The sequence below is a fragment of the Pseudonocardia sp. MH-G8 genome (assembly GCF_002262885.1).
Taxonomy (GTDB): Bacteria; Actinomycetota; Actinomycetes; order Mycobacteriales; family Pseudonocardiaceae; genus Pseudonocardia.
Genome location: NZ_NKYF01000004.1, coordinates 283,599 through 398,941, shown reverse-complemented (window position 1 = coordinate 398,941; position 115,343 = coordinate 283,599). Strand labels below are relative to the sequence as shown.

The window sequence follows — 115,343 nt, the reverse complement described above, 5'->3', positions numbered from 1 at the left end:
GGTTCGTCACGATGGACCCGGCGCGACCGCGGGCGCACCGGGTCGGCGTGCTCGGCGGACGCATCGTGGGGTTCGACGAGGAGCTGGAAGGGCTGGGCGCCGCCCGGACCGTCGACCTCGGGGGCGCCTGCGCCGTCCCCGGTTTCAACGACGCCCACCACCACCTGAGCATGCGGGGCCGCCGGCTGCGGGCGCTGGACCTGCGCTCGCACCTGGTGACCACGCTCGACGCGCTCTACGCCGCGGTCGCGCGGGCCGCCGACGCCCTGCCCCGGGACGCGTGGGTCCATGCGGGCGGCTACGACCAGAACAAGATCGGTGCGCATCCGCTCGCCGAGCGGCTCGACGAGGTGACCGGTGGGCGCCCGATCTGGATCGAGCACGTCTCGGGGCACATGGGCGTGGCCAACACCGAGGCGTTCGCGCGGGCGGGCTTCCCGGGCCGCGACGGCGTGCCCGACGTCGAGGGCGGGCACGTGGTGCGCGGCCCCGACGGGCGCCCGGCCGGGTTGCTGCAGGAGCGGGCGATGCCGCTGGTGCGGGGCGCGTTCGAACCCCTGCCGGTGGCCGAGATCGAGGCCAACATCGCCGAGGCATCCCGGGTGGCGCTGTCCGAGGGCCTGACCAGCGCGACCGAGCCCGGGATCGGCACCATCGACGGGCTCGGCAACAGCCCGCTCGACCTGCACGCGTTCCAGCGAGCCCGCGAGTCGGGCGCGCTCGGCGTGCGGATGACGCTGATGCCCTACGTCACCGCGCTGCACGCCGTCGCCGGCGAGGACGGGCTACGCGCGTTGGACCTGGGCCTGCGCAGCGGGTTCGGCGACGAGTGGCTCCGGATCGGACCGGTCAAGATCCTCACCGACGGCTCGCTCATCGGCCGCTCGGCCGCGATGACGTGCTGCTACGCCGGTGAGGACGACAACACCGGGTTCATGCTGTTCGACCCGCAGGAGTTGGCGCCACTGCTGGTGGGCGCGCACCGGGCGGGCTGGCAGGTGGCCGCGCACGCCATCGGCGACGCCGCGGTAGACCACGTGCTCGACGTGTACGAGCAGGCCCAGCGCGAGTACCCGCGGTCCGACACCCGCCACCGCATCGAGCACTTCGCCGTGGCCGACGACCGGCAGGTCGCCCGGGCGGCGGCGCTCGGCGTCGTCGCGGTGCCGCAGGGCCGGTTCATCACCGAGCTCGGCGACGGCATGCGCACCGCACTCGGCCCCGGGCGCAGCGAGCACTGCTACCGGATGCGCAGCCTCCTCGACGCCGGCATGGTCCTGCCCGGCAGCAGCGACGCGCCCGTCGTCGACGGGGCCCCGCTGCTCGGCATCCACGACATGGTCAACCGGCGCACCCGCTCGGGCCAGGACCTCGCGCCGGGGGAGCGCATCACCGCGGAGCATGCGCTGCGCGCCTACACCCACGGCTCGGCGTACGCGGTGCGCGAGGAGCACCGCAAGGGCACGCTCGCCGTCGGGGCGCTCGCCGACTTCACCGTGCTGTCCGACGACCTGCTCGCCGTCGACCCCGCGGGGATCGCCGGGATCGACGTGCTCGCGACCGTCGTGGGTGGCGAACTCGCCTACGAGCGCTCCGCGGGGTAGCCCGCGGATCTCCCGCCCACGCCGCGAGGCAGGTCGGACGACCCGCGAGTCGCGCTCGGCCGTCCGCGAGTCGGGGGCGGCCACACGCGAGTCGCGCCGTAGTTGTCCGCGAGTCGGGGGGTGGGTGCGCGGGAGTCGTGCCGTCGTTGTCCGCGAGTCGGGGTCCTGGTGTGGATGTGTCGCGGTGTCGAGCGTCGGGACGGGGAGCTCGCGAACGCTACGAGCGCTCCGCCGACCGGCTGTCGGGCCGGCGGGCCGCATCGACGGCGTGGCGGACGGCGTCGAGGTGGTCGGTGAGTTCGGGAAGGCGCAGCGGCACCAGCTCGGGTGCGGTGTCGGCGACCCAGCGACGGTGCGCTGCGTCCATCGTCGCGAGCGCGCGCTCGCCCGCAGCGGTCAGCATCAGCAGCTTCGCGCGCCGGTGCCGCGGGTTGTCGGTGTAGGTGGCCAGGCCGTCGGCCACGAGGAGGTCGGCCACCCGCTGCACGCCCTGGCGGGCGAGGCCGAGCCGCTCGCCGATGTCGGCGACCGTGCGCGGGCCTCCCGCGATCTGCTGCAGGCAGGTGCTGCGGGCGCGGCTCTGGTTCGCGCTGGCCGCGACGGCGTCGCCCACGTCGTGCAACGAGCGGTGCAGCGCCCCCACCGCCCGCATGAGGGCGAGGAACTCCTCCGCCCGGGCGTCCACGGCCTCCATCGTCGCATCCTCCCACCGCATCGCTTTGACAACACGTTGTCAATTGCCTAGCGTCTGGGTATGGCGCTGACGGCGGACGACATCGTGGCGATCCAGCAGCTCGTCGCTCTGCACGGGCACCTCGTGGACGCCCGCGAGCTGCACCGCCTCGACGAGCTGTTCGCGCCGGACGCCGTCTATGACGTCACGGCGATGGGACAGGGCACGATCCGCGGTGTTCCGGAGTTCCGCGCGGTGGCGGAGGCGTTCGCCGACGACGAGCGCAACCCCGTCGGGCATCACGTGACCAACGTCGTGGTCACCGAGGGCGTCGACGGCACCGCGCACGTCCGGTCGAAGGGCATCGGCGTCCTCCGCGACGGCCGGGCGGGCAGCGTCGTCTACGTCGACCGCGTCGCGCGCACCGACGGCGGCTGGCGGATCGCGGCCCGACAGGTGCTTCCGAGCACCGGGCACCGACCGACCGAGCCCACGGCTCACCCGCATCCAGACCGCGAGTCGCGGAGCGCAGGCCGATGATCGCCGGTTTGGCGCATTCCCGGCGACCTGTCGCCGCTTCTGCACCCATGCGATGATCTCGGTCGGAACCCGCGTTCATGATCGCCCGGTTGGTGCACGAACGGCGACATGTCGCCGGAGATGCACCGGGGCGATGATCTCCTGAAGGGCGGCCGCAGACACCGACACCCGCGGCGACCGGTGCTGACGACCGCCGCGCTGCTCGCGTCGCGGGACTCACGCCGCGATTCGCGGGGCTCATGTCGCGACTCGCGCGGGTCCGAGCGCGACTCGGACGCACGCAGGCCCCGACTCGCGGGAGTGCCGCGAGTCGGGGCCTGGAGGTGTGCGTGTTGCGGTGTCAGGCGTCAGGGTCGTCGGCGTCGTCGCGGGCCAGGAAGCTCGCGACGCGATCGACGGCGTCCTCGAAGGCGGGGTTGAGGTCGACGAACACGCGCAGCCGCTCGGCCAGCCACTCCACGCTGAGCTGCTCGTCACCGCGCCGTTCTGCGAGCTCTTCGATACCTCGGTCCGTGGCGTACACAGCTACTCTCCCAGGGCCTCGTCGATCAGGGCCGTCTGCTCCACCTCGTGCACCTTCCCCGAACCGGGGGCGGGGGCCGCCATCCGACGCCGCGAGACGCGCCGGAATCCGACGAGCCGCGGCAGCTTCGCCGGCAGCTCCAGGCCCATGAACGGCCACGCGCCCTGGTTGGCCGGCTCCTCCTGGACCCAGCGGATGTCCTCCGCGTTCGGGTAGCGCTCCAGCACGGCGGCGAGCTGGCGGTCCGGAACCGGGTACAGCTGCTCCACGCGGACGATCGCGGTGTTCTCGACGCCCCGCTTCTCCCGCGCGGCCGCGAGCTCGTAGTAGAGCTTGCCGTAGCAGAGCAGGACCTTGCGCACGTCGGACGCCGGACCGTCGTTGTCCCGGTACTGCGGGTCGTCGATGATCGGGCGGAAGCGGCCGCCGGTGAAATCGGCGAGCGGGCTGACGGCCTGCTTGGCCCGCAGCATCCACTTGGGCGTGAACACCACCAGCGGCCGGCGCACACCGTCCATCGCGTGCCGGCGCAGCAGGTGGAAGTAGTTGGCCGGCTCGGTGGGGATGGCCACGGTCATCGAGCCCTCGGCGCACAGCTGGAGGAAGCGCTCGATGCGGCCCGACGAGTGGTCCGGGCCCTGGCCCTCCAGGCCGTGCGGGAGCATCAGCGCGACGTCGGACATCTGGCCCCACTTGGCCTCACCGGACGAGATGAACTCGTCGATGATCGACTGAGCGCCGTTGACGAAGTCGCCGAACTGCGCTTCCCACGCCACGAACGCCTCGGGGTTGGCCACGGAGTAGCCGTACTCGAAGCCGACCGCGGCGAACTCCGAGAGCGCGGAGTCGTAGGGCAGGAACCGCTCCTGGTCCTGCGACAGGTTGCGCAGCGGGTAGTACTCCTCGCCGGTGCGCCGGTCGATCACCACGGAGTGGCGCTGCACGAACGTGCCGCGGCGGGTGTCCTGCCCGGACAATCGCACGAGCTTGCCGTCCATCACGAGCGAGCCGAGGGCGAGCAGCTCGCCGAACGCCCAGTCGATGTTGCCTTCGCGCGACATCTTCTCGCGCTTCTGCAGCACCGGGTTGACCCGCTGGTGCACGTTGAAGCCCTCGGGCAGCTCGACGTGCGCGTCGCCGATGCGGTGCACGACCTCCAGCGACACCGAGGTGTCGAGGTCGGTGGGCACCGACTGCTCCTTCTCCACCGACGGGCTCGGGGCCGGCGCGGTCTTCTCCAGCTCGCGGACCTCGTTGAAGACGTGCTCGAGCTGGTTGGAGAAGTCCTTGAGCGCGTGCTCGGCCTCCTCCATGGTGATGTCGCCACGGCCGATCAGCGACTCGGTGTAGATCTTCCGGACGCTGCGCTTGGCGTCGATGATGTCGTACATCGCCGGCTGCGTCATCGAGGGGTCGTCGCCCTCGTTGTGGCCGCGCCGCCGGTAGCAGATCATGTCGATCACGACGTCGTTGTTCCACCGCCGCCGGTACTCGACGGCCAGTTTGGCCACCCAGACGCAGGCCTCCGGGTCGTCGCCGTTCACGTGGAAGACCGGCGCGTCGATCATCTTCGCGACGTCGGTGGAGTACTGCGAGCTGCGCGAGTGCTCCGGCGCGGTGGTGAAGCCGACCTGGTTGTTGACGACGACGTGCACCGTGCCTCCGGTGCGGTAGCCGCGCAGCTTGGCGAGGTTCAGCGTCTCCGCGACGACGCCCTGGCCGGCGAACGCCGCGTCGCCGTGCATCATCAGCGGCAGGACGCTGAAGCCGCCTTCGCCCTTGTCGAGGAGGTCCTGCTTGGCGCGCACGATGCCCTCGAGCACCGGGTCGACGGCCTCCAGGTGCGACGGGTTGGACGCCAGCGACACGACCGTCTCGCCGTCGCCGAACATCCGGAAGTACTTGCCCTCGGCGCCCAGGTGGTACTTCACGTCACCGGAGCCGTGGGCCTGGCCCGGGTCGAGGTTGCCCTCGAACTCGCGGAAGATCTGGCTGATCGGCTTGCCGACGATGTTGGCGAGCACGTTGAGCCGGCCGCGGTGCGGCATGCCGATGACGACCTCGTCGAGCTCCTGCTCGGCGGCCTTGTCCAGCACGGCGTCCAGCAGCGGGATGACGGTCTCGCCGCCCTCGAGGGAGAACCGCTTCTGCCCGACGTACTTGGTCTGCAGGAACGTCTCGAACGCCTCGGCCGCGTTGAGCTTGGAGAGCACGTACTTCTGCTCGGCGGCGTTCGGCTTCTGGTGCGGCACCTCGATGCGCTCCTGCAGCCAGTCGCGCTGCTCGGGGTCGGCGATGTGCATGTACTCGGTGCCGATCGTGCGGCAGTAGGCGTCGCGCAGCACACCGAGCACGTCGCGCAGCTTCATGTGCTGCTTCCCGGCGAACCCACCGACCGCGAACTCGCGGTCGAGGTCCCACAGCGTCAGCCCGTGGGAGAGGATGTCCAGGTCGGGGTGGCGGCGCTGGCGGTAGTTGAGCGGGTCGGTGTCGGCCATGAGGTGCCCGCGCGTGCGGTGCGCGTCGATCACCTCGATCACGCGGGCGGTCTTGTCGACCGCGCCCTCGGGGATGTCCTTGACCCATCGCACGGGCTCGTAGGGCACCCGGAGCGAGCGGAAGATCTGGTCGTAGAACTGGTCCTCGCCCAGCAGCAGCGCGTGCACGCGGCGCAGGAAGTCGCCGGACTCGGCGCCCTGGATGATCCGGTGGTCGTAGGTCGAGGTCAGCGTGATGATCTTGCTGACGCCGAACTCGGACAGCCGCTCCTCGCTCGCGCCCTGGAACTCGGCCGGGTACTCCATCGCGCCGACGCCGATGATCGCGCCCTGGCCCTGCATCAGCCGCGGCACCGAGTGGTTGGTGCCCAGCGTGCCGGGGTTGGTGAGGCTGATGGTGGTGCCCGCGAAGTCCTCGGCCGCCAGGCTGCCCCCGCGAGCCTTGTGCACGATCGCCTCGTAGGCCGACCAGAACTGCGCGAAGTTCATCGTCTCGCAGCCCTTGATCGAGACGACGACGAGCGAGCGCTGCCCGTTCTTGCCCGGCAGGTCGATCGCGAGCCCGAGGTTGACGTGCTCGGGCTGCACCACGGTGGGCTTGCCGTCGTTCTCGGCGAAGTGGCGGTTCATGCCCGGGAAGTCGGCGAGGGCCTTGACGAGCGCGTAGCCGATCAGGTGCGTGAAGGAGATCTTCCCGCCGCGGGTGCGCTTGAGCTGGTTGTTGATGACGACGCGGTTGTCGGCGAGCAGCTTCGCCGGGACCGCGCGCACGCTCGTGGCCGTGGGCACGGTGAGCGAGGCGTTCATGTTCTTGACGACCGCGTTCGCGGCGCCCCGCAGCGGGGTGGAGGTGCCCGCGCCGTCGTCGCCGGACAGGCCCGCGGGCCGGGCGGCCTGCGAGGTGCTGCCGGCGGCCGGCTTGGACGGCGTGCCCCCGGTGGTCGTGGAGGTTGCCGCGCGGGCGGGAGCGCGACCGTTCGCGCCGGCCGCGGGCGGTGGGGTGAGCGCACTGCGGTCGGCGACCCGCGTGCGCTCGGTGGGCTCGGCTGCCTCGGCCGTGGGACGGGGGGCCGGCGCGGTGGGCGCCTGGGACGGAGCGGACGCGGCCACGGGGCGCTGCGCGGCCTGCTGCACGGACTGTGCCGCGTCACCGCGGGCGGCGGGACGTTCGGTCACGGAGTCGGTGGGGCGGTAGTCGGCGAAGAACTCGTGCCATGCCGGGTCGACGGTGCTCGGGTCGTCGAGGAATCGCTGGTACATCTCCTCGACGAGCCACTCGTTGGGGCCGAACTCGTCTGCCGGACTGGACGTACTGCTGCTGGACACGCTGAAGACCGCCTTGATCGGATCGCATCGTCATCGCCGAGGACTTCCTGCCAGGTTAGTCCTCACGATCCGGGGCCGGGTACCGCGCACGGGAGGCGCGCAGCTGCACCGGTTCAGGGGTCGGTTCAGGTGGCCGGGAGCTCACCGGCCGCGTCGACGACCGCCGTGCGCACCGCCGTGGTGCTGATCACGGTGCCTGCCGGCAGCCCGAAGCGGGAGTCGCTGCGCAGCGTGTCGCGCTCGCCGGCGAACTGGCCGTCCGACGGGTCGAGCAGCAGTTCGGTGCGCGTGCGCCCGGCGTCGTGGACGAGGGCCACGCACGCGTGCCCGTCGACGTTCACGGCCTCGTCGGCGAGGCGGACGCCCGGCAGCGCGGAGAGGGCGCGGAAGAACGCGGCCCGCAGCTCTGCGGGCACCAGAGCCGTGCGCAGGGCGGTGACGGCGGCGGCGAACGGCCCGAACCAGCTGCCCGGGTTGTCCTCGCGCAGGCGGCCGAGCAGCACCTCGGGGTCGCGCGGGAGCCGCTGCAGGAACTCGGGGGTGGGTGACTGCCAGCTGCCCCGCCGCGGTGGGCGGGGGCGAGCGCAGAACGCGTCGTCGAGGTCCATGCCCAGGTCGGCGTCGGGACCGGCGTCGAAGTCGCCGTACGGGGCCCGGAAGCGGCCGACGGGCGCGATGTCGCGCAGGTCGAACCCGTCGGCGCGGGCCTCCTCCGCCGAGCCGGCGAGCCAGCGTTGCGCGCCCGTCAGCTCGCGCTCGAGCACCCACTCGCGTTCCGGAAGGGCGGGCACCCACTGCCGCAGGCGGTGCTCGGTGAGGTGCTGGTGCGGGCCGAAGGTGCCAAGCCACCAGGCATGCGTCTCGACGTAGCGGTACTGGTGCGACGCCATCGGTCGGTCGGACACGGCGATGGCGGGGTCGGACACGCGCGCTCCTGCGGTCGGGGGTCGTCGGCATTGAGTGTGGCGCAGTCACTCAGCGTGATCGACTCGCCCCGGTGCTTCACGCGAACGCCACGCCCGCGTCGTGGCGGCATGGGCCGTGGTGGCGAGCACCACGGCCCACGTGATCGTCGGCTCGGTGCAGCAGCGGCCGGATCCGGCCGTGCGCGCACCGAAGCGCTGATCACCCGCGGTTGTGCGGCACACGCCGCGCTCTCCCGCGGTGCTAGGCGATCCACTCCTTGACCTGCGCGAGCAGCTTGGGGGCGTCCGAAGTGACCGGGTTGACGTGCAGGTGGGTCACCCCTACTTCCTGCAGCGCGGCGATCCGTTCCCGGACGTGCCCGGCCGGACCGATCAGCGTGACCCGGTCGATGAAGTCGTCGGGCAGGGCGGCGGCCGCCTCGTCCTTGCGTCCGTCGAGGTAGAGGTCCTGCACGCGCTTCGCGGCGTCCTCGTAGCCCTGGCGGGCGAAGACCGTGTTGTAGAAGTTGCGCCCGCGCGCGCCCATGCCACCGATGTAGAGCGCGTACATCCCGCGGGCGAGGTTGCGGGCCGGCTCGAACATCTCCTCCTCGAGCGCGAGGATCCCGCCGCCGGTGATCTGGAGCGGGCCGAGTTCGGGCGCGCGCTTGGCGAAGCCCGCGTCGAGGGCGGGCCCGAACACCTCGCGCATCTTCTCCGGGAGCAGCGCGTGCGGCAGCCACCCGTTGGCGAGCTCGGCCGTCATCTCCAGGTTCTTGTCGCCGAGGGCGGCGACCCAGATCGGGATGTCGGCCCGCTTCGGGTGGTTGATCAGCTTGAGCGGCTTGCCGAGGCCGGTGCCCTGGTCGGCGGGCAGCGGGATCGTGTAGAGCCCCTCGTGCGTCACCCGCTCGCGCCGCCACACCTTGCGGCAGATCTCGATGACCTCGCGGGTGCGGCCCACCGGCTTGTCGTAGGGCACGCCGTGGAAGCCCTCGATCACCTGCGGGCCGGACGCGCCGAGGCCGAGGATCGCGCGGCCACCGGACAGCGCGTCCAGCCCTGCGGCGCTCATCGCCGTGAGCGTGGGCGTGCGGCTGTAGATGGGCAGGATCCCGGAGCCGATCTGGACGCGCTCGGTGCGCGCGGCGAGGTAGCCCATCAGCGACACCGCGTCGTAGCTGTACGCCTCCGCGACCCAGACGACGTCGAGCCCCGCCTGCTCCATGGCGACCACGCTCTCCGCGTTGCGCACCGGGTCGTCGCCGTACTGGAGCTGGGTCGAGAGCAGCATGCCCGCAAGCCAACACAGGGGTTACCGGCGAGTCAAGTAAGCTATTCACAAGAAACCTTGCTAAAGAGTGCTTGCGAAAGATAGCTTGTTACCGTGACCGAGCACCGGCCCGAGCGCATCACCGATCCGAAGGCGCTGCGCGCGCTGTCGCACCCCACGCGGTGGAAGCTGATCGAGCTGCTGGGGTTGGAGCGCACCGCCACGGCCACGCGCTGCGCCGACTTCACCGGCGAGAGCGTCGCGAGCTGCTCCTACCACCTGAACATGCTGGCCAAGTACGGGTTCGTCGAGCAGGCGGGGGGCGGGACCGGTCGGGAGAAGCCGTGGAAGCTCGTGAAGTACGACCAGAGCTGGGAGACCGAGGGTCTGGAGCCGGAGGGGCAGCTCGCGGCCGAGGCGCTCACCGACGTCTTCCTCGACTACGAGAACAGCCGGATGAAGGACGCCGCCCGGCGGCAGGAGCGGGAGCCGCAGGAGTGGCGCCGCAACAGCCGCAAGAGGGCGTCCCTCACCTACCTGACCGTCGACGAGCTGGAGCAGGTGTCCCAGGAGCTCAGGGCGATCCTGGACCGCTACGGCAACCGGCTCGAGGACCCGGCCCGCCGGCCCGCCGGCTCCCGCGCGGTCCGGATGTTCTTCGCCACGTACTTCCCGCCGGGTTCCGGGGAGTGAGCATGGATCCGTACCTGTCCTGGTCCGCTCGCGACATCCACGGTCGCCGGCGGGCCGACGCCGAACACCACCGCCTCGTGCGCGCCTGCCGTCGCGGCCGGCGGCCGTCCCGCCTGGTGCGCCTCTACGCGCGCTTGTGGTGGGCCTCCCGGCCACGAGCCGCCACCTGGGCGCCAGGCCTGTTCGACGTGCCGGCGCGCAGCTGAGCCCACGCTCCACCGGCGCCGGACCGGTGATCACGCACGGTCCGCGCGAGATCGCTGGTCGGGTCCGTCAGCCGGCCGGTCGCAGGTGCTCGTCGAGGAACCGGAGCGTGCGTTCCCAGGCCGTGCGCGCGGCGGGCTCGTCATAGAGCGACGGGGCGTCCCAGTTGGAGAACGCGTGCCCGGCGTCGTAGCGGTGCAGGGTGACGTCGGGGAGGCCGGCGACCGCGCGCTCGACGTCGTCGATCTGCTCGGTGGGGATCCACGGGTCCCGTGCGCCGTAGTGGAACAGGACGGGGCACTCGATCCGATCGACCGACCCGAGCATGCCGTGGACCGCCGAGCCGTAGTAGGACACCACGGCGTCCGGACCCCGCCCGTCCACGCGTGCGCTGGTGGCGAGCATGTAGGCGAGCGCTCCGCCGAGGCAGAAGCCGATGCCGCCGACCGTGCCGTTGCACTCGGGCATCGCCCGCGCGTGCGCCATGGTGGCGGTGAGGTCGGCGGGCACGAGGCCGAAGTCGAGCTGCTGGATGCGGGCCATGCCGTCGGCGAGGCCGGACTCGTCCTTGCGCTCGAAGCGCGGCTCGATCCGCCAGAACACGTCCGGCGCGAGCGCCAGGTACCCGGCGTCCGCGAGCTGCTCGGCCAGCCCGCGGATGTTGTCGTTGACGCCGAACGCCTCCTGGAGGACCAGCACCGCCGGGGCCGGGGAGGTCTCGGGCAGGGCGCAGAACGCGTCGAAGTCGCCGTCAGGAGTCGTGATCGTCTCGTAGTGGGTGCGGGCCATTGGGCGCACCTTAGGCTGCGCCCGTGAGGTTCCGCGTCGTCCCGGCCGCCTACGTCCTCCTTTTCCGCGGCGCCGGGTCCGGTGTGGACGAGGACCGGGTGGAGGTGCTGTTGCAGCTGCGCCAGGGCACCGGGTACCGGGACGGGCACTGGGCCGCCGCGGCCGCGGGGCACGTCGAGGCCGACGAGTCGGTGCACGCGGCCGCGTGCCGAGAGGCGGCGGAGGAGATCGGGGTGCGGATCGATCCGGCCGACCTCGACCCGCTCACCACGATGCACCGCACCCACGCCAACCACGACCCGATCGACGAGCGGGTCGACTTCTTCTTCGGCTGCCGCCGCTGGACGGGCGAGCCGCGGTTGCTGGAGGCGGCGAAGGCGGCCGGGCTGGAGTGGTTCCCGCTCGCGGCGCTCCCGGAGCCGGTGGTGCCCCACGAGCGGTACGTGCTCGACGCGCTGCGGGCCGGCACCCTGCCGACGATCACGACGTACGGTTTCGCGCCCGGCTGACCCGTGCGAGGCACCGTGGGAACGCGGGGGGAACGGCGGGTGACGTCCGCACGAACGGCGTGGCTCGGACCGGTGGCGCCCAGGGACCCGGCGGGGTGGTGGTGCACCCGCCTGGCTACGGTGACGATCCCCACCCCCGTGCACCACGAGTCGCGACGACCGCTCCCCGGAGTCCCCCATGAGCTCTCCCCTGCAGGTCCCTCGGATGCGCGCCGCCGCGCGACGGGTCAAGGCGGGTGGCGAACGCTTCCTCGGCGGCGTGCTGCCCGGAGCGTCTGCCCGCAGGCTGCAGATCCGTGCCTTCGCCGACGATTGGGCCGCCGCCAACCTGGACGCCCGCCAGACCACCGGTCCGCTGTGGATCGTCCTCGGGGACTCCGCTGCCCAGGGCATCGGTGCCACCCGCCGCGACGCCGGCTACGTGGGCGTGGTGCACGAGCTGCTGCGCCACCGCGACGCATGGCGGGTGATCAACCTCTCCCGGGCGGGCGCCGGCGCCGCCGACGTCCTGGCCCACCAGCTGCCCGAGCTCGTCGCGCTGGCCGGTGAGCAGCCCGCAGCGCTGGTCAGCTGCATCGTCGGTGCCGAGGACATCGCCCGCCGCGTGCCCGGCGCGGACGTCACGCTGCGGCAGGTGCTCTCCGCGCTGCCGTCCGGTGCGGTCGTCGGCACGTTCGCGCGCGGCGCCCGAGGTGGCCCCGCCGCCGCGCTCGACGCCGTCACCCGCGAGGAAGCGGCGAAGCACCGGCTGCGGGTGGCGGAGCTGCCCCCGCGGTTCGGCCCCGGCGGTCGTGGCCGCGGTGGTGCGCTGCTCGGCGACGTCGAGCACGCCGCCTGGGCTCGCGCCGTCATCGCCGCCATCGACGGTCCGCCCGCCGAGGTCGCGCCGTCCACCGATCCCGAGCTCCCGGTGGTGCCGGCTGCCGCAGCGAAGGCCGCCCCGTCGAAGGCCGCGCCGTCGAAGCCGGCGTCGTCGACGGCGACCGCGGCTTCGTCCGAGTCGGCCCCGTCCGAGTCGGCCCCGTCGAAGCCGGCGTCGAAGCCGGCCTCGACCGAGCCGGCCGAGGACTGATCCAGGGACCGAGTGGACGACCGGAGCGGCCGCGTCACCGTTCGCGAGCTGAGCAAGCGGTTCGGTGCCATCGACGCGGTCGATGCGCTGACCTTCACCGTGGAACCGGGAGCGGTCACCGGCTTCCTCGGGCCGAACGGGTCCGGGAAGACCACGACGCTCCGCATGGTCCTGGGGCTCGTCACACCCACGGCGGGTGAGGCGCGGATCAACGGGCTGCGCTTCGCCGAGCTCGGGGCGCCGGCCCGCGTGGTGGGCGCCGTGCTGGAGGCCCAGGGCTTCCACCCGGCCCGCACCGCGCACGCCCACCTCCTCGCCTGCGCGGCGGCGATCGGCGTGCCGGACGCCGCCGCCGAGCACGCGCTGGGCACCGTCGGCCTGGGGGACGCCGGCGGTCGACCGGTGGGCGAGTACTCGCTGGGCATGCGCCAGCGGCTCGCGCTGGCCGTCGCGCTGCTCGGGGACCCGCAGGTGCTGCTCCTCGACGAGCCGGGCAACGGCCTCGACCCCGAGGGCATCGCGTGGTTGCGCGAGTTCCTGCGGGCGTTCGCCGCGCAGGGACGCAGCGTGCTGGTGTCGAGCCACCTGCTCGGCGAGGTGGAGCAGACCGCCGACCACCTCGTCGTGATCAGCCGTGGCCGCTGCGTCTACCAGGGCTCGCTCGCGCAGCTGCAGCAGTCGCGCCGCGCTCGCGTGCTGGTGCACTGCGCCGATCCCGCGCAGCTCGCGAACGCGCTCGCCCGCACCGGGGTGCTGGAGATCGACACGCTCGCCGACGGCCGGCTGGGGATCGCCGGCGCCGACCCCGTGCACGTCGGCGACGTCGCGCTGGGGGCAGGAGTCGCGATCTACGGGATGGTGCACGAGAAGATCGAGCTGGAGCAGTTGTTCTTCCAGCTCACCGCCGAGCCGTGGGGAACGCGGTGACGGCGGCCGCGATCCGGGCGGAGCTCCGCAAGGTCGTGTCGACGAGGCTGTGGTGGGGCCTGCTGATCCCGGTCGTCGCGCTGTCGAGCGTGATCAACCTCTTCGGCGGGGTGTTCACCGCGGCGTTCCCCGAGGCGGGTGCGCTGCCCCTGCTGCTCGGCTCGCTCGCCTACGCCCTCGGGCTGACGACGGTGTTCGCCGCGGTGCAGGGCGTCGTCGCAGCTGCGGGGGAGCACCGTCACCGCACCATCACCACGACCTACCTCACGACGCGCGGCCGCACGCAGGTGCTGCTGGCCAAGATGGTGGTCAGCGCCGGGGTCGGTGCGGGTTACGCCGCGATCGCCGTGCTCGTGGGCGTCCTCGCCGGCTTCGTGGCCGATCCGAGCGCGTCGTTCCCCGGTGCCGGGCCGGTGCTCGCCACCGCGGCGATCGGCCTCGTCGTGGCCGCGCTGTGGGGCGCGCTGGGCGCGGCGCTGGGCACGGCCGTGATCAACCAGGTCGGGGCGCTCGTCGCCGTGTTGCTGTACCTGATGGTCGGTGAGCTGCTCCTCGGCGCGCTGCTCGGCTCCTCCGACTCCGCCACCGTGCGCGCCATCGCGTCCTACCTCCCGGGCAACGCGGGGGAGGTGGCGATCTACACGATCCCCGCGCACGAGATCGCCGGGCCGGTGACGGCGCCGCAGGTCGTGGAGATCCTGGCCGCCGTCAGCGCGCCACCGTCGTGGGCGGTGGCGCTGCTGGTGCTCGCGGCCTGGACGGGCGCGGTGGGCGCGGTGGGCGCGCTCGTCGGCGGCCACCGCGACATCACCTGAGGGGGCAGCCCCCAGCCCGCGAGTCGGGGTGTGGGCGTAGGTGAGTCGCGGCGCCCGCGGGAGCGTCGGTGGGGCGGCATACTTTGGACACGTGCCCGATGCTCCCTCTCCCGGCTGGATCCGCCGGCTCGCCCGTTCCTGCCTGAAGCACCGCGCGGTCGTCGCGGGCGCCCTCGTCGCGTCGGTGTTCGGGGTGAGCCTCGAGGCCGTGGGGCCGCTGCTCACGCGGGTTGCGGTGGACGACGCCGTCGCCGGGTCCACCGCGGTGCTGGGCGCGATCGTGGTGGCGGTGCTGGCGCTGGCGCTCGTGCGCTTCGGCGCCGCGTTCCTGCGCCGCTACCTCGCCGGGCGGCTCGCGCTCGACGTGCAGCACGACCTGCGGCGTCAGGTCTTCGCCGCCGTGCAGCGCCTCGACGGGGAGCGCCAGGACGCGCTGCGCACCGGCCAGGTCGTGTCGCGGGCGATCACCGACCTGCAGCTGGTGCAGCAGCTGCTGTCGATGGCGCCGCTGGCGTTGGGCGCCGTGGTGCTGGTGGTCGTCTCGATCGCGGCAATGCTGTGGCTGTCGCCGCTGCTCACGGTCGTGGCGCTGGTGCTGCTGCCCGCGGTGTGGTGGATCGCGCTGCGCACCAGGGCGCGCCTGTTCCCGGCCACCTGGTCGGCCCAGCAGCGGGCGGCCGACATCGCCCAGCAGGTGGAGGAGACGGTCACCGGGGTCCGGGTGGTCAAGGGCTTCGGTCAGGAGCAGCGGGAGACCGCCACCCTCGAGCGGGGCGCCGCGCGGCTGTTCGGCGAGCGCATGCGCGCCGCGCGGCTCACCTCCCGGTTGAACCCCACGCTGCTCGCACTGCCCGCGCTCGGGCAGGTCGGTGTGATCGCGGTGGGCGGGTGGCTCGCCATCGGTGGCTCGATCAGCCTCGGCACGTTCCTGGCCTTCTCCACCTACGTCGCCCAGCTCGTCGCGCCCGCTCGCTTGCTCGGCTCGCTGGTCGTCAGCGCCCAGCTCGCACGCGCCGGTGTCGAGCGCGTGCACGACCTGGTCGACTCCCAGCCCGACGTCGTCGACCCGAAGTCCCCCGCCGCCCTGCCCGAGGGCCCGCTGTCGGTGGAGCTGCACGACGTCACGTTCGGCTACTCGCGCCGCGAACCCGTGCTCGACGGCGTCACGCTGCGCGTCGCGGCGGGGGAGACGCTCGCCGTGGTCGGCACCGCCGGGTCCGGCAAGTCCACCATCGCTCTGCTGCTGCCGCGCTTCTACGACCCGCAGCAGGGCGAGCTGCGCCTCGGCGGTGTGCCGCTGCCGCAGCTGCGCCTCGCCGAGCTGCGCCGCGAGCTCGGCGTGGTGTTCGAGGAGGCGTTCCTGTTCTCCGACTCCATCCGCGCCAACATCGCCTACGGCCGCCCCGACGCGAGCGACGAGGAGGTGCGTGCCGCAGCGCGGGCGGCCCAGGTGGACGGCTTCGTCGAGGCGCTGCCCCACGGCTACGACACCCTCGTCGGCGAGCGCGGCCTCACGCTGTCCGGCGGGCAGCGCCAGCGGGTGGCGCTGGCCAGGGCGGTGCTCACCGACCCCCGCGTCCTCGTCCTCGACGACGCCACCTCGGCCGTCGACACGGCCACCGAAGCCGCCATCCACGACACGCTGCGCACGCTCACCGCGGGCCGCACCACGCTGCTCGTGGCCCACCGGCGCTCCACACTCGCCCTGGCCGACCGGGTGGCCGTGCTCGACGGGGGCCGCGTGGTCGACGTCGGTACCGAGGCGGAGCTGGCGCAGCGCTGCGCGCTGTTCCGGGAGCTGCTCGCGGTGCCCGAGCCCGGTGGCTCGGTCACGAGGCTGGACGACCCCGATCGTCGCGGCGCCCACCGCCACGTCCACCGCGACGGCGCGGCGCACGCGCCCGTCACCGCGGAGCTGTGGCCCGAGCCGGAGCCCGACGACGGCGTCCCGCAGACCGTCCGCACCGTCGACCCGGGCCCGGCACGTCCTGGCGGGCGTGGCGGCGCCGGTGCACGCGGGGGCATGGGCGGTGGGATGGGGGCCGCCGGGAGCATGGCGCCCACGCCCGAGCTCCTCTCCGCGGTCGAGGCGCTCCCACCGGCCACGGAGGAGCCGCGGATCCGCGGGGAGGACCCGACGGCGCCGGACCCCGGCTTCCGGCTCGCCCGGCTGCTGCGGCCGGTGCGCGCACTGCTCCTGGTGGGTGTCTCCCTGGTGGCGCTCGACGCACTGGGCACCCTCGCCCTGCCCGCCGTCACGCGGATGGCCGTGGACGGCGGCATCACGGCACGCGCGCCCGAGGTGCTGGTCACGGCCACGCTGCTGGGCATCGGGCTGGTGGTCGCCGGGTGGCTCGTGGTGGCCACGCAGACCGTCGTCACCGCGCGCGCCGGGGAGAGCCTGCTCTACCTGCTGCGGGTGCGCAGCTACGCCCACCTGCAGCGGCTGGGGCTGGACTACTACGAGCGCGAGCTGTCCGGCCGGATCATGACCCGGATGACCACGGACGTCGACGCACTGTCGGCGTTCCTGCAGACCGGCCTCGCGCAGGCCGTCGTCAGCGTCCTCACGATCGTCGGAGTCGCGGTCGCGCTGCTGGTCACCGACCTCGAGCTGGCGCTGGTGGCCCTCGCGGTGCTGCCGGTGCTCGTGGTGGCCACCGTGATCTTCCGACGGGTGTCGTCGGCCGCGTACGCGGAGGCCCGCGAGCGGGTGAGCATCGTCAACGCCGACCTGCAGGAGAACGTCGCGGGGGTGCGCGTCGCCCAGGCCTACGTCCGCGAGGAGCGCAGCGCCGACGTGTTCGGCGAGCGCAGTGCCGCCTACCGGCGCTCCCGGCTGCGCGCGCAGCGCTACATCGCCACCTACTTCCCGTTCGTCGCGCTGCTGTCGGACGTGTCCACGGCCGCCGTCCTCGGAGTCGGCGCGGCCCGGGTGGCTTCCGCGGAGATCACCCCTGGCGTGCTCACCGCCTTCCTGCTCTACCTCGCGCTGTTCTTCGCGCCGGTGCAGCAGCTGTCGCAGGTGTTCGACAGCTACCAGCAGGCCCGCGTCGGGCTGTCCCGGATCTCCGACCTGCTGCGCACCCCCACCTCGGTGCCCCCGGAGCCGGCCGGCGACCCGGTGATCACGCCCGCGCGGTTGCGCGGCGAGGTGGAGCTGTGCGACGTCGGCTTCGCCTACGCCGGGGCGGAGGAGCCCGCGCTGGCCGACGTCTCGCTCCGGGTGGCGCCCGGCGAGACGATCGCCCTCGTCGGCGCCACCGGCGCGGGCAAGTCCACGCTGGTCAAACTGCTCGCCCGGTTCTACGACGCCGGCACGGGCGCGGTGCTCGTGGACGGGGTGGACGTGCGGCGCTACCCGCTGGCCGGCTACCGGCAGCGGCTGGGGATCGTGCCGCAGGAGCCGCACCTGTTCACCGGCGACGTGGCCGCCAACATCGCGTACGCGCGTCCGGGGGCGTCGCAGGCGGAGATCGAGGCCGCGGCGCGGGCCGTCGGGGCGTTCGAGCTGGTGCGCGGGCTGCCCGGCGGGTTCCGGCATCCGGTCGGCGAGCGCGGGCAGGGGCTGTCGGCCGGGCAGCGCCAGCTGATCGCGCTCGCCCGCGCCGAGCTCGCCGACCCCGACGTCCTGCTCTACGACGAGGCCACGGCCGCGCTCGACCCGGCCACGGAGGCGGCCGTGCTCGAGGCCGGCGACCGGGTCACCGCCCGCCGTACCGCGTTCGTGGTGGCCCACCGGCTGGGCACGGCCGCCCGCGCCGACCGGATCGTGGTGCTGGACGGCGGCCGCGTCGTCGAGGTGGGCCCGCACGCCGAACTGCTCGCCGCCGGCGGCCACTACGCCCGGCTCTGGCAGGCCGGGGAGCTGGAGCCGGCGGCGTAGACGTGTTCCGCCCGCAACCTCGCACAGATCATGCGCTCGCTGAGCTGCCGGTTCGGGGGTTCACCCACCGCCGGTCGGGTCGGGCCTCGGCATCGGTCCGGCTCCGTCTGGGTCCGTCCCGCGCGCCGCCTCGGCTCGTCTGACGGCCTCCGCCTCCGCCTCCGCCTGGGCCGCGTCACGCGCAGCACGCGCCGCTTCCGCGGTGGCCTCCGCCTCCGCCCTCGCCCGCTCCTCGCGTCGGAGGGCCTCCGCCCTGTGGCGTTCTGCCTCGGCCTCTACGGGATCCGGCGACGGCTCGAGTGGCGCCGAGGTGCTCGCCGGGGCCGGGGCCACGACCGGTTGCCGGGCAGGCGTCACCTCCGGCGTCCGATTGCCGATCACTGCGACTCCCCCGACGACCAGCGCGGCCGCGGCGACCGCTGCGGTGACGGACAGCCGCTGGCGCCGCCGGTGGACCAGCCTGCGGCGGCGATCCTCGATGCCGACGAGCAGCGCCTCGGCGGAGATGTCGCGGTCGAACGTCGGGTCGTCGAGCGCGGCCCGCAGCCGGTCGCTCGGGTCGGTGCGGAACGGCTGGCTCATGGCCTGCTCCCTTCGATGATCGGAACGTCGGCACGACGCAGCACGGCCAGCGCGCGGTGGGCGTGGGACCGCACCGTGACCTCGCGGCACCTGATCAGCCGGGCGATCTCCGTGTCGGGCAGGTCCTGGTGGTAGCGCAGCACGACGACCGCGCGTTGCACGGGAGAGAGCACGGCGAGCGCGGTGTGCAGCTCGTCGCGCAGCAGCACGATGTCCTCGACACCCGGCGCCGCGGTCTCCCGGCCCGCCGCCGGGTCGGCGGTCGCGCGCTCCCGGGACGAGCGCCTGCGCCGCCAGGAGAGGAAGTCGTTGAGCACGGCCTTGAACACATAGGCACGCACGTCGTTGCTGCCGGCCACGCGCGACCACCTCATGCCGACGCGGGCGAGGACGTCCTGGACGATGTCCTCGGCGCGGTGGTGGTCCAGGGTGAGGCGACGGGCGAAGGCCACCAGTTCGGGCCCGTGATCCCGCACGAAGGCCTCGAACGATGGCGGCGGGGTGCGGCCTGCGGGCGTCCTCATCGGACCTGCCCGGGCGGAGGAAGCGCTCTCCGCGGGGTGCGTGTCATCCGTCGAACCCGTCCCTTCGTGCCGTCCGAGATGCATTGACTCCCCTGGGACGAGGTATGAGCGGTCCCACGTTGCGGCAGTGATCGGGATCACTGTCCACGCCGGCCGTGGACCACGCCGGGCCGGTGCCGCCGCCACGCCGCTCACGCACCGACTTCTGCGCCCACGCCGACTGCGACCGGTGGCGTGAGCACCACGATCGGCGGGCGCGGGTCTGACGCGGCGCTGCGTGGGCACCTGCCGCGCTGAGCCGATCACGAAGCGTTGCGGACTGCCGCAAGCTTGCCTCATCGGGCGAATCCTGCCCGTTTTCGGGCAGGAAGTTTGGGTTCTGCCGCCGCGCAGGGCACCATCTCTCCTCGTGCCCGCCGGACCCTACGACGACCTCGTCGCCCACCTGGCGCGCAGTAGCCCGCTCAGCGCGGCGGAGGCGGCGCGTGTGGTGGCCGAGGTCGTGGGCTACTTCTCCGAGGAGCTGCCGGAGTTCGTCCGTCGCCGGCACGCGGAGCTGAAACGTCGCGGGCTCACGAACGAGCAGATATTCGCGGCGCTGGACGCCGAGCTGGCGACGCGACGGGTGGCCCCGCCTCCGCTGTCGGCACGCCAGCTGCGGCGCATCGTCTACGGCTGATCACCATGAAGGGACTTCCATGTGCGGCATCGTCGGATACGTCGGACCCCAGGACGCCGCTCCCATCCTGCTGGAGGGGCTGGGGCGGCTGGAGTACCGCGGGTACGACAGCGCGGGCCTCGCGCTCGCCGGCAAGGGCGGGCTCAAGGTGCGGAAGGTGAGTGGCCGGGTCGCCGACCTCGCCGCCGACCTGCCCGCGCGCTTCAAGGGCGCGCCGGGCATCGGTCACACGCGGTGGGCCACGCACGGTGAGCCGACCACGGAGAACGCGCACCCGCACACCGACACCGCGGGCCGGATCGCGGTGGTGCACAACGGGATCATCGAGAACGCCGACGAGCTGCGCGCCAAGCTGACCGCCGACGGCGTGGAGTTCGCCTCCCAGACCGACACCGAGGCCGTCGCGCACCTGGTGGCCGCGGCCTTCGCCGCCGGGGCGGTCGACCTGGAGCAGGCGGTGCGCCAGGCGCTGCGCCAGGTCGTCGGGGCCTACGGCCTCGCGGTGGTGGACGCCGAGCACCCGGACCGGGTCGTTGTGGCCCGCAACGGGAGCCCGGTGCTGCTGGGCGTCGGGGAGAAGGAGATGTTCGTCGCCTCCGACGTGGCCGCGCTGATCGGCTACACCCGCCAGGTCGTCTACCTCGACGACGGCGAGCTCGCCACCGTCACCGCGGCCGGCTACCGCACATTCACCCTCGACGACCGCGCGGTCGCGAAGAGCCCGTCCTGGATCGACTGGGACGTGGTCGGCGCGGAGATCGGTGATCACGCGCACTACCTGGTGAAGGAGATCGAGGAGCAGCCGCGGACGATCGAGCGGGCGCTCAAGGGCCGCATCGACGAGCGCTTCACCACCGCGCACCTGGGCGGGCTCAACATGAGCGTCCGCGAGGCGCGGGAGTTCCGGCGCGTGAAGATCCTGGGCTGCGGCACGGCGTGCTACGCGGGCGAGCTCGGCGCGCAGCTGATCGAGGATCTCGCCCGCGTGCCGGCGAGCGCCGAGGCGGCATCGGAGTTCCGCTACCGCAACCCGGTGGTGGAGCCGGACACGCTGTACGTGGCCGTGAGCCAGTCCGGCGAGACGATCGACACCCTCGCCGCGGTGCAGGAGCTGCAGCGCAAGGGCGGGCGCGTGATCGGAATCGTCAACGTCGTGGGCTCGACGATCGCGCGCCAGGTGGACGGCGGCATCTACCTGCACGCCGGGCCGGAGATGTCGGTGGCCGCCACCAAGTCGTTCACCTCCACGGTGGCGGCGTTCGCGCTGCTCGCGCTGCACCTGGGCCGCATCCGGGACCTCTCCCCCGAGCAGGGGCGGCGCATCATCGCCGGCCTCAACGCGCTGCCCGGGCAGATCACCGAGATCCTCGGGCAGTCCGAGGCGATCGCCGAGGTCGCGAAGGAGATCGTGGACAGCCGCGGCATGATGTTCGTCGGCCGCCGCCGCGGGTGGCCGGTGGCGCGCGAGGGCGCGCAGAAGCTCAAGGAGATCTCCTACATCCACGCCGAGGCCTACCCCTGCGCCGAGCTCAAGCACGGCCCGCTCGCGCTGATCAGCCCGGAGATGCCGACGGTGGCCGTCGTCCCCGACGACGACCTGCTGGAGAAGAACACCTCCACGCTCTCGGAGATCAAGGCACGCAAGGGCCCGGTGATCGCGATCGCGCACCGGGAGCTGCCCACCGACCTCGCCGACCGCACGCTCGTGATCCCCCGCAACGAGCCGGAGCTCGACCCGATCCTGCTGTCGATCCCGCTGCAGATCCTGGCCTACCACGCCGCCGTCGCCCTGGAGCGCGACGTGGACAAGCCGCGCAACCTGGCCAAGAGCGTGACGGTGGAGTAAATGGCCGCCGCGTTTGGACGGCCGACTCCGCCGATCCACGGCCTATCACCGACCTGTGTCCACGCCACGATCTCAGTGACCGCGCCTGCGGCACCGCCTGCCGGTCTCATTCGTCGCGGGCGGGGAGGCCGTGCGGTCGCAGGTTGAGTACCTGCGGGCTGGACGCGTGCGCGAGGCAGCCATCGGCATCGCGCGTCGGGCAGCAGCGATCGGCGAAGCTCGCGTCAGCGCGACAACGGTGTCGCCCTGGCCTCATCCTTGACGATCAAGGCCAGTCCGCCTGCTTGCAAGTCGTGCGGCAGGTACCGTTCACTATTGCAAACCGTTTCTTGAGATGAGATTCCCCGGGCCTTCAGCATCGAGCAGGGCATCATCCTCCCGTGGCGAAACTTGGGCGATCGGGCCAGCGCTGGGCGGCGATCGAAGAACGTGCGGGACGACCGCCTCGGTCTAGTGCTCGAGGCCTGGGCGGTGCGGTGCGGATGCGGCGTCGCCGCCTTCTGTGCCTGCGCTACCTCGTCATCTTGCTTGCTTGCACGTTCCCCTTTTCCGTTGGGTATGGGCAGGCGGCCGCTGTCCCGGAAGTCCGGTCAATGAGGCTTTCCGCGTAACGTCGTGTGACGGTGCGTGATCATCTTTTGGTCATGTGGTGCGGCCGTGTTCGTGATGGAGCAGGACCAGGGCCGCAGCTGCGATGTCGCCGAGGCGCCACGGGCAGTCGCGGTAACGACGAAGCGCCTTCAAGGTGGTCTTGAGCAGGGAGTTGGCGCGTTCGCCCAGGCAGCGTAGGCCGCCGAGGAGGGCGTTGTAGGCCTGCTGGTCGACGGTCAGTTTCCCATCTTTGGGCTTCTTGAACGGGATCGTGAAGGTCTCCGGCTCGCCCTCGTAGCCCAAGTCGGCCAGGGTCGGCGCGCCGTCGCCGATCCAGTCGGCGATCCGGGCCAGCAGGTCGGGGTCGGCGCGGGCCGCGCCCATGTCATGCTCGCGGCCGGGTCGCAGGTCGGAGGTCCACAGTGGCCAGCCGTCCGGAGCGGAGACGACCTGGATGTTCCCGCCGTGATGGTGGTGCTTGCCGCTCCACCACAAGTCCACCCCGCAGGTAGGGCCCGGGGTGGAGATCCGGTCGGTGCGGATCAGCGTGCCGTCCACGATCGCATACGTGTGGCCGGCCGCTTGGCCGCCAGCAGCGCGCCGTGCAGCGAGGGGCGCAGCGCGGCCAGGACCGCGATGCCCTCGTCGCGATACTCGTAGGCGGTGGACTCGCAGATGCCGTTGTCCCCGGCCAGGTCCGACATCCGGGTGTCGTCGAGGAACCAGCGCAGCACCAGCACGGCTTGCTTGTAGGTCCCCAACGCGCGGGTGCCCATGCGGGTGCCACTGCGCACACGCTCGGCGTGCAGCAGCGCGGACAGGAACAGAACGCTGTCCTCGGACACATCCAGGACAGCGGTGTATGTGACACTCATCGACGCGCGGGACCTCCGTGAAGTTGATCTGTGAGAAGACCACTTCGTAGCAGGGGTCCCGCGCTCTTACCTGTAGCCACTCCCGGCGCGCCAAGATCACACAGCGTCACGCTTCGTTACTCGGAACGGCCCAATGACTTCGAACCATTACGAGGTTGGGAGGGAGTCCGCGTGCTGAACCGCGAGCACTGGTGGCTTCTCTGACGAGATCGCCTTTCGGACGGAGGAGGCTGGGTTGCGGCTGATCAGCGGGCCCGATGGTGTGGAGACGTGCGTCAGCCCCTCGTCCAGGGACGGAGTTTGTCGGGGTTGCGGACTGACCATATGTGTGTGATCCGCCCGCCTGCGATGTCGAACGCGAACACGGTCACGGTGACGCCATCTTGTTGGGCCACCAGGCCGGGTTGACCGTTGACCGTACGTTCCAGGATCGTCGCGTTGCGGGGCGCCTGGCTGGCGAGGTCGACGTAGTAGCGGGCGATCTGCTCGCCGCCTTCGATCGGGCGGGGCGCGGCGGTGGCGAGGCCGCCGCCGTCGGCGATCGCGGTGGCGTCGGGGTCAAGGAGGCCGATAAGGGTGTGGATGTCCTTGGCTTCCCATGCCTGTTTGAATTCTCTGACGATGCTGGCCTGGTGTGCTGTCGGGGTCGCCGGAGCTGGCGATTTGCGGATGCGGCCGCGGGCCGAGTAGGCCAGTTGGCGGCAGGCCGCCGGCGTGCGGCCGACGATCTCGGCTACTTCGGCGAAGGAGTAGCGGAAGACGTCGTGCAGGATGAACGCGACGCGTTCGGCCGGGGTCATCGATTCGAGTACGACGAGGAAGGCCATGTTGATCGACTCGTCGAGGGTGACTCGGTCGGCCGGGTCGGCCGTGGTGCCGCCCCGCCTAGTGATCCACTCTGCAATGTCGGGCAGCGGCTCGGGGATCCATTCGCCCACGTAGCGCTCCCGCCGGGCCCGTGCCGAGCCGAGCAGGTTGAGGCAGATGCGGCTGGCGACCGCCATCAGCCAGGCGCCAGGTGACTCGATGGCTTCCTGCTGCTGGCGGGACATGGCGTACCAGCGGGCGTAGGTCTCTTGGACGGCATCCTCAGCCTCGGCCAGCGAGCCCAGGAGCCGGTAGGCGAGATTGATCAGCTGACGCCGCTCGCTCATGATCGCGCTCAGGACCGGATCGGGCGGGCCGTGTCCTGGCCCGGATGGGGTAGTCATGGTGCCGGCGGCTCCCTTGGTCGCATCTGCCCTCATCAGTTCGACAAGACAGCGCACCGAACTGTGAGGTCGGCGCGCCGCCTGACATTCCGGAGGGCTGCGTTGTCGTAGCTGTTGAGACGAACACACCTTTGAGCGAGCGGGAAGTTCAGCGGCGTGATGACCGGCTCCTCCGTCCGGCGGACATGCCTGACCAGCAGCCTCCGGCTCCGAAACCAAAACCGCTCACAACCCTAGCAAAGAGAACTCTCATGAACATCGCACTGTGGATCGTTGCGGGACTGCTGGCCATAGTCTTCCTCGCCAGCGGCGCCAAGAAGCTGACCCAGCCCAAGGAGAAGCTGGCCGCCGCTGGCTATGGATGGGCCGAACAGTTCAGCCCCGGCGCCGTCAAGACCATCGGCACCCTCGAGATCTTGGCTGCGGCGGGCTTGATCCTGCCCGCCGCGCTCGACATCGCGCCAGTTCTCGTGCCGTTGGCTGCCGCCGGGCTGGCATTACTGATGGTCGGAGCGATCATCACGCACATCAGCCGTCACGAGGCACAGCCAATCGTGCTGAACATTGCCCTGCTCGCCCCGGCCGTCCTCGTGGCATGGGGCCGCTTCGGCCCCCACGCCTTCACCGGCTGACCCAGCGCGACGCCTGGCTGCACCCGGCTAGCACGCTGACCACTATGGACGCGGCCACCGTGCTGACCCGCCTGCTGTGCTCTGGTGATGACGAGATTGCCGCGCCCAGCCGCAACCGTGGCCGCAGTTGCTCCGCAAGGCTCGCTAGCCCCGCAGGGGATCACCCGCCGAGCCGACAACGCAACACAAAGATGAAAGGTAGGACACCGATGAGTGATTTTGAGGCCATCGCCGATCGCGTCGAGATCGAGGCGCTGCGCGCCGAGTTCACCGACTCGGTGATGATGCGCGACTACGACCGCTTCGCGTCGCTGTTCACACCGGACGGCATGCTGCGGATGCCGAACGTCCCCGTCGAGCTGGCCGGCCGAGAGGAGATCCGCGCCTGGGGGAGGCGGGTACCGGATTTCGTGGACTTCTTGGTGCAGAATACGCACCCGGGCACGATCACTCTTGACGGCGACACAGCATCTGGCCGCGCGTATATGTCAGAGATCGGGCACGCCCACGACGGCCGATCGGCGCTGAACTACGCCATCTACCACGACCGCTACCAACGCACCGGCGACGGCTGGAAGTTCACCGAACGGGTCTACGAGATCAGGTACGAGGACACGACTCCACTGGCGGGCTCGGCGCCCGGCGCGGCGGGGGCGGCCGCCAACTCGGCGGCCGGGGACACTTCTGCGGCGGAAGGATGACGATGAACATAGCTTCCCTGCTCTCCGCGGGTATCGGGCTCTCGTGGTCGGACTCGGCATCAGCGGAATCGCCGCAGCGATCCGGTTGCGATTCATCTGCTGGACGCCGATCGCCAACGAGAAATCCACAACGCGGCGCTCCTGGTGATAGAGTAACGCTCTACTGGCTCATCAACAGCTCTGATCCGAAGTCTGATGCCAGGCTGTACCTCAACTGCCGTGTCCCGGAACCTGGTAGCTCTTGAGTTGGAGGCACCTGCGTGAGCGTCGTACCTGTCGATCAGACCCTGTCCATTCTCGGCGGACGGCACGAGCTGCGCGTGCAGACCGTGACATTCGATGACACCTGCTTCGAGGTGGCCTACACCATCGCCCCGCCGCTGCCCAGGGCCCCGGAGGAGATGGTGCTCCCCAGGATCGACGCCACCGACGATCGCGGCCGTACCTACGAGGACTCCGGCGGGGCGTACGGCGAGAGCGCTGACGACACCTGCACGGAGGGGACGATCAGCGGCCGTCCCGGCTTCCCCTCCGACGCCCGCGAGGTGACGCTGCGCTTCGTCTTCCTCCAGAAGGGCGTGGAGTCGGCGCACGACGTCGTTCTGGCCCTTCCCTGAGCCCCGGGCGGTCACACACCGACTCCGGTGCTCGCGCACCGACTGCAGTCGGTGTGCGAGCGGAGATGTCGGTGTATGAGGCCTCGGGCAGGCTCGCCTCAGCCGTCCAGCAGCCGCGCGTGCCGCGCCGAGATCGCGCCGCGGCGGGGGTCGGTCGGCGGCAGCAGGGCCAGCAACCGGTCGTGCACCTCGAGGTCGCCGCGCCCGAGCGGGTGGGCGGCGAACTCGGCGAGCAGGGCGGGGTCGTCGCTCTCCAGCACCACACCGCGCAGCCCGACCTCCATCTCGTCGCGCAACTCCCGGATCGCGGGGGCGTCCGAGCGCGGCAGCAGCGGGCCGGCACACGCGCGCAGCGCGTCGGCGGGCCTGCGGTCGCGGATCGCGCGGGCGAGGGCCTGGAAGTCGGTGTCGACGGTGGCGGCGAGCCGGTACGGGCGGGTGCGCAGCACGTCGGCGCCGATCAGGGAGCGCAGGCGCAGCACCTCGCCGCGGACCGTGGTGGGGTTGCCCTCGTCGCCGTAGAGCAGCAGCGCGAGCTGCTCGGCGGTGAGGCCGTCGGGGTGCAGGGCGAGCGCGGTGAGCAGCTCGGCGGGGCGCAGGGTGAGCGGGATCGACCGGCCGTCGAGCAGCGCGGCGGGCGCGCCCTCGCCGGTGAAGCGCAACGAGAGCGCGGAGCGCGGCGCCGCGTGCGTGCCCGCCTGGGGTGCGCGCAGGAGGTAGCCCTCGGCGAGCTGTTCCACGACCATCTCGCGACCGTCGTCGAGCACCACCCGGTCGGTGCCCGGGCGCAGCGCCACCCGCTCGGGCCACTCGCCGTAGGGCTCACCCGCGACGATCCGGCCGGTGGCGGTGAGCAGAGCGCCGGTGCGGCCGCGCAGGCTGGCGAGGTGGGGCATGTTGCGCACCCGCAGCCGCTCGTCCTCGATGGCGAGGCGCACCCGCAGCTGGTTCTCCGCCAGCTGCGCCGTGGCCACCACCAGCTGCTTCATCGCGGGGTGCACCGTGTGCAGGGGGCCGCTGATGTCGACGGCGCCGAGGATCGCGCCGGTGTCGGGGTCGTGCACGGGGGCCGCGGCGCATGTCCACGCGTGGTAGGTGCGGACGAGGTGCTCGGCCGAGTGGATCGTCACGGGCGCGTCGACGGCGAGGGTGGTGCCCATGGCGTTGGTGCCGATGGCGTCCTCGGTCCACCGCGTGCCCGGTTGCAGGCCCACCTCGTCGGCGGAGGACAGCAGCCGGGCGGCGCCCTCGCGCCAGAGGATGGTGCCGTCCGCGTCGGTGACGAGCATGACGTGCATCGCCTCGTCGGCGATGCTCACCAAGGTGCTGCGCAGCAGCGGCATCACCGCGTTCAACGGGTGGGCGGTGCGCAGCTCGGGCAGGTCCGCGTCCTGGAGGACGACCGGTGGTGTGCGCTGGTCGGGATCGATGTGGGCGGCCAGGCTGCGCCGCCACGACTCGGACACGAGTGAACGCGGCGCCGCGGGAGCGCGATCGCCGGCGAGCACGGCGTCGAACACCTGGTGGAGCAGGTGTGCGTGCGCCGCGGGATCGTGCGCACCTTGAGTCGTCATCAGCACTCCGAGCGTCATCGCCCCAGGACAGCGCCATCATCACCCAGCGGTCGGACAGCGGCAAGGCGGACGGATGTTGCGTGTGCAACGTGCAGGCAACGTGGGGATTCCTAGCCTCGCCGGACGACGCCGACCAGCGCCGCCAGGGGAGGTTGCCCGATGACCGCTGACGCACTGCTCGATCGCCACACCGTCCTCGACACCGCGGGTGCCGTTCCCACCACCGGCCGCCGCACCGCGCGCCTCCTCGTCGTGGACGACGAGGCGATCGTCCGTTTCGGGCTGCGCCAACTGTTCGCCGCCGACCCGCACCTCGCCGTCGTCGGGGAGGCCGCCACGCCGCGCGACGCGCTCGTGATCGCCGACCGCTGCCCGCCCGACCTCGTCATCCTCGACGTCGACCTCGGCCGGGGGGACGCCGCGGGCGTCGAGTTGGCCCGGATGCTGCTCGAGCGCCACCGCGGGGTGCGCATCCTCGTGCTCACCGGCTGCCGCGACCGCGACGTCATGCTCCGGACCGTCCGCCTCGGTGTGCACGGGTACGTCCGCAAGGGCGCCGACACGGCCGACATCGCCCGCGCCGTGCACACGCTCCTGCGCGGCGAGAGCGTCTTCGACACCGGGGGCGCCGTCGTCATGGACGCGCTGCGCGACGAGGACCGCCCGCCGGTCCGCGGGCTGGGTGGCGCGATGCTCACCGAGCGGGAGAACCAGGTGCTGCGCCTGCTCGCGGTGGGCATGTCCAACCGGGAGATCGGCAGGCGGTTGGTGATCAGCGAGGCCACGGTCAAGTTCCACGTGCGGAACCTGCGTGACAAGCTCGACGTCCGGCGCCGCACCGAGATCGTCTACACGGCCACGCGGCAGGGCATCGTCTGACGTCGTCCCCTCGGGGAGGACCCTGAGACGAAATCCGGGTCGATCGGCACCTTCGACGGATGTGCCGCCCACCTCGCGCTTCCTAGCCTGGATGCATGATCGATGGACTGCGGCTGCTGCTCGACGGCGCGCTGGCGTCGCACTGGCTGCTGCTCGTGATCGTCGGGCTCGCCGCCGTCGACGCGCTGCTGCCCGTGGTCCCGAGCGAGGCGCTGATCATCGCGGCCGGCGTGGGGGCGGCCGCGGGGAGCCAGGACCTGCTCGCGGTGGTCGTCGCGGCGTCGGTCGGGGCGTTCGTCGGCGAAGTGGCGTCGTACGTCCTCGGTCGCGGGTTCGGGTCCGTGGTGCGCGGGCGGCTCCAGCCCGGGACGCCGCGGGCCGAGTTGTTCGCCCGCATGCAGCAGACCCTCACCACGAGCGGCGGCCTCATCCTGCTGACCGCGCGCTACATCCCGGCCGGGCGGACCGTCGCGGCGCTCGCGGCCGGGGCGATCCGGTTCCCGACCTCGCGGTACCTGGCCTACAGCGCGCTCGGCGCCACGATGTCCGCCGCCTACGTCGCGCTCCTGGGCTTCCTGGGCGGAGCGGCGTTCGCCGGCGACCCGCTCGTGGCCCTGCTCGTGAGCCTGAGCGTGGGCACCACGATCGGCGGGGTCGTGGGCCTGGTGCGCAAGCGCCGCGCCTCGCGCGTCGATCCCGCGCCGGTGCGCGCCCGCCCGCAGCTGCGGACGGTCGTGCCCGCGGTGCCGGCGAGCGAGGGCTGGGAGGTGCTGAGCGTCGGACGTCGGGCGGACGCGCTCGTTCCGGCCGGCGCCGTGGGCACCCGGCTCGGGGCCGTATCGTGACGCGGTGCCGAGCAAGCGCCTGACCCGCGAGGAGAGCCGCGCTCGCACCCGCGACCTGCTGCTGGACGCCGCCGCGGCCCTGTTCGCCGAACGCGGCGTCAACGGCACCTCGGTGGAGCAGATCGCCGAGCGCGCCGGCTTCACCCGCGGTGCCTTCTACGGCAACTTCGCTGACAAGCACGAGCTCGTGCGCGAGCTGCTGCACCGGCGCACGGAGCAGGAGCTCGTCGAGGTGCGGGCTCTGGGCGGTGACGCGGAGGGCTACGCGCGGCTGCGGGAGTGGAACCGCGAGCGGGCCGAGCACCTCGAGGAGTGGCTGGCGCTGCGCCTGGAGCTGTTGTTGCACGCGCTGCGCCATCCCGAGGCACGTCCGGCGCTCGCGCAGCGGGAGGGCCTGGCGCGCGACGCCCACGCGCAGGCGCTCACCGCCCGGTTCCGGGAGCGGGGGGTGGCACCGCCGGCCGATCCCCAGCAGCTCGCGCTGATCGTGCACGCGCTGGAGGACGGGCTGCTCCTGCAGCGGATGCTCGCGCCCGAGCGGTTGCCGGCCGATGTCGTCGTCGACGCCGTGGAGTTGCTGGACCGGCTGTGGAGCCGCTGATATACAGAGGCGTATCCGGATACAGGTCTGTATCTTGCGGGTCATGGACGAGATCTGGGGTTGGAGCGCGGCCGCGATCGGTCGGGCCGTCGGCGCGGGCGAGGTGTCCGCGCGCGAGGTGATCGAGGGGTGCCTCGCGCGTATCGATGAGGTCGACCCGGCGATCAACGCCGTCACCATCCGGTTCGGCGAGGCGCTCGCGGAGGCGGACCGGGTCGACGACCGGGTGCGGGCGGGCGAGCCCGTGGGCCCGCTCGCCGGCGTGCCGTTCACCGTCAAGGAGAACATCGACGTCGCGGGGTACGCGACCACGCACGGCGTACCGCACTTCCGCGACGCCGTGGCCGGGCGGGACGCGCCCCCGGTGCGCCGGCTGCGGGAGGCCGGGGCCGTCCCGCTCGGGCACAGCAACATGCCGGACCTGGCGCTCGCCGGGAACACCACGATCAGCCGGCTGTTCGGCGAGACCCGGAACCCGTGGGGCGCGATCCGCAGCCCGGGAGGCACGAGCGGTGGGGACGGTGCGGCCGTCGCGTCGGGGATGGCCGCGATCGGGTTGGGCAACGACTCGGGCGGCTCGGTGCGGCTGCCCGCGATGTTCTGCGGGGTCGCGGCGCTCAAGCCGAGCTACGGTGCCGTCGCGCAGGACCACCGCGTCGCGGGTGCGGACCCGTCGCTCGCCTCCCAGCTGTTCCCGGTCGACGGCCCGATCGCGCGCACCGTGGAGGACCTGGGCATCGCGTTCGGCGTCCTCGCCGGCACCGACCCGGCCGACCCGCGTGCGGTCGCGCGGGCGCCGCGTCCGCCACTGCCCCGGCGGGTCGCGCTGTGCATCGACCCCGCCGGGATCGGGGTCGACCCGCGGATCCGGACGGAGCTCGAGAAGGCGGCGGCGGTGCTGGCCGACGCGGGTTACGAGGTCGAGGAGGCGCAGCCGCCGCGGCTCGCGGACGCCCTGACCGCGTACGGGACTCTGATCACCACCGAGTTCGGCCTGCGCTGGCCGTCGATCCGACGGCTGCTCACCGAGGAGTCGGCGCAACACATGGAGCTGTCGATGGCCCAGCGTCCGCCCGCGGACATCGAGGCCTACCTGGCCGCGACGGCCACCCGGTTCGGCGTCATGCGCGAGTGGGACGCCTTCGCCCAGCGCTACCCGCTCGTCCTCGGGCCGGTCTACACCGAGCGGCCGTTCGACGTCGACCCGTTCGACCACAGCCAGGGACTGCGGGCGATGCTCGGGATGCGCCTGTGCACGGCCACCACGTGCGTCGGCGTGCCCGCCGTGGCCGTGCCCACCGGGGTGGTCGAGGGGCAGCCCCTGGGCGTGCAGCTGATCGGGCCCCGCTACCGCGAGGACGTCTGCCTCGCCGCGGCCCGCGAGGTCGAGGCCCGCCTCCCGATCCCCACCCCACCCCCCATCTCGCGAGTCGGGGCCTGACCACGGGCGAGTCGGGCGCACCTCCGCGCGAGTCGGGGTGCGGGGGTGTCCGTGTCGCGATCTGGGTCGGGCAACTCCGACGCTCGTACACACGGGGATCGCGACACGCGCACTCCCAGGGCCCGACTCGCGGGTGTGGGGGCGCGATTCGCGGGTGGGTCAGCCGAAGAAGACTTCGGCTTCGGCGTAGAGGCGGGGGTCGACGACCTTGAGTTCCTTCGTCGCCTCCGAGAGGGGGACCAGTTCGATGTCGGTGCCCCGCAGCGCCGTCATGTGGCCCCACGAGCCCGCGTGCACGGCGTCGATCGCGTGCAGGCCGAAGCGGGTGGCCAGCCAGCGGTCGCGGGCGGTCGGGGTGCCGCCGCGCTGGACGTGCCCGAGCACCGTGGTGCGGGCCTCCTTGCCGGTGCGCTCCTCGATCTGGTGGGCGAGCCAGTCGCCGATGCCGCCCAGCCGGACGTGGCCGAACGCGTCCTTGTCGCCGCTCTGCAGCACCTCGTCGCGATCATTGGGCATCGCGCCCTCGGACACCACGATGATCGGTGCGTATTCGAGGCGGAAGCGCGACTCGACCCAGCCGCAGACCTGGTCGATGTCGAAACGGATCTCGGGGATGAGGATGGCGTTCGCGCCGCCCGCCATTCCGGAGTGCAGCGCGATCCAGCCGGCGTGCCGGCCCATCACCTCGACGATCAGGGCGCGGTGGTGCGACTCCGCCGTGGTGTGCAGGCGGTCGATGGCCTCGGTGGCGATGTTCACCGCGGTGTCGAAGCCGAACGTGTAGTCGGTGCCCGACAGGTCGTTGTCGATCGTCTTCGGCACGCCGACGACGTTGACGCCCATCTCGTGCAGCTTGGTCGCGACGCCGAGGGTGTCCTCGCCGCCGATCGCGATCAGCGCGTCGACGCCGAGGTTCTGCAGGTTGTGCTGGATCCGCTCGACGCCGTCCGGCACCGCGAACGGGTTGGTGCGCGAGGAACCGAGGATCGTGCCGCCGCGGGGGAGCAGGCCGCGCACGGCGGGGATGTCCAGCGGCTTGGTGAGCGCCTCGAGGGGCCCCCGCCAGCCGTCGCGGAAGCCGAGGAAGGAGTAGCCGTACTCCGGCACGCCCTTGCGGACGATGGCCCGGATGACCGCGTTCAGTCCGGGGCAGTCCCCGCCTCCCGTGAGCACGCCGACGCGCATGACTCGTGCCTCTCCATCGATGCAGAAGTGGGCGTGGTCACGCTAGCGGTAGTGCGCCGTCACTGTGAGGGCGCCACCCGTTCACCCTCCGCCAACTGGTCGAACGGCGTGACGAGGCCGTCGCGGACGGTCCGGGCGAAGGCTCGCCGCCCGCGCAGCAGCAGCCCGGCGGAGAGCAGGACGTAGAGGGCCGAGAGCACGATGACGATGACGCGGTCGACCTCCGTCGGCAGCAGGATGCTCGCGAGGAACTGGATGGTGAACAGGACGAACAGCGCCACCGCACCCCAGGCCGTCAGCGTCAGGGTGATCAGCAGGCTCACCGCGAACAGCGACTGCGCCGCGGTGAGGAGCAGTTCGAAGCGCTGCTGCGCGTCCAGCGGGAGGCCGTGTGCGGAACGCGAGGCGAGCGCGAACACGATCGGGATGGTGCCGACGAGCAGCGTCCACTGGTTGACCTTGCTCGACAGCAGCGTGCCGAGCGAGTCGCTCGCCTTGAGCCGTGCCGCGTACAGGCAGGCGACGATCAGCTCCGGTGCCTCGCTCGCGATCGGTGCCACCCACTGGACCAGCAGGAACTCATCGACCCCGAGCTCGGCGCCGGTCTTCACGAGGTTGTCGGCGAAGTGCTCCGCACTGGCGAGGATGACGAGCGCGGCCACGGCGAACAACGACAGGTAGGCGCCACGGCGGCGACCGCGTTCGAGCCCTCCGATCCAGGCCGAGGTGCCGATGAGGTCCGGCTCGCCGGCGGGCGCCCGCGCGAGGCGCACCGCGTAGGCAACGAAGATCGACACGAGCACGGCGGCGTCGAGCAGCGTGAGCGAGGTCCGCAGCGGCAGGTGCAGGGAGTACAGCGTGGCGATGCCGAGGTAGACGATCTCCGCCGACATCGCGCGCGGCATCGTGACGCGGCCGGGCGACGTCTCGGGCGACTCGCCCGCCCGGCGTGCGCGCAGCACGGCGAGCGCGGCCACGAGCACGACGATCGGCCAGCCGATGCCCACGAGCACCCGGTTCGCGCCGGTCATGTTCGCCAGTGCCAGCGCGCACGGGTTCGCGCCGTCCGGGGTGGGGACGCATTCGCCGTTCGCCCCGTGGACGAGGCCCGCCTGGAGGCTGAAGACGAAGTCGACGGCGTACTCGGGCAGCACGGCGAGCAGGGCGAGGACGGCGAGCGCGAGCCCGGCGCTGACGTCGACCTGGGCCGCCTCGGCCGCCCACGACAGGACGAACGCGGCCGCGATGATGGAGATGCCGTAGACCAGGGCCCCGAGCGGGGCCGGCAGCTCCGGGTGGGGGAGTCCGAGGTAGGACGCGGCGCCCAGGTAGGTGCCCGGTAGCGCGACGAGCACGGCGAGCAGGAGCGGGAGCGGCATGCGGGACCGGGCGGCGGGCACGTGCCCGGGTACCCGGCCCCCGCCGTCCCCACCCGCGGGTGGGTCAGACGTCCACGACGTGGTCGACGAGGCCGTACTCGCGGGCCTGGGCGGCGGTGAACCAGCGGTCCCGGTCCGAGTCGGCGGTGATCGTCTCGAAGGTCTGGCCGCTGTGCCCGGCGGTGATCTCGGCGATCTCGCGCTTCATCTCCGCGTACACGCCGGCGCGGATCGCGATGTCGGTGGCGTTGCCGCCGATCCCCGCCGAGGGCTGGTGCATCAGGATGCGCGTGTGGGGCAGCGCGTGCCGCTTGCCGCGGGCCCCGGCAGAGAGCAGGAACTGCCCCATCGAGGCGGCGAAGCCGACGGCCCAGGTGGCGACGTCCGGCCGGATCAGCCGCATCGTGTCGTAGATCGCCATGCCCGCGGTGACCGAGCCGCCGGGCGAGTTGATGTAGAGCGTGATGTCCCGCTCGGAGTCCTGCGCGGCGAGGAGCAGCAGCTGCGCGCTGATCCGGTTGGCGATCTCGTCGTCTACCTCGCGGCCGAGGAAGACGATGCGTTCCTCGAGCAGCCGGTCCAGAACCGGGTCGGAACCGCTGGGGACGGTGGTCGCGGACGCGTGCAGCACCGTGGCGCGTGCCGGGGGCGGAGACGGCTGCGCGGGCGGCGGCGTCGGCCCGCGGGGCGGCTCGAGCGGGTACGGCGGTTGCGGGTGGCGAGTGGCGCTCGTGATCAACATGGAGGTCCTTCCGTCGGCGGGAACCCGACGGTAGGACGGCCGCGCGCCCGTTCGGGCCGGTGTTCGCTCTGGGCGGCGCTGTTCGCCAGGGGCGATCGGGTGACGCAGGCCTCGTCCGGACACGGACAGGTTCACCTGCGTTCCACCTCGGCGCCATCCCGCACTCGTCGGCGCTGCCTAGGGTCAGCGCGTTTCCCGAACGCCCCACCAGGAGGATGACCGTGGCCGTGCCACGCCCGCAGACCGGTCGCCGGTCCACTCTCTCGCTGCCGCTGCTGACGCCGCGGCACGGCGGCCGGCAGGGCCTCACCTGCCGCTACCGCTGCGGTAACGCGTGTGCCCACGACGAGCCCAACACCTCCGAGAACGAGTACTTCGGCGACGTGCTCGCCCGCGCGGTGAGCCGCCGCGGCGTGCTGCGAGCCGGTGCCGTCCTGACGCTCGCGGCCGGCGCCACCACCGCCACCGCGGCTTGCTCGCCTGCGGCGGGTCCGGAGGCGGGCGGTGAGCCCGGCCTGCCGCAGGGCCTCGACTACGAGCCGGTGCCGCCGAACACCACCGACGCGATCACGCTGCCGCCCGGCTACGAGAGCAACGTCGTGATCCGCTGGGGCGACCCGGTGGTGCCCGGCGCGCCGGAGTTCGACTTCGAGAACCAGACGGCCGAGGCGCAGGCCGCCCAGTTCGGCTACAACAACGACTTCTGCGGGCTGCTGCCGCTGCGCGGTTCCGGCGAGCGGTACCTGATGTTCTCCAACCACGAGTACACGGTCGAGCCGCTGATGTTCCGCGGGTACGACCCGGCCGATCCCACCGAGGAGCAGTTCCGGATCGGCCTGGCCGCGCACGGCCTGACCGTGGTCGTCGTGGAGCGCGACCGGGAGACCGGCCGCATGACGCCGGTGCTCGACGGGCAGTACAACCGCCGCTACACGGGCACGTCGGAGTTCGTGCTCGACGGCCCGGCGGCCGGATCGGACCTGGTGAAGACCAGCGCGGACGCGTCCGGAACCCGGGTGCTGGGCACGTTCAACAACTGCGCGGGCGGCGTCACGCCGTGGGGCACGTTCCTGTCCGGCGAGGAGAACTTCAACCAGTACTTCGCCAACGCGGGTTCGGTCGCCGACCCCGTCGCGGCGGCGCGCGTCCAGCGCTACGGGGTCGAGGAGGCCGGGACCGAGCGGCAGTGGGAGCGCTTCGACTCCCGCTTCGACCTGGCGCAGGAGCCCAACGAGGTCAACCGCTTCGGCTGGGTCGTCGAGGTCGACCCGCTCGACCCGGCGCTGCCTCCGGTGAAGCACACCGCGCTCGGCCGGCTCAAGCACGAGGGCGCCACGATCCGGCTCGCCGAGGACGGGCGTGCGGTGGCCTACATGGGTGACGACGAGCGGTTCGACTACGTCTACAAGTTCGTCTCGGACGAGGCCGTGATGGAGGGGGAGAGCCGCGCCGCCCGCGAGCACAACCGCACGCTGCTGACGCGCGGCACGCTCTACGTCGCCCGGTTCACCGGGAACAGCCCAGCAGGCGAGATCACCGGCAACGGCGCGGTCCCGGCGGACGGCGCGTTCGACGGCGGTGGCGAGTGGATCCCGCTGGCGGCGGGCGACCGCTCGTTCGTCGACGGGATGTCGGCGGCCGAGGTGTACGTCTTCACGCGCGAGGCCGCGGACAAGGCCGGCGCCACGAAGATGGACCGTCCCGAGGACGTGCAGGCCAACCCGCGCACGGGCACCGTCTACATGGCGCTGACCAACAACACCGACCGCGGCAAGGCCGACGCCACGCGCACCACCGGCCCCGACGAGCCGAATCCGCGGGTGGACAACAAGCACGGGCACGTCATCGAGCTGGTCGAGGAGGGCAACGACCCGACCTCCACGAGCTTCGGCTGGTCGGTCCTGCTGCTCTGCGGCGACCCGAACGACCCCACCACCTACTTCGGCGGGTTCGACAAGAGCCAGGTCAGCCCGATCACCTCGCCGGACAACCTCGCGTTCGACCCCTACGGCAACCTGTGGATCTCCACGGACTCGGGGCTCGAGCTGAACATCAACGACGGCCTGTACGGGGTGTCGTTGGAGGGCGAGACCCGTGGACGCACCACGCTGTTCGCGAGCGTGCCCGCGGGGGCCGAGTGCTGCGGGCCGGTGGTCACGGAGGGGTTTGTGCTGATCTCGCCCCAGCACCCGGGCGACCTGGACGGGGCGAGCCCGGAGACGCCGATGAGCACCTGGCCCGACGGACCCGGCACGCAGCCGCGGCCGTCGGTGGTGAACATCTGGCGAGCGGGCTCCGGCGGCCGGCCGGGCCGCATCGGCGCGTAGCCGGCGGCGTCAGCCGCAGCGTTCGGGGTGCGGGGTCGACTCCGGCGCGTCGCCGTCGAAGGAGACGTGCACGTGGTCGAAGTGGTTCTCGGTGTCGTCGCCGCGGTCGGACATGCGCTCCCAGCCGTCGCCGTCGTTGTACCGCTGCTCCCAGATGACGTAGTCGACGCCGAGCTCCTCCTGGTTGGACAGCGCGCACTCGGCGATCCGGTCGCCCCGCTCCCCGCGCACCATCAGGTCGATGGCGAGGCCACGGGGGTGGTCGGAGTCGCGGCTGCGCTGGGCCACGCCGATGAGCTCGGGCTCGTCGTGGAGGCAGCTCAGGAAGCGGGCGCCTGCCCGGACCCACGGTTTGACGCGGCCCAGGTCGTCGAGGTCGGCGTCGTCGCAGAACGCGGCGGCGCGCAGCTCGGCGAGGCCGGTGGCCTTCACCAGGTCCGCGATGTCCACCTCGAGCGGTTCGGGCTCGTACGTGGCGGCGACCGGGACGATGCTGGTCAGCATCCGGACGTCGCCTCCGGGTACGGCGGCCACGGGGCGGACGAGCATGCTGTCGGCCGCCGCCTCGGATGCGGGCGCGGTGGAGGCGGCGAGGGTCGGGAGGGCGGCGGCGAGCACGCCACCGGCCGCTGCGGCGGCGGCCACGCTGTTGCGCACGACGAACTCGCCGCCGACGCGGTGTCGCGCCGCGCGGGGGGCCTGCGCACCGGGGAGCGCGGCCGCGTCCAGGACGGGCCGCGGGTGTGCGCTTCGGCCGCTGGGGGAGCGGTGCCGAGACACGACCTGCCTTCCGGATCGCGCGACCCGTCCGGGCGACCGGCTGGGGAACCGGCGGATCGGGGGATCCGTGCCCGCGGGGAGCCGGGTCGCGCGTTCGATCCGTTACGGAGAATAGCGGATTGACTACGCAGAGGTGGTATGGGTCACTCCGCGTGTCGCGTCGCCGAGCCTCAGCAGCCCTGCACGGAGCCTCCGCCACTCCCGCGCTCGAACGAGACGTGCACGTGGTCGAAGTGGTTGGCCGTGGCGCCGCCGCGGTCCTCCATGTCCTTCCACCCGTTGCCGTGGTTGATCTGCTGTTCCCAGATCACGTACTTGACGCCCAAGGCGTCCATGTTCGCCAGCGTGCAGGATGCGAGCGCGTCGCCGGTGGCGCGGTCCACCATGAAGTCGACAGCCAGCCCGCTGGGGTGGTCCGAGGTGCCGGCCCGACCGGCGACACCGTGCATGTCCGGCTCGCCGAAGCGGCAGCCGAGCTGCTCGGCGGCGTTCTGGACGTTCGACTTCACGCGTCCGAGGTCGGAGAGGTCCAGGTCGCAGTTCGCGGCGGCGGCTTCGGCGGCGGCACGTTCCTGCGCGGCCCGTTCCTCCGCTGCGGCCTTCTCGGCGGCGGCCCGGGCGACCTCCTGCTCGGCGAGCTGCACGGCCTTCACCAGCTCGCTCGCGTCGGCGATCTCGGGGTCCGGGTCGACCGGCTCGACGGTGGACGCGAGCAGTACCGAGTCGACCGCGTCGGGCTCCGCGGGTTCTTCGGGATCGGCCTGCGCGACCGGCACGACGTTCGGCGCCGGATCGGCTTGCGGTTCGGTTGGTGCGCCGCCCACCAGCGAGAACGCGCTGCCGGTGACGGCGACTGCGGCGGCGCCCCGCCGTAGCGGGGTCGGTACGGACCGTCGCGCGCGGGCACCGGCCCTGCGGTGGCCAGGGGCCACCGCGAGCGGGTGCTGATGCGCGTCTCGGCCCCGGGGGGAGCGATGCCGAGCCACGACCTGCCTTCCGGATCGACGGCGGCGGTAAGGGCATCCGGTTCGGGGGAGCCGGCGGGTGGGGAGTCCCGTGTCCTTTTCGTGACCGTGCCGTCATGGATCCGAGAGCGAACGTAAGCAACCTTCCCCAGTGCTGCACGTCCGGAGCCCGCCGGATGGGGCGAGGGTGCACCCGCGCGCGACGAGCGGCGAGACGATGCCCCGTACGGGGGAGTCGCACGAGGCGACATTCGGCGGTGTCCGGTTCGCCCGATGCGTCCGACGGTGGTCTCGGCGTCGGCGAGGGCGCGTCCGGAGCTCCCGGTCGCGATCGGGCGGCCTGTTCGTGCGCTACCGGATCCGCACCGTGTATCCGGGTTCCCTGGACGAATGAGCAGAAGTCCGCGATGCGCGGGCATGGATCATCCGGAGTCCGTGCTGGATCCTGGACGTCGTGCACCGGGCACGAGCTCGAGGGGTCCCGGCAGGGCCACACCACTCCTCCCCGACCGCCAGGAGATGCCATGATCGACACGCTGCTGCCCGCCGCCACGCTGCTCGGCCTCGTCGGGTGCGGGCTGATGGCAGGGCTGTTCCTCGCGTTCTCGACGGCGGTCATGCCGGGGTTGCGCAGGCTCGCCCCCGATGCCGGTGCCGCAGCGATGCAGCAGGTCAACCGCGCGATCCTCAACCCGCTGTTCGGCGTCGTCTTCGGCGGAACGGCGCTGGTCTGCCTGGTGCTGGCCCTCGGCGCGCCCTTCAGCGGGCGGGCCGGCAGCGCCTGGATCGTCGGCGGGGCGCTGCTCTACCTGGCCGGCAGCATCGTGGTGACGATGGCGGCGAACGTGCCGATGAACAATCGGTTGGACGCGGCAGATCCGGCCGCCGCCGCCGAACTGTGGCCCGGCTACCTCGCCCGGTGGACCGCCTGGAACCACATCCGCGCCGTGGCGTGCACCGCCGCGACCGCAGCGCTCGCGGTCGGCCTGTGGGCCTGAGGGTGCAGCTGTCTCGCGGCCCGTGGTGCGTCGATACTGGTCGGGTGGCAGGCCGGCGGGGCAGTGGGCGGGAGCCGGTCCTGGCGCAGGTCGGCACGGGAGCCGCGGAGCTGGCGCCCGACCCGGACCGTCGCCGCGGCTGGACGCTGCTGCTCGACGGCACGCCGCAGTCCCACGTCGACCTCGACGACCCGACGCACCTGGAGTTCGACTACGTCCGCAGGCTCGGGCACGTCGTCGACCTCGCCGCGCCCCCGCGCCGTCCGTTGCGCGTGCTGCACCTGGGCGGCGGGGCGCTGACGCTCGCGCGCTACGTCGCGACCACGCGTCCACGGTCGGTGCAGCAGGTCGTGGAGGTCGACGCCGGTCTGGTCGAGCTGGTGCGGCGCGAGCTGCCGACCGAGCGGGCCTGGCGGCTGCGGGTCCGCGCCGGCGACGCCCGCGAGGTCGTCACCCGACTCCCCGCCGCCGCGTTCGACCTCGTGGTGATGGACGTGTTCGCGGCCGCCCGCACGCCGCCACACCTCGCGTCCGTGGAGTTCCTGCAGGCCGTCGCCCGGGTCATGGCCCCCGAGGCGACCTACGTGGCCAACCTGACCGACGGCGCGCCGCTCGCGTTCGCCCGGGGCCAGGTGGCCACCGTGCTGGAGGTGTTCGCCCACGCCTGCGTCGCCGCCGACCCCGCTGTGCTGCGCGGCCGCCGCTTCGGCAACCTGATGCTCGCAGGCGCCGCGCAGCCGCTGCCGGTCGACGGGCTCACGTCCCGGGTGGCCGGGGGCCGGTTCCCCGGGCGGGTGCTGCACGGCCGGGAGCTCGACCGCTTCCGCGCCGACGTCCGCCCGGTGACCGACGACGCCGCGGTCGCGTCGCCACCACCCCCGCGGGGGACCTTCGGCGCCTGACGGCGGCTCAGGCGGGCTCGGGCTCGCGGCGGCCACCGCCGACGAGCAGGGTGAGCGGAAGGGCGACCGTGGCGATGATGGCGGCGCACAGGAACGCCGCGTGCGCGCCCGCCATGTCGGTGCCGGCCGCGCCGGACGCCGAGCCGAGCGCCATCACGGTGATGAAGAGCGCCGTGCCGGCTGCGCCGGCGACCTGCTGGAGCGTGGCCATGATCGCGCTCCCGTGCGAGTCCAGGTCGCCCGGGAGCCTGCCCAGCGCGTCGGTGATGAGCGGGGTGAGCATCAGTGACAGCCCGACGACCAGCACGACGTGCATCGCCACGACCATTCCCAGTGGGGACGTCGCGGTCAGCGTGGTGAACGCCCACAGCGCGACGGCGAGCACCACCGCGCCGGGGATCACCAGCTTCCGCGCGCCGACCCGGTCGTAGAGGCGCCCGACGACCGGCCCGAGCAGCCCCATCACGAGCCCGCCGGGGAGCACCGCCAGCCCGGTGACGAACGCGTCGACACCCATCACGTCCTGCAGGAAGAGCGGGAGCAGGATCAGCACCCCGAACAGCGACATCATGCTGAGCACGACCAGCACGATCGAGACGACGAACGGCCGGTGGCGCAGGGGGCGCAGGTCCAGCAGGGCGTTGCCCGCGTCCTGCAGCCGCAGCTGGCGGGCGACGAACACCGCGAGCGCCACCGCGCCGATGGCGGTGGGCAGCCACGGTGGCATCTGCGCCCCGCCGCGGGCTGCCTCGCCCACACTGCTCAAGCCGTAGATCAGGCCGCCGAAGCCGAGTGCCGAGAGCAGCACCGAGACGACGTCGAGGGGGACGGGCCGCACGTCGGCGGTCACGTGCAGCCAGCGCAGCCCGGCCGCGAGCGCGATCAGCGCGAGCGGCAGCACGATCCAGAACATCCACCGCCAGCCGAGCGCGGTGAGGATCACCCCGGACAGGGTGGGGCCGATCGCAGGTGCGACGGCGATGACGACCGTGATCGTTCCCATCATCGTGCCGCGCCGCTCCGCCGGCACGAGCCGCAGCACCGACGTCATGAGCAGCGGCACCATCACGGCCGTGCCCGCCGCCTGCACCACGCGACCCGTCAGGAGCACCGGGAAGCCGGGGGCCAGCGCGCAGATGAGCGTGCCCAGGCTGAACAGCGTCATCGACGCGAGGTAGATCTGCCGCGGCGGGAAGCGCTGCAGCAGGAACCCGGTGATCGGGATGACCACGGCCATCGTGAGGAGGAACCCGCTGGTCAGCCACTGCGCGGTGGCGACCGAGATGTGGAGGTCGGCGATCAGGGCAGGCAGCGCCACACTCATGATCGTCTCGTTCAGGATCATCCCGAACGCCGATCCGACGAGCAGCGCGATCACGACGGACGCCCGCGCGTCCGCAGGCGCGCCCGCCTTCACCGCTGGCCCGTGGGCACCGTCGGTGCGGCCGGTGGCCGGGCTGCTCATCACTGCTCCTGACGTCGAGAGGGGAACCTCCTCGACGCTACCGATCAGGGGGAGCGGGCGGCCACGGAGTTCGCGCGGAGCGAGGCGGCTCACAGAGGTCTCGCGCCCGCGCCCGCTTGAGGGGGCACTCGCACACACCTCGACGATCCCGCACACACGACGGGATATGTGTGCGACGCAGGCGAGGTGTGTGCGCCCGCCGGATCGGGCCGCCGGATCAGCCGGTGACCTCGATCGCGTCGATGCCGAGGACCGGGACGGTGAGCGTGCCGCCCATCGTGGTCTCGTACGAGTAGGAGCCACGGACGGTGACATGGGCCCGGAACATGTCCCCGTTCACGACATTCGCGAGCTGCGCGGCGGTACCTCGCAGGATCGTGTTCGTGTCGTACTCGTAGGTCCGGGAGTGCCGCACGGCGTCGACGCCGGCGCGAAACGCGTCCAGACCGGTGGCTGTGTCGAACTGCGTCACGTGTCCGTGTACGACGATCCGTTCACCGATGTGGCCGTCCGGGGACTTCGCGATGAGCTGCCAGTCTCGGGCCGCGATCTCCCGGTGGGGTACGGGTGGTGGCGGTTCCGCGAGCAGGCGGATCGGATCGTCGGTGTCCTGAAGGTGACCGGCCAGAGGGTTCTGCGAGATCACCGGTGCGGACACGGGAGCACCGTTCTGCTCGACAATCACATTGGAGAAGCCGGCTGCGCCGAGCGTGGCGACGGCGTCCTCGCCGGTCATGCCCTGCACGTCCGGCACGGCGAGCTGCGGTGTTGCCGGGTTCGCGGCCGGCGTGCGGGCCGGCGTCGTGGCCGCCCGGCTCCCCGTGGCGCTGGTCGTCGTGGGTCCACTCCCGAGGCCGATCCCGACGAGCGCAGCGAACAGGACCACCACCGCACCCGCGGCCACGACCCATGGCCAGCGTCGGCGCCGATTCCTCGGGGGCAGGGGCATCTCGCGGCCCGTCGAGAGCGGCCGCGAATGGGGTTGGGGTCCCTGGCGGACGGGGTGACCTTGGGGGCCGGGAAACCACTGGTCGGGCGGATGCACGGCTGGGAGCGGGTACGACGGGCCCTGCGGACCGAGTTCGCCGGGCCGCCGGCCGTGCGGGGTCGTCATGGGAGGTGGCCTTCCGGTGCCGCGGGTGACCGTGCGTGTGGAGGTCGTTCCACCGCGGTTCCGGGTTACAATCCACCCGCATCGCACCGGCACTTGCCGGCGTCTGGGCCCTCAGCCCGACGCCGGCCGCGGGGTCGGTACCGGTCGTGCCCCCACCCACAGCCGCCGCACGTCCCGTCCGAACGACCAGCACAGGAGCGCCAGCGCGACGGCCACGAGCGCGACCGCGAGCGCGGGGGGCAGCACCTGCGCGCTCACGACCACGAGCACCACGCCCTGCAACGCGGCCACCGTCTTGCCCGCGTAGCTCGGGGGCAGCGGACCGCGTAGCCACGGCCAGGCCCAGCCGGCGGCGACGAACGCGTAGCGCATCGCGCCGATCGCCAGTGCCCACGGCCCGACGACCCCCGCGACGTGCACGCTCAGCACGAGGATGAGGAAGGCGTCGACCTCCATGTCGAAGCGGGCGCCGAGCGCGGAGACGGTGCCGGTGCGCCGCGCGACCCGACCGTCGACGGCGTCGAGGAGCAGCGCCACCGCCGCGAGCCCGACCAGCGCGGGTACCGCCGCCGACCCGCGGTCCAGCCCGTCGACGACCACGGCCGTCACGCCGCCGACGAGCAGGGCCCTGGTCAGGGTGACCACGTCGGCGGGCCCGAGCCGGGGCCGGCCCGCGCGGTACATCGCCGCGGACAGCAGCCCGAGCAGCGCCGCGGCGTACCCGGCCCCGACGAGGACGCCGAGCAGCCCCACCTCGAACGCGCCCGCGAGGCCGGCGAGCAGCAGCAGCTGCGCGCTCGCGGCCGCAGCCCGCTCCGGGCACCCCTTCTCTAGGGTGCTGGTGCCGGTGTCCCTGCCGGTGTGCACTGCGCGGTCCACCTCCTCGACACGTCCGTGCGGGCCCGGGAGTTCACCTCGGAGGAACCAGATGCCCCACACCGCTCGTGCGTTCTGGCTCCGCGCCCCCGGCGAGGGCGAGATCCGGGAGGTCGCGCTGCCCCTGCCGGCTCCGGACGAGGTGGTCGTGCGCATGCTCTTCTCCGGGGTCAGTCGGGGCACCGAGACCCTCGTCTTCCGGGGCGGCGTGCCGCGCAGCCAGTACGCGGCGATGCGCGCGCCGTTCCAGGAGGGCGAGTTCCCGGCGCCGGTGAAGTACGGGTACCTCGCGGTCGGGGTCGTCGAACACGGGCCCGCCGCGCTGCGTGGGCGCACCGTGTTCTGCCTGCACCCGCACCAGACCCGCTTCGTCGTGCCGGCGGCGGCGGTGACGCCGGTCCCCGACGACGTCCCCGCCGGGCGTGCGGTGCTCGCCGGCACCGTCGAGACCGCCGTGAACGCGGTGTGGGACGCGGCGCCCCTGGTCGGCGACCGGATCGCGGTCGTGGGCGGGGGCATGGTGGGGTGCAGCGTGGCCGCGGTGCTGGCCGGGCTGCCCGGTGCGCGGGTCGAACTGGTGGACGTCGATCCCGCTCGCGCAGGCGTGGCCGCGGCGCTCGGAGTGGGGTTCGCGAGCCCCGACACCGCCGCGGGCGACTGCGACCTGGTGGTGCACGCCAGCGCCACGGAGGCCGGGCTGGCCCGGTCGTTGGAGCTGCTGGGCGCCGAGGGCGAGGTCGTCGAGCTCTCCTGGTACGGCGACCGGCGCGTGAGCCTGCCGCTCGGGGAGGCCTTCCACCCCCGTCGCCTGACGGTGCGCAGCAGCCAGGTCGGCACGGTCTCGCCGCGCCGGGCGAGCCGCGGCTATGCGGGGCGGATGGCGCTGGCCCTGCGGCTGCTCGCCGACTCCCGCTTCGATGCGCTGGTGGGCGGCGAGCACGGGTTCGACGAGCTGCCCGCCCTGCTGCCCCGGCTGGCGGCGGGCGAGCCGCCGGCCCTCTGCGTACGGGTGCGCTACGACGGCAGCTGATGCGCACCCGGATCGCGACACACGTGCACCCAGACCCCGACTCGCGGGACGGGGGGTGCACCTCTGCGCGAGTCGGGGTCAGGTGCGCGCGTGTCGGGGCGTGGGGACCGCGGGTCGGTGAACCATCCGGGCGCGGGACGCGTGTGCGGGAGGACGGAGCCCGCATGCGCAAGGGAGCGATCTTGTTCAGCATCACCGTTCGCGATCACGTCATGGTCGCTCACAGCTTCCGCGGCGAGGTCTTCGGGCCGGCCCAGCGCCTGCACGGGGCCACCTTCGTGGTGGACGCGACGTTCCGCCGTCCCGAGCTGGACGCCGACGGCATCGTGGTCGACATCGGGCTGGCCACGCAGCAGCTCGGCGCGGTGCTGGGCGAGCTGAACTACCGCAACCTCGACGACGAACCGGCCTTCGCCGGCGTCAACACGTCCACCGAGTTCCTCGCCCGCCACATCGCGGACCGGCTGGCCGAGCAGGTGCACGCGGGCGCGCTCGGCGAGGGGGCGCGCGGGATCGCCGCGATCGCGGTCACCCTCCACGAGTCGCACGTCGCCTGGGCGAGTTACGAGCGCTCCCTGTGACCACCCGGACGACCCGGACGACCACCCCGACGGTGCACGTCGTCGTGCCCGGGGACATCGACGACCCGGCGCGCCCCAGCGGGGGGAACGCCTACGACCGCCGCCTCTGCGACGGGCTGATCGCCGCGGGCCTGCCGGTGCACGAGATCGCCGTGGCGGGTACGTGGCCGGAGCCCGGTGACGCCGCCCGCGCCGAGCTGGACCGGCGGCTGGCCGCGGTGCCCGCGGGCGCCGCGGTGGTGCTGGACGGACTGGTGGCCTGCGCGGTGCCGGAGGTCCTCGTACCGCACGCCGGGCGGTTGCGCCTCGCCCTGGTCGTGCACCTGCCACTCGGCGACGAGGCGGGCCTCGCCCCCGTGACGGCGGCCGACCGCAGCGCCCGCGAGCGCGCCGCCCTGGACGCCGCGACCGTGGTCGTCGCCACGAGCCGGTGGACCGCGCTGCGGCTCGCGCAGGTCCACGGCGTGCCGGACGCGCGTGTGCACGTCATCGCGCCCGGGGTGCAGCCGGCCGCCCTCGCCCCGGCGAGCGACGGCGGCGCGCGGCTGCTCTGCGTCGGCTCGCTCACCCCGACGAAGGGGCAGGACCTCCTGGTGGAGGCGCTGGCACGGCTCGGCGACCGGTCATGGACGTGCCGTCTCGTCGGGCCGCTCACCCGCGATGCCACGCACGTCGCGGCCGTGCGGGCGCTGGTGCGCCGGCACGGGTTGGAGGGCCGGGTGGCGGTCACCGGGCCGTGCACGGGCCCAGTCCTCGACGCGGCGTACGCGGCCTCCGATCTGCTCGTGCTCCCCTCGCGCGCGGAGACCTACGGCATGGTCGTCACCGAGGCGCTCGCGCGGGGCATCCCGGTGCTGGCGTGCGCGGTCGGTGGGGTGCCGGAGACCCTCGGCCGCGCCCCGGACGGCACCGTGCCGGGCGTGCTGGTGCCCACGGCGGACGTCGCGTCGCTCGCCGCCGCCCTGCGCCGCTGGCTCGACGAGCCGGAGCTGCGCCACGCGGCGCGGGCGGCCGCCCGCGCCCGCCGCCCGCAGCTGACGGGCTGGGACACGACGGCCCATGAGTGGATACGGGTGCTGGAGCACTCGTATCCACTCATGGCCCGGGGCGGCGGGGCATGAGCAGGCCGAACTCCCCGGTGGGCGCGGACTGGTTGGCGTTGCGCGAGCCCGCGGACGCCACCGCCCGCGCGGCCGAGCTCGCCGAGCGGCTGCGCGAACACCTGCCCGCGGGGCCGCTCGTCGTGCGCGACCTGGGCTGCGGCACCGGATCGATGGGGCGCTGGCTCGCCGGCCGGCTGCCCGGGCCGCAGCACTGGATGCTGCACGACCGCGACCCCGGCCTGCTCGAACGCGCTCTTGCGGACCTGCCGGCCCACGTCACGGCGCAACCCTGCCTCGGGGACCTCACCGATCTCGACGCCGCGCAGCTCGCCGGCACCGCGCTGGTGACCGCCTCGGCCCTGCTGGACCTGTTGAGCGTCGACGAGGTGGAGCACCTCGCCGCGGCCTGCACGGCGGGGGGATGTCCGGCCCTGCTGACCCTGTCGGTCACCGGCAGCGTGCTGCTCACGCCGGCCGATCCGCTCGACGTCGCGGTGGGGGCCGCCTTCGACGCCCACCAGCGGCGCACCGTCGAGGGGCGGCGGCTCCTCGGTCCGGACGCCGCGCCCGCGGCCGCCGCGGCGTTCCGCCGGCACGGTGCGCGGGTCGTACGGGCGCCCAGCCCGTGGCGGCTCGGACCGGCCGAGGGCGAGCTGGTGGAGGAGTGGCTCAGCGGGCGGGTCGAGGCGGCGTGCGCGCAGAGTCCGGCGCTGGCGGCCGAGGCCGGCCCGTACCTGCGGCGCAGGTTCGACGCCGCAGCGCGCGGAGAGCTGCGCGTGGTCGTCGGTCACGCAGACCTGCTGGCCCTGCCGGGGAGCCGGGAATGACGCCGCGCGCAGCGGTGCGGCCGCTGGCCGGCCTGGTGATCGTCGCCGCGCTGGTGTGGTGGGCGGGGCCTGCCGCCGTGGCCGCCGGGCTCGCGGCGCTCGAGGCCGGCCCGGTGCTCGCCGCGCTCGGGATCGGGATCGTCACGACGGTCTGCAGCGCCTGGCGGTGGTGCCTGGTCGCGCGCGGCCTCGGCCTGCGGCTCCCGCTCCCGACGGCGGTTGCCGACTGCTACCAGGCCACCTTCCTGAACGCGGTGCTGCCCGCCGGCGTCCTCGGGGACGTGCACCGGGCCGTCGGCCACGGAAGGCGTGCGGGCGACGTCGGGCGCGGCGTGCGGGCGGTGGCGCTCGAGCGACTGGTGGGCCTGCTGGTGCTGGTGGTCGTGGCGGCCGGGGTGCTGGCCGCCGAACCCACGTTGCTGGGCGTGGTCGGTGCCGCCGTGCCCGGGGCGAGCTGGGTCGGGGCCGCGGTGCTGGTGACGGCCCTGGCGCTGGGCTGGGTCCTGCGCGCCCGGTTGCGTCCGCTGGTGGGCGACCTCCGCGCACTGCGTCGCACCTGGCCCGGTGTCCTCGGCCTGTCCGTGGTGGCGCTCGGCGGCTACCTCGCCACGTTCGTCGTGGCGGCGCGGGCGGCCGGTGCGTCCGCCCCGGCGGTGGAGCTGCTCCCGCTGCTGGTCCTGGCGCTGCTGGTGATGGCCCTGCCGCTGAACGTGGGCGGCTGGGGTCCGCGGGAGGCCGTCGCGGCCGTCGGCTTCGGCGCAGTCGGGTTCGGCGCTGCGCAGGGCGTGGCGGCGGCTGTCGGCTACGGCGTGCTCGGGTTGGTCGCGTGCTCACCCGGCGCTGCGGTACTGCTCCTGCGCCTGGCCTCCCGGCGCTTCACAGGTAGCCGGCGAACGCGCGCACCAGGCTCGCGAGCACGGCGCGCCCCTTCTCCGGCGACGCCAGCGACGGTCGGCCCACCACACCCGACTCCGTGTACGCCTGCAACCCGCGGCTCAGCATGTGCCTGCGGTCGTCGGCCAGCTCGTCGGCTCGTGCGAATCCCGGCCTGACCAGGTGAGGATGAGCGTGCAACAGGATCGAGGTCTCCAGCTCGCCCGCGTGCATGTCCGAGAGGCCGGATGTGACCAGCCCGGCCTCGGCGCGGGCGTCGTCCCAGTCGGGCTCGCCGGGGAACAGCGCCATTCGCAGCGGCCCGAGGCTCGCCTCCTGCACGACGTTGCCGAGCACGTAGTTGCCGCCGTGCCCGTTGACGAGCACCAGCGAGGTGGCACCTGCCCGGTGCACCGATGCGGCGACGTCGCGCACGACCGCGGCGAGCGTGGTGGCCGAGATGCTGACCGTGCCGGGCCAGGCCGCGTGCTCGTGCGAGCAGGAGATGGTCACAGGAGGCAGCCTGCGGACGACGTACGCAGCGGCGAGCTCGACCGCGAGCGTGCACGCGACGAGGGTGTCGGTCGTGAGCGGCAGGTGCGGACCGTGCTGCTCGACGCTGCCGATCGGCAGCAGCGCGACGGTGGCGCCACGCTCGCGCTCGTCGAGCGTGGTGTCGGCCGGGAGGAGGTCCATCACCGGGACCTTCCCACGGTTCGGCGCCGGGGACGAGAGGGGAACGGGATGCAGGACATGTACGACGGCGGGCTGGACGACGTCGCCGAGTCGGAGCTGGTGACGCGGTACGGGCCGTTCCGGGCGGTGGCGTTCCGGGACCCGGTGGACGGGCACGAGCACCTCGCCCTCGTCCGCGGCGACCCGCGGGGGCGCGAGGAGGTGCTGGTCCGCGTGCACTCCGAGTGCCTGACCGGCGACCTGTTCGGGGCGTTGCGCTGCGAGTGCGGGGCCCAGCTGCGGTCGGCGCTCGACGCGATCGTGGAGGAGGGCTGCGGCGTGCTCGTGTACCTGCGCGGGCACGAGGGGCGCGGGATCGGGCTCGTCGCCAAGATCCGCACCCACGTGCTGCAGGACGAGCAGGGGCTCGACACCGTCGACTCGGCCACGGCACTGGGCCTGCCCGTGGACGTGCGCGACTTCGGCCCGGCTGCGCGCGTCCTGCGCCACCTCGGCGTCGCGTCGGTCCGGCTGCTGTCCAACAGCGCGGACAAGGTGCGCGGGCTGACCGGGCACGGGGTCGCCGTGACCGGACGCGTCCCGCTGCTGGAACCGGTCGACGAGCACAACGTCCGGTACCTGACGGCCAAGCGCGACCGGCTCGGCCACGACCTGCCGCACCTGGACTCCGTGCGCGGCCTGCGGTAGCGCGGCCTCATCCCGCCGCCTCCGAGCGTGCGGCGGTGGCCCGCTCGGCGAGGACGACCGGGATCGTGACCGCCGCCAGGCCGGCGCCGATCCAGGCGAGGGTGGTGACGGGCGCACCGGCGTGCAGCGGTACGGCGGCCATCAGGGGGACGAGGCCGATGCCGAGCTGGAAGGCGGACACCGTGGTCGCCCCGGCGAGCGTGGGCGCGTCGGCGGCGATGCGGAACACCCGGCCGTAGACGGCGGGGTTGAGCACGAACCCGGCCACGCCGAGGAGCAGGACGAGCGGGACGACGGCGAGGGCGTGCTCGGCGAGGACCGCGATCAGCACCGAGCAGACGGCGATGCCGGCCGAGCCCCCGACCATGGCGAGGTGGGGACGCCTGTCGGCGATGCGGCCGCCCACCGCCAGACCGAGGTACGCACCGACGCCGAACAGCACGAGGACGAACGCGATCCACACCTGCGGGATCCGCGTGACGCGGGTCAGGAGCTCGGCCAGGTAGTTGAACGTGATCATGTAGGCCGCCGTGCTCAACAGCGTGGCGGCGTACACGAGCCACAGGTTCGACCGCCGCATGGCCGCGAGCTCGCGCCCGATGCTCGGAGCGCGCCCACCGGTCGTCGGGGGCAGCGCGACCGACACGGCGGCGGCAGCGACCACGGTGAGGGCGACCACGAGCCAGAAACCGCCTTCCCACCCGGCGCGGTAGCCGGTCAGCGTCCCTGCGGGGCCGCCGAGGACCATGGCCAGGCCGAGGCCGCTGACGACCACGCCGGATGCGCGCGCGGCCCGGTCGGCGGGGACCAGGCTCACGGCGGTGACGGCTGCCACGGCGAAGAACCCCGCGTAGGCCAGCCCCGCGGCGAAACGGGTGACCAGGAGGGCGGGGTAGCTGCCGATGACCACGCCGGTGGCGATGCAGGCCGCGAAGAGCAGCTGGGTCACCACGAGCGCCGTGCGACGCGGCCACCCGAGGCTGATCACCGCGAACGGCGGCCCGCCGATGACGACCCCGACGGCGAACGCGCTGATCAGCCCACCTGCGGTGGCCAGGTCGACCTGGATGTCGGTGGCGACCGCGGGAAGGACGCCGGCGAGGAGGAACTCGGCGCTGCCCATGGCGAAGAGGCTGAAGGCCAGCAGGTACACCCCGAGCGGCAGCCGGCCACGCGCGCCGGAGGGCGCCGCGGCGGTGTCGACGTTCATCGCGCCGCACCCCGCTCCACAGCGGCATCGAGGTCCTGGTCCAGGAGCCAGGACGTCAACCCGATGGCGGCAGCAGACGCCTCACCGGCCGCGGTGACGACCTGCGCACGGGGGTTCACGACGTTGCCGGCCGCCCGGACGCCGGGCACGTCGGTCGCCCCGGCGGCGTCGACCGCCACCCATCCCGTGGCGGGGTCGGGCTCGCAACCGAGCGACCGCAGGACCGCGTCGTTCGGACGCGGCAGCGGAGCGACGAACACCGCATCGCAGGGCTGCACGCGGCCGTCGGCGAACTCGACGGCGGTCACGACGCCGTCTCCGCCGACGAGGCGGGAGACGGCGCCGTCGGCGATGCGGACGCCGAACGCGAGCAGCCGGCGGCGGTCGGCCTGCGAGACGTCCATGCCGTCGGGGCACAGCGTCACGCGCTCGCTGTAGCGGCGCAGCAACGCCGACTGGTGCAGCGTCATCGGTGGTACGGCGCCGCCGATGACGACGAGCTCCCGGTCGCGGACCTCGTACCCGTGGCAGTGCGGGCAGTGGTGCACCGCCGACCCCCACAGCTCGCGGGCCCCGGGGATGCCGGGCAGCTCGTCGGTCAGCCCCGTGGCGACGAGCACCGCGCGCGTGCGCACCACCGTCCCGGCGTACAGGGTGAGCGCGAACCCGTCACCGCCGCTGCCCCGGCGCGCGTCGACGACACGCGCCCGGACCAGCTCGCCGCCGTAGCGGGCGACCTCCTCCCGGCCGGTCGCGAGGAACTCCGCGGGGTCCACCCCGTCGCGGGAGACGAACCCGTGCATGTGCGCGGCCGCCGCGTTCCGGGGGCTGCCGCCGTCGACGACCAGCACGTCGGCCCGGGCACGAGCCAGAACGATCCCCGCGGTCAGGCCGGCCGCACCGGCTCCGATGATCACGACATCTCGATGGTTCTCCATCACTGCCACCTCCGCCGCAGAACATCGCGCCCTCGTCCCGGCAGCGGCAACTTCCGTTGCCGAAAGCGGAACGGTCTGCTGGAGTGGGCCGATGCCGTCCCATCCCGCGATCGACGCGACCCTCAGCCGGATCGGGCACCGCATGCGCCGGATCCGGGAGCAGAAGGACCTCTCGCTCGCCGAGCTCAGCCGCACGACCGGGATCTCCAAGAGCACCCTGTCGCGGCTCGAGTCGGGGCAGCGCAAGCCGAGCCTGGAGCTGCTGCTGCCGGTCGCCGCCGCCCTTGCGGTGCCGCTCGACGAGATCGTCGCCGCCCCGCGCATCCTCGACCCGAGGATGCCGCAGGAACCGAGGCGGACGGAGGGGCGCGTCATCGTCGCGCTGTCGCGGACGCAGGGCGAGCCCAAGGCGTACAAGCTGACGATCCCCGCGAGCGAGTCCGAACCGTTCACGCGCACCCACACCGGGTACGAGTGGCTCTACGTGCTCAGCGGACGGCTACGGCTCATCCTGGGTGACTACGACCTGGTCCTCGCGCCGGGAGAGGTCGCCGAGTTCGACACCCAGCACCCGCACTGGTTCGGCTCGACCGGGCGTGGCAGCGTCGAGGTGCTCAGCCTCTTCGGTGGGCAGGGCGAACGGGCGCACATCAGGGCGAGACCGGCAGCGGCCCCCAACCCGCCACGACGGTCCGCGGGTGAACGGGACACCAGGGTTCCCCAGGCCTGATCGAACAGCGCTGGTGTTCCGATCACCCGCGAACAGCGGATCGATCACGCGGCGCCCAGCACGATCTACCGCTGCTGGGCCGCGAAGTCACCGGCCCGCCACGGCATCTCCTGCAGCACCCAGGTGTTCCCGTCCGGGTCGGCGAACGGCACGTACTTCATGCCCTGGTCGTGCTCGTCGATCTCGCCGACCGGCACACCGCGGCGGGCCAGCTCGGCTCGAGCCTCGACGGCGTCGCCGACCACGAGGTGCAGGCCCTTCACCGAACCCGGGGCCATGTCGGCGAGCGCGGGCAGGCCGGTGGAGAGCAGGATCGAGCAGGCCGAGCCGGGCGGGGAGAGCTGCACGATCCGGACGCCCTCGGCGGGCTGCACGTCCACGTCGACACCGAAGCCCGCGCTCTCGTAGAAGGCCTTGGCGCGGTCGACGTCGGTGACCGGGACGGGGACGAGTTCGAGCAGCATCTTCACAGGGGTCCTCCAGCTTCGGGTCGATCGGGTCGGCAGCGAGCCTCCCGCAGACCCCGGGCCCGCGGGTACCCGCGACACACGGTCCGCCCGTCCTCAGCCGCGCAGCCAGCGCTCGAGGTGTGCGAACGCGGAGGCCTGCATCGCGCGGCTGAACTCGTGCGGACCGTCGGAGAACTCCCCGACGTAGGCCTCCGGCGCGCCCGCCTGCCGGTAGCGGGTGCTCAGGCGTTCGTGGGCCGCGATCATCCCGGGCAGGGCGAACAGGTGGTCGTGGCGCTTGTACTGCACCAGCAGCGGTGCCGGCGCCCGCGCGGCCGCGACATCGGGCCAGTCGCCCCGGGCGGCCAGTCCCGGTGGGAAGAACATCCACGTGTGCCGGGCGACGTGCGCGTCGAGCAGACCCGGGTAGGTCGACATCATCCCGACGACCCCCGCCGCCGCCACGTCGTCGCAGGTGGCGTGCAGCAGCGCCGCGCGGCACCCCCCGCCGGACAGCCCGATGCAGCCGATCGGCCCGCTGGCGACGTCGGTGCGCGAGCGCAGGTAGCGCACGGCGAGGCGGTCCTCACGGGCGACGACACCGGCGAGCGAGGTGCCCAGGACGGTGCAGTACTTCGCGACGGCGTGCTCGTGCGTCCGTGCGGCGTTGTTGTACGCCTCCGGCTCGTCCGCGGAGCCCACCAGCTCCGGCGGGAACTTGCGGCTGCCCCACCGGAAGACGTCGTGGGCGAGGACGGCGAACCCGCGGCGGGCGAGCTCGCCTGCGAAGGCGGTGCCCCCGTAGGACCGCTCGCGCAGCTCCCGGGCGGCGGCCGGAGCGGGGTCGGGGCCGTCGGCCACCTTCTCCTTGCCGTAGTAGGTGAACCCGTCGTGGCTGTGCAGCGCGACCACCCCGGGCAGCGGCGTGGTCTCCCCGGCCGGGCGCAGCAGCCAGGCGCGGGTGCGCGGCCCGAAGCCGACCGACCAGGACACCTCCTCGCCGTCCACCCCGTCCCGCGTCCAGCGCCTGCCCCGCTCGGGGGCGAGCGGCTCGCCGTCGGTGGTGGAGCCGATGAGGGCGCGCACCTCCGCGCCGGTCGGGCCGGGCGCGTCGGGTGGGGGGAACAGCTTCCCCTGCGCCACGGCGTGCGGGGCCCAGTCGCTGAAGGGCCCCAGGTCCCGGAGGGGCTGGTCCATGCGGGCGATACCTCCCGATCTCGGTGCGCGAACCACCATCGTCTCCGACCCGCGCGCAGGCGATCGGGGAGCGGTCATGAACCGGTGGGGAGGTACTTCTCCATCCACTGGTGGTGGACCTGCCGCACGAGCGCGCGGTTGACGTGGTGCACAGGTGCCCCGCGCTCCCCGCGCCGGACGACGACGAGCCCGGCGTCGGCCAGTACGGCGAGATGCTTGCTGATCGCCTGGCGGGAGATGTCGAAGTCGGTGCAGAGCTCGTGCAGCCGCTGGCCGTCGCGTGCGTGGAGCCGGTCGAGCAGCACCCGCCTGGGGGGGTCCGAGAGCGCGAAGAAGATCCCGTCGACAGCGTGTGTCGCACGCTCGTCAGTGCCGTTGCGCTGCATCGTCGCACCCCTTCGACCCGTTCCTCCGCCGCATCGCAGCATGACGGCGGGATCGGGTTCGGGCCACGATTCCTGACACTCTCTTAAGACGGTCGGAAGGGGGCCGGGTGTGGTCGCTCTACCGCTCGTGCGGCGCGTCGGGGCCGGATATCGTCGGCCTGCGTCCGGGCTGAGCGGCGTGACGCGGGTCGAGCGTGAGCGTGATCCGCTGGGTGGAGGTGGAAGCCAGCTTCGTGTCGGCACCGAGCTCGAGCACCCAGAACCTGACCTTGGCGCCGGGGGTGGCCGCCTTCTCGACACCCACGGTGAGCTCGAGCTCTACCGGGCCGAGCTCGAACTGGAGATCCTCGCCCTCGCCCGCGCGCACCGCCTCGGCGAGTTCGGCGCGCAGCTGTGCGATGACCTCCGCGAGCGCCAGTGCCATCCGTTGCTCCTCGTGGTCAGCGGAGTCGGGACGCGCAGCCGGCTACCGCGTAGCCGCGGCCGGGCCGCACGACCGGATATCTGGATGGCGAACTGCCTTTCACAGCCGAGAACCCATCCGCGTGCGTGGTCGGTGCGTTCGGCCGCAAGAGCGGCTGACTCCGGACAGCACGGCGGAGATCTCCGGCCACCGGAGCGAGCGCCGTCCGGGGTGCGACCAGCCACTTGACGTTCACTGTGCAACTCACGACGTTTCTCCTCTCGGTCGTCGGTTCGGTTCCCTGATATCGATCACTCTATCGATGTCGAGCGCCGATATCTCGCACCCCTGCCTTAATTCTTTCCCAGGATCGCCTTGTCCGGGCGGGCGATGCGGTGCACGAGCACGGCGAAGCCGCCCGGGTCCAGGCGGGCGACGGCGAGGACGGCCTCGAGCCACCCGTCGCCGCCGAGCAGCGCCGCCACCCGCCGGGCGAGCCAGCTCCCGTGCGGGTCGGCCGGGTCGTCGACGCGCCCGCCGGCCGCGGTGAGGACGGTGGTCGCGGCGTCCACGAGGCGGGCGGTGGCGGCGGCCCGCTCGCCGGCGTCGTCGACGTCGTCGAGCAGCGCCTCGGCCCGGCTCAGCAGGATCCATGCGCGCTCCGGGGCCACCCCGGACGCCGCGATCGCGGAGAGCGCCCGCACCCGGCCCTGGGGCCCGGCGATCGCGGCCGCGGTCTCCTCGGCGCGGCCGGTGCAGCCGGCCGCGGCGAGGGCCTCGGCCACCCGGGTCAGGGCGCGGTCCCGGCGGGGCCGGTCCTCGATCGCCGCGAGCGCGGTCGCGGCCACCTGTCCGTGGTGGGCCGCGCCGTCGGCGTCCCCCGCGGCCTCGCAGGCGAGGGAGAGCCGGGTGTGTGCGCGCGCCCGTTGGCCCGGGTCCGCGACATCCTCCGCGGCGTCTCGCGCCCGCGCCGCGAGCTGGTCGGCCGGGTCGTCCGCGCCCACCCCGCGTGCCGCCTCCGCCAGCCGCAGCAGGGCCACGACCTGCGAGTAGGCGTCGCCGAAATGCTGCTCGACGGCGTCGGCGGTGCCCCGGACGGCCTCCACCGTCACCGCAGGGCCGCCGCTGACCGCGTGCGACTCGCTGATCGCCACCAGCACCCAGGCGCGGCGCTCCGGATCATCGAGGGAACGCGCGAGGTCCAGCGCACCGGCCACGTCGCCGGCCCTGGCGAGGGCCTCGGCCACCCGGCTCAGTGCCGAGCCGCGCGTGGTCGCGTCGGCGATCCCCTCGGCCACCGACCGCGCCGTCGGCAGGTCCTCCGTGGCGATCAGGCCGTCGACGACCCGGGCCGCCAGCACCGCGAGGCGGCGCGGGTCGCCCGTGGCGCGCGCGATGCGCTCGACCTCGGACGCGACCGCCGCAGCACGCTCCGCGTCGCCGTGGTCGGCGAACGCGGCGGCGAGGTCGGTGAGTGCGTGCATCCGGCGACCGGCATCCGGCACGCGTCGAATGAGGGACTCCGCACGCTCCGGCGCGCCGCGGCGCACGGCCTCCACAGCCATCTCGGTGAGCGCGCCTGCCCGGCGCTCGGGGTCGCCGAGCCGGTCCAGCACCGCCTCCGCGCGGTCGACGTCCCCGGTCGCGGCGTGCGCGACGGCGAGCCGCGCGAGCGCCCACTCCCGGCGGTCGTCATCGGCGATGCCGGCGACGAGGCCGCCGGCCTCGGCGAGCAGGCCGTCCGCGGCGGGGCCGTCGCCGCGGTCCGCCATCGTGACGGCGAGGCCGAGCAGCTCGCCCACGGCCGCACCTCGATGGCTCGCGGCGCGGGCGGTCTCCTGCAACTCCGCGAGCAGCCGTCCGTCGACACCGGGCACCGGGCCGGCCCGCACGAGCGCGGCAAGCACCGGAAGTCGCGCTCCGGGGGGCCGGATGGTGTCGGCGATCTCCTTCGCCGTCGCGGCGACGCCTGCCGTCGCGAGGGCGACGGCCAGCTCGATCCGCGCCCGGGTCCGCTGCCGCGCCGAGGTGACGCCCGCGACGAGCGATCGGGCGAGGTCGGACGCACCCACCGCGACGGCGGCGACGGCGACGGCGGTCCGCGCACTCGGCCCGGCGGCGGTGGCGGCGATCTCGGCGACGATCGCCGCAGCCCGCTCCCGGTCCCGTTCGGCGGACGTGGCGGCGACCCGGGCCAGCGCCGCGTCACGGCGCTGCGGGGTGCGCGCTCGCGCCCACCGCTCGGCGCGGTCGGGGTCGTGCTCCGCGGCGGCCCCCGCCGCGGCGGCGAGCAGGGCGTCGCGCCGGTCGGGATCGGTCACCGATGCCGCGAGCACCTCGGCGTCGTCCAGGCGCCCGGCGCGCGCCGCGGCGAGCGCGGCGGCGGCGAACGCGCCGGTGCGCCGGCCACGCTGGGGGATCCCGCGCGCCAACGCCTCGGCGCGCGGCAGGCGGCCCAGTGCCGCCCAGACCGCGGGCAGGCGCACGGGTGTCTGCCGGTTGCGTCCGGTGAGCTCCTCGCGCCGCACGGCCAGCCGCACGGCCGCCGTCAGGTCGGGACGGCGCTCGTCGGCCGGCCGGGCCAGCGCGATCTCGTCGAGCGCGAGGGCGTCGCCACCGGTGGCTTCGAGCATCCGGTCGTGGCGCCGCTCGTCGGTGGCGAGGGCGGTGAGCCGTTCCCGGTCGCCGGCCATCGCGAGCACGCGTTGGTAGTCGCGCAGCAGGTACACCGGGGTGTCGGCGGGCCACCCGCGGGAGCGGTAGGAGCCGGCCCACCCGTGCAGCCGGTCGCGCAGCTGCGCCAGCCGGGCGGCCCCGAACTCGCGCTCGGCGATCTCCTGCAGGGTGCGGTGGGCGAGCACGTAGCCGCGAGCCGGGACGCCTCCGGTCAGCTGCCGTGCCCGGGTGGCGGTGCTGCGACCGAACGCGCCCGCGAGCAGGTCCTGCACCGCGAACGGCGAGGTTCCGGTGAGCGCCGCGAGGTCGTCGCGACCGAGGCCGCCGCCGGATGCGGTGATCAGGCCCAGCAGCTCCTCGTGCAACGGGCCCTCCCGCAGCCGCTCGGCCAGCTCCTGTCGCGCGAATGCCTCGCCGTCCCGCGCGTGCGTCGAGGGCGGGAGCCACCGGGGGGCGCAACGGTGCAGCGGGTGGCCGGCGGGCACGTCGGACGGCAGCGGCCGGTGCGGCCTGCTGGTGACCAGCACGACGGTTCCCTCGGGCGGGCGCCTGGGCAGCAGGGACGCGATGCTCGCGGTGCGGCCGGCCGGGCCGGTGTCCTCGTCCAGGCCGTCGACGAGCAGGACGAGCCGGCGGCCGGTCTCCCGGCACCGGGCGGCGGCGTCGTCGAGCAGGGCCAGCAGGTCGCGGCGACGGGCCGCGGTGGTGGCAGGCGCGCCCGCCGGGCGCCGCGCGAGGGCGGCGAGCTGCTCGGACACGGCCTCGAGGAACGCGTCGCTGTCGGACTGCCCGGTCAGCCCGGCAGCGACGAGGAACGGCACGACGGCGATCCCCGGCGGCGGGTGCAGGGCGAACCACGTGGCGAGCGCCGTCTTGCCCGACCACGGCTCGCCCTGCCACCAGCCGTAGGGCTCGTCGCCGCGCGCGAACTCCGCCAGCTCCGCGAGCTCCGCGTCGCGGCCGAGCAGCGGGTCGGGCGCCACGTCGAGGACCTGGTGCCGGTAGGCGGCCACGCTCGTCCTGCCCGGCGCGTCGACGGCGGGGAGCTCGTCGGCGAGCGCGGGCAGCCCGAGTGCGGTGCGCACCCGCTCCGCGGCACTGCCGGGACGGGCGTCGGCGCCGAGGCGGGTGATCCGGGTGGCGACCAGCCTGCCGAGCCCGTCGCCGCGGTGGTGCTCGGTGAGCACGCCGATGATCCGGTCACCCGCCCACAACGCGGCCCCGGACATGCCCTCCCAGGGGGACGTGCGCGGATCCGGATCGCGCCCGGGCGGCGGGACGCTCACCTCGAACGTGCCGGAGCGCCGGTTGGACAGCGGCGCCACGGAGCCGATGGCCTGGTGCGAGTCGCGGTACGAGCCGTCCGACGGGTGCCCGGAGTAGGCGTTCAGCTTGAACCGGGGGAACCCGACGGCCTGCACGGCGAGCCGCTCGGTGGCGAGACCGGTGCGGCCGAAGGTGCAGCTGCGGACCTCCGGGGTGCCCGGCGGGGCGGGAACGGCGAGGACGGCGATGTCGCTCGCGTCGTCGGCCACCACGTCGGAGGCCTCGAGACACCACTCGCCGGGGGTGTCGGCGTCGAAGCGCACCAGGACCCGGGACGCCTCGGCGACGACGTGCGCCGCCGTGAGCACGGCCGTGGGGCCCACCCGGTAGCCGGAGCCGCGGCGCGCGCCGCCGCCGGGCAGGGCGACGATCACCTCGGCCAGCCGGTGCGGGTCGAGCGCGATCACGGGGTCGTCGGGATCGCCGTCCACGACTGGCTCCTCCGCACTGGACCTCGGGACGCTGGGCAACCTACCGCTTACCGGGAGTTCATGGCACGCGGCGCGGGCCGCAGATAGGGCGCCCTATCCTCCTCGCCCTATTTGCGCCGGTTCATGATTGACCTTCGACAACGGCGGACGACAACACCGAGCGACGAACGACGAGTGGCGGGGAAGACGGGGGAAGGCGATGGAACGAGAGGCCGACGATGCCGCGATCCGGGCACTCCTCGAACTGAGACGTGCGCTCGACCGCACGGTGGCCGATCTCGGCGCCGCGGCCGAGCGCGCCGACGACCTGATCGCGCAGCGCCGTCGGGGCCGCTCCTGGTTCCAGATCGTCTCGTCCGAGAAACCGCCGCTGGTCATCGAGACCGTCACCGGAGTGCTGGACGAGCTGGGCGATCTGGGGAGCCGGTTCCGCCGGGAGGAAGCCCTCGCGCTGCAGCGCGAGGACATCAGCATCACGCGGATCGCGGAGATGTTCCGGGTCACCCGGCAGCGGGTGTCCGCACTCCTGCACACCCGCCCCGCCCGGGACCGCGGGCGCACCTGAGGTCTCGCATCCGCTGCGGGTGCAGTGCATCATCGGCCGATGACCGGCGACGAGATCGTGCTCGGCCCGCTGCCCAAGGGCATCACCCTGGCGCAGGAGGGCATGCGCAAGAAGGTGTGGAACGTGCTCGGCCACACCTACACGATGAAGGCGGCGAGCGATTCCAGCTTCGCCTTCGAGACCTACGATCCACCCGGCACCGGCGTGCCGCCGCACGTGCACCCCACCCAGGACGAGCACATCTACGTCGTCGAAGGGGTGTTCACCCTGTACCTGGACGGGGAGTGGACGACCGCGGGGCCCGGCGACACCGTCCGCATGCCGCGCAACCTCCCGCACGCCTACTACAACCGCAGCGACGCGCCGACGCGCGGGCTGTTCTGGGTGAGCCCGGCCGGGCGGCTCGCGGCGCTGTTCGACCAGCTGCACGACCTCACCGACCCCGAGGAGGTCGTGCGCCGCTCGGCGCTGCACGACGTCGACTTCCTGCCGCCCGGCGCGGTCGAGGGCGCCTGACCGCCCGCGGGGTCAGCGCGCCCGGTTCACCTGGCTCCGGTCCGCCCCGGCAGCCCGGGCGTAGCCGTTGACCACGGCGTCGAGCTCGGCGGCGTCGATCACGTCCTCCAGCCGGTCGAAGCCGTCGGGCGCGCGGCGTTCCACCTCGTCGATCACGCCTTCGGGTCCACCGACCCGGTTGCGCAGGACCACCTCGGCGGTGGCCGGCAGCCGCTCGTCCTCGTAGGCCCGCAGCGCCACGGCCGGCTCGGCGTGGGCGGTGAGGTGGCGCCCGATGCTGGTGGCGTCGAGGATCGCCTGGCCGGCGCCGTTGGAGCCCATCGGGTACATCGGGTGCGCGGCGTCCCCGAGCAGGGTGACGCGTCCACGCGTCCAGTGCGGCAGCGGGTCGCGGTCGCACATCGGGAACTCGAAGAACTCGGGCGTGGCCCGCACCAGCGCGGCGTGGTCGAGGTGCGGCACCCGGAAGCGGCCGAGGTGCGGTTCCACGTCGGTCAGATCAGCGCGCCGCGACCAGTCCTGGCGCTCGGGTGGCGGATCGCCGGGCGTGCCGGTCAGGATGCAGACCGCCCAGTTCGTCAGCTTGGTGCCCGGCTCGCGCCCCTGCGCGATCGGGTAGATCACCAGTTTCGCGGCCGTGCCGCCTGCGATGATCATCGAGCGACCGGTGAGGTACTCGGGCCAGTCCGTCGCCCCGCGCCACATCATCACGCCGTTCCAGCGGGGCGCGCCCTCGTCCGGGAACATCGTGGCGCGCACCGTGGAGTGGATCCCGTCGGCGGCGACGAGCACGTCACCGCGCACCTCGCCCAGCGGGTCGCCGTGCCGGTCGGCGAAACGGGCCCGCACGACGTCCGCGTCCTGGTCGAATCCGACGAGGCGGTGTCCGGTGCGCACGGCGTCGGGCCCGAGCCGCTCCCGCACCGCCGCGAGCAGCACCCCTTGCAGGCGGCCGCGGTGGAAGGCGAGCTGAGGCAGCGCGAAACCCGCATCGACACCACACGGCTTGGCCAGGATCTCGGGCCCCAGCCGGTGCAGGTAGAGCAGTTCCTTCGTGCGGATGGCCGCGGAGCTCAGCCTGTCGAGCAGGCCGAGCTCCGCCAGCTCGCGAACCGCGTGCGGCAGCAGGTTGAGCCCGACGCCCAGCTCGCGGATCTGCGTGCTCTGCTCGTGCACCGTGCAGTCGATGCCCGCCTCGTGCAGCCGGAGCGCGGTGGTGAGCCCGCCGATCCCGGCGCCGATGATCACGACCTTCATGGCGATCCCCCGATGGTTCCGGCCCACCACAATGGCCGAAGCCGGCGGATCGCACCAGGTCGACCTGCATGCGCACGGTGTGGTCCGGAACCCGCCAGCCCGGACGCGACCTGCGGTGCTGACATCGGGGCATGTCCACCACCACGTCCACATCTCGATCCACACCCCGTGCCACCCAGCAGGAGCGCGCCGAACTGTTCCGCCGGCTGCACCGCGACGCCGTCCTCGTCCTGCCCAACGCGTGGGACGTCGCCTCCGCTCGCCTGATCGAGGACGCAGGGGCTGCCGCGATCGCCACGACGAGCGCCGGGGTGTCCTGGTCCCTGGGCCGCGCCGACGGGAACCAGCTCGGCCGTGACCTCGCGGTGGACGCCGTCCGCCGCATCGTCGCCGCTGTCGGCGTCCCGGTCACGGCCGACATCGAGACCGGCTACGGGGAGACCTCCTCGGCGCTCGTCCGGACGGCCGAGGCGGTCATCGCCGCCGGTGCCGTCGGGATCAACATCGAGGACTCCGGCGTGTCCCCGCTGCGGGACACCGGTGCACAGGCCGCCCGGATCGCCACGGTGCGGGCCGTCGCCGACGCAGCCCGGGTGCCGCTGTTCGTCAACGCCCGCATCGACACCTACCTGCTCCAGGTCGGTGACCCCGCCGGCCGGCTCCGGGAGACCACGGCCCGGGCGCAGGCCTACGTCGACGCCGGGGCGGACGGCGTGTTCGTGCCGGGCCTGGTCGCCGCGGATGCGCTGCGCGAGCTGGCGGCGGAGCTGTCCGTGCCGCTCAACGTGATGGCGGGTCCCGGTGCCCCGTCCGTCGCACAGCTCGCCGCGACCGGGGTGCGACGGATCAGCGTCGGGATGGGGATCGCCCAGGCCGCCTACGCCCGGGCGCGGTTGGCCGCGGAGGAGCTGCTGACCACGGGAAGCTATGCGTCGCTCACCGGCGGGATCGACTACGCGGATCTCAACGCGGTGCTGCTCGCGGCCCCGGAGCCGTGATCTCGCCGGCCCGGCAGCGCAGCCCGAGCAGGAAGGTCTCGGCGGCGTCGGCGAACAGCTCGTCCCACCGCCCGCCCTCGAGCTGCAGCCCCGCCAAGGTGGGATAGCGCTCCGCGCGCTGCTCCAGGTGCTGGTGCATCGCCACGCGCGCGGTCGCCTCGGCGTCGTGGTGCCATGCGGACTCCGCCGCGACACTGCCGATGACCAGGTTGCTGATCGCCGCCGCGGACGCCGCGAGCGCGTTCCCGGAGAATCCCGCGCCGCTCAGCGCGGCGTACACGAACTCCGAGCGGGCGAGCGCTTCCGGTCCGAGCAGCGGGCGGCTGCCGGCGAGCGCCCCGGACCACGGGTGGCGCAGGAGCGCGTGCCGCAGCGCGGTCATGAAGTGGCGCACGTCGTCGCCCCAGTCGTCCGCGTGGGCGGCCGGCAACGGGATCTCCGCGAACACCGCGTCGAGAGCGAGGTCGAGCAGGTCGTCGCGGGCGGCGACGTGCCAGTAGAGCGTGGTGGCGTGCACCCCGAGGGCGTCGGCCAGCGCCCGCATGCTCAGGCCCGCGGGTCCGGCGCGGTCCAGCAGCCGGACCGTCTCGGTCGCGATCGCCCCCCGGGTGAGGCCTCGGTCCCCGCGTCGGGGCGGGCGCTCGCGCAGCCACACCGCGCCGGGCATCGGAGGCGCGGTATCGGCCTTCTTCGGGCTCACGTCCTCCACTGTAGGACCTTGGTTTATGGTCCTACAGCGGAGGACCAACGGAGCGGCGAGAGGTCGGAGATGGGTGAGCCTGACGAGCATCGGGGCGTTGCGGGCGAGCGCCCGCCCACGCAGGAGGGGACGGACGGCCACCCGCGCCGGTGGCTGATCCTCGTGGCGGTCTGCGTGGCGCTGTTGATCATCGTGGTGGACAACACCGTCCTGTCCGTCGCGTTGCCGGCCATCGCCGACGAGCTCGGCGCGGGAACGGCGGCGCTCCAGGCGGTCGTGGACGCCTACGTCGTCGTGTTCGCCGGGCTGCTGGTCGTCTCCGGTGTCGCGGCCGACCGCCTGGGACGGCGCCGCACCGTGCTCGTCGGGTTGGCGGTCTTCGCGATGGCGTCCACGGGCGCTGCGCTGGCCGGCTCGCCGGCCGGGCTCGTCGTCGGGCGTGCCGTCATGGGCGTCGGCGCCGCCCTGGTGATGCCGGCGACGCTGGCGATCCTGGTGCAGGTCTTCCCGGACGACGAGCGGCCGCGGGCGTTCGCCGCCTGGGCGGGCGTCGCCGCCGTGGCGATGGCGGCGGGCCCGGTGCTGGGTGGGTTCCTCGTCGAGGTGTGGTCGTGGGCCGGGGTGTTCTGGATCAACGTGCCGCTCGCCGTGTTCGCGTTGGCGGCGACGGCGTGGCTGGTGCCCGAGTCCTCGGACCCGGACGCGCCGCGCGTCGACCTCGTGTCCGCGGTGCTGGTGACGGGAGGCATGAGCGGCCTGGTGCTCGCCGTCGTCGTGCTCGGCGAGTCGGGCCCGGCCGATCCGCTCGTCGCGCTGGGTCTCGGCGCGGCCGCGATCGGGCTCTGCTGGTTCGCGGTCCGGCAGCGGCGCGCCCCGGCGCCGATGGTGGACCTCGGGCTCTACCGCAACCGCGTGTTCGCCGGAGCGAGTGCCGCGGCCGCGCTGCTGACGCTCGGCACCGGGAGCGCGCTGTTCGTCCTCACCCAGCACCTGCAGCTGGTGCTCGGTCTCACCGCGGTCCAGGCCGGCGCCGGACTGGCACCGTTGGCCGTGGGCGTGGTCGCCGGATCGACCCTCGGCGGCAGGGCGCCCGCGCGTATCGGGGTGCGGGGGTGCGTGGTCATCGGGTTCGCGCTCGTCGCCGCCGGTTTCTGCGTGCTCGCCGCATTGCACCGCGACGACGGCTTCCTGCCCGTCGCGCTCGGGCTCGCACTGCTCGGGACCGGTACCGGGTTTTCCAGCCCCGCCGTCACGAGCGCCGTTCTCGGCGCGGTCCCCCGGCACCGGGCGGGAATGGGCTCGGCGCTGAACGACACCCACCAGCAATTGGGGATCGCAGTGGGTGTAGCGGCGCTCGGTGGATTCCTGTCCAGTGCCTACCGGAACGAGTTGCACCTGGTCGCGCCGGTAGCGGAGAACGGCGCGCTCGCCGCCACGCTGGCCAGCGCGGAACAGCTCGACGACGCCGGCCTCGCCGAGGCCGCGAAGGGGGCGTTCGTCACGGCGCAGGGCACGACGATGCTCGTCGCCGCGGGATGTGCCGGGCTGGGGGCGGTCGTGGCCGGAATTGCGCTGCGACCCGGACGCACGACCACGGGTTCGGACGGCGACGACGGGTAGGCGGTGTGGCGACGGCACCCAGGGGACGGACGGGGCGGCGCTCCCTCGCCCGATGGCCGCCCTCTCCCTCTCGGTCGTAGGAAATAGGGCTGCTGCTCCGGGGACGTGTGAGCGGGTGCAGAAGACTCGGAGTATCGGCCGTACTCGGTCGGGCCGACAACGATGGGTGTTCGACAACCCGGATCGTGGTCGAGGGCTCCGCGATGCGTTCTGGCAATTCGGCGTGACGTCGACATTCTTGCTGCGCCGGGAGGTGCCGCTGACGGACGGCGGTGGAGCCGGCCGCCTGGAGGGCTGGCGCACCCCCCGCGGGTCATGATGTGACACACGTCACTCTCTTGAATGTGAGTGATCCGTTAAGCTCGGTCCACTCCACCGCAAGGCGGGGTTGGGTTCTCGTTCATCAGTTGCTGACGATGCGCAACGGATGAGGGGGCCGAGGTTGTATCCGGACGTGGCGTGATCCGTCCGGCACGTGGGTCGCTGCCTCCGGCGCGACGTACGTCAGCACGTTGCGTATCGCGTTTTCTCCATGTCATCACGCTCCGCGTTGCGGGTCCCGCACGCATCAGGGCATCTCGTCCACCGTCCGACAGCAGGAGTCGAGTCACATGCGCAGGCACACCGCTCACGAGGGAGAGGCCGCCGGCCTCCCCGCGTGCGCTGCTGCCTCGGTGCGGCTGCGGCTGTCGACGAGGGACCGGATGTTGCTGGTGCTGCGGTGGACGCTCACGTTGGGCGGCGCCGTGGTGGTGCTGTGGGTCGGATCGGCGTTCCTCGCCACTCCCGCTTCCGCAGCGGCGGTTCCGGTGACGGTTGCTTCGGCAGGGGTGCTGAAGGGAGGCACTAGCAACTCCGCCGATCGTCCGAAGAAGGATGGCAAGAAGAAGTCCGGCGACAACAAGAAATCCGGCGACAACAAGAAGTCGGGCGACAAGAAGGCCGGCGAGAAGAAGAAGTCGGGCGAGAAGAAGAAGTCGGGCGACAAGAAGGCCGGCGAGAAGAAGAAGTCGGGCGACAAGAAGAAGTCGGACGACAAGAAGGCCGGCGAGAAGAAGAAGTCGGACGAGAAGAAGAAGTCGAGCGCAAAGAAGAAGAAGTCTGGTGACGCCAAGAAGAAGGCCAGCGGTGCCAAGAAGAAGAAGCCCGGTGACGTCAAAAAGAAGTCCGACGGCGCCAAGAAGCGAGTCGGTGACGCCAAGGAGAAGAAGCCCGGCGACGCCAAGAAGAAGTCCGGCAGCGTCAAGGGCAAGCCTGCCGACGCCCAGAAGAAGCTGAACGCCAAGAAGCAGTCGATCGTCGCCAAGAAGTCGATCGTCGCCAAGAAGTCGGGCGACCGGAAGAAGCCGAGCGACAAGAGGCGGTCGGGCGCCGACAAGAAGAAGTCGAGCATCGCCGAGAACGAGGATGATGACGACGACGGCGACGTGGCGGAGGAGTCCGAGGAGCTGCTCCAGCAGCGACTTGCCGTCGAGAAGAGCACGGCGCGGCTGAGCGCGTCGAAGCGGAAGCTCGCCGACGGGGCGATCACCAAGACCCAGTACCGCAAGCAGGCCTCGGCGCACAAGGCTGCACAGCGCAAGCTCGCGGCCGAGCGGGCCGATGTCGATCCGGAACAGCGCCGCCTGGTGGACCAGGTGGTCGAGGGGCAGGATCGGCTGGCCGGATTCGAGAAGCGGCTCGCGCGGGAGGAGCGCAAGGTCGCCGCGGGCACGATGACTCGCAAGGCGCACGGCAAGCACGAGGCGGCGTACGAGCGGCTGCGCGGGAAGGTGTACTCCGCCACGGATGAGCTGATGGAGCTCACCGACCGCGACCCGGGCCTGGATTCCGACGACGACCTCGACGGCCGCGGCGCCCGCGGCGGCTGCGGCACGGACGGCGCGTTCGTCGAGTGCGGAGCGTTCAGCGAGTCGGCCGGCGGGAAGCAGGAGACCGATCGCTGCGTCGCCGTCTCCGGGGTGTCGGCCGGCTGCGGCGCGACGACCGGCCGGGGTGATGCGAAGGCATCGGCTTCCTGCGACCTGACGGGCGCGGACCGCGGGTGCGTGAGCAAGGCGACCGACCGGGGAGACGACGGCACGAGGACCGTGGCCGCGGCCCGGTGCGAGGGCACGGTCCGCGGTTGCGCGCAGCACAGCGTGGCCACACCGGACGGCGGCGAGTCGGCCTGCCGGTCCGGCGGCGGCAAGTGCACCACCCGTTCCGCCGGACCGTTCCAGGGTGCGGCGCCGGAAGAGCGGTTGCGCACGGCGGCGAGCTGCACCGGCGACTGCACGGTCGACTCGGTCTCCGACCGGGAGCGCGTCGAGTCGAGCTGTGAGACCGGCGCCGGGCGCTGCCACACCCGGGGCCTGGGCGCGGAGGAGGACGGCTTCGGCTCCGGCAACGGCCGCCCGGGCGCCGGCGAGCGCGCGGGCACCGCGCGGGCGAACTGCACCGCGGCCGACGGCTGTGACAGCACGGCAGAACTGGGACGCGACGACGAGGACGGCATCTGGGGAGTCGCCGAATTCGACTGCGCCGGTGCCGCGTGCACCGGGCGCGCCGCGACCCACACCGACGCCGATCGCGAGACGTGGGTGAGCGAGGCGGCTCGTCAGCAACGGGCCGGCGCGAAGACGGTGGGCACGCCGCGCACCGCGGCGGAGGCCGGTGCGCGGTGCGCGGTGTCGGGTGGCGGCTGCCAGGCGACGAGCGCCTCGGACGGCCAGGTCCGCTCGGCGGGCGGCGAGGCCGAGGTCACCCTCGACTGCGACCGCGCCGACTGCCGCGGCACCGGGGCCACCCGGACGGCCGGTGCGGTGGACGGCATGCAGGCCGACGCGACCCGTACGGCGGGTGACCGGTCGACGTGCGAGACCACAGGCGGTCGCTGCGGAGCCGAATCCGATGTCGAGGTCGACCGCACGGTGCAGTCGCGTCAGGTGGGTGCGCGGACGGTGTGGACCGACCGCTTGTCGGCGACGGCCACGTCCGGCGCGCAGTTCGAGTGCGAGCGGGCGGAGTGCAGCGGCTCCGCGCAGAGCCGGACCCGCGGTGCGGCCTCGGGTGATGTGCGCGGTGTCCGCAGCAGCGACGGGGACTCGTCGTGCCGCGGGGCGGGTGCCGGCGCCGAGTGCGAGACGGACGCGACCACCACGGTGACCGACCGCGACCGCGCCGAGGCGCGGGAGGCGGGCCTGGCCGCGGTATCCGGACCGGTGAGCGTGTCGGAGTCCGGTGTCTCGATCGACTGCGACGGCGGCGACAGCCGCTGCCACGTCTCCGGCAGCGCCGGGTCGAGCGCCCGGGACACGGGCGTGACGCCGCACGGCCGGGGCAGCTCGGCCGACCTCGAATGCACGGTCTCGGGCGGGGACTGCGGCGGGCAGGCGACGTCGGCGTCCTCGAGCGCCGCCGACCACGTGGTGCTCGACCCGCGCACCGGCAAGCCGCTGGACGGGCAGCCGCGCACGGGCCCGTCGTCGACGTCCTCGTCGGAGGCGTACCTGGCGTGCGACGCCGGTAGCCGTTGCTCCGGCTCGGTACGTACCAGCAGTGCCGCCTGGGACGGCGCGGTGAACGGTGGGAAGCCGCGGACGTCGAAGGACGTCGCGTCGTGCTCGGGGGCCACGGACGGCTGCGAGGCCCGTTCGGTGTCGACCGCCTCGTCGGGCCCGGGGGCGTCGCTGGCGCTCGCGGCCGACCCGAACGAGGTGAACGCGAAGCGGCTCCCGAAGGGGCCGTCGGCGGCATCCGCGTCGGGCGCGGTCCTGTACTGCGACGGCGAGCGGGCCTGCACGGGCACGGTCCGCAGCGGGGCCTCCGCGGTCGACCCGGCGCACTCGGCGAAGCCGCGCGGTTCGCATGCGACCGGCACCTGCACGGACGTGCGCGGCGGTGTCTGCGTGGCCGTCACGAACTCGGGTTCGTCGACCGGGCCGGACGCGAACGTGATCGCCCCGGTGATGCAGCAGCGTTCCACCGAGAACGCCACGGTCACCGAGGACACCACCGGTGAGCAGGCCCCGGCGGGCGAGCCGGGCTCGCCGCAGCCGGCGACGGTGCCTGCGCCTGCGGCGCCGGGCTCGTCGGCGAACTCGGGCGGCCCGACCGTCCCGGGCGCGTCGAGCTGGTCGATGGCGAGCGCGGACCTGGACTGCTCGGGCAGCACCCGGTGCTCGGGCACGACGCAGACGATCGCTCAGGGCACGGACGGCCCGGTGACCGGCAACGGTGCGGGTGGGGCACGTGGTCCTCCGGTGCGGACCTCCGAGACCGCAAGCTGTGCCACCGGCGAGAGCGACTGCGTGGCGCGCAGCGGCTCCGTCGCGGGGTCGGGCCAGGTCGTGGCCGACATGATCGCGGAGCAGCAGGACGAGACCGCACAGCAGCTGGCCGAGCAGGCCACGCAGGCACGGAAGGCCGCCAGGAAGGCGGCGCTGGTCGCCGCCGAGCCCGGCGCGACCGCGAAGCAGAAGAAGACAGCGCGGCAGACCAGGGCCGCTGCACGCGAGCTCCGCAAGGTGGCGCGCGAGGCGGCCGCGGACGCGGCGAAGCCGGTCTACCTGGCCGACGTCGTGAGCCGGCAGCTGGATGCGGCCGCCGAGCAGTCGGCCGCGCAGGCGAAGCAGGCCCGCAAGGCCGCGGTGAAGGCGAGCCGGGTCGCGGCCCGCAACGGCGCGACCGCGAAGCAGGAGAAGAAGGCGAAGGCGGCGTGGGCCGCCGCCCGCAGCGCCAGGACCGCGGCGCGCGAGGCGGCCCGGCTGGCGGGGCTCCCTGTCCGGGGCGCCACGGCCGCGCTGTCGGAGTCCACCGCCACCGCGCAGTGCTCCGGCCCGGGTTGTGTCGCCGGGACCACCGCCGAGACCACCGGCAAGGTGGGATCGACCCCGACCGCCGCACGTTGCCGCGCCACCGCGAACGGGTGCGCCGTGGCCAGCGACTCCAGCGCGATGTTCACGCGCTACACCAGCGGCGGCACGGACCGGGCGCACGGGAACGGGCAGACCGGCTCCCAGGTCGACTGCCCCGACGCGGGCTGCCGCGGCTGGGTGAAGGGCGCGGCGAAGGTGCAGGGAGGTCCGGACGCCCGCCACAGCCGCAGCGCCGCGCGCGGGTTCACTCGCTGCGCGGGCATAGCCGGGTGCCAGGCCGCGATCACCGCCGCGACGTCGGTGGAGAGCGCCGGTGCCGGTCGCGGGGGCAGCTTCCGCACGGGGTCGGCGACGGTCGGCATCGAATGCCCCGATGGCCTTTGCAAGGGCTGGGTGAAGGGTGGTTCGAGCGCGGTCGGCGGGCCGGACGAGCGGCGCGCCCGCAGCGCCGCCCGCGGGGTCGCCCGCTGCACGGGCAAGGCCGAGTGCAAGGCGGAGATCACCGCCACGTCGTCGCTGGCACATGCGGGCACCGGCCCTGTGCGCGGCGCCGAGGGCTCCGCCACGGTCGGTATCGACTGCCCCAAGGGCAGCTGCACCGGCTGGGTGAAGGGGAACTCGACCGCGGTCGGCGGGCCGGACGGCCGGCACAGCCGCAGCGTCGCCCGCGGCGGCGCCCGCTGCACGGGCACCGGCGCGTGCCATGCCCAGGTCTCCCTGTCGTCGTCGGTGCAGACCGGGCGGGCGCCCTCGGGTGAGCGCTTCGCCGCCACGAACGCCGCCGCCAGTGCGTCGTGCGGCGACGGCACCGCACAGGGCTGCCGGTCCTACTCGTACTCCCGGACTCGGGTGAAGGGCTCTGGCGACGGCTCGGTGCGGGACAAGGCCAGCGCGGTCTGCCGTGCCGCCGGGCGCTGCGGGGCCGCCACCGGCGGGTCGGCCGCGCCCGGGGTCGCCCAGACCAGCGCGGACTGTGCCGGGAAGAAGTGCCGCACCTACAACGAGGGAGTGGCACGGGCCGCGACCCCGGGCGGGCGTCAGGTCGCCGTGGCCTGGGCCAAGTGCACCGCGGGAAAGAGCGGGCGCTGCGCAAGCTACTCCCAGGTCGGCGGCACCGACGAGGGAGTGCAGGCCGCAGCCGGTTGCCAGGGCGCGACCTGCCGTTACGACGCCGTCGCGGCGGGCAAGGCCGGTGTCCTCGACGGCAACGGGGCAACGGCCCGTGGCGCCTGCGGCGACCGCGACGGTAGCGGCCATTGCAGCGTGACTGCGACCGTGCTGGTGAAGGACGGCCAGTGGGTGGCCGCGGCGTCCTGCAAGGGCACGAAGGGCTCGAACTGCCGCTACAGCGCCGATGCCGAGGACAAGGCCGGTGTGCTCGGCATCAACGGGGCTGAGGCCCGTGGCGCCTGCGGCGACCGCGACGGCAGCGGTCGTTGCACCGTGAGCGCGACCGCGCTGGTGAAGGACGGGCAGTCGGTGGCCGCGGCGTCCTGCAAGGGCACGGAGGGCTCGGGCTGCCGCTACGACTACGCCGCCACCAGTGAGGCGGGCGCGCCGGGGGCGTCGGCGAGCGCGAGCTGCGGCAAGGGCGGTGGGCAGGGCTCGGGCTGGTGCGCCACCAACGCGGTCGCCGAGGCCGGTCCCGGGCAGTCGATGGCCGCGGCCTCGTGCTCGAGCAGCAAGGGCACGTTGTGCACCTACAGCGCCACGAGCCACTCGGCTGCGGCGGGGGCGTTCGGCGACGCGCACGGGTACGGCGCCACCCGAACCGGCAAGGGCTTCGTCCAGGTCGCCACGTCGGCGCAGAACGCGGGTGGGGTGCCGCAGGCCAGCGCGTCCTGCACGGGGAGCGCGGGCGCGTCCTGCAGCCACTACTGGTCGGTGACGGCGTCGGACTACGCGTCGCACCCGTCGGGTTCGTGGGCATCCGCCTACGCTCACGACGAGGGCGGCGGCGCGATGGGATCGAGCAGCGGTTGGGTGTTCGCCGACGCCCAAGCCGGTGACGGGTACGCCGCTGCCAGCGTGGGATGTTCGAACCCGGCGCACTGCTCCAAGTCCTACAAGGCGCATGTCGAGTTCGACGTCAGCTGGACCCAGCAGCAGACGTGGGAGGCCCCAGGCGGCACCTGGAATGCTCGCAAGTACGGCGACTGCTCGGGCTCGACGGGCAGTGGTTGCAGCGTCTACGCCAGCGGCACCGGGGTCGGTTGCGACGGTGACTGCTCGAACTTCAGCCAGTACTCGTCGAAGTCGGTGTTCACGCAGCTCATCGCCGCGGGCAAGGTCATCTGGGACGCCGCGACCCTCACCGCGGACGAGGTCGCGGATATGGGCCCCGAGGAGAGCGGCGCCTTCGCCGGACGTGACGAGAACGGCGACCTGTTCCTTGTCGTCAAGAACCGTGGCGAGAAGCCCCAGACCTGTGACGCGAAGTGCATCAAGGACCTGCCGACGACAGACGGGAAGACGACCCTCGGCGACACGACGGGTGCCATGGCGACATGGAACCGGAAGGCGAAGAACCCGAGGAACACGTTCTCCGCGTCCGACCCGGTGGCGCCGACGGACAGTCGTCGTCACGAGGTGACCGGTGAGGACAGCGCACGGATCAGCCAGGACAAGGACGGCAACGTCCAGGTCTGGGTCGGCGGCAACGGCACGGTGACCGACGGCCGCACCAACGCGAAGATCAATATTAGGCCCACCGACCCGAAGGTGCCGACCACGCTCCGGGTGGTCGACCGGCCGCGGGCCCCGTTCGACGGTGTGGTCGCCGGCAGATTCACCTACACCGGCCCGAAGATCGACCTCCCGGAGGTCGTCGAGAAGTACAACAAGAAGCACAACATCGACGCGCCCGGCTTCGACAAGCTGGTCAGCAACGCGGCATGGGGCGAGCTGCGTGCGGGCAAGGCGGGCCAGCCGATCTTCAACCTCGCCGGCTCCGGATCCAGCAGGTTCGTCTCGGCCGAGGGCGTGGTGGTCAACGGCAACGGCGACGGCCCGAACTTCAAGGACGGCCCGGGCAACAAGGTCCGTTTGATGACGCCCGCCTACGGTCCCGATGGCAAGGTCCTCGCGTCGGGCCGGTACGACGTGTACGGGCAGACCGGTGACATCACCTTCCCGGACGGTCGCAAGATCACCAATCACAACCGGTACTTCCACGAGGGCGATCCGGACGCGCGATTCCCCGAGCCGTACAGCGGGTCGGTGGAGAGTTTCCACGTCGGTGCTGTCACACCGTTGGGACCTGGCCGTGGCGGCAGCTTCGACTGCGCCGGCTTCTGCACCGAGACCGTGCCCGGTAACAAGGACGTGCGCGCCGGCCTGTGTTCCGGCGGTGTCTGCACGGGACATGAGTACGAGATTCAGCAGACGTTCGGGGATCTCGATCCGACTCAGCGCGAGTGCACCGCGCGCTGTGAGATGCACGACGAGTTCGGCGGCGACTGGACCAGCAAGTACCCCAACGGCTACTTCCAGGCCCGCATGCTCGATGACGGGACGATCGCCAGCTTCACCCCGCAGGGCGACGCCGCCTACTGCGTCAATGAGGGCTGCGAGTACACCCAGGGATACCGCGACAACAACGGCAACTTCGGGTTCATGACCTGCCACGGTGACGGCGGCGGCTGCTTCGGCGGGACCACCGGCTCCGACGGGAAGGCCCAGACGCTGGGTTGCCACGGGGTGGCCTGCGACCCGATGGTGCTGCTGTACCCGAACACGACGCCCCGGGAGAAGGGCCAGAGCCGTGCGGACTGGCAGCGGGCGAACGAGAAGAACCGGCAGCTCCACGGCGCGAACGAGGGCTGGTCGTGCGGTACCGGGATCGGGAACACGGGCTGCGAGTCGAACCGTCCGGACCTGCGGACCGAGGGCCGCGGGGAGGTCTCCCCGGCTTGGATGTCGTTCATCGACCCGGATTACCGGCGGCCCTACCGCGGCACCGAGACCGACGAGATGCTTGCCGAGGTCCTCGCGCCGCTCGGGTACGAGAAGGGTGAGCCGCTGCCGCCGCTCGACCCGGCGGCGTACGCCAACCTCACCCCGAAGCAGCGCGAACTCTACGACGAGTCGCTGCGCCCGCTGAGCGACACCGAAAGGGACTTCGCCTCCGCCCGCGCGGTCAACGCCGACGCGGATCTCCGGTACGACACCGAGACACTGATCGAGAAGCTGCCGGAGCTCGAGCGGGCCACGGACCGGATCGACGAGGCCCGGCGGAACGGGACGTTCTCGCCGAGCGCCTTCGCCGACGACGTTGCGCTGTACGAGCAGTCGCTTCTCCCCGTCCAGCGAATGGGGATCAACAGGGGGATCGCGGATGCGCTGACGGCCATGACGTACCAGCGCCCGATCATCGACCCGGACAACCGCAGCGCCGCGGAGAACCGGAGCGTTCCCGCGGATCTGCAGGTCACGTTGATCGATGCCAACGAGGAGTTGCAGAAGGCGCTGGGGGTGAACGCGCAAGGGCAGTCGCTCGACGCGCACGGCAACGTCATCGTCTCCAACCCGGAGGCGAAGGCTCAGGCCATTGCCGACGGGGTGCCCTACGTCGAGCTCACCGATCTCCAGAAGGCACGAAGCGACGCGGGCCGCGTGGCCGGGCTCAGTCTGACCGGTCACAAGGAGGACCTGTGCAAGCGCACGCTCGCGCTGGAAATGCAGGTCGACTGGCTCCTCGAGCACGGCGACGTCACGCAGATCGATGTGGACCGCGTGGACGCGTTGGAGAAGACGATCAACGACGACCGGAAGTTGCTCGGCGGGCTGCAGACCGATATCGAGACGTTGAGCGCAGGCCTCCCGGGTGTGCCACCCGACACGGCGACCCTGCGGGGGATCGACATCAGGCTCGGTGCGAACGCGGGCGAGACCCGCATGGCCCAGGACATGGATCGGCTGAACGAGTTCGAGACCCGGCTGACCGATCTGGCCCGCGGACTGGAGAACTCGAACGATCCTGCGGAGAAGGCGCTCGCCGAGACGGTCGGGGCACTCGCCGAGATGACCGGCATGTCCTACGACACGGTCGCCCGCGATGCCAGTTTCCGTTCCACGGTCGGCAAGCTCGTGTGGGAGGGCGGAGGTTCTGGCCGCTACCAGCAGCGTGACCTGCTCTCCATGCCGTCCACCCAGCGGCCGGACATGGTGTACGTGTTCAACTCAGCCATCAACTCGCCCGACTATCGCAACAACCCGGACAAGAGCCTCCAGGGCCTCTTCCGTGGGCGAGGCGAGGGATGGATCGCGCAATCGGCGTCTGCGATGACGGCGGAGGAGGCGAAGGACGAGATCTTCACGATCGCGCTGGGGAATTACAAGGAAGATGACCGGAACAATATCGAAGATCTGGTGATCGAGTTCGACGGTGACCTGGATAAGTTCAAGCAAGCGATCGAGGATGTCGGCGGGAAGAACGCGGGCAGGGCCAAGCCCGGGGAGTTGGGCGAGGTCGGGGTCATTCGGATTTTCGCCGATGACCCGAACAATCCCGACGCGGGGTTCCCCACCGAGACGGCCCTGTTCCGGGTCATGGGTGCCGACGGTGTCATCAAGTTCGTGGACCCCGATGGGCACGTCTACGACGACCCGAACGACTACCAGAAGATGAACGGGTTCGCCGACGATCACGAAGTGTTGCTGCACGACGGTATGTACGACCCGATCGGTATGAAGGGTGGTGTGCAGCTGGTCGACGCACACGAGGACCCGGCATTGAAGCAGATCGGAATCAACATCGGCCGAGTGCTCGCGGGCGCAGGCACCGTCCTTCTGGGCATGTCGGGTGTGGGTGCACCAGCAGTGGTCGGAGTGGCTGCCGTCAGGGGCGTCGTCGGAGGGGTGGCGGGCGCCGGTGCGGGCGCCGCTGCCGCGTTCACGTCAGGCGCTGTCGTGATGGGCGCCACCGCCGCTGGTGAGTTGATCGTCCGGCACCAGCACAACATGAGCGTCAACCCGCTCGAGGATGAGACGGCCAGATCCCTCTGGATCACGACAGCATCGTCCGCACTTCTCGGTGGCGGATCGCTCGTCGCGAAGATCGGTGCGCTCAAGGGCGCGGTTGGACTGCACCGGACCGGCGTCATCGCCGCCGGGGCAGGTGGCGTTGCCATGGCGGGCCACATGGCTTACTCCATGGGTGATGCGGCCCTCAATTGGGAGCATCTCACCCCCACGCAGCGCTGGGAGTTCAAGATCGACGCGACCCTCGCCGTGGCCGGTCTGGGGGCCGGGATCGTGAAGGGGGTCAGCGGCGGGGTCGCCGCCTGGCGGTACGGAAAGATCGCCGAGGACGTCCCGCGGATCAACCAGCAGATCGCGGACATCACGGCGTTGCGTGGTGGGGTCCGTCCGACGATCGGTCAGTTGGCCAGAGAGCTGGGTCGCAGCAAGGGCGCGGTGCGGTTCGCACTCCGGAACGCTTCGGTCGAGCCACTGGTGAACCGCGTCGCGAACATGACGGTGCGGGCGGGAGCCCGGCCCACCGTCGGCCAGGTCGTGAAGGAGACCGGCGTCACCCGGACCGAGGCACGGGTCGCGCTGAACGTGGTGAAGGCCGGCAAGACCACCGAGATGGTCATGGCCGAAAGGGCGATGCGCGACAACAACCACATGACCGTCGCGGAGTTCCAGCGTGGGCTCGGCCGCTTCACCCCGCAGAAGAAGAAGGACGCGCTCGTCGAGCAGATCGAGGCTGGCGAGCTGGCGGGCTTCAGCCACCACCACGGCCGGATCAGCTACCAGCCGACGCGCCAGGCGCAGTTGAACGGGGCGGCCAAGCCGGGGGTGGTAGCGGGCCGCGGTCCCGTCGTGTTGCCGGTGGCGCAGCGCGGCGGCGCCGCGTCGGATGCCGCGGCCCAGGCCGAGAACGCCATGGGGGGCAAGAGCAGTGCCACCGTGGCGGAGTTCCAGCGTGGTCTGCAGCAGGCCACGTCGAAGAAGGACCGCAACGCGATCGTCACCCAGATCAAGAACGGTGAGCTCCCGGGATTCAGCTACTTCGAGGCAGGCTCGGGGGCGCACCGGCAGGGCTACATCGGGCACAGGCCGGTTCCTGCGGCGAAGCCGGTGGCGGGTCCGGTGCCGAATGCGGGCCGGGCCGCGGATGCGATGGGTGGCAAGCCGCACGCCACGGTCGAGGAGTTCCTGTCCGGGCTGGGTGAGGACATGCCCCCGCTGCAGAAGGCGGTGCTGCTGGAGCAGGTCAAGCAGGGCGATGTGGATGGGCTCACGTTCACGGCCGACGGCGAGAACGGCGGCTGGATCAGCCACAAGGACGCCCTCGGCCCCGGTCAGGCGCGGGCGGCATCGGATGGCGGCGTCCCGGCGGGGACGTCGATCGAGCACGGTGGCCGCAGCCCGCCGCCCCCGACGGCGCCGAAGCAGCCTTCGGTACCCGGCGCCCCCCAGGAGGCCCTGCCCGCGTCGCAGTCCGGCGGCGGGATGCGCGGCGGCACCCGGCCGAACAAGCCGTCGGGCCCCGACGGCCCTGCGCCGTCCGGTGGGCATGCGCCGGCCAGGGCGGCGGCGACGGACACGACCGCGGTGACAACACAAGGTTCCGCCGGCACACCGAAACCGATGGAAGGCAACGGCATCGGCGGGCTGTCCCCACCGCGTCCGTCGAACAACGAACTTGCCGTCGCCGCGGCGAACAAGGCGATGGGCAAGCACGACACGCGCTCGATGAAGGCGTTCGAGGACGGCCTGAGCGCGGAGCAGCGCAGCGAGACGATCGAACTGCTCAAGCACAACAAGCTGGAGGGCTTCGCCTACAGCGAGGGTGTGCTCAACGGCGAAGCGTTCGCGACCGTGACACGCGTGGGTGTCCGGCCGGGTGTGCGGTCGCTGAAGGGAACCGATGAGCGCCGTGTCACCGCGGCGACACAGAAGCGGGAGGGCTGGTACCGGCGCAACATCGAGCACTTCGCCGAGTGGCGCTACGAGCTGGCGATTCGGCCGTACAACAAGCTGGTCGCAGAGTTCAAGAAGCTCCGTGACTCGGAGGGCCCCCTCACCCCGCCGGATGTCCTGGCGCGGCGAGTTGCCAACGGCGACTACACGATGGATGCGCTCCGGGCGGTGCGGAATGAGTCGTTCCGGCTGAGCGAGTGGGCCTTCCGGGAAAAGGAGGGCGATTCGTTCTTGCTGAAGGACTGGCAGCTCGCGGCGGCCTATGCCGAGGCTGCAGGACGCGGTCGGATCTGGCTGTTCGGGATGTTGATGCCGCGGAAGGTCCACGGCACCGTCATCGAGCTGCGCACAGGACTGGGCAAGACGCAGGTCGAGGTGCTGCTCGCGCAGTGGAAGGCGTTGCGTTGGCATATCCCGGAAGGGGGAAAGCGGCCCGTCCACGGCGTCCACGTGGTGAAGTCGGACCCGAAGCTGGCCGAGCGCGATCACGAGGTTCATCAGCAGGTCGCCGAGGCGCTGGGCCTCGAGGTCGGTCTCCTGCGGTCCCGGGAGGACCGGGGCTACTCCGACGCTCACCAGCGCGGTCAGTACGACAAGCCGATCGTCGTCGGCACGAAGAGCCAGTTCTACTTCGACTGGCTCTACGACAGCCTGGTCAGTGGCGCGAACCGGATTCAGCGCGACCGGGATGCGGCGATCATCGACGAGGCCGACCTCGTGCTGCTGGACGCCGGGCGGACCCCGCACATCCTGTCGCTGTCCGCGGCGGAGAAGAACATCCTCAGCGATGCCTACGTTCGGGCGCGCGATGTCGTGGCAGGCCGCCACGACGCCGACCCGGCGTTGCGGATCAGTCCGATGCAGCACGGGGAGCATTTCGTCACCGGTCGGTGGACCGGCCGGTTCACACTCACAAGGGCCGGTCAGAGGGCCGCCGAGAAGCACCAGGTCAGCGAGGACCTCGTCGTCCAGGCGCTGCGCGCGGAGCACCGCTTCCGCGAAGGTATGGACTACATCGACGCAGGCAACGGCCAGATCGTGATCATCGACCGCTACACCGGCTACCCGCTGTGGGGTCAGCGGTGGCGCGACGGCCTGCACGAGGCCCTCGCAGCCAAGCACGGACTGCCCGTGGGCGAGATGCAGAACACGCGGGCGCAGGTCACGAGCTCCGAGTACTTCGGTGACTACCGGTCGGTCGTCGGGCTGACGGGGACGGCAGTCCGCTCGCGCACCGACCGGCTGGGCTTCGCGAGGTTCTACGGCTTGCGGGTGTTCGAGGTCAGGGGCCCGAAGTCGGAGCTGCTGCCGTTGCGCGCAAAGACCTTCCTCAGCACCGAGGCCAAGCTCCAGTCGATGGCGAAGGACATCGCCGCGTCACGCGCCGAGTCCCGCCGGCCGGTGTTGTCGATCCTGGGATCGATCCGGGAGGCCGAGCGACTGCACGCGATCGTCTCGCGCAAGTACGGCATCGACGCCGGTCTGGTCACCGGCCGCCCCAGGCACCTGATGAACGAGGACACGATCGCGGCGGGCGCGGGCCGTGACGGGGCGGTCACCATCGCCACCGACGTGATGGGCCGCGGCACGAACGTCCGCCCGGATCACCCGGAGGGTCTCCTGCTGCTGCGTGGGCAGCGGTCGTTCGCCAAGCGGGTCGACGATCAGGCCGACGGCCGCGCCGCCCGCTTCGTCGACAAGGGCGCGGCCCGCGAGTACCGGTCGCTCGACGACGAGCTCGTCCGCACGTACGCCCCGCGGCTGCGGAAGAAGCTGGCCGAGGAGTACCAGGGCAAGGACGAGATCAGCGGCACCGATCTCGGAAAGCTCTTCGATCGGGCGCAGAAGAATGCCGAGTGGCAGCATTACCGCGAACTGGGCCGGGTCACCCGCAACCCCGACCGCGCCAAGTCCGCCGCCTTCCAGACCGTCGACGCGCCCGGCGCCAGAGCCCGCACCCCGCTCGGCGGGAACACCACCCGTCAGGCGGGCCCGGTCGACAGCCCGGAGAGGCAGCAGGCCGCGGCACGCGTGCACGAGGCCGGTCGTCGCATCGACGCGGCCCTCGACCGGATCACCCGGTTCCAGCAGGCCCGGCGCGATGGCGACGCAGCAATGCCGATCGACCAGCACGGCCTGCACGAGCACGACGTAGACCTCTACGCCGCGCTGCGTGACTACCGCGCTCTGCTCGGCATCTCGGTCGCGGGGGCAGCGACCGCGGAGGCGGTCTCCGACGTCGCCGCAGAGTCGCCGGCTCCGTCGTCGTCGATACCGTCGCTGCGCACCGAGGATCCCGCCGCCGAGCGGGGTGTGTCGTCCGCCGCGATCGCCGACATCCGGGCGATGATCTACTACGGCGACTACCACCACGCGACCGATGCCGTGCGCGATCTGACCGCCGGCGTCGCCGGCGCGCGCCACGCCGACGGCCTCCCCTGGGGCGGCCGCGAGGTCACCGAGGCGACCGCCCAGCACGCGCTCGCCGTGCTCGGGAGGATCACCGCGGCCGAACGGTCACTGGACCTGCGCGACCGGGCAGACCCGTTCGCGGACGAGGCGGATCTGGATGAGCTCAACGGGCAGGTCGAGATCCTCGATGCCTTGCTCTCCACGCTGCCTGAGGACGCCGTGGTCGACCGGGACATCACGGCCGACGGCCTCATCGAGCACGCCACCGAGGTGGCCGACTACTGGGACGAGCGCGCCGCCGAGCTGGACCACGCGGCGGATGGTGCCGAAGAGTTCAACCTGCTGGGCCCGGAGCAGATCACAGACCTGCGCAACGACGCAGCGCAGGACCGCGAGCGGGCCGCGCAACAGCGCACGGTGCGCGATGGGCTGCTCGACGCGGACGCCGATGAGGCGACCCCGGCCGATGACCCGACAGCGGAGTTCGCCGACGACACCGGTGCGGGCGACGGCCACGATGATTCCCGCGACACGGAGGAGGACTCCGCGCGGCAGTCGCTCGAGACTGTGCTGCGGGCCGCAACGAACCGAGTGGACGGCGCTCGCTCCGCCTGGATGACGCTGCGGGATACGGCCTGGCGGAACCTCGTCGCGGCCGAGGCGCGGCGGGACACGGTGATCCGGAGCGGAGCCGGCGACCTGGCCGCTGAGCACCGCGCCGTCGCCCGTGCCGCCGCGGAGCTGCAGCTGGTCGACGCGACCCTGGGCCGGCTCGACGTGAGCAGGCTGGCGTTGCTGGCGCGGGACGTCTGGCGGGCGCACCAGGCGGGCCTGTCGCATGAGCGGATCGCTGAGAACACGACGCTGTCGCACGATCAGGTTGCCGGGGTCGTCCGGGACATCGCCACCATGGAATTGCGGGATGCGGTGCGCAGGGCGGATGCGGAAGTCGAGCCTGCACGCCGGAACCTCCGTGTCACCGAGGCCGGGATCGCCGAAGCGGCGGAAGCGCTGCGTCGCGCCGAGGCCGCGATGGAGGAGTTGGACGAGCGCGAGGCGCGGCACCTGGCCCCGGCCGTACGGGCCGCCTACCGAGCAGGCGTTCGGCCCGAGGACATCCGGGAGATCACCAACCTGTACGAGAGCCAGCTTGGCGAGGCCCTCGCAGGCGTGGTGCCAGGTGTGACCGCGAACTCCGACGACTACGCGGCGGCCGTCGACACCCTCCGTGCGGCGGTCACCGACGCAGAACAGATCTTCATGCCGATGGATGCGTCGGCCCGAGCGGTGACCCGGGACGCCCGGCGGCACCTGGTCGCGGCTCAGGATTCGGCGGCCCGTGCAGAGATCGAGCTGGCGGCGGCCGTGGACGCACCGAACCGGTGGAAGGAGCTTGCACCGACCATCCGTCAAGCGCACACGGCCGGAGTGCGGGCCGTGGACATCGGAAAGATCACCGGATTCACTCCCGGTCGGTTGACGTCGATCCTGAGCGAGACGGGCAACGTGCACACCGACTCCCGCGGTCCGGGCCGCGATGGCCCGCAGGCCACGGGAGGTGCCGCGACCCCGGGTGGCGGTGGTGCGGATGAGGCAGGTGCCGGCTCCGGCCCGCCGGGCACCGCGCGGCCGTCCGGAACCAGCGGGCGCGCCGATCCGGTCGGTCACCCGGTGGATACGAAACACGGCTACACCGGGCTGCCGCCCCCGGTGAACAATTGGCACGATCTCTCGGCGGCGGTCGGTCAGCGCCGCCACTACGGCCGGGGTGGGTCGTACGTTCTGCGGCCGGAGTCCGAGTTCCAGCTGGGCGAGGAAGAGCGGCTGGGGCTGGAAGCGAAGTTGCTTCCGCGGGTCCGGGCGAAGCTGGACGAGGGCGACATCGAGCAGATCACGTGGCGTGCGGTGTCGGCGCCGGTCGTGACGGTGTCGATCGAGGGGCTGCCCTTCGCGGGTGTGCTGAAGCGGTACACGATCTGGGTTCCCGCGCAGCAGCGAATGGTGGTCGTGCGGTTCACCGAGGTGGAGAAGGAACTCACGTTCCTTGCCGAAGCCGATCGTGGCTGGTTGCGGTCGAACTTCCGGCGGGACATGGATCGGTACGAGCTGAAGTATCGGGTCCGGACCGGGTGGTCGGAGGCTCGGCGGCTGACCGAGGCGAAGCGACTGGGGCATGACCTGCTGCGGGCCCGGGAGCGGGCGGTCGCGGTTCTGTGGGATGTGCTGAACGGCGAGGGCGGCACCCGTGAGGACGCCCTCGCCCTGATGGAGGCGGTTCCGGACGCGGCACAACGGGTCGACGCGGACGTGGAGCAACGGCTCGCCGGCCTGGTGAAGGACGCGCCGGAAGGCGGGTTCCGGATCAAGGTGGGAGGCGTTGGGCTTGCGGCCGTCGGCACGATCGTGATCGGCATGTTCCTGCTCGGGTTGGCCGGCGTTGACCCGGTCATCGGAGCCGTCATGGCGTTTGCGGGCGTTCTGGTGTTCGTGGTTGTCCTCGCCTTCACTTACCGGGAGGGCCTGGTGGCCCGGTCCGAATGGGTGCGGATCCAGCGGGCGGTACCTGCGGTGATGGCCGCTGTGGCGGTGGTCCAGACGTTGCAGGTCGGCTTCCCGATCGGGCTCGAGGCCATTGACGAGTTCGGCTGGGTGCCGGTGGCGGCGGCGGTGACGCTGTTGTGGGGTTCCCTGGCCCGGTGGGTGTGGCGGCCGGTGGGTGCGGCGGCGGGGCGTGGTGCCAGAGAGCTGTGGGTGCACCGGCACGGGCTGACCACCGTCGCCTGGCTGATCGGGTCGGCCGGGCTGTACGGGCTGGCGCGGGTGGTCACTGCGGCCGGGTGGCTCGACGTGAACCTGGCGCTCGGCGCGGCGCTCTTCGGTGTGGTGGCGGGTGCGGTGGCGATGACCGGGTCGGTCCTGGGTGTCAAGTCGATGCCCAAGGCGCAGTGGACGGCGTTCCGCCGGGCGGTGCTCCCGGTTGCCGGTGGGTTGGCATTCGCGGCGACCGCGATGCTCGGCGTGGCGCAGGCGGTGTCGGCCGACGGTCTGTGGACCCCGAGCAGCCCGTTGACGGGGACGAACCCGTTGGTGGTGCTGGGCTTCGCGGCGCTGTCCGGGGCGATCGCTGTTCTGCTCGGCCTGCTGAGCAGGCGGCCGGCGGTGCCGGCGCCCGGCCTCGGCGCAGGTGGTGCGCGCTCGCCGCCCGCCGAGGCGACCGGCGAGGTGCGGACGTTGTCGACCGTGGTGGGCGAGGCTGCGCCGAGAATCGACGCGGACAACGGTGTGCGGGATCCCGCCGACGTCCAGGCCCTTGACGCGAGCACCAGCGAAACGGCGACCCGGCACGCTCAATCGCACGGCCAGGGGCTGGCTCCGAGGTATGTCGTTCTCGGACTTCTCGGAGTCGGCTTGGTTGTGATGGGGTTGGTTGTTGCTGAATGGATGCTGGTCGTTTCAGGTGTGATCGTCGTGGCCTGGTCGGCGGCCGACAGAGTCTTGGCGCCACAATTCACACCGGATGGACGGCGCGACGGCGCGAGTGGTATGTGGAGGCAAGAAGGAGGTATTTCCGGCGGTCTGCATCGGGAGAACAGGGAGCGGGATGTGACGCCGCCGACGATGTACGACCTGGTCCAGTACACCGATTCCGGCCTGCTGCGCCGCCTGCTGCTGCGCTATCTGATTCCGCGTGATCCGGCGGCGTCGGTGCGTCGGCACGAGCGCATCGGAAGTCGATGGGTTCGTGATCGTGTCATGAACACGATTGGAAGGGGCTCCAGGCCAGGTGACGGCGCATATGCCTACCGAATGGATCTCGCTGGCCACCCGCTGGACAACCTGACCGGGTTCATTCTCTACGGAAATCTATGGGCCGAGGTCACGCACCTCGTGGGGGCAGTCATCCCTGCCATGTCCTTGATCGTCCGGATACAGAATGGCGATTATCTGACTGCCGCGCTGCTGTCCATCTTCGTGTTCGCGCATGTGGCCCTGGTGGCCTCGCCGCGCTACACCCGGGCCAAGCTGGTCAGGACGGCCAACGCGTTCCTGAGGAATGGGCACGGGTACCGAGACGACTTCGGAAACTGGGGCGGTCTCGACAAGGAGGCGCTGGACCGCTACTACGGCCGGGATCGGCCGGGACCGGCTACCTCGTCCGCCGCCGACACCCCGAAGACCTCCCGCTTCGGAAAGGCCGGCCTGTGGCGCGCGGTCGCCCTGGCAGTGACGCTTGCCGTGGTTCTGGTGCTGGTGGCGCCGGTGTCGGCGGCCGCTGCCACGACTGCTGCGGCCGCCGGGGCGGTCGACCTCAGCTCCCAGATTCTGCTCGCCGTGGTGAACGTGGGGGCTGTCGCAGCGATCTGGGTCGCGGTGAAGCGACTCGGGAAGCGGATCGTGGCTGCTCGTGGGGAGCGCGGCCGTGAGGCCGTTCGGGTGTTGGGCCTCACCGGGTCCCCGTCGATCTACACGGCGATCGCGCTCGGTGGGGTGTCGTGGCTCGTCGGGGTGTCCGGTGCGGGGTTGGTGGGGACGCTGGGGCTGCTCCTCGCCGACGTGACTCTGATCATGTGGCTGCTGCAGCGCATGAACCAGGGTGCGCGGACCGTGCGGATCGAGCCGGGCTGGAACATGGGCGGCAGCTTGGGGCGTGCGTTTGAGGTCGAGCGGGCGCGGCGGGAGGTTGGCCAGGCCTTCTCGGCACTGGACTCCGAGGGTCTGATGCGTGCCAAGGGGCGGGTCGCGGAACTTCAGTACGTCATGGATCGGGTCGCCCGGAACAACTGGCGCAAGCACAAGCGGTACCGGCCCGGGCTGTCGTGGCTGGACAGGGTCACGTCCCGGCGGTTGGCGTCGCTGCAGGAGGACCTGTATGGCGACCGCGGGGACGGCACGGACCGGCAACGGGTCGTTGCGTGGTTGCCGGTTGCGGCCGCGGTGGCGTGGCTGCGCGTCACGGGTCCGGGGGTGGCTCCGGCTGGTGGGACGGCCGCGCTGGTGGTGGCTGTTGTGGTTGTCGCGGCTGCGGTCCTTGCGTGGAGGTTCCTGCCTGCCGCGCTTCGGGGCGTCGGCCGGTGGGTTGCTACGACGGTGCGTACCGGTGTCGGCGCGGCAGTGCGGTGGCTGACGGGCCATGGGGAGAACGTGGTCGGTCCGGTGCGTGTGGTGTACGTGCTGCTCGGGTTCGCGGTGGGCGCAGTGGGCGCGCTGCACCTCCTGGCCGCCGCCGAGATGTCGGTGACGAAGCCGGTCAGCGAGTACGTCGTCACGGCCGCCGGACAGATCCTGGTGCCGGCCGCGATGGTTGCGGTGGGGACGGCTGCGGCGTTGGTCGCGGTCATGGTGGGGAAGTCCGGCGTGCAGGGCGCACGGCTCGTGCAGGCCCTGGTGGCGTTGATGGCGCCGGCGATGGCGCTGATGGCGTTGTCGCCGGCTACTCCGGTCGGCGGCTTGTCCCACGGGGTCCACTTGGCGGCGTTCGGTCTCGCGTCGGTGGGGGTGCGTGTATCGGGCTTCCTGCTGGCCAGGCAGCTGTCGGAATCCCGCGGGATGCGGGTTGCTGCGTGGGCCGGCTCGATCGGAACGTTGTGGCTCCTGTTCGTAGCGCGCGTGGTGAGCGATCCGGAGCAGATCCCGTTGCTGCTGTCGGTGGGTGTGGCCGAACGGGTCGTGCTGGCTGTGGACCTGGCTGTCCTCGCCCTGGCCGCCCACCACCTCGGCCGGGATCGGCGGGTTGTGGCCGGCGGCGAGATGCCCGCGGGTCCGCCGGTCGGCGCGGGTGAGCCCCGGCGTGGCGCGGTGACGGTTGGGGTGCGCAGCGGCTCGCTGGCCACCAGCGGCCCGCGTCTCGAGCTGACCGGGGATCGGAAGGCGGAGTTCGAGAAGCTGGTCGAGCCGTTCCTGGACGGCCGTCAGCGGCGTAGGCACCGCGGTGTCCCGGTGGTCCACCTGGATCGGCCAGGCTTCGAGGGCTTCCGGGATGTGCTGGCGTACACGGTCGTCCGGGACGGCAGGGCCCTGGCGGTCGTGCGGTTCACGGACACCTGGGCCGAGTTCCGCGAGTTGCGCCGGTACGGCCTGAGCCGCAGCTTCGGAAGGCGGGTGCAGGAGTTCGAGGCCACTTTCCTGGCCCGGGTCGGCTCGGAAGACCTGCGTTTCGGTGCGGCGCAAGAGCTGGTCGCCGAGTTGGACTGGGCGCGGATGCGTCAGCGCGCGGACGAGCGCGGCGGACCGTCGGCGACCGGCGTCGAGGACTCGGAGCGAGGTTCGGCCCTGGTCGGCGCGCTGCTCGGCGTGCCGGTGCTCGGCGTTGCCGCATACGGGGTGGCGGTCGCGGTGGGGGTCTCTTCACTGGTGGTCGTCGGCGCCGTGGCCACCGCGGTACTGGGCGTGGTCGTGTTCCGGCTGGTGCGTAAGGCGAGTCCCCGGTCCGACGAGCGCGCCGCTCGTCGGGTGGGTGTGGTGGGCCGGTCGGGGGCTGCGGTGGCGGTCAGCGTGCTGCTGGTTCTGGGTGGTGCGGTGTCGGCGCCGTCGGCAGGCGCTGCTGTCGGGACCGAGTCGGCGGGGCACGCCGTGGCTGCCGCCTCCGATGTGCAGCGGGAGCGGGGTCCGCCGGCCGTGTCCGGTGTGCAGATGGCCGGTGTGGGCCCGGCCGCGGCACCGCCGGGTGTGTCAGTGGCTGCGGCCGAGGTGTCGTCGGAGCAACGGGTCGTGCAGCGGGACACACAGCGGGATGTGGCGCGGTCGGGCGAGACGCTGCCGGACCAGTTGAAGGTGCAACCGGACGACAACCCGTACGACTTGGCGCAGAGCTTGAACGTGCCGCTGCGGTCGACCCCGGATGATCGCCGTGTCGGACTGTTGGACGCCAACGGGGCGCGGTTCGAGGGGGCCGACCCGGGTCTGATCTACCCCGGCGAGCGGTTGACGATCCCGCTGGGGTGGGACGGCAGCTACATCGTGCGGTGGGGTGACACGTTCCCCGGCATCGCCGCGCGTTTCGAGGTCGATCCGGACCGGTTGGCGCAGGCGCAGGTCAACGGGTTCGCCGACCGTGACCGGGGCAAGATCTTCGCGGGTGAGCGGTTGGTCATCCCCGGCCAGCCGGCGGACGACGGAAGGCCTGGGGGTCAGGGCGCGCCGCAGCAGGACCGGCCGCAGCAGGATCCGGGGCGGCCGGTCGAGCCGTCGTCGTCGCCGTCCCCCTCGACGGCGCCGCCGTCGTCTCAGCCGTCGCCGTCGTCGCCCACGGTGGCGCCGGTCGAGCCGTCCTCGCCGCCGTCGTCGGCGGCCCCGTCGTCGCCTCCCGCGCGCGGGCCGCCCGCGGGCTGGGCCGGGCTGTGGCTGGTCGTGGCGGGCGGCGGACTGGTTGTGGCCGCGGTCGGTGTGGTGCTGGTGCGGCGCTTCGTGACCGGGTTGGCGGCTGCCGGGTGGCGGTGGTCGGTGCGAGGCCTGCGGTGGATCGCCGGTGGCCTCGCCGGGGCCTCGGCCGCATGGACGCACAGTGCCGCGGCGCGGCATTGGCTGGTCGCGGCGGGGTTCGCGGTGGTCGTCCTGGGGTTGTCCCTGGTTGCGATCGTCGTGGGGCAGGAGACGGCGAGCGCCGCCGCGTTCGCCCTGCGGGGGCTGCTCAACCTGCTCATCCTCCTCAAGCTGGTGCCGCGCACGTCCGGCTCGCGGTGGGTGTTGACCACGGCGTTGCTGGTCACATTCGTGGTGAACGCCGGGTGGTTGACCGTGGCGGCGGTGACCGGCACGGGTGCGGCGGCGGTGATCTCGGCGCTGTTCGCGGCGACCGCTGTGATCTTCGGGACGTCGGCGTCGAGCGCGGCCTACAACGAGTGGCAGGGTCGGGGTGCGCAGCCGCATCGGGTGGCCGGCGGGCTGCTGACCTGGTTCGGGTATCCGGTCGTGTCGAACACCGGGATCGGGTACTACATCTACCAGTTGGGCTGGTTGGACTTCGATCCGTTGCTGCTGACGGTGTCGACCGCGCTGGCGGTGGCGTTCGGGTACGCCAGCGTGCTGGGCATGGTGGCGGCGCGGAGGCCGGGTCTGGCCGGCAGCCGCTATCAGAAGGTGATGGACGGTGCGGCCGCCGTGAGCCTTCTGTACTGGGGGCTGTTCGCGATCTGGCCCGCGCACTGGGCGCCGTTGCTGATCGCGGGTGTGGTCACCGGCCTCGGGCTGGGCGGATGGCGGCTGCTGAAGTGGCGGGCGCGGTTGACCCACAGCCCGCCCGCGGTGCGGGCGGATCTCGGCCGGGGGGTGCGGGCCGTGGCACCGCCGGTGGCCGCCGCGGGGCTCGTGGTCGGGGTGCTGGTGGCGGTGGGCCCCGCGCTGCCGGTTCTGATCACGACGGTCACCGGGTTCGGGTCCGTGATGACGCTGTGGGCGCTGCACAGGCTGCTCACTCAGCCTGCACAGCGGCCGCGAGGCTCGGCCGGGGACGAGGCCGGGAAGGCGCCGGTGGCGCTGGCGGTCGTCGGGCTGCTGGTCGGGGTCACGGCACTGGTCGCGTTGGTGGCCGGGTCGCTGGAGGTCGCGGTTCGGGTTCTGCCGTTCGGCGTGGCGTTGGTGGCCGTCCTGCTGTGGCAGCAACGCGGGCAGCGCCCGGCGGCATCGGAGGACCACCCCGCGGCCCGCGACGGCCGAGGACATCCGTCGCCCGCCCGCGCCCGCGATGCGTTGGACCGCGCCGACCAGCTGTTGGCCGAGGCAGTGGCAGTCCCGGACAGCGAGGTGGGCATTCAGGCGGCTCTACTCGGCCAGGCACGTCGTGAGTTGACGGACGCGCGCCTGTTGGCCGGTCCCGGCCAGGATGCACTCGCCGCGCAGATCGCCGCACAGCTCGCCGTCGTCGACCGGCGTGCGGATCGGACGAGGTCGCTGGTCGAGCAGCTCGCACGCCGGGTCGCGGACCCGTACGAATTCGTGGACGTCGACCAGCGCCTCGAGGCGCTGGTGGAGATCACGTCCGCCTTGATCAGCATTGATGGGTGGGACTCGAGCATTCCTCGCCTGAGCAGTCCGCAAGGGAGTTCTCGCCTGGACCAGCTGATCACGATCGTCGAGCTGGTGAAGCCACAGCGGGACACGCAGCTCAGGCGGCCGGACCTCCGCGAGGACCACAGGGCGGTGCTGGACGGGCTGCCTGCGGTGGTCCGCCTGATCGAACAGTTGCGCCTCCAACGGGCCCTCGCCATGAGCGAGCGCACCGCATCGATGATGATCTCCTTGCTGGAGATCGCCGAGCAGCCGTGGGTGGACGCCCGTGAGCTCGGCATCTCCGGCGACCAGCTGTACGTCGTGGTCGAACTGCACGGGCAGGGGCGGCTGGTGCGGTCGGACAGCGACACCGTGGTGGCACTGCTGCCCCCGGGAGCACCGACCCGCGGCGGCGAGGCCAAGGGCGACCCGAGGCTGGTGAGCTCCGTCGGCCACACGTTCCGGGTCCCGACGGGCGGGCTACTCGCCGGCAGCCACCCGGGTGTCGACCTTCCCGTGCCCGGGTTCGCCGGAGCCGATGCCGCGATCTATCTCAGCGGTGACGCGTGGTACGTCGTCGCGCTCGGGCGCGGTGCCGTGCGGGTCGACGGCAACCCGATCACCGAGGCCACGCGGCTCCAGGACGGCAGCCGCGTCGGCTTCGGCTCGGCCGACGCGCCCGACCACGAGTACGTCTTCCGTTCCGCTCCCGCCGAGTCGACGCAGACCGGGTCGGGTGACGCCGACGGGGAGTCGGGCTCGGTCTCGATCCGGACGGTCGTTGTGGGCATCGCGCTCGCCGGCGCCGTCGCCCAGGCCACGCACGGGCTGGCTGGTGTTCCGGGTTGGGTCCAGGGTGTCGCGCCGTTCGCTCTCGCGGCGGCGAGTGTCGGGGTGGTGCTGTGGGGCGCCCGCAAGGTGGCCGGAGTGGTCAGGACCGGTGTTGCACGGTGGCGCTCGCGGATGTGGCAGCGGGTGCCGGTGGCGGAGCTGCCGGCTGCGGGTTCGGCTGGTGGGCCGGTCCAGTTGTTGCGGTTGGTGGTCGGCGCTGGCCGGTCGACAACATCGGGGGCGAAGAAGAAGTCGGGGGTGAACCTGTCGCTGCTGCGGCGGGGGAAGTGGGTGCCCGGGCCAGGGGATCCGGAATGGCTGGCGGGTCTGTCGGTGTTCTTCGCCGGTCTGCCCGGCATGGATGTGCTGGCGCGGTGGGCGGCTGAGCTGCAGGCGGCCGGCCTGATCGTCGTGGTGCGGACGCGGCGGGGTCGGGTGGCGCGGCCGAGTGAGATGCTGCGCGACCTGTTGGCACGCGCGCCACCGGCTTATGTGGTTGCGCTGCTGGGCAACCCGGCGGTCGTACTGGGTGACGACGCGTTGGACACGCGGACCGCCGACGAGCTGGCCGACGCGTTGCGGGACGGGCTGCAGCGAGCGGCGTCGGACGCCCCGGTGCGCCGGCTCGCCCGGGCGGTCTCGTCGTTCTGGGCCGCGATGTCCCTCGCGGTGCATCGGGGCGTGGTGTGGGTGCGTGAACTGGCTGGTCGGCTGGTCGCGGGGCTGCCGCGCTTGACATGGGGCACGGAGAAGCGGGTCTACTCGCCAGGGGCGCAGGAACACGCGGGAGAGCTGGATGACTCCGTGCTGGGGCTGCCGCACGTGAAGCTGGTGCGCCAGGACGAGGAGGGCGACCTCGCCGAGGGACAGCGGTTGACGCTGCGGAAGCGGTTGGTGCGGTGGTGGCGGATCGCGAAGGCCGCGATCTTCAACCGGGCGGCCACGATCGGTCCGCGCCAGCGGTTCTTCTCCGTGGTGACCGAGGTGCCGCTGCCGGGGTGGCTGGAGTGGCTCGGTGTGATCGAGGTGTTCGTCAAGGCCTACGGCGAGGTCGTCGGCGGGGCGACGGTGCTGGACACGGCCGCGGTGGGCAAGCCGCACGTCACGAAGAAGGACAACCGGTCGCTGGGTCTGTTCGTGCTGTTCCGCGTCGAGGGCCAGCTGGTGGTGCTGCGGTTCGCCCGGCTCTCCGGCGGGCTGGTGATGTTCACGGTGCCGGGCAAGCAGATCGACCTGGTGTCGAAGATGCCCCGGCTGGTCGGGTTCCACCCGCGGCAGTGGTTGTCCGACTGGGCGCTGGTGCGGGACTGGTCGTTGTGGTCCTGGCGGGTGTTCGAGTTCATCTCGCAGGCCCACCTGCTCATCGGCGTCGGCCCGGGTGAATCGGCGCTGCCCAACTTCCTCGAGTTCCGGCTGTCGCTGCAGTCGGTGACGGTGACCTGGCGGGGCCGGGAGAAGAAGCTGGACCTGGTCAAGGGCTTCGGGTTCCTGCTGCGGCACGTCGGGACACGGCTGCTGGGGATGCATCCGGAGCATCCGCCGGGCCGGGTGCAACGTGGGCTGCGCCGGTTGCTGCCGGCGACGGCGCGGGCATGGGTGCGCGGGCTGCCGGCGCGGAAGGCGGCGCGTGCGGCGGCGTATGACGTGCGCAAGAAGCGGCGGTTGTTGGCGCGGTTGGAGCGGCTGCGTGCGGCGCACTGGAGCGAGCTGGAGGTGGTCCACCAGCGGCTGGCGTTCCTGCAGGCGGTGCTCACCGACCTGGACGGGCCGGCGGCGCCTACGTGGTATTCGTCGCTGTACTCGGCGGCGGGTGTCGCGGTCGGTTCGCGTGAGTTGGTCGAGGGTGGGATCGGGCGGCTGGAGCGGCGTCGCGCCGCGTTGGTCGTGGCGATCCGCATGAACGGGGAACTGATCAACGAGGCGATCGAGTCGTTGACCGCGCACGGCGCGGCGATCCCCGCCACCGTGGCCGAGCTGGGCCCGGCGACGACGGTGGAGGTTCCGGGTGCGGCCGGGGTGGTGGAGCCGGGCCCGGTCGGCAACGGCGGGGACGCGGTGCGGTTGCTGCGCTCGGGTCGGCGGGTGGTGGTCATGGTCGCCGACCAGCAGGGTGTGAGCCCGCGGACGGTCCCGTCCTCGCAGGTCGCGGTCCGGGCCGGCGCGGCGGCGACGGCGGAGCAGCCCGAGGCGGCGAGCGGTGTGCAGGTCGGACGGGTGGTCTATGACGCCGCGGCGGCCGCGACCACCCCGCAGGCCGACGCCACGGAGCCGGACCTGACCGGGTTCCGGGCGGTCGTCGTCAGCCCATCGGTGGACAGCGCAGGTGACCCGGCGGCGCGGCGCAGCGACGTCGTGTTGGTCGGGGTCGGTGACAGCCGGGTCTATCTGATCGACGCGCAGGGGCGGGCGACCTTGGTGACCGTTGACGACAACCTGGCCACCGAGCAGACGGTGGAGGGTGCGCCGTCGTCGCGTCCGGCGTCGGCGAGTACTCGGTCGTTGGGCGAGCGGCCGGCGCCGACCGCGGAGACGCACACGATCACGGTGGTCGGGCCGGCGCTGCTGGTGGTCGTGACCGATGGTGTCTCGGACAACTTCGCCGATCCGTCCGACCTGGCGGCCGCGGTCGATTTCGACATCGCGGTGCGTGACCCGGGACGGGCCGCACGGCAGCTGGTCGACGCCGCGAACACCCTGGGTGGGCGCGACGACAAGACCGTGGTCATTGTCGGGGTGAACACCGATCCGTCCGGGCCGGCCCGGACGGATCGAGGGGCGAACCCCGGCCCGGGTGCGCACGGGCCGCTGTCACAGCCCCGCCTGCCCGACCGGCCCGCGCATCCGTTGGGTGCACTGTCTCCGGAAGACGTCGCGCGGGCGGCGGAGGCGTTCGCCGCGGGGTGGAGGGCGGAGACGGCCGGGTCGCAGCGGCGGGCGAACGGGATCGGCGCGCGGGCACCGCCTGCCGTGTGGTCGCCGGAGACGGTCTCCTGGCTGGGCGCGGTGCCGCTGCTGCGGGTAGCGCGGATCGCCGTGGCTGTGATCGTGCTGACCGGCCCCTTGCTGGTAGAGGGCGCACCGATGGCAGGTGCCGTTCCGGCTTCGGTCGCCTCCATGGCCGGACTCGCGGTTGCCACGACCGCGTGGGGACTGGTGACGGTCGGTGTGGCTGTGGTTGTGGGGCTGGGTGTTGCGGGTTGGAAACAGCGGTTGGTCGATCAGGAGGGTGCGCGCGACGACAGTTCTCGGGAGCTGTTCGACATCCGCCTGGCGGTCCTCGGGTTGTTGGCTCCGCTCCTGGTCGTCGGGTTGTCCGTGCCGATGGTGCAGCCGTTGGCGGTCTCCGCGTCGGTTGGTGTGTTGGTGGCCGTCGGCGCGCTGATCGGCGCGGGTGAGCTGACTCGCGCCCAGCTGGAGACGTTCCGTCGCCAGGTGGCGATGGTGGTGGTCCTTGCGTCCGCCCCGCTGATCGGGATGTGGACGATCTTGCTGGGCCCGGCGCAGCCAGCCGATGGTGCTTCTCTCGCGATGGCTGCGCCTGCTCTCGGCATGGTTGCGGCCTATCTCGCGGCGACGCGGCTGTGGCGTCGGGTCGATCATCCCGATGGGCCGCGGGAATCCGAGTCCTCGTCGCACGAGGGGAAGTCGACCTTGCTCGGCAAGGTGCGGGACAGCTTGTCGTCGCAGGTCGGTGCGGTCGAGGTCGCCACGCTGCCGGACGGGCAGGAGGGACCGGCCGCACCGGCCGATCGTGAGAGCCGCGGCGGCGTGGCCGCCGATGATGCCGAAGGCACGATCCGCGAGTCGAAGGAGGCGCCCGACGGCCGCCTGGTGATCCCGCTGGACGATGAGGGGTCGGTATCGGTCGGCACGGTGCTGACGATGGCGGCCGTTGTCGGGATCGGGGCGGCGGCGTGGGGGTTCGGGCCGGCAGCGGCGTTTGCGCCCGGAGCGGTCGCGGCGCTGGTGGTTGCGGTGCCCCTGGTCGTGGGAGTGCTGGTCACGGCGTTGGCGTCGGGCCGGACGGGGAGCGGTGGTCCGAGCGCCGAAGGCGGGCTCTCCGCGGAGCGGCCGTCGGCAGCGGCGGCCGATGCTACGGAGCCCGCGTGGACCGGCGACGACTGGATCGACTGTGACTGCGGGGAGCGGCACTGGGGCCGCCACGGCGCCGCGGGCCTGCTGTTGACGCATCGGGCGGCGGATGGCACGCGGTCGGTGTTGATGCAGCTCCGTTCGGCGGCCAACCAGCATGCCGACACGTGGGGTCTGCCTGGTGGAGCGCGCGACGGCCGGGAGGAGACCGACGTGCAGGCCGCGGAGCGCGAGACCTTGGAGGAAGCCAGGATCGACTCCGACCAGTACCAGGTGGTGGGTCGGTTCGTCGACGATCACGGCAACTGGTCCTACTCGTGGGTGCATGCCGAGGCGGGCTCGAAGCTGGAGCCGACCGCGGATCACGAGAGCATCAGGCTGGAGTGGGTGCGGCTCGACGACCTGGAAGAGCTACCCCTGCACCCGGGCTTCGCCGCGAGCTGGCCGCAGGCCCGGGCGGCGCTGCTGGCTGACGACGGCTCCTCGCCGAACTCGGCTACGCGTCGGACGTGGTCGCCCGCGGTACTGGGCGCGGACGGTTCGTCGGCCACCCGGCCAGGGCACGACGAGGGGTCGGGCGCGGGAGCTGCGTTGCTGCTGGCCGACCCGCGGGGCGTCCGGCCACTGACGGATGGACAGCGGCGGAGCGTGCAGGCGCTGTTCGCCGAGCTGGCCGGCGCCGGGTGGCTGGAGCGTGGACCAGAGCACCGGGCGGTGGTGCGGCAGGTCGCGAACGCGGTGTACCGCCTCGGTCGGGTGTACGGCTACGTGCTCCCGGAGCGACTGTCGCGCGGCTGGCTCGGGATGGTTGCCGATGGCATTCCGGCATGGGTCGCCTCCCGTGCTGACCAGGGCGGTGCCGGGTGGATGTCGGGCTACCTGTTCGCGGCGTCCCTGGGTGACCGGGCTGCGCTGAGCATGGCCGTGCTCGCCGCGGGACGGGGGGCGCTCGCCCGCTTGCCCGAGGGGCGTCGGGACGTGGGAACGCTGTGGACACTGGCCGACTGGTACCTCGACCCGAGGCTCGCCCGGCTGGTCGGTCCGGTCGAGGCGTTGCTCGATCCCTTCCATCTCCCGTCGGACGCGGTCGCCGCGGAGTCGTACGCGGCCGCCTGGACGGATCTCGTCCTGCTCTGGGTCTCGGACGGGTCGGTGCTCACCGGCGGTCGTCGCCCGGGCATGGACGAGATGGTCCAGGTAGCCGATCTGGCTCACCGGCTACGAGTGGTGGACGACGCGAGTCGGGCCGGCGTGCTGCGTGCGGCGACCGGACGGCTGCGGCGGGCCGTCGAGCACCGGTCCGTGCCTCCGGCGGGACGGAAGGCTGACGGTGACGCGCCATGGCTTCTTCCGCTCGGGGTCCAGGGGGCGGACGGCCTTCCGGTCGTGGTGAGCAGGGCCGACGGGCCCGCCGTCGCCGCCTGGCACCTGCGGATGGTCGGCGTCGTCGAGGGGCGGTCCGCGCTGCGCGGGGCCGAGGGGTTCCGCTCGGATCCGCGCGGCACTGCGTGGTCGGAGCGCTTCGCCGGCAGCGGGACGGTTTTCGCCCCCGATCGCAGGGGTGCGCGGGAACCGGAGTCGCCGGTCCGGCCGCCGATGGCGGTCCGGTTCACGCCTGCATGGCGCATGGCCGACTCGGCAACTCTGGTGGCCTACCTGCACTCCGACGCCGTTGTCGTGTCCCTGGAGACGGCGCAGCGGCGCCGCGGCCGGGACGTGCTCTTCGCCCGCCTGCGCGGCCGGACGGGGTTGGCGGATGCGCTCGAGACGGACCTCGGGCGGTGGGCACGGCAGGCCGGGGTCGACGCGATCGTGGATCCGCAGGGGCGGCACCTGGTGGTCAACAGGGGTGCGCTGTTCGTCGAGGAGCAGCCGGCCGACGTCCGGGCCCGGATTGCTGGGACCGAGCAGGTGTTGTCCACGGGGCGGACAGATGGCGCTGAGCGGAGCTTGCCGGAGCGAACAGATGGCGCTGAGCGGAGCTTGCCGGAGCGAACAGACAGTGCTGAGCGGGGTTCGGCCGGTGTGGCAGCGGTGTTGCCGATGCTGTTGCTCGGCCAGGTCGGTGGCCTGGTGGACGTCGTTCAGTCCGTCGTTCAGTCCCTCGGGCAGTTCGGCCCGCTGGTCGGGGTGGTGCTGTTGTGGTCCGCGGCGTTGGCGATCGGGGAGATCCTCGGGATGCGCCAACGGCGCGCAGATCGGGCTCGGTTCCGCTTCGACCGGTCGCCGGCCGGGCGGGTGGCCATGGCCACCGTTGCCGAGTTCCCGGAGGCGATCTGGTCGCTCGAGGAAGCGAGGACCTGGTGGTCGCCGGCCGCCCGGCTGAACGGCAACATCTTCCGGACCTACCGCGACGAGGTGTTGTCGGATCCCGCGTCGGTGGTGTGGTTCGACGATCACAGGATCCGGTTCTCGCCGGCCGCGGAGGGTTACACGATCGGCTGGGACGGGCCGCTGCGGCGGTTGGGCATCACGCCGACGGATCGCGAGCAGATCGGATTGGGCTACCGCTACATCACCGCGTACCTGCTGGGACGCGGGCTTGTGGACGAGGTGTTCCGGTCGATCCGGCGCGACCTCACTCCGCAGGAGGAGAAGTGGTTCGCCAAGACGTGGGCGTTGTGGAGCGTCGCTGTCCATCTCAAGCGGGCGCATCGGCTGGACTACCACAGCCCTGAGCAGGTGCTGGACGTCCTCACCGAGGCGCAGTCCGACAGCTTGTCGCCGGGGTACACCCCCTACTCGCTGACCGAGCTGACCGGGATCCTCGAATGGGCCAACCGGCTGACGGCGGCCGAGAACGCGTTGAGGGAGTCTGCGATCGCACGCTCGGCGACCGAGCTCGATGAGGTCGTCGAGGGGATGGGTCCGTTTCGCGCCGAGCGCGGGACGCTGCGTCGTGAGCTGCAGCGGGGTCTGGACCGACGCTGGGGCCGGCGGGGTCTGGACCACCGGAACATGCAGGTGCGTGACCGCGTTCGGGCGGTCGTCCAGGACCTCGCCGCGTGGAACGAACTGTCCGAGGCGGGGCTGTCCGAGTCGGAGCTGATCGAGCGGGCCGCTCGGTTGGTGCACTGGGCAAGCGCCACGGCGGCGTACGAGTCCCGAGGTTGGCGTGGGTCGAGGGTCGACGTCGGTGCGCGGGTGCGGGCGGATGTTGCGGACGCATTCGCGCAGTCACTGCCGGAGTCGTTGCGTGCCGTGCTCGCCGACAACGGACTCGATGTGCATGCGATCTGGGCGAGCGTGGACCGGCCGGGGCCGGACGCCGCCGGCGAGGAGGGCCCTGGTCGTTCCGGTGGTGGTGAGGCGGTCGTTCATCTGCTGAGCCCTGCGGAGCGCCTGCGGGCGCAGGTCGGCCACGTCGGCGCTGTGGTGATGGGCGCGCTCGTGGTCCCGCTGCGGGCGATCCGGGGCCTGGCTGCGTCGCACCCGCGGGTGGCGCGTGCGGTGGTCGTGCTCGGACTTGCCGTCGCGTTGGTCGTGGGGACCGCCGTTCCGGCCGCGGCTGCTCCTCTGGCTGCGGTCGCGGGAGACGCGGTGGGTCTCCTAGTGGGTGCGGTGACGTTCGGTGTGATCGCGTTCGTTGTGTCGTGGGTGGTGGTGTGGAAGCGGGTGTGGGTCGAACGGGCAAGTCCGCGCGACGGTCCGTCAGCTGAGCGATTCCGTCTTCCTCCGGTGCCGATTGTCTTGGTGAGCCTCAATCTCCTTGCTCTGCTGAACCTTGGTTCGTACTCTTCGACGCTGCTTGCGGTGGCGACTGCCCTGTTGGGCGGTTGGGTGGTGGCCCTCGCCGGGCTGTTCGCTGCGAGAAAGCTGACACCTGCTCAGCTGGATGCGTTCCGTTCACAGGTGGCGCCGGTGGTGGCCGTCGCGGGCGCCCTGCTGAGCGAGGCGTGGATTTTCGGGCTGGACGCGGTGCAGCCGGTTGATCTTCTTCTGGTGTTCGTTGCGCCCTTCCTCGGTATTGCCGTGGGCGCGATTTCGGCGACGGGGCTCTGGGATCCGGTCACCGATCTTGATGAACAGCGGGAGCCCTCCCGCGAGCCGGAGACCGCGCCCGAGCGCGAGACCGAGCCGCGCGGTGAGGACGCCGGGAAGAGGAGCTTGCTCACCAGGGTGCGGGACGCCCTGGCGCCTCATGTCGGTGGGGCGGGGGTCGCCGAGCTGCCGGACGGGCAGGAGGGGCCCGTGTCTCCGAGCGCGCCCGCGGGCCCCGGCGAAGGGGCACGGGCGGCCTCCGATGACGCCGGCCCGACGCACGAGACGCGTTCCAAGGAGGTGGATGGCCGCCATGTGATCCCGCTCAACGCGGAGGACTTCTACGACGACTCCGGGTCGGCCGGCTCGGAGTCGCCGCACGGCGCACTCTCGACCTTGGACCGCACCAGCCCGACGGTGATCGATGCCCTGGGAGCGGTGCTGGAGGAGCTGCACGCCGAGGGCAAGGGCTGGGTGCACGAGGTGCTCCCGACGGATGCGGGGCCCTTGGACGAGGGCCAGGTGCTGTTCCTGGTGCTGCCGGGTGTCCTGGCGGGCCGGTTGGCGCAGCGTGCGGGTTTGCCGGATCTCGAGGCCGAGGAGGTGGTAGCCGGGCTGCTCGGGTACGGGTTCACCGCCGGCACCGGCGCGGGTGTCATCGCCTTGACCACCGTGGCGTGGCTGGAGGCAGGCACGCGTGGTGTGCGGCACCTCGTGGTGGAGCACGAGCAGCGGGAGATCCGCGGCGGGTTCGAGGGCCGACCCGACGAGCACGAGCAGGACCGCAGGCGGATCGTCGACGCGTTCGAGGCCGGGCGCCGCGATGACGGGGATCGGGACGCGGCGTTCTGGCTCGACGAGTCCTACCGGGAGGACGTCGCACCCGCGGCCGGGTCGTTGCCGGGTGGGGTTGTGACGGTGGCGGCGGTCGTGGGCGGGCCGGGATTGACGCTGGCAGCGGCATGGTGGTGGGGCGCCGTGCAAACCGCAGCCGGCGGACGGAGCACCCGCGCTCCGCCTGTGGTGACCGCCGCCTCGCGTATCCGGGCCGTTGTCGCCGCCTTCCAGCGCTGGGTCCGCCGGGGTGTCGCCGTGGCCATCGGCGTGCTCCTGGTGGGCGCGATCGGCTCCGGTCTCGCCCCGGCCGCCGCCCAACCCCCGCCGGTGGCCGGGATGACGAGTTCCGCGTTGGCAGCGCCGAGTGCGCCGACGGAGGCCACGGCGGTCAGCCGGTCCACCGGCGCCGTCATGGAGGTGCGCGGCGAGCGGCCGAAGGACCTGCTGGTCCAGTGGGGCGACTCGCGGTCCCGGCTGGTGGCCGCGCTCGGTGTGTCCGAGGACGCGCTGGTCGCGGCGAACCCGGACCTGTTCCCGCCCGGCGCCGACCGCGACCACATCGAGGCCGGCTGGCGCCTGAAGATCCCCGAGGGCTGGAACGGCCGCTGGACCGTGCAGCCCGGCGACAACATGAGCCGGATCGCCGGCGCCCTCGGGGGCGAGCCGGCCGCGCTCGTGGACGCCCAGCGCGACCGGTTCGGCGATGAGGCGAACCGACACCTCATCTATCCCGGTCAGGTGTTCTCGTTCCCGGGCGTCCAGTCCGGCCCAGCTGAGCCTCGCCCGGCTGAGCCGGGCCCGACCCGGCCGACGCCGTCGGAGAGCCTGTCCCCGACCCCGACCCCGACACCGAGCGAGTCGCCCTCGGCGTCGGAGAGCCCGACGCCGGAACCGAGCCGGACGCCGGGTGCGCAGGACGATTCCGGGGCCACACCCGGCACGGACGGCTCGGCGCAGCCACGTGCTCCGCCGGACCCGAGTGTCTCCTGGGTTCGGGCGTTGCTGGTGCTGGGCGCTGCGGCGTTGGTGGTGGGTGTCGGTGCGCCGATCGTCGGTGGTATCCGCCGGTGGGTCACCGACCGGGATGCGCGCAGTGCCCGGCGCGATGCGCGCATTGCCCGGCGCGAGGCGCTGGATGCGGTGTCTGCGGCGCGGTTGGCGGCGGAGGCGGCGGATCCGGATGATCGGCCGGCGCGCACCGCGGAGCTGGTGGAGGCGGTGGGCCAGGCATCGGTCGCGGGCGCGTCGGATCGGGAGCTCGCGCGCCGGGCCCGGTGGTCGGTGTCGGCGGTGCGGGTGACGGTCGCGCTCGGGCAGGGGCGGCTGCGGCTGGCCGAGATGCCGAGCGGTGCGGCCGACGCGCCTGCGGAGCGGGCGAAGGTCCGGGTGGTCCGCGAGCTCACGACGTTGGCCGCCGAGCTGCAGACCAGGCGCCGGGTACAGCGGCGGCAGACGCAGCGGGCCTGGCGCCTGCTGGCCGAGCTGGACGCGCTGGTGCGCGGCACGTGGGTCGGGCTGCAGGCGTGGACGGCGGCTGCCGAGCGTCTCGGTGCCCAGCTGGAGTGGCGTGGCGACGGCGCCGTCCTGCTGATCGGTGCGGGCAACCGCCGGGTGCGGTTGCCCGAGGCGCAGGTCCGGGTGGCGCAGCTGGGGTTGGCCGAGCAGATCGACGTGGACGTCCCGCGTCGGCGTGTCGCGCTGGAGGCGACGGCGTGGGTGTCCGGTCAGTTGGCGCGGGCCCGTCGCCGGCAGCCGGCCGCGGGTGCGGTCGAGGCGCTCGCGGCGGTGGCCGAGGCCAACCCGGCCCGGATGGGCGACGTGGTGGCGGTCGCTGAGGACGTGCTGGCCCACAACGGGGGTCTGGCGGCGGCGCGGGACCGCCGGCTCACGCCCGGCGGGCGGCGGTTGGTCGACCGGGTGGCGGCGAAAGTTGAGGAGGCGGCGCGGCGTCGCACGGCTCTGCACGACGACCCGGCGCCCGCGGCCGGCCGGATCCGGCGGCTGGTCGGGCGGTTGGGCGCGATGCCGGCGGGGAAACGGGCGGCGGCGCTGGATCAGCTGTGGTGGCTGGTGGCCGAGCAGCGGACCGTGTTCGCCGACGCGGATGCGGCGTTGGACGAGCTGGTGTCGGCCAAGGCGGCTCAGGACCTGGCAGCCCCGGAGGACCGCGATCGCGGGGACCGCGCGGGCATCAAGGCGGCAGACCAGCAGGACCGAGGTGCGGCGGAGCGGCGCCGGAAGTCAGAGGCGGCTGCGGCGCTGGCCGAGGAGGCAACTTGGCGCACCGGGCGCAGCGCCGATGCCTACCGCGCGGCCCGGACCGGGTCCGACGCCACCGCGCGGAGCTACGCGGCGTTGGCCGAGGCGTTGGCCCGCGGCGCGGAGACCGGTGAGCTGGCCAGGCTGGCCGGGGCGGTGGAGTGGGCGGTGGCCGGCTTCCGGGAGGCGTTGGCGGCAGCCCGTCCGCCGGCCGGCGCGATTCCCGCCGGGGTGCCGACCGCGCACCTTCCGCATCTGGACGAGCTGACCCGGTCGGTGAACGCGCAGCTGGCCGCGCAGCGGGCAGGTCGCCGTTACACCGCGGCCGAGCTCGACGCGAAGCTGCGCGCGAGCTTCCGCGACGTGTCCTCCGGCGAGGGTCTGCTGTTGCAGGAGCCGACCGTGCGGCGATCGGTGCTGGGGTGGCCGCTGCGGCAGCCGCGGCGGCCGGTGGCGGAGGTGTGGATCGGGCTGCGGGTCGAGGGCGTCGTCGAGGTGGCGCGGCCCACGGACCCGAGGGGCTACGGACGGCAGGCTTCCGAGGTCATGAACGGTGCGTTGCCACAGGGCGGGTTCTCCGCTGCGGCGAGCGCGGCGCTCAGCTTCGGGTCCAACGTCGGCACCGACACCGCGGCGGTGCTGGATCTGGTCCCGGTCGAGACCGGGTGGCTGGGCGCAGTGAAGGCGCTGGCCGCGAGCACGGGCGCGAAGCTCGGCGTGACCGGCAGCCGCGGCCGCAACGACTCGATGACGACGTTGGCGAGCGGGTACGCGCTCGGTGGCGGTGTCACCGACAACCGCGGCCCCTCGCAGCTCTACGAGGGCATCGCGACGTGGGAGGTCGGCGTGCGCGGCGCCGGCGCCGGCGACTGGACGATCCGGGACCGGGTGATCCGCTCCGCCGACCGCAGCGACCCGGCCCGCCCCGCACACACCGATCTGCTGGCGTTGTGGGTGTCTCACGCCTACCAGGCGCGGGCCCCGCCACGGACCGTCCAACTCCCGACCGAGCAGCGGCAGGAGACCGAACTACCGCTCCACGCCCCGATCAGCGTGGCCGGGCGGCAGCTGTTGGCCGACAAGACCATCGCGGAGCTCGGCGACAGGCGCGGGCGGGTCGGTGATCTGACGCGGGCCCAGGTGCGGGCGTTCCTGGTCGACGAGTTGCCGGGCCGGTTGGGCACGGCGGTGAACGACCGGGCCGGGTTGGAGCGCACGGTCACCGACGACGCGGGCCTGCCACTGGCGCACTTGGTGGCGAGGGCAAGCGTGGAGGCCATCCCGACCGACGAGGGCGGCCGGTCCGGGCTGCTGATCGGGTTGCCGACCACGCAGGAGTTCCTCGAGGACCTGCACGTCTGGTTCAGCTCGGTCGGCGGCGCGCAGTCGTCGGGCCGCTCGCGCGGGCGGAAGGGGTCGCTGTCGGTCGGGCTGCCCGAGACCGGGGACGGACGCGTCGGCCCCGGCGCGAGCGTGGACGGCGGTACGTCGCGGTCGCGGTCGGTCGGGTCGAGCGTGGGTGATGTCGCGATCCACCCGGGGGTGCACCGCTATTCCGGGCACACCCAGGGCTACCGGTTGGCCCTGACCTACACCGTCAAGGTGCGGCGTCTCGACGAGCGCGATCGGCCGGAGAAGGAGGTGAGCGCCGTCGGGGACGCGGTGTTGCGGATGCCGGAGGCGGCGGCCTACCGCTACGGGCTGCCGGTGTCCGCCCGCGCGGTGGAGGCGCGGCGCGCCGACGGCACGGTCCAGCTGCGCGGCGACCTGGAGTCGAAGGCACCGCCCGGGCGCCGGCCCGAGCTGCCGGAGTGGTTCGGGCCGGGCGGTGTCCGCGACCCTGGGCACGCGCTGATCCGGGACATGGTCGGGGTGTCGGCGGTGCGCGCGCAGGTGTTGGCGCTGCTGCGGGCGGAAGGGCTCGTCCCGTCGAAGAACCCGGCCGAGTGGCCGAAGAACCGTCGGGAGATGGCCGCCCTGCTGGCCAACCAGCGCGCCGTGCTCGAGCACGTGACGGCGTTGACGTTGGAGACCGGCTACACCCAAGCGGTCACCTCCGAGCTCGCGCTCACGCTGTCCGACGGGTCGGTGCTCACGACCCGCCTGCTGCAGCGGTGGGAGACCGTCGGGTACCGCGGTCACACCCCGGCCTGGACGATGGTCGGCCTGGACATCAAGTCCAGCACCGCGGGCCAGTCCGGCAGCCAGTCGACGAGCACGTCGGTGTCCGGGTCCGGTAGCGCGGACGTCGGGGTCGGGGCGGACGGCAATCCCGAGCCGGGGGTGCAGTCCGACGAGAAGGTGTCGCCGAACACCGGCGGCAACCGTGGCCGGGGCCACAGCGCAGGGCGCAACGGTGGTGCCACCGGGAACGTGGTGACCCTGGTGGAGAGCACCGGCACCGCCGCGGTGTTCCGGATGGACCACCAGCTGGTCGTGCAGTTGCACCGGGCGGGCCGCCGGGTTGCGGCCGTGCCGGCCGGTTCCGGTGCGGTGACGGCCGATCTGCTGTTCCCGCACGACATGCTGCCGGATGCGCCCGCCTACGCCGAGACCGTCACCACCCCGACGACGGCGCGGACGCTGCGGCGGATGACCACGCTGGCACTCGACGCCCCCGGGCTGCTCGAACGGGTCATCGCCGCCGCCGAGGCGCAACTCCCGGCCGACTACCGGCTCGACGATTCCGCCGTGCACCAGCTGCGCGAGTTCGCCAACGTGCTGAGCCTGCGGGGGTCGCTGCGGGAGCTGCTGGAGTCCGGACTGCGGACCCGGGTGCGGGCGGTGCAGACCGGCACCGGGCATTCGCGGTGGGTACCGGTGACGTTGCGCGGCCGCGTCGGGGCCTCGACGTTCATGACCGCAGCGGACCTGGTGCTCGGCGATATCAACCTGACCCTTGGCAGCAACGGCGGCGACTCGGGCACCTCCCGGGGCGGCGGGTTCTCCATCGCGCTGAGGGGCGCCTTCGGGTGGCTGCCGTTCGTCGACTCCGTCTCGGTGAACGGGTCGTACTCCGGCTCGAGGAACCGGTCGTGGTCCTGGCTGTCGATCTGGGGCCGGGAGCGGCTGGCCATCGAGATCGGCAAGCAGCACGTGCACCACATGGGCCTGCGGATCGACGTAGAGGTCGGCGACGCCCACCCGTCCGCGACGGTGGACGGGACCGTGGTCTACGCCATCCCGGCCCGCGACGCGATGGTGGCCTACGCCGAGACCGGTGAGCTGACGATGCCCCTTGAGTACGTGTCCGACTCGGTGCAGCGCTACCTGCAGGGCGACCTGACCCTGGACGGTCGGCACTCGCACCAGCTGATCCCGCGTTACCTGCGCGACCTCGACGCCGCCCGGAATGCCGGGCTGCCGGTGCACGAGTCGGCCCCCGAGCACACGCCGGACGCGCTGAAGGGCCGCCTCGCCGCCGACCTCGTCGCCGACCGTGACGCCGAGGCCGGCACGAAGCCTTCCTCGGATGACATCGAAGAGGCGCTCGCGACGCGGAGGTCGCTGCGTGCGGTGCTCGACGATGGCCGCCGCCACTACCGCAACCCGATTCGGGCCGTGCTGGCCGAGAACTACCGCACGGGGATGGCCGAGAGCCTGTTCGAGGACGCCGAGCTGGTCCGCGGTGGCCGTGCGACCAACTTGTTCGGCGAGGTTCGGGACATGGTCGATGAGACCGCGCCCGGGGTGTTCGACCGGGACGGGGTGGCCTGGAGCTGGCTGACCGACAACCTGGCCGGTACCCGTTGGCGCGGGCACATCGACGCGATGCTCGGACCGGACGGGTTCGGCACCAGGCTGCCGGTCCAGGTGGCCGGCGGTGTCGGGTCGGACCGCGTCGAGTGGGTGGACGTGCGGATCCGGGCCCGGTTCACCGGTGACCCGATCCTGGTCGGGCGCACCGACACCGTCATCATGTTGATCCAGGACTACGCCTACGCGCAGGGTGGACGTTCCCGCGCGGCGGGGCGCACCGTCGGCGGCGGCCTGGCGACCGACGGCGGAGCCTTCGGGCAGGGTTTGTCCGGGAGCGTGAGCACCGACCGGTCCCGCACCAGCTCCGGTGATGCGGGCGAGCAGATCACCACCCTGCGCGGGCTGGGGTCGTTCGACGGCGCGAACCGCATCCAGCACGGCATCGAGTTCGACATCACCGTCGAGCGCAGCGCGGCACTGCCCGGCCTGGTGCCGCAGAGGCTGCGCCGCAGACGGGCCCCGGCCGCGCCGATCGCCGACACAGCGACGACCAACTCGGGGACATCCACCGTGTCGCGAACGGTGTCCGGGACGATCGTCCGGCTGGTGCCCGACGGGTTGGCCAGGCGCCACGTCGAGCTGGACGATCGGCCGGCGCCGCCGGCGCGGGTCGTCACGTCCCGGCCGTTCCGGATGCCCCCGCAGGTCCGCATCGACGCCCGCGGCGCCGCCGAGCTCGGCGCGACCCTGCGGACGACACTGGCCGACCCGCGCCTGCTCGGCCGCAGTGGTGTGCACGAGAACCGCGCCGAGCTGCACAACGCGACCAGCCCGGTGGCGCTCACCTCGTTCCTGCCGCGCATGGTCACCGGTGACGGCCACTTCGTCGGCCGGTTCCCGGTGCCGGACCACCCGACACAGTTCGCCGAGGTGTGGCTGCGGGCCCGCCTCTACGAGGAGGACGCCGCGGTCACCGGCCGCGAGGGCGTCGAGATCCGCACGGTGTTCCGGGAGCAGCGCACTGCCGGTATCGGGGAGACCACGGGGCAGCTGCGCCCGGTCGGCCGCGGCGCCGAGGTGTCGAACTCCGAGCTCGGGGTGAAGATCAGCACCTCGCACGGCGAGCAGAGCTCGCGGCGGGTGGCCGGTTCCGGTGGCCTGCGCCGGGAGACCACGCTCTACGAGCGGGGCCTCGCGTCCACGCCACGGCTGCGGATGGAGTACGAGCTGGTCGTCCGGCGGGTCACGGTGCGCGACGAGGTGGTGCGTCGGGTCCGGCACGAGCGGCGGGTCCCGCCCGGTGTCGCCGTCGCCTACGTCACCCGGTTCGACGCCGACCACCAACTGCCGTACACCGGGGTCCGGTTCGGCCGCACGGCGCCCGTGGACGCGCACCTCACTCGCCGCTCCGGGAGCCGGTGGCCGGTGGCGCGGTGGGGCCCCGGGCCGACGACGCAGACCGGCGGGGCGACCTACAGCAGTGGTGGGGTCGGGGGCGCGTTGGCGACCGGTGGTGGCCTGCGTGCGCGGGAGGACCGCGGCGTGTTGCGCACCTTGCCGCGACATGTGGCGCGCACGCGCCGGGTGTCGTTGCGGGAGGAGTTCCCGTCGTTGTCGCACGGCCTTCCCGACCATGCGGAGATCGTGACGTGGGGCCCAGGGGCGGTGGGGGAGTTGCGTCGCGCGGGTGTGCGTGATCCGGCCGAGAGGTTGATCGCGTTCGGGTGGCGGCATCCGGTGCACGCTCCGGACGGGTTGATCGTGCTGTTCCGGCATGTGCTGGAAGAGATCGACTCGTTGGTGGGGTCGGGCCGGCTGGATCAGGGGTGGTTCGCTGATCTCCTCGCCTACGAGACCCGGTTCCGGATCGAGGGGCACACCTACGCGGCAGACGGCCGGTCCCGGAAGGCGGTCGCTGCCGATCTGGTCGAGCGGTGGGAACGGGCTCGACGGGGCGGCGAGGCCCGCGCCGGTGTTGATCACCGGCCGCTGGTCGACGGCGACCTGGACGAGCGACGTCCGGGGCCGGTCCGGTGGGCGCTGGATCTGGGCCGGGCCGCCCGCGCCGCGGTGCGCAGGGCCGTGGTCGATCTACGCAATCGCGGGCCACCGCGGGTCGGCTCGACAACCGCCGACCGTGCTCCGGAATCCGCTGCGGATTCGGACGAGGTCGTGCCGTGACGTGCGGCCGCCACCCCGTGGCGCGGGCCCGGGGACCTCCACCTTTCTGCCTTCGACATGCATCGACCGGCAGAAATTCACATCGTGGAGGTATCCGGAGTGAGCAACTCCAATGAAAGGCTGATTTCTCACCGCATTCGTCGGCAGTGGTTCTGGCTGGGCCTGGCGGTAGTGGTGCACGTGGCGGCGCTGGTCGCCGTACTGACGTTGGTCGTCGGGGGCCGCGTCGCGCCGGTCGGGGTGGCGGCGGCGGCCGCTGCTCTCGTCATCGGGGCGCCGATCACGGCCTTCTGGCTGGAGCGGCGGGATGCGGTGCGTCACCGTCCTGATCGCTGGCTGCGGCGGGCGTTGCTGGTGGTCGTGGCGCACGCCTGCGCAGTCGGGCTGGCGAGCAGCGCCGGCACCGCGGAATGGCAGGTGCAGGCCCTGCTCGTGGTGGCGCTCGCCGTGGTGGAGCTGGTCTGTGTGGTGATGGCAGGCCGGGCGCTGCGATTCCCGCTGACGCCGGAGCTCGGCGAGATGGCGGTCGAGGTGAGCGAGAAGATCCGATCGGAGCACCAGGCGGGCACTCCGGTCTGGGCCTTGCAGGACGAGATGCGCCTGACCGACGAGGGAGTCGTCGCCATTCTGAGTCCGGGGGCGATGTCCGCGTTCGGGATCGGTGTCCGGCTCGCCGACGTGGAGGCCGTCTCGGTACGGCCGGGGCGGGCGGCGGACAACCCGTGGGTTCGGCTCGACGGCGGCGAGCGGTACTTCGTCACCGGGGAAGAGGTCATCGAGCTCCGGCACCGCGGCGGCACGATGGTCGTGCCGGTGTGCAACGCAGCGGCCTTCGCGGAGGTGATCCGCGCCCGGATCGCCGTGTGTCACGGCATTCCGACGAGCAGCTGACCCCAGGCCGCCCGCCGCGAATTCATTGCTCACCCCGGGGGGTGATCCGGACGCACAACTGAACAACAACGGTACCTCGCCTTTCCGTGGGTCGTCACGCCGGTGGATTTCGTTCGCCACCCGGCGTGTCGACCCGTGCGTGGAAAAGGTATTGAAGACGCTACGTAACGTTCAAAATGGGGCGCATGTCACAGTCCCGGTTCTCGATCTTCACCGATAGGGTGACGGGGTCTGGGCGGATCGTCCTCGAGATCGCCTGCAGCATCGTTCTTTTCCAGGAGTGTGTCTTGTGGAGCCGTACCGGATCAAAGCCGTCGAGCCGATTCCCTTTCCTTCGGAAGTCGAGCGCGAACGTGCGCTGACCAAGGCCGGGTACAACCTATTCCGGGTCCCGGCATCGCAGGTCACCATCGATCTGCTGACCGACTCCGGCACCGGATCGATGTCGGCAGCTCAATGGGCTGCGATGATGACCGGCGACGAGGCGTACGCCTGCTCCCCGTCGTACGAGCGATTCGAATCCGTGTTGCGGGACCTCTCCGGGTTCGACGAGATCATGCCTGTCCACCAGGGCCGGGCGGCGGAGCGGGTGGTGTTCTCCACCTTGCTGGGCCCTGGTGACATCGTGGTGTCCAACACTCACTTCGACACGACCAGGGCCCATGTGGAAGTGACCGGGAGCGCGGCCATCGACCTGCCGTGTCCGGAGGCGGCCGACCTGGATTCCGACTATCCCTTCAAGGGGAACATCGATCTCCAAGCCTTGACGGGGCTGCTCACCGGGCCCGACGGTCACCGGGTCAAAGCCGTGGTCATGACCATCACCAACAATGGTGGGGGTGGCCAGCCGGTCTCGCTCGAGAACCTGCGCCGCGTCCGGACGGTGTGCAACGAGCACGGCCTTCCGTTCCTGCTGGATGCGTCCCGATTCGCGGAGAACTCCTGGCTGGTCCTGCAGCGGGAGCAGGGGCACGGGTTCCGGGAGCCGATCGAGGTCGCCCGGGCCACGTTCGACCTGGCCGACATCTTCTGGGCCAGCCTCAAGAAGGACGGGCTGGCCAACATCGGCGGCGTCATCGGAGTGCGGGAGAACGCCGCCCTCGCAGGACGGTTCCGCCAGGAAGTGATCCTGAACGAGGGGTTCTCCACCTACGGCGGTCTCGCCGGTCGCGATCTGGACGCGCTGGCCCAGGGCCTGACCGAGGTGATCGACCCCCGGTACCTGGCCGACCGCGCCGACACCGCGCGCTGGTTCGCCGAGACCTTGCACAAGGCCGGGGTGCCGGTGGTGCAGCCGGCCGGCTGCCACGCGGTGTACGTCCGGGCCGGGGAGATCCTCCCGCACATCCCCGCGCACCAGTTCCCCGGTCACGCCTGGTCCTGCGCGCTGTATCTGGAGGGCGGCATCCGAGCCGTGGAGTTCGGCACCCTGTTGCTCGGTTCTGGCGGCGGCAAGGCACCGCACGAGCTCGTGCGGCTGGCGCTCCCGCGTCGGGTCTACACGCGCTCCCACCTGGAGTTCGTGGCGGAGTCCGCTATCAATGTGGGCCGGCTGGCCGACGACCTGACGGGTTACCGGATCGTGGGAGCCTCACCTGCGTTGCGTCACTTCACCGCGGTGCTGGAGCCGATTCCGCGGGACAACGCGCCCCCCGTCGCCGATGCGCGCGCGTCCACCGCCGGCTGAGAACGATGCGCGGCGCGGGCGCACGGGACATCCCTGGTCACGCCCGGTCCCGTCGTGCCCGCCGCCTCCTCCCGAGCGCGCGGACGAGCACCACGTGCACCGCGCAGAGCACCTGGACGGCGACGTAGCCCCACGCGACCGGCAGCAGGGCCGCGCCCGCGCCCGCGCCGGCCGGCACCAGGAAGACGGCCAGCAGCACCAGCACGGTTCCGGTCAGGTGCAGCCGGGCGTAGGCGACGCCCCTGCCGGTGGCGGTGCGCACTCCGAGCTCGTGCACCACCAGCAGGCGGAACGCCTGGCCGAGCAGGAGCAGCCGCAGCACCTCGGCGGTCGCCGCGTAGCCGGGCCCGAAGATCGACAACCCCGGGCCCGCGAGCAGGGCTCCGAGAGCGAGCAGCGGCAGGAAGATCATGAGCATCTGGCGGCGGGAGGAGGACGTGAGCTCGGCGGTGCGTTCCGGGGCTCGAGCGCAGGTGGCGGACAGCGAGTGGGTGAAGTAGGTGGCCGCGGTCTCCACGACGACGGTTGCCTGCCAGGCGACGAAGAAGGCCGCGCCCGGTTCGGGGCCGAACCGGAGGATGACGAGCAGGGGCACCTGGTTGAGCAGGAGGGTGTTGCCGATCTGGGCGAGCCAGGTGGGTCCGAGGAAGCCCATCACCTCGGATCTGGTCGGTACGGTGCCGCCGGTGCTCCGCGTGGCGCAGCGCCGCACTGTCACCAGCAGGACCAGCGAGCCCGCCGCGATCCACACGACGAGCGGGCCGGCCCAGGAGAGCACCACGCCCTGGGCGCCCAGGGCGGTCCCCAGGACGATGAGGAGTGCGATGCGGACCACGGCGAACAGGCCGTTGCGCCACACGCTCCACCACGGCCGCCCGATCGCGACCAGCACGTAGTCGTGCACGACGAACGCGCCCCATGCGGCGGCTGCCACGGCGAACACCACCGCGCCGACCAGGAGTGAACCGTCCGGACCTGCCGCGGTGCGGGCCAGCGCGGGAGCCGCCAGCACATAGCCGAGGCCTGCGACGCCCGCCAGCGGCATGATCATCAGCAGGCTCCGCCACACCAGCGTGCCGACGTGCCGGCCCGCGACGGGCAGCCACCGCAGCAGGGCCAGGCCGAGGTTCACCTGGGCGATGCCGCCGACGAGCATGAACGCGGAGACCACGGCGGCGGCGAGCCCGAACTCGGCTTGCGGCAGCAGGCGTGCGGCGATGAGCCAGCTGACGAGCCCCGCGAGCGCGCCGAGCCCGCTGCTGATCGAGAGCGCCAGTCCCTCGCCCAGCCCGGCGCGGCGCTCGCCACCGGGCCCGGCGGGCGGCAGGACCACGGTGAGCGGCTCGGTCACGAGCACGCCGATCTCGTGCCCGGTGCGCGGCGAGGGAGCGCGCTGCTCGCCGGGGACGGGGACCGGCATCCGGACAGTGGGCGGGTCCGCCGGATGCAGGCGCCGGGAACCAGCGGCCGGCCGGCCGGCCGGGGCGCCCGGATGCGCACCGGCCGCAGCCACCCCCCGATCGGGGAGCCCGGGGCGGTGCGGGCGGACGTGATCGTGCGGTCCGGGATGCCGCGGCCCGGAAGGCGCGCGTCCCGGCCCCGGAGCACGAAGTCGTTCCGTGTGGTGCGCCGCGTGGGCCCGACGCAGCGCTGAGTCGGTGTGGCCGAAGCGGGCGTCGTCCGGCACGGACATCCTCTCGCTGCGATCGCAATAGCCGTTGCGCGTCGCAGGGTAGACGCACCGACGGCGTCCGGGGTTGCCCACCGTGCGCGCCCGGGACATCCCTCGTCCCCCGCCGAGCCGGCTGCGCGGACGAACTGATCCTCGGACCTGGTTCGACCTGCTGCGTCTCAGTAGGGTGTGCCTCCCGGAGAGGACGTGCCCGATGGATGCTGTTTCGGACGCAGCCCGTGGTGTCGTTGACGTGAGGCGGTTCGACGCCCTCCGTGCCCTCACGCTCTTCGACGGCCTGACCGATGCCCAGCTCGAGGAGCTCGCCGCCGCGGGTGACGAGGTGCGCATCACCCCCGGCGTCGAGCTGTTCCGCGAGGGGCAGCACGCCGACTTCTGGTGGGTGCTCGTGGAGGGCGCCGTCGACCTCCTCCGCCAGGCGGGGCGGGAGGCCGCCGTCGTCGGGAGGATGGACGTGCCGGGCCGGTGGGCCGGGGGGTTCCGCGCATGGGACCAGCACGGCGTCTACCTCGCCACCGGGCGGGGAGCGTTCGACGGGTGGCTGCTGCGGGTGCCGGCCGCCGTGCTGCGCGACCGGACCAGCGCGTGGTTCCCGTTCGGCGCCCACCTCGTGGAGGGTCTCTACGGCACCGCGCGCGCGATCGAGTCGACCGCGCGGCAGAACGCCGGCCTCGCCACCCTCGGAACGCTCGCCGCCGGATTCGCTCACGAGATCAACAACCCTGCGGCCGCCGCGATCCGTGCGTCGACCGCCCTGGAGGACGCGTGCGCCGCGCTGGTCTCGTCGGTCGCGCGGCTCGTCGAGGGTGGGGTGTCGGGAGCGCAGTTCGCCGCGCTGGACGCCCTGCGCAGGGAGATCGAGCCCTCGGTGCGGCCTCTCGGCCCGCTGGCCATGGCGGACCACGAGGACGCCCTGTCGTCGTGGCTCGTCGAACACGACGTGGATCGCGACTGGATGATCGCGCCGGCGCTCGCGGCCGCAGGGGTCGACCTCGCCTGGTGCGAGCGGGCCACCGCGGTGCTCGCGCCGCCGATCCTGGAACCGGGGCTCGAGTGGGTCGCGAGCACGCTCTCCGTGGCGACCCTGCTCGCAGAGGTGCAGGACTCGACCCGACGCGTGTCCGAGCTCGTCGCCGCGGTCAAGTCCTACTCCCAGATGGACCGCGCGTCCCTGCAACGGGTCGACCTGCAGGACGGCCTCGAGAGCACCCTCATGATGCTCGGCCACAAGCTCGGGCCGGGTGTCGAGGTCGTGCGCCGGTACGGCACGGGCGTCCCGCGGGTCGAGGCGTACGCGGGCGAGCTCAACCAGGTGTGGACGAACATCATCGACAACGCCCTGGACGCGATGGACGGCGCCGGCACGCTCCGGATCGACGTTCGGTGCGACGGCGGCGACGTCGTGGTCGAGATCGGTGACACCGGGCCGGGGATGTCGCCGGAGGTAGCGCACCGCGCGTTCGAGGCCTTCTACACGACCAAGGACGTCGGCAAGGGCACCGGGCTCGGCCTCGACACGGCTCGCCGCATCGTGGTCGACCGGCACGGCGGCCGGATCGGCGTCGACTCCCGCCCGGGCGAGACGGTGTTCTGGGTGCGGATCCGCGCCGGGGCGCGGTCACGCCACCGTCCGGCGGACTGACCACGGCTGGGCCGGCGTCAGCGAGTGGCTTCACCGTGACGCCGCGCGCGCCGCCATCAGGGCGGATGCGCTACTCCGACGGCGCCGAGGCGATCACGCCGTCGAGCACGAGGACGGAGCGTTCGATGGCGCGCTGCTGGGCCAGGAGCCTGGCGCGTTCGCTGTGGAGTTCGGCACGCAGCCCGGCACACGGTGTTGCGCGGCCACCGACGAGTGCAACGCAGGGCAGCACCTGGCCGATGGTGGCGGTGTTCATGCCGGCCCGGAGCAGCGTCTGCACGATCCTCACGGTGTCGACCGCGGAGTCGTCGAACTCCCGGTAGTTGCCGGTGGAACGGGTGGCAGACAGGAGGCCGGTCTTCTCGTAATGCCGCAACGACCGTGGGCTGGCACCGGTTCGTTCCGCGAGTTCGCCGATCCGCATGTGGCTGTGCTCCTCGACACGTGATCTTTACCTTGACACCGGTGTCAGACTTTAGCGTCCCGCTCGTGACGACCGAAATCGATCCAACACCGGCGAATCCGCCGGCTGCGGGGAGCATCCGGTGGGTCCTGCTGGGTCTGGCGATGTGTGTGTTCGCCATCGGCACCGCCGAGTTCGCGGTGGCGGGGATGCTGCCCGAAGTCTCCACGGGCCTGGGAAGCGGCGTCGTCGCAACGGGGCAACTGGTGACGGTCTACGCGGCCACAGTGGTGGTCGCGGGGCCGCTGCTGACCGCGGTGACCGTTCGCATCTCGCCGAGGCGCACGCTCCTCGGCTGTATGGTGATCTTCTGCGCCGCGATCCTGACCTGCGCGGTGGCCACCGACTTCGCGGTGATGGTTCTCGGCCGCGTCGGAGCCGGACTGGTGCACGGCGTCGTGTTCGCCACCGGCCTGGTCGTCGCGGTCTCCTCGGTGCCCCCGGAACGGACGACGTGGGCGGTCGGGATGGTCACGTCGGGACTGACCCTCGCCACCGTGATCGGTGTCCCGCTGGGCACCCAGGTCGCCACGCACCTGTCCTGGCGGTGGACCTTCTGGCTCATCCTCCTCGTCGCAGCCATCGGAACAGCGGTACTCGCCGCCACGCTGCCCGGCACCCCGCGGCCTCCCGCCCCATCGGTGGCGAGGCAAGCGCGAACGCTGATCCGACCCGCCGTCCTGGCCACACTCGCCATGACCGTGCTCGGATACGGCGCGGTGTTCACCGCGTTCACCTATCTTGCGCCGCTCGTGCAACATTTCGATGGAGGGTCGACCGCCGTCACCATCGCGGTCGCGGCCTTCGGCGGAGGCGGTGTCGTCGGGAACCTCGTCGCGAGCCGAACCTCCGCCGAATACTTGAGGCCCACGCTGCTGACGGCGATGGTCCTCATGACGCTCACCTTGGCCGTACTCCCGGTCGCCGCGCAGAACGGCCTGGGCGCCACCGTGGTCGACGTGTTCCTGCTGGGAGCCGCGGCGTTCGCCCTCATCCCCGGCCTCCAGGTGCGGATCCTCGCACTGGCCTCGGACGCGCCCACGTTGGCCGCGGCCACCAACGTGGCGGCCTTCAACGTCGCCAACATGATCGGCGCCGGCATCGGCGGCGTCGTCGTCGCCGTGGCGGGAGT

66 protein-coding genes and 2 pseudogenes (2 of these 68 cut by a window edge) are annotated in these 115,343 nt (G+C 72.7%); 37 read left to right on the top strand and 31 right to left on the bottom strand.

All coding sequences use genetic code 11. The features are described 5' to 3' along the window. On the top strand, window positions 1–1,604 hold the 3' portion of the coding sequence (locus CFP66_RS13780; RefSeq protein ID WP_094923681.1) for an amidohydrolase. Its footprint begins 31 nt before the window's first position; 1,604 of the gene's 1,635 nt are visible here — the last part of the coding sequence; its start codon lies beyond the left edge, outside the window; it ends in the stop codon at window positions 1,602–1,604. A 217-nt stretch (window positions 1,605–1,821) separates the two neighbouring features. Here CFP66_RS13780 and CFP66_RS13775 read toward each other — a convergent pair whose 3' ends face one another. Then, window positions 1,822–2,298, bottom strand: coding sequence for a MarR family winged helix-turn-helix transcriptional regulator (locus tag CFP66_RS13775; protein WP_094923679.1), 477 nt, complete (start codon window positions 2,296–2,298; stop codon window positions 1,822–1,824). Window positions 2,299–2,358: 60 nt separating this feature from the next. Here CFP66_RS13775 and CFP66_RS13770 point away from each other — a divergent pair, with 60 nt between their 5' ends. Next, the gene (locus CFP66_RS13770) at window positions 2,359–2,817 is read left to right on the top strand and encodes a nuclear transport factor 2 family protein (protein WP_094923677.1); all 459 of its coding nucleotides are present in this window, start codon (window positions 2,359–2,361) and stop codon (window positions 2,815–2,817) included. 340 nt (window positions 2,818–3,157) lie between these two features. Here CFP66_RS13770 and CFP66_RS13765 read toward each other — a convergent pair whose 3' ends face one another. From CFP66_RS13765 to CFP66_RS13750, 4 genes are all read right to left on the bottom strand, one after another. Next, window positions 3,158–3,340 (bottom strand): DUF6104 family protein, encoded by a 183-nt coding sequence (locus CFP66_RS13765; protein ID WP_094923675.1) that lies wholly within the window; start codon window positions 3,338–3,340, stop codon window positions 3,158–3,160. Window positions 3,341–3,342: 2 nt separating this feature from the next. Further along, window positions 3,343–7,098 (bottom strand): multifunctional oxoglutarate decarboxylase/oxoglutarate dehydrogenase thiamine pyrophosphate-binding subunit/dihydrolipoyllysine-residue succinyltransferase subunit, encoded by a 3,756-nt coding sequence (locus tag CFP66_RS13760; protein WP_233159415.1) that lies wholly within the window; start codon window positions 7,096–7,098, stop codon window positions 3,343–3,345. A 191-nt stretch (window positions 7,099–7,289) separates the two neighbouring features. Continuing rightward, window positions 7,290–8,090 (bottom strand): hypothetical protein, encoded by an 801-nt coding sequence (locus tag CFP66_RS13755; protein WP_094923671.1) that lies wholly within the window; start codon window positions 8,088–8,090, stop codon window positions 7,290–7,292. A 241-nt stretch (window positions 8,091–8,331) separates the two neighbouring features. Continuing rightward, window positions 8,332–9,363 (bottom strand): LLM class F420-dependent oxidoreductase, encoded by a 1,032-nt coding sequence (locus CFP66_RS13750; RefSeq protein ID WP_094923668.1) that lies wholly within the window; start codon window positions 9,361–9,363, stop codon window positions 8,332–8,334. Between the two features lie 93 nt (window positions 9,364–9,456). On the opposite strand from CFP66_RS13750, the gene CFP66_RS13745 reads away from it, so the two are divergent. Both CFP66_RS13745 and CFP66_RS13740 read left to right on the top strand, forming a co-directional pair. Further along, complete coding sequence (locus CFP66_RS13745; RefSeq protein WP_094923666.1) at window positions 9,457–10,035, top strand: helix-turn-helix domain-containing protein; 579 nt, start codon at window positions 9,457–9,459, stop codon at window positions 10,033–10,035. A 2-nt stretch (window positions 10,036–10,037) separates the two neighbouring features. Continuing rightward, window positions 10,038–10,241 (top strand): hypothetical protein, encoded by a 204-nt coding sequence (locus CFP66_RS13740; protein ID WP_094923663.1) that lies wholly within the window; start codon window positions 10,038–10,040, stop codon window positions 10,239–10,241. Window positions 10,242–10,308: 67 nt separating this feature from the next. Here CFP66_RS13740 and CFP66_RS13735 read toward each other — a convergent pair whose 3' ends face one another. Then, a complete protein-coding gene (locus CFP66_RS13735) occupies window positions 10,309–11,028 on the bottom strand; it encodes a dienelactone hydrolase family protein (protein ID WP_094923661.1) in 720 nt (239 codons plus the stop codon). Between the two features lie 23 nt (window positions 11,029–11,051). Here CFP66_RS13735 and CFP66_RS13730 point away from each other — a divergent pair, with 23 nt between their 5' ends. From CFP66_RS13730 to CFP66_RS13710, 5 genes are all read left to right on the top strand, one after another. Continuing rightward, window positions 11,052–11,537, top strand: coding sequence for an NUDIX domain-containing protein (locus CFP66_RS13730; RefSeq protein ID WP_094923659.1), 486 nt, complete (start codon window positions 11,052–11,054; stop codon window positions 11,535–11,537). A gap of 178 nt (window positions 11,538–11,715) precedes the next feature. Beyond that, on the top strand, window positions 11,716–12,609 hold the full coding sequence (locus CFP66_RS13725) for an SGNH/GDSL hydrolase family protein (protein WP_143517251.1): 894 nt from the start codon (window positions 11,716–11,718) through the stop codon (window positions 12,607–12,609). 12 nt (window positions 12,610–12,621) lie between these two features. Continuing rightward, the gene (locus tag CFP66_RS13720) at window positions 12,622–13,536 is read left to right on the top strand and encodes an ATP-binding cassette domain-containing protein (RefSeq protein ID WP_094923655.1); all 915 of its coding nucleotides are present in this window, start codon (window positions 12,622–12,624) and stop codon (window positions 13,534–13,536) included. Then, on the top strand, window positions 13,521–14,351 hold the full coding sequence (locus CFP66_RS13715; protein ID WP_094923652.1) for a hypothetical protein: 831 nt from the start codon (window positions 13,521–13,523) through the stop codon (window positions 14,349–14,351). Before CFP66_RS13720 ends, CFP66_RS13715 begins: the two co-directional genes overlap by 16 nt. Before the next feature lie 91 nt (window positions 14,352–14,442). Further along, a complete protein-coding gene (locus tag CFP66_RS13710; RefSeq protein WP_158228093.1) occupies window positions 14,443–18,237 on the top strand; it encodes an ABC transporter ATP-binding protein in 3,795 nt (1,264 codons plus the stop codon). Window positions 18,238–18,297: 60 nt separating this feature from the next. Here CFP66_RS13710 and CFP66_RS13705 read toward each other — a convergent pair whose 3' ends face one another. Next, window positions 18,298–18,819 (bottom strand): hypothetical protein, encoded by a 522-nt coding sequence (locus CFP66_RS13705; RefSeq protein WP_094923649.1) that lies wholly within the window; start codon window positions 18,817–18,819, stop codon window positions 18,298–18,300. Next, on the bottom strand, window positions 18,816–19,343 hold the full coding sequence (locus CFP66_RS47895; protein WP_158228092.1) for an RNA polymerase sigma factor: 528 nt from the start codon (window positions 19,341–19,343) through the stop codon (window positions 18,816–18,818). The genes CFP66_RS13705 and CFP66_RS47895 overlap by 4 nt, the downstream gene beginning before the upstream one ends. Before the next feature lie 409 nt (window positions 19,344–19,752). On the opposite strand from CFP66_RS47895, the gene CFP66_RS13695 reads away from it, so the two are divergent. Together CFP66_RS13695 and glmS are read left to right on the top strand one after the other, a co-directional pair. Further along, a complete protein-coding gene (locus tag CFP66_RS13695; protein WP_094923645.1) occupies window positions 19,753–20,022 on the top strand; it encodes a hypothetical protein in 270 nt (89 codons plus the stop codon). Window positions 20,023–20,041: 19 nt separating this feature from the next. Then, window positions 20,042–21,868: a glutamine--fructose-6-phosphate transaminase (isomerizing) gene (gene glmS / locus CFP66_RS13690; protein ID WP_094923642.1), complete on the top strand. Its 1,827-nt coding sequence runs from the start codon at window positions 20,042–20,044 to the stop codon at window positions 21,866–21,868. Between the two features lie 642 nt (window positions 21,869–22,510). Here glmS and CFP66_RS13685 read toward each other — a convergent pair. Both CFP66_RS13685 and sigJ read right to left on the bottom strand, forming a co-directional pair. Continuing rightward, a pseudogene (locus CFP66_RS13685) lies at window positions 22,511–23,334 on the bottom strand (transposase family protein). A 275-nt stretch (window positions 23,335–23,609) separates the two neighbouring features. Further along, window positions 23,610–24,545, bottom strand: coding sequence for an RNA polymerase sigma factor SigJ (gene sigJ, locus CFP66_RS13680; RefSeq protein ID WP_094923914.1), 936 nt, complete (start codon window positions 24,543–24,545; stop codon window positions 23,610–23,612). A gap of 251 nt (window positions 24,546–24,796) precedes the next feature. Here sigJ and CFP66_RS13675 point away from each other — a divergent pair, with 251 nt between their 5' ends. The 3 genes from CFP66_RS13675 (at window position 24,797) to CFP66_RS13665 (ending at window position 26,495) form a co-directional block, all read left to right on the top strand. After that, a complete protein-coding gene (locus tag CFP66_RS13675) occupies window positions 24,797–25,177 on the top strand; it encodes a DoxX family protein (RefSeq protein WP_094923639.1) in 381 nt (126 codons plus the stop codon). Between the two features lie 44 nt (window positions 25,178–25,221). Then, a complete protein-coding gene (locus CFP66_RS13670; RefSeq protein ID WP_233159395.1) occupies window positions 25,222–25,878 on the top strand; it encodes a nuclear transport factor 2 family protein in 657 nt (218 codons plus the stop codon). 260 nt (window positions 25,879–26,138) lie between these two features. After that, window positions 26,139–26,495: a hypothetical protein gene (locus CFP66_RS13665; RefSeq protein ID WP_094923635.1), complete on the top strand. Its 357-nt coding sequence runs from the start codon at window positions 26,139–26,141 to the stop codon at window positions 26,493–26,495. A gap of 98 nt (window positions 26,496–26,593) precedes the next feature. Here CFP66_RS13665 and CFP66_RS13660 read toward each other — a convergent pair whose 3' ends face one another. Continuing rightward, a complete protein-coding gene (locus CFP66_RS13660) occupies window positions 26,594–28,069 on the bottom strand; it encodes a GAF domain-containing protein (RefSeq protein WP_198961429.1) in 1,476 nt (491 codons plus the stop codon). A 159-nt stretch (window positions 28,070–28,228) separates the two neighbouring features. Here CFP66_RS13660 and CFP66_RS13655 point away from each other — a divergent pair, with 159 nt between their 5' ends. The 4 genes from CFP66_RS13655 (at window position 28,229) to CFP66_RS13640 (ending at window position 31,835) form a co-directional block, all read left to right on the top strand. Then, window positions 28,229–28,948 carry a response regulator transcription factor gene (locus CFP66_RS13655; protein WP_094923631.1) on the top strand — a complete coding sequence of 240 codons (720 nt, stop codon included), beginning with the start codon at window positions 28,229–28,231 and terminating at the stop codon, window positions 28,946–28,948. A 95-nt stretch (window positions 28,949–29,043) separates the two neighbouring features. Then, complete coding sequence (locus CFP66_RS13650) at window positions 29,044–29,793, top strand: DedA family protein (RefSeq protein WP_094923629.1); 750 nt, start codon at window positions 29,044–29,046, stop codon at window positions 29,791–29,793. A 4-nt stretch (window positions 29,794–29,797) separates the two neighbouring features. Further along, the gene (locus CFP66_RS13645) at window positions 29,798–30,394 is read left to right on the top strand and encodes a TetR/AcrR family transcriptional regulator (protein ID WP_094923627.1); all 597 of its coding nucleotides are present in this window, start codon (window positions 29,798–29,800) and stop codon (window positions 30,392–30,394) included. 43 nt (window positions 30,395–30,437) lie between these two features. Next, a complete protein-coding gene (locus tag CFP66_RS13640) occupies window positions 30,438–31,835 on the top strand; it encodes an amidase (RefSeq protein ID WP_094923625.1) in 1,398 nt (465 codons plus the stop codon). A 159-nt stretch (window positions 31,836–31,994) separates the two neighbouring features. Here CFP66_RS13640 and CFP66_RS13635 read toward each other — a convergent pair whose 3' ends face one another. The 3 genes from CFP66_RS13635 to CFP66_RS13625 all read right to left on the bottom strand — a co-directional run bounded on the left by CFP66_RS13635 (window position 31,995) and on the right by CFP66_RS13625 (window position 35,141). After that, window positions 31,995–33,020, bottom strand: a complete 1,026-nt coding sequence (locus CFP66_RS13635; RefSeq protein WP_094923623.1) for a 6-phosphofructokinase — start codon at window positions 33,018–33,020, stop codon at window positions 31,995–31,997. A gap of 59 nt (window positions 33,021–33,079) precedes the next feature. Continuing rightward, window positions 33,080–34,399, bottom strand: coding sequence for a sodium:proton exchanger (locus tag CFP66_RS13630; protein WP_094923621.1), 1,320 nt, complete (start codon window positions 34,397–34,399; stop codon window positions 33,080–33,082). Between the two features lie 64 nt (window positions 34,400–34,463). Further along, window positions 34,464–35,141 (bottom strand): ATP-dependent Clp protease proteolytic subunit, encoded by a 678-nt coding sequence (locus tag CFP66_RS13625; RefSeq protein WP_094923619.1) that lies wholly within the window; start codon window positions 35,139–35,141, stop codon window positions 34,464–34,466. 221 nt (window positions 35,142–35,362) lie between these two features. Here CFP66_RS13625 and CFP66_RS13620 point away from each other — a divergent pair, with 221 nt between their 5' ends. Then, a complete protein-coding gene (locus CFP66_RS13620) occupies window positions 35,363–37,468 on the top strand; it encodes a PhoX family phosphatase (protein WP_369805039.1) in 2,106 nt (701 codons plus the stop codon). Between the two features lie 9 nt (window positions 37,469–37,477). Here CFP66_RS13620 and CFP66_RS13615 read toward each other — a convergent pair whose 3' ends face one another. Together CFP66_RS13615 and CFP66_RS49180 are read right to left on the bottom strand one after the other, a co-directional pair. Continuing rightward, window positions 37,478–38,248, bottom strand: coding sequence for a hypothetical protein (locus CFP66_RS13615; protein WP_094923615.1), 771 nt, complete (start codon window positions 38,246–38,248; stop codon window positions 37,478–37,480). A gap of 170 nt (window positions 38,249–38,418) precedes the next feature. Next, window positions 38,419–39,072, bottom strand: coding sequence for a hypothetical protein (locus CFP66_RS49180; protein ID WP_233159394.1), 654 nt, complete (start codon window positions 39,070–39,072; stop codon window positions 38,419–38,421). A gap of 665 nt (window positions 39,073–39,737) precedes the next feature. Here CFP66_RS49180 and CFP66_RS13605 point away from each other — a divergent pair. Both CFP66_RS13605 and CFP66_RS13600 read left to right on the top strand, forming a co-directional pair. Continuing rightward, a complete protein-coding gene (locus CFP66_RS13605) occupies window positions 39,738–40,211 on the top strand; it encodes a DUF1772 domain-containing protein (protein ID WP_094923613.1) in 474 nt (157 codons plus the stop codon). A gap of 44 nt (window positions 40,212–40,255) precedes the next feature. Next, entirely contained in the window at window positions 40,256–41,113 is an 858-nt protein-coding gene (locus tag CFP66_RS13600; RefSeq protein ID WP_198961428.1) for a spermidine synthase, read from the top strand. 7 nt (window positions 41,114–41,120) lie between these two features. Here CFP66_RS13600 and CFP66_RS13595 read toward each other — a convergent pair whose 3' ends face one another. The 3 genes from CFP66_RS13595 to CFP66_RS13585 all read right to left on the bottom strand — a co-directional run bounded on the left by CFP66_RS13595 (window position 41,121) and on the right by CFP66_RS13585 (window position 44,571). Further along, window positions 41,121–42,578 carry a DHA2 family efflux MFS transporter permease subunit gene (locus CFP66_RS13595; protein WP_094923611.1) on the bottom strand — a complete coding sequence of 486 codons (1,458 nt, stop codon included), beginning with the start codon at window positions 42,576–42,578 and terminating at the stop codon, window positions 41,121–41,123. 217 nt (window positions 42,579–42,795) lie between these two features. Next, window positions 42,796–43,464 (bottom strand): PASTA domain-containing protein, encoded by a 669-nt coding sequence (locus CFP66_RS13590; RefSeq protein WP_158228091.1) that lies wholly within the window; start codon window positions 43,462–43,464, stop codon window positions 42,796–42,798. 339 nt (window positions 43,465–43,803) lie between these two features. Continuing rightward, window positions 43,804–44,571, bottom strand: coding sequence for a CDP-alcohol phosphatidyltransferase family protein (locus CFP66_RS13585; RefSeq protein ID WP_369805038.1), 768 nt, complete (start codon window positions 44,569–44,571; stop codon window positions 43,804–43,806). A gap of 49 nt (window positions 44,572–44,620) precedes the next feature. Here CFP66_RS13585 and CFP66_RS13580 point away from each other — a divergent pair, with 49 nt between their 5' ends. From CFP66_RS13580 to CFP66_RS13560, 5 genes and pseudogenes are all read left to right on the top strand, one after another. Continuing rightward, on the top strand, window positions 44,621–45,598 hold the full coding sequence (locus CFP66_RS13580; protein ID WP_094923607.1) for a zinc-binding alcohol dehydrogenase: 978 nt from the start codon (window positions 44,621–44,623) through the stop codon (window positions 45,596–45,598). A 182-nt stretch (window positions 45,599–45,780) separates the two neighbouring features. Next, window positions 45,781–46,179, top strand: coding sequence for a 6-carboxytetrahydropterin synthase (locus tag CFP66_RS13575; protein WP_094923906.1), 399 nt, complete (start codon window positions 45,781–45,783; stop codon window positions 46,177–46,179). Continuing rightward, a complete protein-coding gene (locus tag CFP66_RS13570) occupies window positions 46,176–47,300 on the top strand; it encodes a glycosyltransferase family 4 protein (RefSeq protein WP_233159393.1) in 1,125 nt (374 codons plus the stop codon). Before CFP66_RS13575 ends, CFP66_RS13570 begins: the two co-directional genes overlap by 4 nt. Continuing rightward, a complete protein-coding gene (locus tag CFP66_RS13565) occupies window positions 47,297–48,109 on the top strand; it encodes a methyltransferase domain-containing protein (RefSeq protein ID WP_094923603.1) in 813 nt (270 codons plus the stop codon). The genes CFP66_RS13570 and CFP66_RS13565 overlap by 4 nt, the downstream gene beginning before the upstream one ends. After that, window positions 48,106–48,921, top strand: a pseudogene (locus tag CFP66_RS13560) (lysylphosphatidylglycerol synthase domain-containing protein); the annotation flags it as partial. The gene CFP66_RS13565 and the pseudogene CFP66_RS13560, both read left to right, overlap by 4 nt. Window positions 48,922–48,985: 64 nt before the next feature. Here the strand turns inward: CFP66_RS13560 and CFP66_RS13555 are convergent. Further along, the gene (locus CFP66_RS13555) at window positions 48,986–49,678 is read right to left on the bottom strand and encodes a creatininase family protein (RefSeq protein WP_198961427.1); all 693 of its coding nucleotides are present in this window, start codon (window positions 49,676–49,678) and stop codon (window positions 48,986–48,988) included. 48 nt (window positions 49,679–49,726) lie between these two features. Between CFP66_RS13555 and CFP66_RS13550 the strand changes: the two genes are divergently transcribed. After that, the gene (locus CFP66_RS13550; RefSeq protein WP_094923599.1) at window positions 49,727–50,365 is read left to right on the top strand and encodes a GTP cyclohydrolase II; all 639 of its coding nucleotides are present in this window, start codon (window positions 49,727–49,729) and stop codon (window positions 50,363–50,365) included. A 7-nt stretch (window positions 50,366–50,372) separates the two neighbouring features. On the opposite strand, the gene CFP66_RS13545 is transcribed toward CFP66_RS13550, so the two are convergent. Continuing rightward, the gene (locus tag CFP66_RS13545; protein WP_094923597.1) at window positions 50,373–51,575 is read right to left on the bottom strand and encodes an MFS transporter; all 1,203 of its coding nucleotides are present in this window, start codon (window positions 51,573–51,575) and stop codon (window positions 50,373–50,375) included. Beyond that, entirely contained in the window at window positions 51,572–52,513 is a 942-nt protein-coding gene (locus CFP66_RS13540; protein WP_094923595.1) for an NAD(P)/FAD-dependent oxidoreductase, read from the bottom strand. Before CFP66_RS13540 ends, CFP66_RS13545 begins: the two co-directional genes overlap by 4 nt. A 91-nt stretch (window positions 52,514–52,604) precedes the next feature. On the opposite strand from CFP66_RS13540, the gene CFP66_RS13535 reads away from it, so the two are divergent. Continuing rightward, window positions 52,605–53,243, top strand: coding sequence for an XRE family transcriptional regulator (locus CFP66_RS13535; RefSeq protein WP_094923593.1), 639 nt, complete (start codon window positions 52,605–52,607; stop codon window positions 53,241–53,243). Between the two features lie 65 nt (window positions 53,244–53,308). Here CFP66_RS13535 and CFP66_RS13530 read toward each other — a convergent pair whose 3' ends face one another. The 5 genes from CFP66_RS13530 to CFP66_RS13510 form a co-directional block, all read right to left on the bottom strand. Then, window positions 53,309–53,707: a VOC family protein gene (locus CFP66_RS13530; protein WP_369805043.1), complete on the bottom strand. Its 399-nt coding sequence runs from the start codon at window positions 53,705–53,707 to the stop codon at window positions 53,309–53,311. A gap of 99 nt (window positions 53,708–53,806) precedes the next feature. Further along, window positions 53,807–54,889, bottom strand: coding sequence for a dienelactone hydrolase family protein (locus tag CFP66_RS13525; protein WP_094923589.1), 1,083 nt, complete (start codon window positions 54,887–54,889; stop codon window positions 53,807–53,809). 74 nt (window positions 54,890–54,963) lie between these two features. Then, window positions 54,964–55,275, bottom strand: coding sequence for a helix-turn-helix transcriptional regulator (locus CFP66_RS13520; RefSeq protein ID WP_158228090.1), 312 nt, complete (start codon window positions 55,273–55,275; stop codon window positions 54,964–54,966). Window positions 55,276–55,393: 118 nt separating this feature from the next. Further along, complete coding sequence (locus CFP66_RS13515; protein WP_094923585.1) at window positions 55,394–55,699, bottom strand: trypco2 family protein; 306 nt, start codon at window positions 55,697–55,699, stop codon at window positions 55,394–55,396. Window positions 55,700–56,031: 332 nt separating this feature from the next. Continuing rightward, window positions 56,032–60,111, bottom strand: coding sequence for a trypsin-like peptidase domain-containing protein (locus CFP66_RS13510; RefSeq protein WP_158228089.1), 4,080 nt, complete (start codon window positions 60,109–60,111; stop codon window positions 56,032–56,034). Window positions 60,112–60,310: 199 nt separating this feature from the next. Between CFP66_RS13510 and CFP66_RS13505 the strand changes: the two genes are divergently transcribed. Beyond that, window positions 60,311–60,676, top strand: coding sequence for a hypothetical protein (locus CFP66_RS13505; RefSeq protein WP_094923581.1), 366 nt, complete (start codon window positions 60,311–60,313; stop codon window positions 60,674–60,676). Window positions 60,677–60,715: 39 nt separating this feature from the next. Continuing rightward, on the top strand, window positions 60,716–61,192 hold the full coding sequence (locus CFP66_RS13500) for a cupin domain-containing protein (protein WP_094923579.1): 477 nt from the start codon (window positions 60,716–60,718) through the stop codon (window positions 61,190–61,192). Between the two features lie 12 nt (window positions 61,193–61,204). Here the strand turns inward: CFP66_RS13500 and CFP66_RS13495 are convergent, their stop codons facing one another. Then, a complete protein-coding gene (locus CFP66_RS13495) occupies window positions 61,205–62,449 on the bottom strand; it encodes a flavin-dependent oxidoreductase (RefSeq protein ID WP_094923577.1) in 1,245 nt (414 codons plus the stop codon). Window positions 62,450–62,580: 131 nt separating this feature from the next. On the opposite strand from CFP66_RS13495, the gene CFP66_RS13490 reads away from it, so the two are divergent. Further along, window positions 62,581–63,447 carry an isocitrate lyase/phosphoenolpyruvate mutase family protein gene (locus CFP66_RS13490; RefSeq protein ID WP_094923575.1) on the top strand — a complete coding sequence of 289 codons (867 nt, stop codon included), beginning with the start codon at window positions 62,581–62,583 and terminating at the stop codon, window positions 63,445–63,447. Here CFP66_RS13490 and CFP66_RS13485 read toward each other — a convergent pair. After that, complete coding sequence (locus tag CFP66_RS13485; protein WP_233159392.1) at window positions 63,413–64,147, bottom strand: TetR/AcrR family transcriptional regulator C-terminal domain-containing protein; 735 nt, start codon at window positions 64,145–64,147, stop codon at window positions 63,413–63,415. The genes CFP66_RS13490 and CFP66_RS13485 overlap by 35 nt on opposite strands. Before the next feature lie 69 nt (window positions 64,148–64,216). On the opposite strand from CFP66_RS13485, the gene CFP66_RS13480 reads away from it, so the two are divergent. From CFP66_RS13480 to CFP66_RS13465, 4 genes are all read left to right on the top strand, one after another. Then, window positions 64,217–65,767 (top strand): MFS transporter, encoded by a 1,551-nt coding sequence (locus CFP66_RS13480; RefSeq protein ID WP_094923571.1) that lies wholly within the window; start codon window positions 64,217–64,219, stop codon window positions 65,765–65,767. A gap of 611 nt (window positions 65,768–66,378) precedes the next feature. Continuing rightward, on the top strand, window positions 66,379–107,835 hold the full coding sequence (locus tag CFP66_RS13475) for an NUDIX domain-containing protein (RefSeq protein WP_143517250.1): 41,457 nt from the start codon (window positions 66,379–66,381) through the stop codon (window positions 107,833–107,835). Between the two features lie 99 nt (window positions 107,836–107,934). After that, a complete protein-coding gene (locus CFP66_RS13470; protein WP_143517249.1) occupies window positions 107,935–108,726 on the top strand; it encodes a hypothetical protein in 792 nt (263 codons plus the stop codon). A gap of 289 nt (window positions 108,727–109,015) precedes the next feature. Then, entirely contained in the window at window positions 109,016–110,413 is a 1,398-nt protein-coding gene (locus CFP66_RS13465; protein ID WP_094923565.1) for a tryptophanase, read from the top strand. 37 nt (window positions 110,414–110,450) lie between these two features. On the opposite strand, the gene CFP66_RS13460 is transcribed toward CFP66_RS13465, so the two are convergent. Then, window positions 110,451–111,833, bottom strand: a complete 1,383-nt coding sequence (locus tag CFP66_RS13460; protein ID WP_094923563.1) for a lipopolysaccharide biosynthesis protein — start codon at window positions 111,831–111,833, stop codon at window positions 110,451–110,453. 505 nt (window positions 111,834–112,338) lie between these two features. On the opposite strand from CFP66_RS13460, the gene CFP66_RS13450 reads away from it, so the two are divergent. After that, the gene (locus CFP66_RS13450) at window positions 112,339–113,748 is read left to right on the top strand and encodes a sensor histidine kinase (protein WP_233159389.1); all 1,410 of its coding nucleotides are present in this window, start codon (window positions 112,339–112,341) and stop codon (window positions 113,746–113,748) included. Window positions 113,749–113,818: 70 nt separating this feature from the next. Here the strand turns inward: CFP66_RS13450 and CFP66_RS13445 are convergent, their stop codons facing one another. Further along, on the bottom strand, window positions 113,819–114,172 hold the full coding sequence (locus tag CFP66_RS13445) for a MerR family transcriptional regulator (RefSeq protein ID WP_094923557.1): 354 nt from the start codon (window positions 114,170–114,172) through the stop codon (window positions 113,819–113,821). 65 nt (window positions 114,173–114,237) lie between these two features. On the opposite strand from CFP66_RS13445, the gene CFP66_RS13440 reads away from it, so the two are divergent. Further along, window positions 114,238–115,343, top strand: partial view of an MFS transporter gene (locus tag CFP66_RS13440; protein ID WP_143517248.1) — the 5' portion only. 118 nt of this gene lie beyond the right edge of the window; 1,106 of the gene's 1,224 nt are visible here — the first part of the coding sequence; the start codon lies at window positions 114,238–114,240; its stop codon lies beyond the right edge, outside the window.

What these genes read in the sequence shown, in the direction of transcription:
- CFP66_RS13725 (WP_143517251.1), top strand. Translation starts at nt 11,716, where the DNA reads ATGAGCTCTCCCCTGCAGGTCCCTCGGATGCGCGCCGCCGCGCGACGG.
- glmS (WP_094923642.1), top strand. Translation starts at nt 20,042, where the DNA reads ATGTGCGGCATCGTCGGATACGTCGGACCCCAGGACGCCGCTCCCATC.
- CFP66_RS13525 (WP_094923589.1), bottom strand. Translation starts at nt 54,889, where the DNA reads ATGGACCAGCCCCTCCGGGACCTGGGGCCCTTCAGCGACTGGGCCCCG.
- CFP66_RS13595 (WP_094923611.1), bottom strand. Translation starts at nt 42,578, where the DNA reads ATGAGCAGCCCGGCCACCGGCCGCACCGACGGTGCCCACGGGCCAGCG.
- CFP66_RS13480 (WP_094923571.1), top strand. Translation starts at nt 64,217, where the DNA reads ATGGGTGAGCCTGACGAGCATCGGGGCGTTGCGGGCGAGCGCCCGCCC.
- CFP66_RS13770 (WP_094923677.1), top strand. Translation starts at nt 2,359, where the DNA reads ATGGCGCTGACGGCGGACGACATCGTGGCGATCCAGCAGCTCGTCGCT.
- CFP66_RS13605 (WP_094923613.1), top strand. Translation starts at nt 39,738, where the DNA reads ATGATCGACACGCTGCTGCCCGCCGCCACGCTGCTCGGCCTCGTCGGG.
- CFP66_RS13490 (WP_094923575.1), top strand. Translation starts at nt 62,581, where the DNA reads ATGTCCACCACCACGTCCACATCTCGATCCACACCCCGTGCCACCCAG.
- CFP66_RS13495 (WP_094923577.1), bottom strand. Translation starts at nt 62,449, where the DNA reads ATGAAGGTCGTGATCATCGGCGCCGGGATCGGCGGGCTCACCACCGCG.
- CFP66_RS13545 (WP_094923597.1), bottom strand. Translation starts at nt 51,575, where the DNA reads ATGAACGTCGACACCGCCGCGGCGCCCTCCGGCGCGCGTGGCCGGCTG.
- CFP66_RS13555 (WP_198961427.1), bottom strand. Translation starts at nt 49,678, where the DNA reads ATGGACCTCCTCCCGGCCGACACCACGCTCGACGAGCGCGAGCGTGGC.
- CFP66_RS13540 (WP_094923595.1), bottom strand. Translation starts at nt 52,513, where the DNA reads ATGGAGAACCATCGAGATGTCGTGATCATCGGAGCCGGTGCGGCCGGC.
- CFP66_RS13760 (WP_233159415.1), bottom strand. Translation starts at nt 7,098, where the DNA reads ATGTACCAGCGATTCCTCGACGACCCGAGCACCGTCGACCCGGCATGG.
- CFP66_RS13520 (WP_158228090.1), bottom strand. Translation starts at nt 55,275, where the DNA reads ATGCAGCGCAACGGCACTGACGAGCGTGCGACACACGCTGTCGACGGG.
- CFP66_RS13550 (WP_094923599.1), top strand. Translation starts at nt 49,727, where the DNA reads ATGCAGGACATGTACGACGGCGGGCTGGACGACGTCGCCGAGTCGGAG.
- CFP66_RS13565 (WP_094923603.1), top strand. Translation starts at nt 47,297, where the DNA reads ATGAGCAGGCCGAACTCCCCGGTGGGCGCGGACTGGTTGGCGTTGCGC.
- CFP66_RS13515 (WP_094923585.1), bottom strand. Translation starts at nt 55,699, where the DNA reads ATGGCACTGGCGCTCGCGGAGGTCATCGCACAGCTGCGCGCCGAACTC.
- CFP66_RS13650 (WP_094923629.1), top strand. Translation starts at nt 29,044, where the DNA reads ATGATCGATGGACTGCGGCTGCTGCTCGACGGCGCGCTGGCGTCGCAC.
- CFP66_RS13635 (WP_094923623.1), bottom strand. Translation starts at nt 33,020, where the DNA reads ATGCGCGTCGGCGTGCTCACGGGAGGCGGGGACTGCCCCGGACTGAAC.
- CFP66_RS13775 (WP_094923679.1), bottom strand. Translation starts at nt 2,298, where the DNA reads ATGGAGGCCGTGGACGCCCGGGCGGAGGAGTTCCTCGCCCTCATGCGG.
- CFP66_RS13505 (WP_094923581.1), top strand. Translation starts at nt 60,311, where the DNA reads ATGGAACGAGAGGCCGACGATGCCGCGATCCGGGCACTCCTCGAACTG.
- CFP66_RS13535 (WP_094923593.1), top strand. Translation starts at nt 52,605, where the DNA reads ATGCCGTCCCATCCCGCGATCGACGCGACCCTCAGCCGGATCGGGCAC.
- CFP66_RS13580 (WP_094923607.1), top strand. Translation starts at nt 44,621, where the DNA reads ATGCCCCACACCGCTCGTGCGTTCTGGCTCCGCGCCCCCGGCGAGGGC.
- sigJ (WP_094923914.1), bottom strand. Translation starts at nt 24,545, where the DNA reads ATGACTACCCCATCCGGGCCAGGACACGGCCCGCCCGATCCGGTCCTG.
- CFP66_RS13445 (WP_094923557.1), bottom strand. Translation starts at nt 114,172, where the DNA reads ATGCGGATCGGCGAACTCGCGGAACGAACCGGTGCCAGCCCACGGTCG.
- CFP66_RS13655 (WP_094923631.1), top strand. Translation starts at nt 28,229, where the DNA reads ATGACCGCTGACGCACTGCTCGATCGCCACACCGTCCTCGACACCGCG.
- CFP66_RS13735 (WP_094923661.1), bottom strand. Translation starts at nt 11,028, where the DNA reads ATGGCCCGCACCCACTACGAGACGATCACGACTCCTGACGGCGACTTC.
- CFP66_RS13675 (WP_094923639.1), top strand. Translation starts at nt 24,797, where the DNA reads ATGAACATCGCACTGTGGATCGTTGCGGGACTGCTGGCCATAGTCTTC.
- CFP66_RS13705 (WP_094923649.1), bottom strand. Translation starts at nt 18,819, where the DNA reads ATGAGCCAGCCGTTCCGCACCGACCCGAGCGACCGGCTGCGGGCCGCG.
- CFP66_RS13500 (WP_094923579.1), top strand. Translation starts at nt 60,716, where the DNA reads ATGACCGGCGACGAGATCGTGCTCGGCCCGCTGCCCAAGGGCATCACC.
- CFP66_RS13630 (WP_094923621.1), bottom strand. Translation starts at nt 34,399, where the DNA reads ATGCCGCTCCCGCTCCTGCTCGCCGTGCTCGTCGCGCTACCGGGCACC.
- CFP66_RS13460 (WP_094923563.1), bottom strand. Translation starts at nt 111,833, where the DNA reads ATGCCGGTCCCCGTCCCCGGCGAGCAGCGCGCTCCCTCGCCGCGCACC.
- CFP66_RS13475 (WP_143517250.1), top strand. Translation starts at nt 66,379, where the DNA reads ATGCGCAGGCACACCGCTCACGAGGGAGAGGCCGCCGGCCTCCCCGCG.
- CFP66_RS13740 (WP_094923663.1), top strand. Translation starts at nt 10,038, where the DNA reads ATGGATCCGTACCTGTCCTGGTCCGCTCGCGACATCCACGGTCGCCGG.
- CFP66_RS13750 (WP_094923668.1), bottom strand. Translation starts at nt 9,363, where the DNA reads ATGCTGCTCTCGACCCAGCTCCAGTACGGCGACGACCCGGTGCGCAAC.
- CFP66_RS13640 (WP_094923625.1), top strand. Translation starts at nt 30,438, where the DNA reads ATGGACGAGATCTGGGGTTGGAGCGCGGCCGCGATCGGTCGGGCCGTC.
- CFP66_RS13625 (WP_094923619.1), bottom strand. Translation starts at nt 35,141, where the DNA reads ATGTTGATCACGAGCGCCACTCGCCACCCGCAACCGCCGTACCCGCTC.
- CFP66_RS13670 (WP_233159395.1), top strand. Translation starts at nt 25,222, where the DNA reads ATGGACGCGGCCACCGTGCTGACCCGCCTGCTGTGCTCTGGTGATGAC.
- CFP66_RS47895 (WP_158228092.1), bottom strand. Translation starts at nt 19,343, where the DNA reads ATGAGGACGCCCGCAGGCCGCACCCCGCCGCCATCGTTCGAGGCCTTC.
- CFP66_RS13660 (WP_198961429.1), bottom strand. Translation starts at nt 28,069, where the DNA reads ATGACGACTCAAGGTGCGCACGATCCCGCGGCGCACGCACACCTGCTC.
- CFP66_RS13530 (WP_369805043.1), bottom strand. Translation starts at nt 53,707, where the DNA reads ATGCTGCTCGAACTCGTCCCCGTCCCGGTCACCGACGTCGACCGCGCC.